This window comes from Amnibacterium sp. CER49, from assembly GCF_029846255.1.
Taxonomy (GTDB): domain Bacteria; phylum Actinomycetota; class Actinomycetes; order Actinomycetales; family Microbacteriaceae; genus Amnibacterium.
The window spans coordinates 1,231,234-1,342,291 of record NZ_JARVWQ010000001.1 but is presented as its reverse complement, the minus strand read 5'-3'; the positions used below and the strand labels follow the sequence as shown (position 1 = coordinate 1,342,291).

General features: G+C 73.5%; 117 protein-coding genes, 1 tRNA gene, 1 pseudogene and 1 riboswitch (2 of these 120 running past the window's edge). Of the genes and pseudogenes, 65 read left to right on the top strand and 54 right to left on the bottom strand.

The genetic code is table 11. The features are described 5' to 3' along the window. From zwf to nucS, 4 genes are all read right to left on the bottom strand, one after another. Positions 1-526, bottom strand: the 5' end (the start) of a protein-coding gene (gene zwf / locus QDR37_RS06515; RefSeq protein ID WP_279712804.1) for a glucose-6-phosphate dehydrogenase. It extends 947 nt beyond the left edge of the window; 526 of the gene's 1,473 nt are visible here — the first part of the coding sequence; the start codon lies at positions 524-526; its stop codon lies off the left edge, out of view. Positions 527-566: 40 nt separating this feature from the next. After that, on the bottom strand, positions 567-1,262 hold the full coding sequence (locus tag QDR37_RS06510) for an HAD hydrolase-like protein (protein ID WP_279712803.1): 696 nt from the start codon (positions 1,260-1,262) through the stop codon (positions 567-569). A 64-nt stretch (positions 1,263-1,326) separates the two neighbouring features. After that, entirely contained in the window at positions 1,327-1,905 is a 579-nt protein-coding gene (locus tag QDR37_RS06505; protein WP_279712802.1) for a GNAT family N-acetyltransferase, read from the bottom strand. A 137-nt stretch (positions 1,906-2,042) separates the two neighbouring features. Then, positions 2,043-2,738: an endonuclease NucS gene (nucS, locus tag QDR37_RS06500; protein ID WP_279712801.1), complete on the bottom strand. Its 696-nt coding sequence runs from the start codon at positions 2,736-2,738 to the stop codon at positions 2,043-2,045. Positions 2,739-2,880: 142 nt separating this feature from the next. Between nucS and QDR37_RS06495 the strand changes: the two genes are divergently transcribed. Together QDR37_RS06495 and QDR37_RS06490 are read left to right on the top strand one after the other, a co-directional pair. Then, a complete protein-coding gene (locus QDR37_RS06495; RefSeq protein WP_279713571.1) occupies positions 2,881-4,833 on the top strand; it encodes a M13-type metalloendopeptidase in 1,953 nt (650 codons plus the stop codon). Beyond that, positions 4,830-5,738 carry a class A beta-lactamase-related serine hydrolase gene (locus QDR37_RS06490; protein WP_279712800.1) on the top strand — a complete coding sequence of 303 codons (909 nt, stop codon included), beginning with the start codon at positions 4,830-4,832 and terminating at the stop codon, positions 5,736-5,738. Before QDR37_RS06495 ends, QDR37_RS06490 begins: the two co-directional genes overlap by 4 nt. A 9-nt stretch (positions 5,739-5,747) precedes the next feature. Here QDR37_RS06490 and QDR37_RS06485 read toward each other — a convergent pair whose 3' ends face one another. Next, positions 5,748-6,116, bottom strand: a complete 369-nt coding sequence (locus QDR37_RS06485; protein WP_279712799.1) for a VOC family protein — start codon at positions 6,114-6,116, stop codon at positions 5,748-5,750. A 79-nt stretch (positions 6,117-6,195) separates the two neighbouring features. Here QDR37_RS06485 and QDR37_RS06480 point away from each other — a divergent pair, with 79 nt between their 5' ends. The 3 genes from QDR37_RS06480 to QDR37_RS06470 are packed head-to-tail and all read left to right on the top strand — an operon-like array spanning position 6,196 to position 8,305. Further along, positions 6,196-6,840, top strand: coding sequence for a dihydrofolate reductase family protein (locus QDR37_RS06480; RefSeq protein ID WP_279712798.1), 645 nt, complete (start codon positions 6,196-6,198; stop codon positions 6,838-6,840). Further along, on the top strand, positions 6,837-7,403 hold the full coding sequence (locus QDR37_RS06475; RefSeq protein ID WP_279712797.1) for a GNAT family N-acetyltransferase: 567 nt from the start codon (positions 6,837-6,839) through the stop codon (positions 7,401-7,403). Before QDR37_RS06480 ends, QDR37_RS06475 begins: the two co-directional genes overlap by 4 nt. After that, a complete protein-coding gene (locus tag QDR37_RS06470) occupies positions 7,400-8,305 on the top strand; it encodes an aminoglycoside phosphotransferase family protein (protein WP_279712796.1) in 906 nt (301 codons plus the stop codon). The genes QDR37_RS06475 and QDR37_RS06470 overlap by 4 nt, the downstream gene beginning before the upstream one ends. Positions 8,306-8,385: 80 nt before the next feature. Here QDR37_RS06470 and QDR37_RS06465 read toward each other — a convergent pair whose 3' ends face one another. Next, entirely contained in the window at positions 8,386-9,675 is a 1,290-nt protein-coding gene (locus QDR37_RS06465) for a glutamyl-tRNA reductase (protein ID WP_279712795.1), read from the bottom strand. A gap of 88 nt (positions 9,676-9,763) precedes the next feature. Between QDR37_RS06465 and hemE the strand changes: the two genes are divergently transcribed. The 11 genes from hemE to QDR37_RS06410 all read left to right on the top strand — a co-directional run bounded on the left by hemE (position 9,764) and on the right by QDR37_RS06410 (position 19,415). After that, entirely contained in the window at positions 9,764-10,789 is a 1,026-nt protein-coding gene (gene hemE, locus QDR37_RS06460; RefSeq protein WP_279712794.1) for a uroporphyrinogen decarboxylase, read from the top strand. Beyond that, positions 10,768-12,135, top strand: a complete 1,368-nt coding sequence (locus tag QDR37_RS06455; protein WP_279712793.1) for an FAD-dependent oxidoreductase — start codon at positions 10,768-10,770, stop codon at positions 12,133-12,135. Before hemE ends, QDR37_RS06455 begins: the two co-directional genes overlap by 22 nt. Before the next feature lie 98 nt (positions 12,136-12,233). Continuing rightward, complete coding sequence (locus QDR37_RS06450; protein ID WP_279712792.1) at positions 12,234-12,503, top strand: hypothetical protein; 270 nt, start codon at positions 12,234-12,236, stop codon at positions 12,501-12,503. A gap of 7 nt (positions 12,504-12,510) precedes the next feature. Further along, positions 12,511-12,984: a phage holin family protein gene (locus QDR37_RS06445; protein ID WP_279712791.1), complete on the top strand. Its 474-nt coding sequence runs from the start codon at positions 12,511-12,513 to the stop codon at positions 12,982-12,984. Then, positions 12,974-13,249, top strand: a complete 276-nt coding sequence (locus QDR37_RS06440; RefSeq protein WP_279712789.1) for a DUF3618 domain-containing protein — start codon at positions 12,974-12,976, stop codon at positions 13,247-13,249. Before QDR37_RS06445 ends, QDR37_RS06440 begins: the two co-directional genes overlap by 11 nt. 210 nt (positions 13,250-13,459) lie before the next feature. Next, the gene (gene hemQ / locus QDR37_RS06435; protein WP_279712788.1) at positions 13,460-14,119 is read left to right on the top strand and encodes a hydrogen peroxide-dependent heme synthase; all 660 of its coding nucleotides are present in this window, start codon (positions 13,460-13,462) and stop codon (positions 14,117-14,119) included. A gap of 8 nt (positions 14,120-14,127) precedes the next feature. Then, complete coding sequence (locus QDR37_RS06430; protein ID WP_279713570.1) at positions 14,128-15,285, top strand: ferrochelatase; 1,158 nt, start codon at positions 14,128-14,130, stop codon at positions 15,283-15,285. Further along, positions 15,282-16,244, top strand: a complete 963-nt coding sequence (hemC, locus tag QDR37_RS06425; protein ID WP_279712786.1) for a hydroxymethylbilane synthase — start codon at positions 15,282-15,284, stop codon at positions 16,242-16,244. Before QDR37_RS06430 ends, hemC begins: the two co-directional genes overlap by 4 nt. After that, positions 16,241-17,110, top strand: coding sequence for a uroporphyrinogen-III synthase (locus QDR37_RS06420; RefSeq protein ID WP_279712784.1), 870 nt, complete (start codon positions 16,241-16,243; stop codon positions 17,108-17,110). The genes hemC and QDR37_RS06420 overlap by 4 nt, the downstream gene beginning before the upstream one ends. Then, complete coding sequence (gene hemB, locus QDR37_RS06415; RefSeq protein ID WP_279712783.1) at positions 17,107-18,093, top strand: porphobilinogen synthase; 987 nt, start codon at positions 17,107-17,109, stop codon at positions 18,091-18,093. The genes QDR37_RS06420 and hemB overlap by 4 nt, the downstream gene beginning before the upstream one ends. After that, positions 18,090-19,415: a glutamate-1-semialdehyde 2,1-aminomutase gene (locus QDR37_RS06410; RefSeq protein WP_279713569.1), complete on the top strand. Its 1,326-nt coding sequence runs from the start codon at positions 18,090-18,092 to the stop codon at positions 19,413-19,415. Before hemB ends, QDR37_RS06410 begins: the two co-directional genes overlap by 4 nt. 120 nt (positions 19,416-19,535) lie before the next feature. On the opposite strand, the gene QDR37_RS06405 is transcribed toward QDR37_RS06410, so the two are convergent. Then, positions 19,536-20,495: an acryloyl-CoA reductase gene (locus QDR37_RS06405; protein ID WP_279712782.1), complete on the bottom strand. Its 960-nt coding sequence runs from the start codon at positions 20,493-20,495 to the stop codon at positions 19,536-19,538. Then, positions 20,492-20,989 carry a pyridoxamine 5'-phosphate oxidase family protein gene (locus QDR37_RS06400; RefSeq protein ID WP_279712781.1) on the bottom strand — a complete coding sequence of 166 codons (498 nt, stop codon included), beginning with the start codon at positions 20,987-20,989 and terminating at the stop codon, positions 20,492-20,494. The genes QDR37_RS06405 and QDR37_RS06400 overlap by 4 nt, the downstream gene beginning before the upstream one ends. Before the next feature lie 84 nt (positions 20,990-21,073). Here QDR37_RS06400 and QDR37_RS06395 point away from each other — a divergent pair, with 84 nt between their 5' ends. Next, positions 21,074-21,835, top strand: a complete 762-nt coding sequence (locus QDR37_RS06395; protein ID WP_279712780.1) for a M15 family metallopeptidase — start codon at positions 21,074-21,076, stop codon at positions 21,833-21,835. A gap of 10 nt (positions 21,836-21,845) precedes the next feature. Here QDR37_RS06395 and QDR37_RS06390 read toward each other — a convergent pair whose 3' ends face one another. Next, a complete protein-coding gene (locus tag QDR37_RS06390; RefSeq protein ID WP_279712779.1) occupies positions 21,846-22,568 on the bottom strand; it encodes a glutamine amidotransferase in 723 nt (240 codons plus the stop codon). Continuing rightward, positions 22,565-23,842 carry a Mur ligase family protein gene (locus QDR37_RS06385; RefSeq protein WP_279712778.1) on the bottom strand — a complete coding sequence of 426 codons (1,278 nt, stop codon included), beginning with the start codon at positions 23,840-23,842 and terminating at the stop codon, positions 22,565-22,567. Before QDR37_RS06385 ends, QDR37_RS06390 begins: the two co-directional genes overlap by 4 nt. Before the next feature lie 138 nt (positions 23,843-23,980). Between QDR37_RS06385 and QDR37_RS06380 the strand changes: the two genes are divergently transcribed. Further along, the gene (locus tag QDR37_RS06380; protein WP_279712777.1) at positions 23,981-24,919 is read left to right on the top strand and encodes a DNA-3-methyladenine glycosylase 2 family protein; all 939 of its coding nucleotides are present in this window, start codon (positions 23,981-23,983) and stop codon (positions 24,917-24,919) included. Here the strand turns inward: QDR37_RS06380 and QDR37_RS06375 are convergent. From QDR37_RS06375 to QDR37_RS06345, 7 genes are all read right to left on the bottom strand, one after another. Further along, a complete protein-coding gene (locus QDR37_RS06375; protein ID WP_279712776.1) occupies positions 24,916-25,782 on the bottom strand; it encodes an SDR family NAD(P)-dependent oxidoreductase in 867 nt (288 codons plus the stop codon). The two genes, QDR37_RS06380 and QDR37_RS06375, sit on opposite strands and share 4 nt — an antisense overlap. Positions 25,783-25,841: 59 nt before the next feature. Beyond that, positions 25,842-26,543, bottom strand: a complete 702-nt coding sequence (locus QDR37_RS06370) for an HAD family phosphatase (protein ID WP_279712775.1) — start codon at positions 26,541-26,543, stop codon at positions 25,842-25,844. A 133-nt stretch (positions 26,544-26,676) separates the two neighbouring features. Then, on the bottom strand, positions 26,677-28,188 hold the full coding sequence (gene araA, locus QDR37_RS06365; RefSeq protein ID WP_279712774.1) for an L-arabinose isomerase: 1,512 nt from the start codon (positions 28,186-28,188) through the stop codon (positions 26,677-26,679). Next, entirely contained in the window at positions 28,188-28,916 is a 729-nt protein-coding gene (locus QDR37_RS06360) for an L-ribulose-5-phosphate 4-epimerase (protein ID WP_279712773.1), read from the bottom strand. Before QDR37_RS06360 ends, araA begins: the two co-directional genes overlap by 1 nt. Further along, positions 28,913-30,625 carry a ribulokinase gene (gene araB / locus QDR37_RS06355; RefSeq protein ID WP_279712772.1) on the bottom strand — a complete coding sequence of 571 codons (1,713 nt, stop codon included), beginning with the start codon at positions 30,623-30,625 and terminating at the stop codon, positions 28,913-28,915. Before araB ends, QDR37_RS06360 begins: the two co-directional genes overlap by 4 nt. A 32-nt stretch (positions 30,626-30,657) precedes the next feature. Then, entirely contained in the window at positions 30,658-31,668 is a 1,011-nt protein-coding gene (locus QDR37_RS06350) for a substrate-binding domain-containing protein (protein ID WP_279712771.1), read from the bottom strand. Positions 31,669-31,708: 40 nt separating this feature from the next. Beyond that, entirely contained in the window at positions 31,709-32,191 is a 483-nt protein-coding gene (locus QDR37_RS06345) for an Lrp/AsnC family transcriptional regulator (RefSeq protein WP_279712769.1), read from the bottom strand. A gap of 138 nt (positions 32,192-32,329) precedes the next feature. Between QDR37_RS06345 and ald the strand changes: the two genes are divergently transcribed. From ald to QDR37_RS06325, 4 genes are all read left to right on the top strand, one after another. Next, entirely contained in the window at positions 32,330-33,433 is a 1,104-nt protein-coding gene (gene ald, locus QDR37_RS06340) for an alanine dehydrogenase (RefSeq protein ID WP_279712767.1), read from the top strand. Positions 33,434-33,544: 111 nt separating this feature from the next. Then, positions 33,545-33,937 carry a VOC family protein gene (locus tag QDR37_RS06335; RefSeq protein ID WP_279712765.1) on the top strand — a complete coding sequence of 131 codons (393 nt, stop codon included), beginning with the start codon at positions 33,545-33,547 and terminating at the stop codon, positions 33,935-33,937. 6 nt (positions 33,938-33,943) lie between these two features. Further along, positions 33,944-34,900 carry an NAD(P)/FAD-dependent oxidoreductase gene (locus QDR37_RS06330; RefSeq protein WP_279712764.1) on the top strand — a complete coding sequence of 319 codons (957 nt, stop codon included), beginning with the start codon at positions 33,944-33,946 and terminating at the stop codon, positions 34,898-34,900. A 106-nt stretch (positions 34,901-35,006) separates the two neighbouring features. After that, the gene (locus QDR37_RS06325; RefSeq protein ID WP_279712763.1) at positions 35,007-35,192 is read left to right on the top strand and encodes a PspC domain-containing protein; all 186 of its coding nucleotides are present in this window, start codon (positions 35,007-35,009) and stop codon (positions 35,190-35,192) included. Positions 35,193-35,195: 3 nt separating this feature from the next. Here the strand turns inward: QDR37_RS06325 and QDR37_RS06320 are convergent, their stop codons facing one another. After that, complete coding sequence (locus tag QDR37_RS06320; RefSeq protein ID WP_279712762.1) at positions 35,196-35,870, bottom strand: trimeric intracellular cation channel family protein; 675 nt, start codon at positions 35,868-35,870, stop codon at positions 35,196-35,198. A 105-nt stretch (positions 35,871-35,975) separates the two neighbouring features. Here QDR37_RS06320 and QDR37_RS06315 point away from each other — a divergent pair, with 105 nt between their 5' ends. The 5 genes from QDR37_RS06315 to QDR37_RS06295 all read left to right on the top strand — a co-directional run bounded on the left by QDR37_RS06315 (position 35,976) and on the right by QDR37_RS06295 (position 39,822). Then, positions 35,976-36,833 (top strand): 3-hydroxyacyl-CoA dehydrogenase, encoded by an 858-nt coding sequence (locus QDR37_RS06315; RefSeq protein ID WP_279712761.1) that lies wholly within the window; start codon positions 35,976-35,978, stop codon positions 36,831-36,833. Positions 36,834-36,857: 24 nt separating this feature from the next. Next, positions 36,858-37,292, top strand: a complete 435-nt coding sequence (locus QDR37_RS06310; protein WP_279712760.1) for a hypothetical protein — start codon at positions 36,858-36,860, stop codon at positions 37,290-37,292. A 69-nt stretch (positions 37,293-37,361) separates the two neighbouring features. Further along, positions 37,362-38,051, top strand: coding sequence for a DUF1345 domain-containing protein (locus tag QDR37_RS06305; RefSeq protein ID WP_279712759.1), 690 nt, complete (start codon positions 37,362-37,364; stop codon positions 38,049-38,051). A gap of 82 nt (positions 38,052-38,133) precedes the next feature. After that, positions 38,134-38,322 carry a hypothetical protein gene (locus QDR37_RS06300; protein WP_279712758.1) on the top strand — a complete coding sequence of 63 codons (189 nt, stop codon included), beginning with the start codon at positions 38,134-38,136 and terminating at the stop codon, positions 38,320-38,322. Between the two features lie 102 nt (positions 38,323-38,424). Beyond that, positions 38,425-39,822, top strand: coding sequence for a protein kinase (locus QDR37_RS06295; RefSeq protein WP_279712757.1), 1,398 nt, complete (start codon positions 38,425-38,427; stop codon positions 39,820-39,822). A gap of 24 nt (positions 39,823-39,846) precedes the next feature. On the opposite strand, the gene lipA is transcribed toward QDR37_RS06295, so the two are convergent. Then, entirely contained in the window at positions 39,847-40,854 is a 1,008-nt protein-coding gene (gene lipA / locus QDR37_RS06290; RefSeq protein WP_279713568.1) for a lipoyl synthase, read from the bottom strand. Positions 40,855-40,886: 32 nt separating this feature from the next. Next, complete coding sequence (gene lipB, locus QDR37_RS06285; protein WP_279713567.1) at positions 40,887-41,531, bottom strand: lipoyl(octanoyl) transferase LipB; 645 nt, start codon at positions 41,529-41,531, stop codon at positions 40,887-40,889. Positions 41,532-41,688: 157 nt separating this feature from the next. Here lipB and QDR37_RS06280 point away from each other — a divergent pair, with 157 nt between their 5' ends. From QDR37_RS06280 to QDR37_RS06270, 3 genes are read left to right on the top strand one after another with little or no spacing between them, the layout of a single operon-like run. After that, positions 41,689-44,187 (top strand): nitrate reductase, encoded by a 2,499-nt coding sequence (locus QDR37_RS06280; RefSeq protein ID WP_279712756.1) that lies wholly within the window; start codon positions 41,689-41,691, stop codon positions 44,185-44,187. Further along, positions 44,187-44,642: a hypothetical protein gene (locus QDR37_RS06275; RefSeq protein WP_279712755.1), complete on the top strand. Its 456-nt coding sequence runs from the start codon at positions 44,187-44,189 to the stop codon at positions 44,640-44,642. Before QDR37_RS06280 ends, QDR37_RS06275 begins: the two co-directional genes overlap by 1 nt. Beyond that, positions 44,643-45,188: an HPP family protein gene (locus QDR37_RS06270; protein ID WP_279712754.1), complete on the top strand. Its 546-nt coding sequence runs from the start codon at positions 44,643-44,645 to the stop codon at positions 45,186-45,188. Here the strand turns inward: QDR37_RS06270 and QDR37_RS06265 are convergent, their stop codons facing one another. Continuing rightward, the gene (locus tag QDR37_RS06265; RefSeq protein ID WP_279712753.1) at positions 45,189-45,626 is read right to left on the bottom strand and encodes an Lrp/AsnC family transcriptional regulator; all 438 of its coding nucleotides are present in this window, start codon (positions 45,624-45,626) and stop codon (positions 45,189-45,191) included. 153 nt (positions 45,627-45,779) lie between these two features. On the opposite strand from QDR37_RS06265, the gene ddaH reads away from it, so the two are divergent. Both ddaH and rocD read left to right on the top strand, forming a co-directional pair. Then, entirely contained in the window at positions 45,780-46,637 is an 858-nt protein-coding gene (gene ddaH / locus QDR37_RS06260) for a dimethylargininase (RefSeq protein ID WP_279712752.1), read from the top strand. Then, positions 46,634-47,833: an ornithine--oxo-acid transaminase gene (rocD, locus tag QDR37_RS06255; RefSeq protein WP_279712751.1), complete on the top strand. Its 1,200-nt coding sequence runs from the start codon at positions 46,634-46,636 to the stop codon at positions 47,831-47,833. Before ddaH ends, rocD begins: the two co-directional genes overlap by 4 nt. Positions 47,834-47,926: 93 nt before the next feature. Here rocD and QDR37_RS06250 read toward each other — a convergent pair whose 3' ends face one another. Next, a complete protein-coding gene (locus QDR37_RS06250) occupies positions 47,927-48,532 on the bottom strand; it encodes a class I SAM-dependent methyltransferase (protein WP_279712750.1) in 606 nt (201 codons plus the stop codon). Between the two features lie 133 nt (positions 48,533-48,665). On the opposite strand from QDR37_RS06250, the gene QDR37_RS06245 reads away from it, so the two are divergent. After that, the gene (locus QDR37_RS06245; RefSeq protein ID WP_279713566.1) at positions 48,666-49,142 is read left to right on the top strand and encodes a GNAT family N-acetyltransferase; all 477 of its coding nucleotides are present in this window, start codon (positions 48,666-48,668) and stop codon (positions 49,140-49,142) included. On the opposite strand, the gene thrS is transcribed toward QDR37_RS06245, so the two are convergent. The 4 genes from thrS to QDR37_RS06225 form a co-directional block, all read right to left on the bottom strand. After that, positions 49,085-50,350: a threonine--tRNA ligase gene (thrS, locus tag QDR37_RS06240; protein ID WP_279712749.1), complete on the bottom strand. Its 1,266-nt coding sequence runs from the start codon at positions 50,348-50,350 to the stop codon at positions 49,085-49,087. The two genes, QDR37_RS06245 and thrS, sit on opposite strands and share 58 nt — an antisense overlap. 289 nt (positions 50,351-50,639) lie before the next feature. Next, on the bottom strand, positions 50,640-51,596 hold the full coding sequence (locus tag QDR37_RS06235) for a PrsW family glutamic-type intramembrane protease (RefSeq protein WP_279712748.1): 957 nt from the start codon (positions 51,594-51,596) through the stop codon (positions 50,640-50,642). Between the two features lie 96 nt (positions 51,597-51,692). Beyond that, entirely contained in the window at positions 51,693-52,787 is a 1,095-nt protein-coding gene (locus QDR37_RS06230) for a hypothetical protein (RefSeq protein WP_279712747.1), read from the bottom strand. Further along, complete coding sequence (locus QDR37_RS06225) at positions 52,784-53,980, bottom strand: ATP-binding protein (RefSeq protein WP_279712746.1); 1,197 nt, start codon at positions 53,978-53,980, stop codon at positions 52,784-52,786. Before QDR37_RS06225 ends, QDR37_RS06230 begins: the two co-directional genes overlap by 4 nt. A gap of 225 nt (positions 53,981-54,205) precedes the next feature. Here QDR37_RS06225 and QDR37_RS06220 point away from each other — a divergent pair, with 225 nt between their 5' ends. Further along, entirely contained in the window at positions 54,206-55,507 is a 1,302-nt protein-coding gene (locus QDR37_RS06220; RefSeq protein WP_279712745.1) for an ATPase, read from the top strand. Positions 55,508-55,526: 19 nt separating this feature from the next. Here the strand turns inward: QDR37_RS06220 and QDR37_RS06215 are convergent, their stop codons facing one another. After that, positions 55,527-56,798: an MFS transporter gene (locus QDR37_RS06215; protein WP_279712744.1), complete on the bottom strand. Its 1,272-nt coding sequence runs from the start codon at positions 56,796-56,798 to the stop codon at positions 55,527-55,529. Positions 56,799-56,862: 64 nt separating this feature from the next. Between QDR37_RS06215 and QDR37_RS06210 the strand changes: the two genes are divergently transcribed. From QDR37_RS06210 to QDR37_RS06200, 3 genes are all read left to right on the top strand, one after another. Continuing rightward, positions 56,863-57,714, top strand: a complete 852-nt coding sequence (locus tag QDR37_RS06210) for an alpha/beta fold hydrolase (protein WP_279712743.1) — start codon at positions 56,863-56,865, stop codon at positions 57,712-57,714. Positions 57,715-57,734: 20 nt separating this feature from the next. After that, positions 57,735-58,784, top strand: coding sequence for a biotin/lipoate A/B protein ligase family protein (locus QDR37_RS06205; RefSeq protein WP_279713565.1), 1,050 nt, complete (start codon positions 57,735-57,737; stop codon positions 58,782-58,784). Between the two features lie 117 nt (positions 58,785-58,901). Beyond that, entirely contained in the window at positions 58,902-59,210 is a 309-nt protein-coding gene (locus QDR37_RS06200; RefSeq protein ID WP_279712742.1) for a hypothetical protein, read from the top strand. A 48-nt stretch (positions 59,211-59,258) separates the two neighbouring features. Here the strand turns inward: QDR37_RS06200 and pgm are convergent, their stop codons facing one another. Beyond that, positions 59,259-60,878 carry a phosphoglucomutase (alpha-D-glucose-1,6-bisphosphate-dependent) gene (pgm, locus tag QDR37_RS06195; protein WP_279712740.1) on the bottom strand — a complete coding sequence of 540 codons (1,620 nt, stop codon included), beginning with the start codon at positions 60,876-60,878 and terminating at the stop codon, positions 59,259-59,261. A gap of 40 nt (positions 60,879-60,918) precedes the next feature. On the opposite strand from pgm, the gene pheA reads away from it, so the two are divergent. Then, on the top strand, positions 60,919-61,890 hold the full coding sequence (pheA, locus tag QDR37_RS06190) for a prephenate dehydratase (RefSeq protein WP_279712739.1): 972 nt from the start codon (positions 60,919-60,921) through the stop codon (positions 61,888-61,890). A gap of 130 nt (positions 61,891-62,020) precedes the next feature. Here the strand turns inward: pheA and QDR37_RS06185 are convergent, their stop codons facing one another. Next, entirely contained in the window at positions 62,021-63,061 is a 1,041-nt protein-coding gene (locus QDR37_RS06185) for a diacylglycerol kinase family protein (protein ID WP_279712738.1), read from the bottom strand. 89 nt (positions 63,062-63,150) lie between these two features. Between QDR37_RS06185 and serS the strand changes: the two genes are divergently transcribed. After that, on the top strand, positions 63,151-64,416 hold the full coding sequence (gene serS, locus QDR37_RS06180) for a serine--tRNA ligase (protein ID WP_279712737.1): 1,266 nt from the start codon (positions 63,151-63,153) through the stop codon (positions 64,414-64,416). Then, complete coding sequence (locus QDR37_RS06175) at positions 64,413-65,231, top strand: HAD family hydrolase (protein WP_279712736.1); 819 nt, start codon at positions 64,413-64,415, stop codon at positions 65,229-65,231. The genes serS and QDR37_RS06175 overlap by 4 nt, the downstream gene beginning before the upstream one ends. A 148-nt stretch (positions 65,232-65,379) precedes the next feature. Here the strand turns inward: QDR37_RS06175 and QDR37_RS06170 are convergent, their stop codons facing one another. Beyond that, complete coding sequence (locus tag QDR37_RS06170) at positions 65,380-66,564, bottom strand: S53 family peptidase (RefSeq protein ID WP_279712735.1); 1,185 nt, start codon at positions 66,562-66,564, stop codon at positions 65,380-65,382. A gap of 150 nt (positions 66,565-66,714) precedes the next feature. Here QDR37_RS06170 and QDR37_RS06165 point away from each other — a divergent pair. The 3 genes from QDR37_RS06165 (at position 66,715) to QDR37_RS06155 (ending at position 68,224) form a co-directional block, all read left to right on the top strand. Continuing rightward, a tRNA-Ser gene (locus QDR37_RS06165) sits at positions 66,715-66,799 on the top strand. A 343-nt stretch (positions 66,800-67,142) separates the two neighbouring features. Continuing rightward, positions 67,143-67,451 carry a helix-turn-helix transcriptional regulator gene (locus QDR37_RS06160; protein ID WP_279712734.1) on the top strand — a complete coding sequence of 103 codons (309 nt, stop codon included), beginning with the start codon at positions 67,143-67,145 and terminating at the stop codon, positions 67,449-67,451. After that, positions 67,448-68,224, top strand: a complete 777-nt coding sequence (locus QDR37_RS06155) for a hypothetical protein (RefSeq protein ID WP_279712732.1) — start codon at positions 67,448-67,450, stop codon at positions 68,222-68,224. Before QDR37_RS06160 ends, QDR37_RS06155 begins: the two co-directional genes overlap by 4 nt. A gap of 105 nt (positions 68,225-68,329) precedes the next feature. Here the strand turns inward: QDR37_RS06155 and QDR37_RS06150 are convergent, their stop codons facing one another. Both QDR37_RS06150 and QDR37_RS06145 read right to left on the bottom strand, forming a co-directional pair. Next, on the bottom strand, positions 68,330-70,153 hold the full coding sequence (locus QDR37_RS06150) for a bifunctional diguanylate cyclase/phosphodiesterase (protein ID WP_279712731.1): 1,824 nt from the start codon (positions 70,151-70,153) through the stop codon (positions 68,330-68,332). A 218-nt stretch (positions 70,154-70,371) separates the two neighbouring features. Continuing rightward, positions 70,372-70,446: riboswitch (cyclic di-GMP riboswitch) on the top strand. Between the two features lie 158 nt (positions 70,447-70,604). Then, entirely contained in the window at positions 70,605-71,081 is a 477-nt protein-coding gene (locus tag QDR37_RS06145) for a hypothetical protein (protein WP_279712730.1), read from the bottom strand. 60 nt (positions 71,082-71,141) lie between these two features. Between QDR37_RS06145 and QDR37_RS06140 the strand changes: the two genes are divergently transcribed. The 3 genes from QDR37_RS06140 (at position 71,142) to chrA (ending at position 74,712) form a co-directional block, all read left to right on the top strand. Further along, on the top strand, positions 71,142-71,768 hold the full coding sequence (locus tag QDR37_RS06140) for a GAF domain-containing protein (protein WP_279712729.1): 627 nt from the start codon (positions 71,142-71,144) through the stop codon (positions 71,766-71,768). A 399-nt stretch (positions 71,769-72,167) separates the two neighbouring features. Next, the gene (locus tag QDR37_RS06135) at positions 72,168-72,995 is read left to right on the top strand and encodes a Cof-type HAD-IIB family hydrolase (protein WP_279712727.1); all 828 of its coding nucleotides are present in this window, start codon (positions 72,168-72,170) and stop codon (positions 72,993-72,995) included. 331 nt (positions 72,996-73,326) lie between these two features. Next, a complete protein-coding gene (gene chrA / locus QDR37_RS06130) occupies positions 73,327-74,712 on the top strand; it encodes a chromate efflux transporter (RefSeq protein WP_279712726.1) in 1,386 nt (461 codons plus the stop codon). Between the two features lie 219 nt (positions 74,713-74,931). On the opposite strand, the gene QDR37_RS06125 is transcribed toward chrA, so the two are convergent. After that, positions 74,932-75,618: a phosphatase PAP2 family protein gene (locus QDR37_RS06125; RefSeq protein WP_279712725.1), complete on the bottom strand. Its 687-nt coding sequence runs from the start codon at positions 75,616-75,618 to the stop codon at positions 74,932-74,934. 422 nt (positions 75,619-76,040) lie between these two features. Here QDR37_RS06125 and QDR37_RS06120 point away from each other — a divergent pair, with 422 nt between their 5' ends. Together QDR37_RS06120 and QDR37_RS06115 are read left to right on the top strand one after the other, a co-directional pair. Beyond that, a complete protein-coding gene (locus tag QDR37_RS06120) occupies positions 76,041-76,613 on the top strand; it encodes a TetR/AcrR family transcriptional regulator (RefSeq protein ID WP_279712724.1) in 573 nt (190 codons plus the stop codon). A gap of 205 nt (positions 76,614-76,818) precedes the next feature. Continuing rightward, entirely contained in the window at positions 76,819-77,520 is a 702-nt protein-coding gene (locus QDR37_RS06115) for a hypothetical protein (RefSeq protein WP_279712722.1), read from the top strand. Here QDR37_RS06115 and QDR37_RS06110 read toward each other — a convergent pair. Beyond that, positions 77,432-78,382 (bottom strand): hypothetical protein, encoded by a 951-nt coding sequence (locus QDR37_RS06110; RefSeq protein ID WP_279712721.1) that lies wholly within the window; start codon positions 78,380-78,382, stop codon positions 77,432-77,434. The two genes, QDR37_RS06115 and QDR37_RS06110, sit on opposite strands and share 89 nt — an antisense overlap. Positions 78,383-78,603: 221 nt before the next feature. After that, on the bottom strand, positions 78,604-78,993 hold the full coding sequence (locus QDR37_RS06105; protein WP_279712720.1) for a cupin domain-containing protein: 390 nt from the start codon (positions 78,991-78,993) through the stop codon (positions 78,604-78,606). 44 nt (positions 78,994-79,037) lie between these two features. Between QDR37_RS06105 and QDR37_RS06100 the strand changes: the two genes are divergently transcribed. Continuing rightward, complete coding sequence (locus tag QDR37_RS06100) at positions 79,038-80,291, top strand: MFS transporter (RefSeq protein ID WP_279712719.1); 1,254 nt, start codon at positions 79,038-79,040, stop codon at positions 80,289-80,291. A 73-nt stretch (positions 80,292-80,364) separates the two neighbouring features. On the opposite strand, the gene QDR37_RS06095 is transcribed toward QDR37_RS06100, so the two are convergent. After that, the gene (locus tag QDR37_RS06095) at positions 80,365-81,516 is read right to left on the bottom strand and encodes a citrate/2-methylcitrate synthase (protein ID WP_279712718.1); all 1,152 of its coding nucleotides are present in this window, start codon (positions 81,514-81,516) and stop codon (positions 80,365-80,367) included. Positions 81,517-81,599: 83 nt separating this feature from the next. Here QDR37_RS06095 and QDR37_RS06090 point away from each other — a divergent pair, with 83 nt between their 5' ends. The 5 genes from QDR37_RS06090 to QDR37_RS06070 all read left to right on the top strand — a co-directional run bounded on the left by QDR37_RS06090 (position 81,600) and on the right by QDR37_RS06070 (position 85,772). Then, on the top strand, positions 81,600-82,835 hold the full coding sequence (locus QDR37_RS06090; RefSeq protein ID WP_279712717.1) for a citrate/2-methylcitrate synthase: 1,236 nt from the start codon (positions 81,600-81,602) through the stop codon (positions 82,833-82,835). A 23-nt stretch (positions 82,836-82,858) separates the two neighbouring features. Then, the gene (locus tag QDR37_RS06085; protein ID WP_279712716.1) at positions 82,859-84,178 is read left to right on the top strand and encodes an amino acid permease; all 1,320 of its coding nucleotides are present in this window, start codon (positions 82,859-82,861) and stop codon (positions 84,176-84,178) included. Next, complete coding sequence (locus tag QDR37_RS06080; protein WP_279712715.1) at positions 84,175-84,546, top strand: cupin domain-containing protein; 372 nt, start codon at positions 84,175-84,177, stop codon at positions 84,544-84,546. Before QDR37_RS06085 ends, QDR37_RS06080 begins: the two co-directional genes overlap by 4 nt. A 153-nt stretch (positions 84,547-84,699) precedes the next feature. Continuing rightward, the gene (locus QDR37_RS06075) at positions 84,700-85,134 is read left to right on the top strand and encodes an SRPBCC family protein (protein WP_279712714.1); all 435 of its coding nucleotides are present in this window, start codon (positions 84,700-84,702) and stop codon (positions 85,132-85,134) included. A gap of 185 nt (positions 85,135-85,319) precedes the next feature. Next, a complete protein-coding gene (locus QDR37_RS06070) occupies positions 85,320-85,772 on the top strand; it encodes a MarR family transcriptional regulator (RefSeq protein WP_279712713.1) in 453 nt (150 codons plus the stop codon). 382 nt (positions 85,773-86,154) lie between these two features. On the opposite strand, the gene QDR37_RS06065 is transcribed toward QDR37_RS06070, so the two are convergent. The 4 genes from QDR37_RS06065 to QDR37_RS06050 form a co-directional block, all read right to left on the bottom strand. Further along, a complete protein-coding gene (locus QDR37_RS06065; protein ID WP_279712712.1) occupies positions 86,155-86,595 on the bottom strand; it encodes a VOC family protein in 441 nt (146 codons plus the stop codon). A 113-nt stretch (positions 86,596-86,708) separates the two neighbouring features. After that, entirely contained in the window at positions 86,709-87,509 is an 801-nt protein-coding gene (locus QDR37_RS06060; protein ID WP_279712711.1) for an alpha/beta hydrolase, read from the bottom strand. Between the two features lie 164 nt (positions 87,510-87,673). Beyond that, on the bottom strand, positions 87,674-88,315 hold the full coding sequence (locus tag QDR37_RS06055) for a helix-turn-helix domain-containing protein (protein WP_279712709.1): 642 nt from the start codon (positions 88,313-88,315) through the stop codon (positions 87,674-87,676). Between the two features lie 6 nt (positions 88,316-88,321). Beyond that, positions 88,322-88,765: a VOC family protein gene (locus tag QDR37_RS06050; RefSeq protein ID WP_279712708.1), complete on the bottom strand. Its 444-nt coding sequence runs from the start codon at positions 88,763-88,765 to the stop codon at positions 88,322-88,324. A 208-nt stretch (positions 88,766-88,973) separates the two neighbouring features. On the opposite strand from QDR37_RS06050, the gene QDR37_RS06045 reads away from it, so the two are divergent. The 4 genes from QDR37_RS06045 (at position 88,974) to QDR37_RS06030 (ending at position 91,158) form a co-directional block, all read left to right on the top strand. Then, the gene (locus tag QDR37_RS06045; RefSeq protein WP_279712707.1) at positions 88,974-89,123 is read left to right on the top strand and encodes a hypothetical protein; all 150 of its coding nucleotides are present in this window, start codon (positions 88,974-88,976) and stop codon (positions 89,121-89,123) included. A 115-nt stretch (positions 89,124-89,238) separates the two neighbouring features. Further along, on the top strand, positions 89,239-89,685 hold the full coding sequence (locus QDR37_RS06040) for a hypothetical protein (RefSeq protein WP_279712706.1): 447 nt from the start codon (positions 89,239-89,241) through the stop codon (positions 89,683-89,685). 81 nt (positions 89,686-89,766) lie between these two features. Then, a complete protein-coding gene (locus QDR37_RS06035) occupies positions 89,767-90,528 on the top strand; it encodes a hypothetical protein (RefSeq protein ID WP_279712705.1) in 762 nt (253 codons plus the stop codon). A 15-nt stretch (positions 90,529-90,543) separates the two neighbouring features. Then, positions 90,544-91,158, top strand: a complete 615-nt coding sequence (locus QDR37_RS06030; RefSeq protein WP_279712704.1) for a tryptophan-rich sensory protein — start codon at positions 90,544-90,546, stop codon at positions 91,156-91,158. A 43-nt stretch (positions 91,159-91,201) separates the two neighbouring features. On the opposite strand, the pseudogene QDR37_RS06025 reads toward QDR37_RS06030, so the two are convergent. The 6 genes and pseudogenes from QDR37_RS06025 to QDR37_RS06000 form a co-directional block, all read right to left on the bottom strand. Then, positions 91,202-91,327 (bottom strand): annotated as a pseudogene (locus QDR37_RS06025) (SDR family oxidoreductase); the annotation flags it as partial. 95 nt (positions 91,328-91,422) lie between these two features. Beyond that, positions 91,423-93,393, bottom strand: a complete 1,971-nt coding sequence (locus QDR37_RS06020; protein WP_279712702.1) for an ABC transporter ATP-binding protein — start codon at positions 93,391-93,393, stop codon at positions 91,423-91,425. Continuing rightward, entirely contained in the window at positions 93,390-95,123 is a 1,734-nt protein-coding gene (locus tag QDR37_RS06015; RefSeq protein ID WP_279712701.1) for an ABC transporter ATP-binding protein, read from the bottom strand. Before QDR37_RS06015 ends, QDR37_RS06020 begins: the two co-directional genes overlap by 4 nt. A gap of 213 nt (positions 95,124-95,336) precedes the next feature. Next, the gene (locus QDR37_RS06010; protein ID WP_279712700.1) at positions 95,337-95,798 is read right to left on the bottom strand and encodes a low affinity iron permease family protein; all 462 of its coding nucleotides are present in this window, start codon (positions 95,796-95,798) and stop codon (positions 95,337-95,339) included. Between the two features lie 167 nt (positions 95,799-95,965). After that, positions 95,966-97,156 carry an MFS transporter gene (locus QDR37_RS06005; protein ID WP_279712699.1) on the bottom strand — a complete coding sequence of 397 codons (1,191 nt, stop codon included), beginning with the start codon at positions 97,154-97,156 and terminating at the stop codon, positions 95,966-95,968. Then, the gene (locus tag QDR37_RS06000) at positions 97,153-97,419 is read right to left on the bottom strand and encodes a hypothetical protein (protein ID WP_279712698.1); all 267 of its coding nucleotides are present in this window, start codon (positions 97,417-97,419) and stop codon (positions 97,153-97,155) included. Before QDR37_RS06000 ends, QDR37_RS06005 begins: the two co-directional genes overlap by 4 nt. Before the next feature lie 89 nt (positions 97,420-97,508). On the opposite strand from QDR37_RS06000, the gene QDR37_RS05995 reads away from it, so the two are divergent. The 4 genes from QDR37_RS05995 (at position 97,509) to QDR37_RS05980 (ending at position 100,820) form a co-directional block, all read left to right on the top strand. Further along, positions 97,509-98,078, top strand: a complete 570-nt coding sequence (locus QDR37_RS05995) for a Chromate resistance protein ChrB (protein WP_279712697.1) — start codon at positions 97,509-97,511, stop codon at positions 98,076-98,078. 101 nt (positions 98,079-98,179) lie between these two features. Continuing rightward, positions 98,180-98,848, top strand: a complete 669-nt coding sequence (locus tag QDR37_RS05990) for a phosphatase PAP2 family protein (RefSeq protein WP_279712696.1) — start codon at positions 98,180-98,182, stop codon at positions 98,846-98,848. A 76-nt stretch (positions 98,849-98,924) separates the two neighbouring features. Continuing rightward, positions 98,925-100,124, top strand: a complete 1,200-nt coding sequence (locus tag QDR37_RS05985) for an AI-2E family transporter (protein ID WP_279712695.1) — start codon at positions 98,925-98,927, stop codon at positions 100,122-100,124. Positions 100,125-100,433: 309 nt separating this feature from the next. Then, entirely contained in the window at positions 100,434-100,820 is a 387-nt protein-coding gene (locus QDR37_RS05980) for a hypothetical protein (RefSeq protein WP_279712694.1), read from the top strand. 3 nt (positions 100,821-100,823) lie between these two features. On the opposite strand, the gene QDR37_RS05975 is transcribed toward QDR37_RS05980, so the two are convergent. The 3 genes from QDR37_RS05975 to QDR37_RS05965 form a co-directional block, all read right to left on the bottom strand. Continuing rightward, on the bottom strand, positions 100,824-101,666 hold the full coding sequence (locus tag QDR37_RS05975; protein ID WP_279712693.1) for an EamA family transporter: 843 nt from the start codon (positions 101,664-101,666) through the stop codon (positions 100,824-100,826). A 43-nt stretch (positions 101,667-101,709) separates the two neighbouring features. Next, positions 101,710-102,192, bottom strand: a complete 483-nt coding sequence (locus tag QDR37_RS05970) for a MarR family transcriptional regulator (protein WP_279712692.1) — start codon at positions 102,190-102,192, stop codon at positions 101,710-101,712. 144 nt (positions 102,193-102,336) lie between these two features. Next, positions 102,337-103,305 carry an amidase domain-containing protein gene (locus tag QDR37_RS05965; RefSeq protein ID WP_279712691.1) on the bottom strand — a complete coding sequence of 323 codons (969 nt, stop codon included), beginning with the start codon at positions 103,303-103,305 and terminating at the stop codon, positions 102,337-102,339. A 212-nt stretch (positions 103,306-103,517) separates the two neighbouring features. Between QDR37_RS05965 and QDR37_RS05960 the strand changes: the two genes are divergently transcribed. Next, positions 103,518-104,792: an LCP family protein gene (locus QDR37_RS05960; RefSeq protein WP_279712690.1), complete on the top strand. Its 1,275-nt coding sequence runs from the start codon at positions 103,518-103,520 to the stop codon at positions 104,790-104,792. A 216-nt stretch (positions 104,793-105,008) separates the two neighbouring features. Next, positions 105,009-105,524: a hypothetical protein gene (locus QDR37_RS05955; protein WP_279712689.1), complete on the top strand. Its 516-nt coding sequence runs from the start codon at positions 105,009-105,011 to the stop codon at positions 105,522-105,524. Between the two features lie 3 nt (positions 105,525-105,527). On the opposite strand, the gene QDR37_RS05950 is transcribed toward QDR37_RS05955, so the two are convergent. Genes QDR37_RS05950 through QDR37_RS05940 form a run of 3 tightly spaced genes read right to left on the bottom strand, consistent with a single transcriptional unit; the run spans position 105,528 to position 108,077 of the window. Further along, positions 105,528-106,406 carry a metal-dependent hydrolase gene (locus QDR37_RS05950; RefSeq protein ID WP_279712688.1) on the bottom strand — a complete coding sequence of 293 codons (879 nt, stop codon included), beginning with the start codon at positions 106,404-106,406 and terminating at the stop codon, positions 105,528-105,530. 28 nt (positions 106,407-106,434) lie between these two features. Then, on the bottom strand, positions 106,435-107,292 hold the full coding sequence (locus tag QDR37_RS05945; RefSeq protein ID WP_279712687.1) for a phosphogluconate dehydrogenase C-terminal domain-containing protein: 858 nt from the start codon (positions 107,290-107,292) through the stop codon (positions 106,435-106,437). After that, positions 107,289-108,077 carry a TIM barrel protein gene (locus QDR37_RS05940; protein ID WP_279712686.1) on the bottom strand — a complete coding sequence of 263 codons (789 nt, stop codon included), beginning with the start codon at positions 108,075-108,077 and terminating at the stop codon, positions 107,289-107,291. Before QDR37_RS05940 ends, QDR37_RS05945 begins: the two co-directional genes overlap by 4 nt. A gap of 88 nt (positions 108,078-108,165) precedes the next feature. On the opposite strand from QDR37_RS05940, the gene QDR37_RS05935 reads away from it, so the two are divergent. Next, complete coding sequence (locus QDR37_RS05935; RefSeq protein WP_279712685.1) at positions 108,166-108,903, top strand: FCD domain-containing protein; 738 nt, start codon at positions 108,166-108,168, stop codon at positions 108,901-108,903. 45 nt (positions 108,904-108,948) lie between these two features. On the opposite strand, the gene QDR37_RS05930 is transcribed toward QDR37_RS05935, so the two are convergent. Together QDR37_RS05930 and QDR37_RS05925 are read right to left on the bottom strand one after the other, a co-directional pair. Continuing rightward, complete coding sequence (locus tag QDR37_RS05930; RefSeq protein ID WP_279712684.1) at positions 108,949-110,742, bottom strand: hypothetical protein; 1,794 nt, start codon at positions 110,740-110,742, stop codon at positions 108,949-108,951. A 1-nt stretch (position 110,743) separates the two neighbouring features. Continuing rightward, positions 110,744-111,058: the 3' portion of an SDR family NAD(P)-dependent oxidoreductase gene (locus tag QDR37_RS05925; protein WP_279712683.1), read on the bottom strand. 447 nt of this gene lie beyond the right edge of the window; 315 of the gene's 762 nt are visible here — the last part of the coding sequence; its start codon lies off the right edge, out of view — the gene reads right to left on this strand; the stop codon is at positions 110,744-110,746.

The window sequence follows — 111,058 nt, the reverse complement described above, 5'->3', positions numbered from 1 at the left end:
TCTTGTGCAGGCGGCGGTTCAGCTCGACGGCCGAGGCCAGGTCGGTGCCGAACGGCTTCTCCATGATGATCCGGGAGTCGTCGACGAGCCCGGCGGAGGCGATGGTGTCGACGGCGGCGAGCGCGGCCTTCGGCGGCACGCTCAGGTAGTGGATGAGGCGCGCGTTGGGCCCGAGGCGCTCCCGGGCGGCGCGCACGGCCTTGGCGAGGGCCTGCGGGCCCGCCGAGGTCGGCACGTAGGAGAGCTTCGAGGAGAAGCTGTCCCACTCGGAGTCGGTGAGCCGGCGCCGGTCGAACTCGTCGAGCGCGGCCTTCGCCGCCTCCTTGTAGGAGTCGTCGTTCAGGTCCTCGAGCGAGGTGCCGACGATCTCGATGTCGGGCGCGAGCGACGAGAGCACGAGGTTCGCCATGCCCGGCAGCAGCTTGCGCTTGGCGAGGTCGCCCGCGGCACCGAAGAGCACCACGACGTGCGGGGCCGTGGCCTGCGCCGCCCGCTGGTACTGCCGCTCCACCTGCGTCAGAGTCATGGAACCAGTGTGCCCCGGTCGGATGTGCGCTGGGGGAGGTCTAGACCCCGCCTGCAGGGGACATGGAGCGGTTGCGGAGCACGAGGCGCGGCAGATCGGCGGGCGTCGCGGCGCTGGCCGCCGCCCGAGTGGCCTCGTCGGGGCTGCCGTAGCCCCACTCCGCGAAGACGGTCGGGATGCCGTGCGCGGCCGCGCCCTCGACGTCGTGGATGCGGTCGCCGATCATCACGGGCCGGCACACGTCGACGCCGCGCGCCTCGAGCTGCTCGAGCGCCCAGGTGATCACCGCGGCCTTCTCGCTGCGCACCTCGTCCTCGGAGGCGCCCGCGACCACGGTGAACAGGTCGTCGAGCCCGAAGTGCTGCAGGATCCGCGCGGCCTGCATCTCGGGCTTCGAGGTGGCGAGCGCGAGCGGCAGGCCGCCGTCGCGGAGCGCCGTGAGCGCCTCGCGGACGCCCGGGTACACGGTCGCGTCGTAGGCGCCGGTCTCGCGGTAGATGCCCCGGTAGATCGTGAGGGCCTCGCGGGACTGCTCCGGGTCGAGCCCTGCGAGGTCGCGGAGGCCGTCGAGGATCGGTGGTCCGACGAACGCGACGAGCTTCGCGGGCGGCGGCACGGGCAGGCCCATCCGCGTGAGCGTGGTCGCGAGGGTGCCCGTGATGCCCGGCGCGGAGTCGACGAGCGTGCCGTCGAGGTCGACGAGGGCGACCGTGTAGGACTCGGGGGACGGGGACACCCGCCCGAGCCTAAGCACCGCGACACGCCGGAGCGCCCCCCAGTGCTCGGGACAGCGGCCCCGCTCAGCCGCGCTGCGCGGCGTCCTGCTGCTCGGCCCACTCGCGCGCGAGCAGGCCGTACCCGTAGCTGTCCCGCCAGCCGAGCTCGGCGTGCCACGAGTCCTCCACGCAGTGCTGCTCGCGCCGCATGCCCACCTTCTCGAGCACGCGCACCGACGCGATGTTGTCCGCGTAGCAGTAGGCCGTGATCCGGCGCAGCCCGAGCGGCCCGAAGGCGGCGGCGAGCAGGCCGCGCGTCAGGTGCGTGGCGACGCCGCGGCCCGCGAAGCCCGGGTGGACGACGTAGCCGAGCACGCCGTCGGTGCGGGCGGGCCTGCCGGGCTGCCCGGAGCCGTCCTTCACGTCGAGGAAGCCGATGGCGACGACCTCGCCGTCCAGCTCCGCCACGCACCCGAAGTCGGTGTCGCTGCCGGGCACCGCGACGAGCTCGGTCAGGAACACCTGCGGCTCGACGTGCGTGCGGAGCGTCCACCGGTTCACCTCCGCGTCGTTGCGGAAGGACAGCAGGCGTTCGGCGTCGTCGAGGGTCGCGTAGCGCAGCAGCAGGGGACCGGCGGGGAGCGGCCAGGGATCCGTGATCACCGCGCCAGCCTCGCACCCGCGCTTCCACGATCGCGGATCCGGTATTCCTCGGCGACACGCCGCCGCCGGACGCCCAGGAGCGGCGTGTCGGCGAGTTCTTCCGGAACCGCGCGAGAAATCCGGATCCGCGAAGGGTGTCAGAACAGCCTGGCGGGGCCGCCCTCGACGCCGCGCATGGCGTCGTAGTCGAGGGTGACGCAGCGGATGCCGCGGTCCTCGGCGAGCGTGCGGGCCTGCGGCTTGATCTCCTGCGCCGCGAAGACGCCCTGCACGGGCGCCAGGTGCGGGTCGCGGTTCATCAGCTCGAGGTAGCGGGTGAGCTGCTCGACGCCGTCGATCTCGCCGCGGCGCTTGATCTCGACCGCGACGGCGGTGCCGGCCGCGTCGCGGGCGAGGATGTCGACCGGGCCGATCGCGGTCATGTGCTCGCGGCGGACGAGCGTGTGCCCGGGCCCGAGCAGGTCGATCTGCTCGGCGAGCAGCCGTTGCAGGTCGGACTCGACCCCGTCCTTCGTGAGGCCGGGATCCTGCCCGAGCTCGACCGTCTCGTCGATCACGAGGTCGTGGATGCGGATCACGAGCACGTCACCGCTCTTCGCGGCCCGGACCTTCCAGATCGCTGTGACGCCGGTCCCGGCGAGGTCGTCGCCCGGCTGCTCCTCCTCGAGGGAGCACGGCGGGCTCATCCAGTTCAGGGGCTTGTACGAGCCGCCGTCGGCGTGCACGAGCACGCTGCCGTCCGCCTTCAGCATGATCACCCGCCGGGCGAGCGGCAGATGCGCCGACAGCCGCCCCGCGTAATCGACCGAACACTCCGCCACCACGAGCCGCACGGCGGAGAACTGTACGGCTCCCGGCGGGCGTCCGCCGGGAACGGGCGCGTCACCCGGACGGGGGACGGGCTCGCCTCCTACACTCCGACTCGTGTCCGCGTCCGAGGTGCCCGTCCCGCTCGACCCGACCACCTCCGCATCCCTGCCGGCCGGCATCGACACCGCCACGTTCGACCCGCGGGTCCGCGTCCAGGACGACCTGTTCCGGCACGTGAACGGCCAGTGGCTGCGGAACGCCGAGATCCCCGCCGACCGGGCCCGCTCCGGCGCCTTCCTCGACCTCGTCGACGGCGCGGAGGCGGCCGTGCGCACGCTGATCGAGGAGGCGCAGGGCGCCGAGCCCGGCACGGAGGCGCGGAAGATCGGCGACCTCTACACGTCGTTCATGGCCGAGGACGCGGTCGAGGCGGCCGGAGCGGCGCCGCTCGCCGAGCCGCTCGGTCTCGTCGCGGCGGCCGACTCCGTCGCGGCCGTGCTCGCGACCCTCGGGGCGCTCGAGCGCACCGGCGCGGGCAGCCTGTTCCAGCTCTTCGTCGACAACGACCCCGGTGACCCGTCGCGCTACCTCGTCTTCGTCGAGCAGGGCGGCCTCGGCCTGCCCGACGAGCGGTACTACCGCGAGGACGGCTTCGGGCCGCAGCGCGACGCGTACCGCACCTTCCTCGCCGCGATCTACGGGCTCGCCGGGCTCGCCGAGCCCGAGCAGCGCGCCGAGCGGGTGCTCGCCCTCGAGACCGAGATCGCCGCGCAGCACTGGGACGCGGTGCGCACCCGCGACGTGCAGGCCACCTACAACCCGACCTCGTGGGCCGAGCTCGTCGCGCAGGCGGGGGAGCACGGCGCGCTGCTCGAGTCGTGGGCCGCAGGGCTCGCGGCGCCCGCGGGCGCGCTCGACACGCTCGTCATCCGCGAGCCGAGCTTCCTCTCCGGGGTGCTCGGCCTGCTCACCGCCGACCGGCTCGACGCCTGGCGCGACTGGCTGGCCGCCCGGGTGATCCGCCCCCTGTCGCCGTACCTGTCGACGGCGTTCGTCGACGCGCACTTCGCCTTCACCGGCGGGGCCCTCACCGGGGCGCAGGAGGTCAAGGCCCGCTGGAAGCGCGGTGTCGCCGTCACCGAGGGCGCTCTCGGGGAGGCGGTCGGTCGCCTCTACGTCGAGCGGCACTTCCCGCCGGTGGCGAAGCTGCGCATGGACGTCCTCGTCGCGAACCTCGTCGCGGCCTACCGCTCGTCGATCTCGTCGCTCGACTGGCTCGGCGAGGAGACCCGTGCGAAGGCCCTGACGAAGCTCGCGAGGTTCACGCCGAAGATCGGCTACCCCGTCACGTGGCGCGACTACACGACGCTCGAGATCCGCCCGGACGACCTCGTCGGCAACGTGCGGCGCGCCGCCGCCTTCGAGTTCGACCGCGAGCTCGGCAAGATCGGCCGGCCCGTCGACCGCGACGAGTGGTTCATGACGCCGCAGACCGTGAACGCGTACTACAACCCGGGGATGAACGAGATCGTCTTCCCCGCGGCGATCCTGCAGCCGCCGTTCTTCGACCCCGATCGCGACGAGGCGGCGAACTACGGCGGCATCGGCGCCGTGATCGGGCACGAGATCGGTCACGGCTTCGACGACCAGGGGTCGCAGTTCGACGGCGACGGGCGCCTCGACAACTGGTGGACCGAGCAGGACCGCACCGCGTTCGAGGAGCGCACGAAGGCCCTCATCGCGCAGTACGACGAGCTCGTGCCCGAGGGGCTCACCGACCACGTGAACGGCGCGCTGACGATCGGCGAGAACATCGGCGACCTCGGCGGCCTCACGATCGCGTGGAAGGCCTACGTGCTCTCGCTCGAGGGCCGCGAGCCGCCCGTGATCGACGGGCTGACGGCCGCGCAGCGCTTCTTCTTCTCCTGGGCGAGCGTCTGGCGCGAGAAGCGCCGGCAGGCCGAGTCCATCCGCCTCCTCACGATCGACCCGCACTCGCCGCCGGAGTTCCGGTGCAACCAGATCGTGCGCAACCTCGACCAGTTCGTGACCGCCTTCGACCTCACCGAGACGGACGCCCTGTGGCTGCCCCCGGCGAAACGGGTCACCATCTGGTGACCGCCGCGCAGACGGAGTCCGGACGACGGGCCCGCCTGCGCGGCGACGGCAGTGCCCGGCACCGGGGCGACCAGGTGCGCAGCGACTTCTCGGCGGGGTTCACCGCGCTCGCGCACCTCGCGCTCACGGGCGCGCAGGTGTCCGCGCGCGTCATCGACCTGAAGTCGGGCCGGGCGCTCTTCTCCGTCGACGACCACGTCGTGCTGCCGACGGCGCACGTCGGCAAGGTGCTGCTGCTCGTCGAGGTGGCGGCCCGTCTCGACGCCGCCGTGCAGTCGAAGTTCGACCTGCTCGACCGCACGCCCGACGACCTCGTCGGCGACTCCGGGGTCTGGCAGTACCTGCACGCGCCGAGCCTGCCGCTCACCGATCTCGCCGCCCTCGTCGCGGCGACGAGCGACAACCTCGCGACGAACGTGCTGCTGCGCTCCGTCGGCCTCGACGCGGTCCGCGCCCGTGCCGAGGAGCTCGGGCTGAAGCGCACCGCGCTGCTCGACAAGGTGCGCGACCGGCGCGGCCCGGACGACGCCCCGCAGCTCTCCGTCGGCTCCGCCGCCGAGCTCACCACCCTGTTCGCGCGCATCGCGCGGGGCGAGGCCGTGAACCGCGCCGTCTCGTCGCGGGTCTCCGACTGGCTCGCGCTGAACGCCGACCTCTCGATGGTCGCGAGCGCGTTCGCGCTCGACCCGCTCGCGCACGTCCGCAGCGACCACGGCCTCAGCCTGCTGAACAAGACCGGGGCCGACCGCGGGATCCGCAGCGAGGCCGGCGTGCTCCGGGGACCGCGGGCCTCGGTCGCCTACACCGTGACGATCACGTTCGAGGACGACCGGCACACCGCCCGCCTCGGGGTGCTGAACGCGATGCGCACGATCGGGCTCGACATCCTCGAGTACGTGCACTGACCTCGGGGCTCACCCCCTCCGGTGCTCGACGAGCCCCACGAGGTTCCCCTCGCTGTCGCGCACGAAGGCCTGCAGCTCGTCCGTGCCGGCCGGGCCGAGACGGTCGTCCTCGTGCCGGAAGATCGGATTCGGGTCCGACTCGACCGCGACCCCCGCGGCACGGAGACGCGCGAGCTCCGCGTCGACGTCGGGGACGGCGAGGTAGAGCACGGCGGGCGGCGCGCCGCGCTCGAGCAGCAGCCGTGTCCCGCCGAGGTCGAAGAACACGAGGCCGGGCGGCTCGAACCGCGCCGCGGGCGGCGCCTGCAGCAGCAGCGTGTAGAACGCGGTCGCGCGGTCGAGGTCGTCCGCGTGCTGCGCGACCTGCACGAGTGGCATCGGCTCCTCCTTCCCGCCCATCCTGCGTGATCGCCGGGGTGTCGCCACAGGGTCCTATGGTGACGCGACAGGAGGTGCCATGTCCCGGGTACGCGTGCACAACTTCGGCGTCTCGCTCGACGGCTTCGGCACGGGCGAGGGGCAGTCGCTCGAGGCCCCGTTCGGCCACGCCGGCGGCCGCATCATGAGCTGGTTCTTCCCGACCGCGACGTTCCAGGCGATGCAGGGGCAGCCGTCGGGGTCGCGCGGTCTCGACGACCGCCTCGCCTCGGCCTGGGGCCCCGGCATCGGTGCCGAGATCATGGGCCGCAACAAGTTCGGCCCGCAGCGCGGTCCGTGGCCCGACGACGGCTGGATCGGCTGGTGGGGCGACGAGCCCCCGTTCCACACCCCCGTGGTCGTGCTGACGCACCACCCGCGGCCGCCGCTCGTCGTCGGGGAGACCACGTTCACGTTCGTCGACGCGTCGCCCGAGCAGGCGCTCGCGGTGGCCCGCGAGCAGGCGGGCGGCCTCGACGTGCGCATCGGCGGCGGTGTGCAGACGGTCCGTCAGTTCCTCGCCGCCGACCTGATCGACTCGCTCCACGTCGTCGTGACGCCGATCGTGCTCGGCCGCGGCGAGCGGCTCTGGGACGGGCTCGAGGGTCTCGAGGAGCGGTTCGAGATCGAGTCGGTGGCCTCGCCCAGCGGGGTGGTGCACCTGCTGATGGAGCGCCGCCGGTGAGCTGGACGGTCCGGTCCCTCGAGCCCGCCACCTGGCCGCTGTTCGCCGAGCTCGTCGAGCGCAACAACGGGGTGTACGGCGGCTGCTGGTGCATCGGCTGGCATCTCGAGCGCGCGAAGCAGGGGGGTGACTACCGCGCGATGAAGGAGGAGGGGGTGCGCACGGGCCGCGCGCACGCCGCACTCGTGCTCGATCCCGCCGGGGTCGCCCAGGGCTGGTGCCAGTACGGGCCCCCGGACGAGCTGCCCGGCATCAAGTTCCGGCGGGAGTACCTGAACGACGCGCCGCCCGTGCCCGACTGGCGCATCGCCTGCGTCTTCGTCGACCGGCGGTCGAGGGGACGCGGTGTCGCCCGCGCCGGGGTCGAGGGGGCGCTCGAGCGCATCGCGCAGGCGGGCGGGGGCCTCGTCGAGGTGATCTCCGAGACCACCGCCGACCGCGAGGCGCAGGGGCGGTTCCTCTTCAGCGGTACCGCGGAGCTGTTCGAGGACCTCGGCTTCACCCGCGTGCGGCAGGTCGGCAAGCACGCCTGGATCCTCGGCCGCACCGTCGAACCCGCGTGAGCCCGCGCGCCGTGCCCGTGCCGGCCGTCGTGCGGCGGCGGGCGGAGGCGCTCGGCGAGACCGGGGAGCACTGGCTCGCGGCGCTCGACGGGCTCGTCCACGACATCGCGACGCGGTGGTCGCTCGAGGTCGGCGAGCCGATCCCCGGGGCGGGCGCCTCGGTCGTGCTCCGTGTGCGGGCGGGGGATCGCGACGCGGTGCTGAAGCTCGAGGTGCCCGAGGGCGGCACGGCCGGGCAGGGTGCGCTGCTCGAGCGGGCCGCCGGCCACGGGTACGCGCTGCTGCTCGCGCGTGATCCGGTGCGCCGCGTGCTGCTGCTCGAACGCCTCGGGGCGCCGCTCGGCCGGCACGGGCTCCCGGCCGAGCGCGAGCTGACGGTGCTGGCCGACCTCTGCCGCGCCGCGTGGCTCCCGCCCCGCGGCGAGCCCGGCTCGTCCGCGGCGAAGGCCGCCGAGCTCGGCGCCTTCGTGGAGGAGGCCGGCAGCGCGGCCGACCGCCGCGTGGTCGACGCGGCGCTCCGGTGCGCCGGCCGGCGTGCCGGGTTCCGCGGGGAGGAGGTCGTCGTGCACGGCGACCCGCACCCCGGCAACCCCCTCGAGGCCGCCCGCGCGGGGGCGGTGTCCGGGTACCTGCTCATCGACCCCGACGGCTTCGTCGCCGATCCGGCGTACGACCTCGGGGTCGTGCTGCGCGAGCGGGGCGCGGACGCCGAGCTGCCCGTCGCGACGCTGCAGGGGTGGTGCCGCCTGCTCGCGGAGCGGTCCGGGCTCGACGCCCAGGCGATCTGGGAGTGGGCCTTCGTCGAACGGGTCTCGACGGGTCTGCTGCTGCTCCGCCTCGGCGACGACCGCGGCGCGGCCTGGCTGCGCTCCGCGGCGCACCTGCTCGACACCCTGTCCTGACGGAACGGGGGATCCGTGCACGAGTCCGCGTGCTGCGGGAGGGATCTCGGCCGGTCGAGCGCAGGATCTCCGTCGTCCGGTCAGCCGGCGAGCTCGTCCGAGGCGGGCCGGAGGTCGTCGCGCGGCTGCGCGAGCGGTGCCGGCTCGACGCCGAACACGACCGACAGCGCATCGGTGAAGCGCTGCGCCTCGCCCTGCGCCGCGAACGTGCGGGCCCGGGTCGAGGGACCGTGCACGAGCACGCTGGCGAGGTGGCGCATCGCGCGCTCGGTCGACTCGTCGAGCGGGCCGCGACGCCGCAGGCGCTCGAGCTCCGCCTCGACGAGCTCGAAGACGTGCCCGCGGAAGGCGACGACGGCCGGCGTGACCGCGGCGGCCTGCTGGTCGGCGCGGAACTCCTCGACCGCCTGATCGATGAGGGCCTGCGCGTCGGCGGAGGCCTGCAGCTCGGGCAGCGGCGCGTGCAGGCTGATCGTCTCGAGGTCGAGCAGCTCGACGCCCGGCACGTCGACCACGTCGGGGTCGATGTTGCGCGGCAGGCCGAGATCGACGACGAGCTGGCGACCGGCGACCTGCTCCCGCTCGCGCGCCCGGCCGAGCTTCGCGGCGTCGAGGATCGGCTCGGTCGCGATGCTGCAGGCGATGACGACGTGGGCGCGGGCGAGCCGGGCGGGCAGGTCGTCGCGGGGCACGGCGACCACGCCCTCGCGGCGGGCGAAGCGCTCGGCGCGACCGCTCGGCGAGTACACGGCCACCTCGCGCACGCCGCGGTCGCGGAGGGCGGCGAGGGTGGCCCCCGCGTAGGTGCCGGTGCCGATCAGCAGCACGCGCACCGCGGACCAGTCGGGCAGCCGTCCCTCGACGAGGTCGAGCGCGAGGCGCACGATGCTGCGGCCTGCGAAGCCGAGGCGCGTGCGGTTCTGCACGGAGCTCGACGTGCGGGACGCGCGCTGGAAGAGCCGCTCGAGGGCGGTCGTCGTGCTGCCGGCGGTGCGGGCCGACTCGAGCGCGCGTGAGACCTGGCCGGCGATCTCGGCCTCGCCGACGACGAGCGACTCGAGGCCGCTCGACACCGCGAAGAGGTGCGCGGGGATGTCCTCGCCGTCCCGCTCGACGAGCGCCTCGCGGATGCGCTCCGCGGGCACGTCCGCCTCGGCGGCGGCCCGCTCGACGAGCGCGTCGAGCGCCGCGGCGTCGTCCTCGATGTCGAGGTAGGCCTCGAAGCGGTTGCAGGTGGCGAGCAGGACGGCACCTGCCACGCCGTCGCGCTCGGCGGCGAACCGGGCGACGGCCTCGGGCGTCACCACCGCGAGCCGCTCGAGCAGCTCGAAGCCCGCGGTGCGGTAGTCCGCGGTGAGGGCCTTGAGCACGAGGATCGAGTGTAAACGCCCCCTGGGGGCGCCCTCTGCCCGTCCGCCGAGGGCGAGCACCGCGCGCGCGGTGGGAGGATCCCTGACCGTGCCTGCTCCCTCCGCCCCGCTGCTCGACGCCTACAGGGGCACCCGCCCCGCGCGCCTGCCCGTCTGGTTCATGCGGCAGGCGGGACGCTCCCTCCCGGAGTACCGCGCGAGCCGGGCCGGCACCGCGATGCTCGACGCCTGCCTCACCCCGGAGCTCGCCGCGGAGATCACGGTGCAGCCCGTGCGCCGGCACGGCGTCGACGCGGCGATCTTCTTCAGCGACATCGTCGTGCCGCTCAAGCTCGCGGGCGTCGACGTCGAGATCGTGCCGGGACGCGGCCCGGTCTTCGCGCGGCCGGTCCGCGACGCCGCGGACCTCGACGCCCTCACCGCGCACGAGCTCGCCCCGGAGGCGCTCGAGGTCATCGAGGACGCGGTGCGCCGCACGGTCGCGCAGCTCGGCGACGTGCCGCTCATCGGCTTCGCCGGCGCGCCCTTCACGCTCGCGAGCTACGTCGTCGAGGGCGGCCCGTCGAAGGACCAGCTGCGCGCCCGGACCCTGATGCACGCCGACCCCCGCTCCTGGCAGCGCCTCACCGAGTGGCTCGCGGACGTCTCGGGCGCGTTCCTCGCCGCCCAGGTCCGCGCCGGCGCGCAGGCCGTGCAGCTGTTCGACTCGTGGGCGGGCGCGCTGTCGGAGCGGGACTACCGCGTCGCGGTGCTGCCCGCATCGGCCCGCGCCCTCGCCGGGGTGGAGGGGGTGCCGACGGTGCACTTCGGCACCGGTACGGCGCACCTGCTGCCCGCGATGCGCGACGCGGGCGCCGACGTTCTCGGGGTGGACCACCGCATCCCCCTCGACGCGGCCTCGGCGCTGCTCGGCGGCGACGTGCCCGTTCAGGGGAACATCGATCCGGCGCTGCTCGAGGCGCCCTGGCCGGTGCTCGAGGCGCACCTCGCCGACGTCGTCGCCGCCGGCCGGGCCGCGCCGGCGCACGTGCTGAACCTCGGTCACGGGGTGCCCCCCACGACGGATCCGGGCGTGCTCACCCGCATCGTCGAGTGGGCGCACGAGCTGCCGTGATGCGGGTGGTCGTCGTCGGGGGCGGGGTCGCGGGCCTCGTCGCCGCTCGCCGGCTCGCGCTCCGCGGCGCCGCGGTGACGCTGCTCGAGCGCCGGGAGCGGCCCGGTGGTCGCGTGGCGCGGGGCCAGGTCGCGGGCACGGTCGTCGACACCGGTGCCGAGAGCTTCGCGGTCCGGGGCGGCACCGTGCGCGGCCTGCTCACCGACCTGGGGCTCGAGGCGGACCTCGTCGATCCCGCCGGCAGCGCCTGGGTCGCGCTCGGGAACCGGACCGTGCCGCTGCCCGCCGGCGGCGTGCTCGGGATCCCCGCCTCGCCGCTCGCGGACGACGTCCGGCGGGTGGTCGACTGGCCGGGCGCCCTGCGGGCCTACGCCGATCGGCTGGTCCCGGTGCTGCGCGTTGGCCGGTACGACCGTCTCGGGCCGCTCGTGCGGGGGCGGATGGGGCAGCGCGTGCTCGAGCGGCTCGTCGCGCCCGTCGTCGAGAGCGTGTACGGCGTCGACCCGGACGAGGTCGAGGTCGACGCGATCGCCCCGCAGCTGAACGCCGCGATCACGGCGACGGGCAGCCTGTCGGCCGCGGTGCTGCGGCTGCGCTCCGCAGCACCCGCCGGCAGCGCCGTGCAGGGCGTGCGCGGCGGCGTCGCGCGGCTCGTCGACGCGCTGCTCGACGACCTCGAGCGCTTCGGCGTCGCCGTGCGGACGGGGCAGGAGGTGCTCGGCGTGCACCCCGAGCCGCACGGACCCGGCTTCACGGTCGTCACGCCGGGGGAGGACCTGGAGACGGATGCGGTCGTGGTCGCGGCCGACGGCGCCGCCGCCTTCGACCTGCTCCGCGACGCCGCCCCGACGGTCGCCGAGCTGCCCCGGCCGCGGCCGGCGGTGAGCCGTTCGGTGGTGCTCGCCGTCGACGACGCGCGCCTCGACGCCGCGCCGCGCGGCAGCGGCGTCCTCCGCGCCCCGTCCTTCACCGGGGTCCGGGCGACCGCGCTGACGCACGTCACCGCGAAGTGGGCCTGGGTGGGCGCGGAGCTGCCGGCAGGGCGCCACCTGCTGCGCCTCGCCTACCGCGGGCCCGACGAGGTCGATCCGGCCGCCGTGCGCGCCGACGCGTCGGCGCTCACCGGTCTCGACCTGCCGGAGCCGACCGACCGGCTCGACACGGTGTGGGTCGACTCCGCGCCGCCGCTCGCGCCCGAGACGCGCGCGATCCGGGCCGCGCTCGACGCCGCCGCGCTGCCTCCGCGCCTCGCGGTGACGGGGTCGTGGCGCACCGGAACCGGGCTCGCGTCGGTGGTGGCGGGCGCCGAAGCGGCGGCCCTCGCGCTCGAGCCGGACCTTCCCTGATGATGCGAAGGGAACTCCCTGATCGAACGGTTCACGGTCGATACAGTGGGGCGACGAGTCGGACCCAGGACTCGACGAAGAACGTGAGGAGGACTCGGATGTCGGGCAGGCTGATGTTCATTGCCGGAGCCGCTGTGGGGTACGTCCTCGGCGCGCGTGCCGGTCGCCGGCGCTACGAGCAGATCAAGGCGGCGAGCGACCGTCTCTGGAACGACCGGAACGTGCAGAAGACCGTCGACCAGGTGATCGACACGGTGCAGGGCTTCGTGAAGGAGCGCGCCCCCGAGGTGCAGGGCGCCGTCGTCGACCAGGCCAAGAAGGTCGTGTCGCAGGTCACCAAGCGCAAGAGCGACCAGACCGCGGCGTGAGGCGTCGATGACCACCACCGCACGCGCCACCGGGACCCCGCGCGCCTCCCGGGAGGAGCCGAACCGGCACAGCCCGTCGCCCGACGACCCGTCGCGCAAGTCGGTCTTCAAGCTGATCGGCGAGCTGCCGGGGCTCGTCTCGGCGCTCATCCGCGACGAGATCGAGCAGATCAAGCGCGAGGCGGTCAGCCGCCTCAAGGTCGCGGGTATCGGCATCGGGCTCTTCGTCGGCGCCGCGGTGTTCGGCTACTTCGCCCTCTGGGTGCTCATCGCGACGGCGATCCTCGGCATCGCCACCGCGCTGCCGCCCTGGCTCTCCGCGCTCATCGTCGGCGTGGTCCTGCTGCTCATCGCCGCCGTGCTCGGCCTGCTCGGCCTCTCGCGCGTGAAGCGGGGGGTGCCGCCGGTACCGAAGGAGGCGGTCGACTCCGTGAAGGACGACGTCAAGGCATTCAAGGGGGTTGGTTCCTATGACCGGTGACGGCAGCGACAAGGACCGGCAGCTGTCCGAGATCCGATCCGACATCGAGCAGACGAGGCAGCGGCTCGCCGCGACCCTCGACGCGATCGAGGACCGGCTCGACGTCCCGAAGCAGGCGCGGCGGCTGATCGCCGACGGCCGCGCGACGTTCGACGAGCTGCGCCGCGACAACCCCGCGCTCGTCTACGGCGTGCTCGGCGGCACCGCCGCTGTGGTGGCGGGCCTCGGCGCCCTGATCATCCGCGGCGCCACCCGCCGGGGCTGACGGCCCCGGGCAGGCTTCGAAAGCACTGGGAGGGGGCGCCCCCGTGAGGGGGCGCCCCTTCTGCGCGTCCGGGTTCCTCCGCGGGTGTAGCAGACTGGAGGGACGCCCGCAGCGCCGCGACCGGCGGACGGGCCACCCTTCTGCGCGACCCGGCTGCGACCTCATTCACGCGGCCCTCTCGGGCCGCCCGCATCGCATCGAGGAACCACCATGACCGAAGCGGGGTACACCCTCTGGGCAGTCCTGCGCCGTGATCCGGCGCGACCGTCCTCGGGGACCGACACCGCGGGGCTCGCCGCCCTGCTCGGCACGCTCGCCGAGGAGGGCGTCACGACGCGCGGCGTCTACGACGTCTCGGGTCTCCGCGCCGACGCCGACCTGATGTTCTGGCTGCACGGGGACGACCCCGCTGCGCTGCAGGCCGCGCACCGCCGCATCCGCCGCACCGAGCCGATCGCCGGGATGCTCCCGGTCTGGAACGCGATGGCCGTGCACCGCGACGCCGAGTTCAGCCGCACCCACGTGCCCGGCTTCCTCCGGGGCGAGCGGCCCCGCGACTGGCTCTCGGTCTACCCGTTCGTGCGCTCGTACGACTGGTACGTGCTGCCCGACGAGGACCGCGCGCGCATGCTCGCCGACCACGGCCGCCGGGGCGCTGCGTACAAGTCCGTGATCGCGAACACGGTCGCCGCGTTCGCGCTCGGCGACTACGAGTGGATCCTGCCGATGGAGTCCGACTCGCTCACCGACCTCGTCGACATGATGCGCGACCTGCGCGCCACCGAGGCCCGCCTGCACGTGCGCGAGGAGGTGCCCTTCTTCACGGGGCGGCGCATCGACGTCGCCGAGATCGCGGAGGTGCTGTCGTGACCGACACCCTGCCGGTGCGCAACGCGACAGCGCCCGCCCGCACGGGTCCGGAGCACGTCGAGGAGCCGGTCGCGTACGACGCCGTCGTGCTCGCGAGCTTCGGCGGCCCCGAGGGCCAGGAGGACGTGATCCCGTTCCTGCGCAACGTCACGCGCGGCCGCGGCATCCCCGACGAGCGGCTCGAGGAGGTCGCGCACCACTACCGCGCCTTCGGTGGCGTGAGCCCCATCAACGGGCAGAACCGCGCCCTCAAGGCGGCGCTCGAGGCCGAGCTCGCCGCGCGCGGCATCGACCTCCCCGTGTACTGGGGCAACCGCAACTGGGGCCCGCTGCTGACCGATGCGCTTCAGGAGGCCGCCGACGCCGGACACCGGCGGCTGCTCGCCATCGCGACGAGCGCCTACAGCTCGTACTCGTCGTGCCGGCAGTACCGCGAGGACTTCGCGCGGGTGCTCGACGAGACGGGCCTCGCCGACCGGCTCGAGGTCGACAAGGTGCGCCAGTACTTCGACCACCCCGGCTTCGTGCAGCCGTTCGTCGACGGCGTCGAGCGCGGCCTCCGCGAGCTCGAGGAGCGCCTGCCCGGTGTCGACCTCGTCGCCGAGACGCGGGTGCTCTTCTCGACCCACTCGATCCCGACCGCGGACGCGGAGCGCAGCGGCCCCCACGACCGCGACTTCGGGCCGGGCGGCGCCTACGCCGCGCAGCACCGCGCCGTCGCCGAGGTCGTCATGCGGCGCGTCGGGCGCGGGGTGGAGTGGGAGCTCGTCTTCCAGTCCCGCTCCGGGCCGCCCACGCAGCCGTGGCTCGAGCCCGACGTCAACGACGCCCTGAAGCGCGTCGCCGGCGAGGGCGTGCGTGGCGTGCTCATCGTGCCGCTCGGCTTCGTGTCGGACCACATGGAGGTCAAGTGGGACCTCGACACCGAGGCCCAGGAGACCGCCGCGGAGCTCGGGCTCGTCGCCGTCCGCACGCCCACCCCCGGCGTCGACCCCGCCTACGTGTCCGGGCTCGTCGACCTCGTGCTCGAGCGCCGCGACGGGGTACCGACGGCGCAGCGTCCCGCCGAGACGGCGCTCGGCCCCTGGTACGACGTGTGCCGCCCGGGCTGCTGCGAGAACGCGAGGCTCGGCTTCCGACCGGCGATCTCCGGCCTGCAGCCGTGACCCTGCTGCTCGGCACCCGCGGCAGCGCCCTCGCCGTCGCCCAGGCGAGCACGGTCCGCGACGCGATCGTCTCGGGCGGCACGGCCTGCGAGCTGACGGTCGTGCGCACGGAGGGCGACGTCTCCGGCGCCTCCCTCGCCACCATCGGCGGCACCGGCGTGTTCGCGGGGGCCCTCCGCACGAGCCTCCGCGAGGGCGGGTGCGACCTCGTCGTCCACTCGCTGAAGGACCTGCCGGTCGAGCCCGCCGCGGGCCTCGTGGTCGCTGCGGTGCCGGCGCGTGGGGACGCCCGTGACGCGCTCTGCGCCCGGGACGGCCTCACGCTCGAGACGTTGCCCGCCGGCGCCCGTGTCGGCACCGGCTCGCCCCGACGCCGCGCGCAGCTGAAGGACCGCCGGCCCGACCTCGAGGTCGTCGACCTCCGCGGCAACGTCGACACCCGCCTGCGCCGCGTGCGCGACGGCGTGCTCGACGCGGTCGTGCTCTCCGCCGCGGGTCTCGCCCGCCTCGGCCGGCTCGACGCCGTCACCGAGCTGCTGCCGCTCGAGTCGTGGCCCACCGCCGCGGGGCAGGGCGCGCTCGCCGTTGAGGTGCGCGAGGAGGACGCCCGTCCGCTCACCGACCCCGCCGTACCCGCCACCGGCGTGTCCGCGGCCATCGCCTCGTTGACCGATCCCCTCTCCCAGGACGCGTCGGCAGCCGAGCGGCTCGTGCTGCGGCGGCTCGAGGCCGGCTGCATCGCGCCGATCGGCGTCTCGAGCCGCGTCGGCGCCGCGGGCGCGGAGCTGTGGGCGAGCGTCCACCGTCCCGGCGGCGGCGCCCGGCTCGACCGCCGGCGCGCCGTGTCCTACGACGACGGTACCCGCGCAGCCGTCCTGCGCGCCGCGGCGGAAGGCCTCGCGGCCGACCTCCTCGCCGCAGGCGCAGCCGACCTCGCCCCGATCGGAGTGTCCGCATGAGCCCCCTCGATCCCGAAGGCCGCGCGCTCGAGGAGGAGCCCGGCGCCCCGGGAGGCGCCGGTCCCCGGCTCGCGACGCCCCGCAGCACGAAGCCGCTGAAGGGCTGGCGGGTGCTCGTGCCACGCGGCGGACCGTGGGGCGACAGCGTCGCCGCCGCGCTCCGGTCGCGCGGCGCCGTGCCGGTGGTCGCGCCGTCCATCAACTTCGCGAACACCGACGACGCCTCGGCGCTCCAGGCCGCGCTCGAGCGGCTGCAGGAGGGCGAGTTCGACTGGATGTCCGTCACGAGCGCGACGACGGTCGACGTGCTCTCCGCGCACGGCGTGCGGCTGCCGGCCCGAACGAAGGTGGCCGCGGTCGGCGAGACCACCGCTGCCGCGCTCGTCGCCGCGGGTTACCGCGTCGACTTCACCCCTCGTCGCGACAACTCGGCCGCGGGCCTGCTCGCCGAGTGGGCGGACGCCACCGAGGGCGCTCCGAACCTCAGGATCCTCGCCCTGCGAAGCGACATCGCGAAGCCCGTGCTCACCGACGGCCTCCGCGCCGCGGGGCACGACGTCTCCGCGGTCGTGGCGTACCGCACGGTCGGCGTGCCGATCTCGCCCGAGATCGTCTCCGACGTCGCCGCGGGCCGCTTCGACGCGATCCTCGTCACCTCGGGCAGCGTCGCCAACCAGATCTCGGTGCAGATCGGGCTCGTGCCGTCGCGCACCGTGCTCGCGTGCATCGGTCCCCGCACCGCCGCCGACGCGGAGGCGGCCGGGCTCCGCGTCGACCTCGTCGCACGCGAGCGGACGATCGGGTCGCTGATCGCGACCCTCGAGGAGCTCGCCGAGCACCGGCGGATGCAGGAGTGGACCCGATGACCGCGCAGTTCCCCGCCGTCCGCCCGCGCCGCCTGCGCCGGTCCGAGCCCGTGCGGCGCCTGATGGCGGAGACGCGCCTCGATCCGGCCCAGCTGGTCCTGCCGCTGTTCGTGCGCGAGGGCTTCGCCGAGCCGCGGCCGATCGTCTCGATGCCGGGGGTGCTGCACCACACCCTCGACAGCCTCCGCGGCGCCGTCACCGAGGCGGCCTCGGCCGGCCTCGGCGGCGTCATGCTGTTCGGCATCCCCGAGCAGCGCGACGCCCTCGGTTCGGGCGCCACCGACCCCGATGGCATCCTGAACCGCGCCACCCGGGTCGCGGCGGAGGAGGTCGGCGGCGACCTCGTCGTGCAGACCGACCTCTGCCTGGACGAGTTCACCGACCACGGCCACTGCGGTGTGCTCGCCCCCGACGGGTCCGTCGACAACGACGCGACGCTCGAGCGGTACCGCGACATGGCGCTCGCACAGGCCGAGGCGGGCTCGCAGCTGCTCGGGCTCTCCGGGATGATGGACGGCCAGGTCGCGGCCGTCCGCGAGGCGCTCGACGGCGCCGGCCGCTCCGATGTGCTGCTGCTCGGCTACGCCGCGAAGTACGCCTCCGCCTTCTTTGGCCCCTTCCGCGACGCGGTCGAGTCGGCGCTGCAGGGCGACCGCCGCACCTACCAGCTCGACCCCGCGAACCGTCGCGAGGGCCGCCGCGAGGCCGTGCTCGACATCGAGGAGGGCGCCGACGTCGTCATGGTGAAGCCGGCGATGAGCTACCTCGACGTGCTCGCCGACGTCGCCGCGACGAGCCCGGTGCCCGTGTGGGCGTACCAGGTGTCGGGCGAGTACGCGATGGTCGAGGCGGCCGCCGCGAACGGCTGGATCGAGCGGGAGCGCACGATACTCGAGACGCTCACCGGCATCCGCCGTGCCGGCGCCGACGCGGTGCTCACCTACTGGGCGACGGAGGTGGCCGGATGGCTGCGGGGACGATGACGGGCAACGCGGCGCTCTTCGACCGGGCGCTCGGGGCGATCCCGGGCGGCGTGAACTCCCCGGTCCGGGCCTACCGCTCGGTCGGCGGGGTGCCGCGCTTCCTCCGCACGGCGCGCGGCCCGTTCGTGATCGACGCCGAGGGCCGCGAGTACGTCGACCTCGTCGCGAGCTGGGGTCCCGCGATCCTCGGGCACGCGGACAGCCGCGTGATCCGCGCGGTGCAGGACGCCGCCGCGGAAGGGCTCTCCTTCGGGGCGCCGACCGAGGGCGAGATCGAGCTCGCCGAGCTGGTCGAGGCACGCATCGAGCGCGGCGGCCGCCACCCCGTCGAGCGGCTCCGGCTCGTCTCGACGGGCACCGAGGCGACGATGACCGCGGTCCGGCTCGCCCGCGGCGCGACCGGGCGCGACCTCGTCGTGAAGTTCGCCGGGCACTACCACGGGCACTCCGACGGGCTGCTCGCCGAGGCGGGCTCGGGCGTCGCGACGCTCGCGCTGCCCGCCTCCGCGGGCGTGCCCGCCGCCATCGCCGCGCAGACGCTCGTGCTGCCCTACAACGACGAGGCCGCCCTCCGGCTCGCCTTCGAGACGCACCCGGGCCGCATCGCCGCCGTCATCACCGAGGCCGCCGCCGCGAACATGGGCGTCATCGCGCCCGTGCCGGGCTTCAACCAGGCGGTCGTCGAGATCGCGCACGCCGACGGCGCGCTCGTGATCTCCGACGAGGTGCTGACCGGCTTCCGCGTCTCGCCCGGCGGCTGGTGGGCGATCGAGCCCGGCGGCCCGATCGACGTCGACCTCATCACCTTCGGCAAGGTCATCGGCGGCGGCATGCCGCTCGCCGCGCTCGGCGGCCGCGCCGACGTGATGGCGCTGCTCGCTCCCGAAGGCCCCGTCTACCAGGCGGGCACGCTCTCGGGGAACCCGGTCGCGGTCGCGGCGGGCCTCGCGACGCTCCGCGCCGCGGACGCCGACGTCTACTCGCGCCTCGACGAGGCGTCAGCACGGGTCCAGCGCGCCCTCGCGGCCGCGCTCACCGAGGCGGGGGTCCCGCACGCGATCTCGACGGCGGGCAACCTGTTCAGCGTCGCCTTCGGCATCGACCGCGCGCCGCGGGACTACGACGAGGTGCGCGCGCAGGAGGCGTGGCGCTACCCGCCGTTCTTCCACGCCATGCTCGACAACGGCGTCAGCCTGCCGCCGTCGGTGTTCGAGGCCTGGTTCCTCACCGCTGCGCACGACGACGCGGCCCTCGAGCGCGTCGAGGCGGCCCTGCCGGTCGCGGCCCGCGCCGCTGCCGCAGCGACCCCGCCGGCCCCCTGACCCCCGCGAACACCGCGTGTAGGTACTTCGTCCTTCCGTAGGTCCGACACGCGGTGTTCCTACCTACACCAGCGCGAAGTACCTACTCGCGGTAGTCGGACCCCGGCATCGGAGCGCCGGTCAGCGGCGGACGTCCACGACGACGCGGCCGCGGATCCGCCCCGCGAGCACCTCGTCGGCCGCGGCGGCCACCTCGCCGAGACCGATCTCGCGCTCGGTGAGCCGGTCGACGACGTCGCCGGGCACGTGCGCGACGAGCAGGGCCCAGGCCTCGCGACGGGCGTCCTGGCCGATCGCGACCGAATCGACCCCGGCGAGCACGACGCCGCGCAGGATGAACGGCAGCACGGTGCCGGGAAGGTCCGGGCTCGCCGCGAGGCCGCACGCGGCGACCACCCCACCGGGCACGGTCTGCGCGATCGCGTTGACGAGGGGTCCGCCCCCCACGGCGTCGACGACGGCCGCCCAGCGCTGCTGCTGCAGCGGACGTCCGGGTGCCGGATCGAGCCGGTCGACGACCTCGGCGGCCCCGAGTCCGGTCAGATGCTCCTCGAGGGCCTCGCGCCGGCCGGTCGACGCGACGACCCGGTGCCCGAGCGCCGAGAGCAGCGCGACCGCGTACCCGCCGACCCCGCCGCCCGCGCCGGTGACGAGCACCGGCCCGTCAGGCGCACCGTGGCGACGCAGCGCGAGCGCCGCGAGGGCCGCGGTGACGCCGGCCGTGCCGATCGCCGCCGCCTGGCGCGGCGTGTAGGCCTCGGGCACCGGCACCGCGGTGGCGTGCTCGATCACGACCTGCTCGGCGAGGCCGCCGTGCCGCCGCTCGCCGAGTCCGGCCCCCGTGACGACGAGCGAGCGTCCGTCCGGGGTGCGTCCCACCGCGTCGATGCCCGGCACCATCGGCAGCCCGCGCAGGATGCCCGGGCGTCCGGCGACGGCCATCGCGTCCTTGTAGTTGAGCGACGAGTGCGTCACCGCCAGCAGCGTCTCGCCCTTGCCGGGGCCGGCGAGCTCGACCTGCTGGACCCCGGCCCGCACCTCGCCGCCGTCGTCGCGGACGACGATCGCGCGCGTGCTCAACTCGGCAGCTCGACCGTGCGCGAGGTGCCGACGTGCGGCCGGCCGCCCGTCACGGCCGCCTTGGCGTACTTCAGCAGGACGACCGGGGTCGGCTGGTCCGTGGCCCAGTACTCCGCGGTGTGCGCCTCGACCCGCAGGAGCGCGACCTTCGGGTCGTCGCGCCCGTGCTCGAACCACGCCTGCGCGCCCGTGTCCCACAGCTCGTCGATCTTGGCCGAGTCCTTCACGACGTGCGCCTCGCCGGCGATCGACACCCAGCCCTTGCCGGAGTCGAGCGCGACGTTCACCTGCGGGTTCGCCCGCACCTCGTTCGTCTTGTGCGACGGGTCCTCGGTGAAGAACCACAGGTCGCCGTCGAAGTCGCGCTCCTTCACGGCCATGGGCCGGCTCACGAGCTGCCCATCGGCGCTCACCGTCGTGATGATCGCGAACCGCGCCTTCCCGATCAGGGTGCCGAGCCGCGCGAGCTCGTCCGTCGTCGCCTGCGTCGCCATGGCGGCAGGCTAGCCAGGACCCGTGTCGAGTCGCCTGAGGATGTCGTCCCGGGCGTCATAGGCGCGACCCGTAGCGTGGCGGGCATGAGGCGGATCGCGGCGGGGATGGTGCTCGGGCTCTTGGGCGTCGGTGCGCTCGCCGGCTGCACCGCGCCCGGCGCGTCGACGTCCTCGACGCCGGTCGCGACGCGCTCCACGAGCGGCGCCGGCACCTCGGCCTCGCCGTCAGCGACGCCGAGCGCCGCACCCTCGCTGTCGCTCACCGACCCGACGAGCCTCTGGGTGGTCGTGAACAAGACCCACCCGCTGAACCCGAAGGACTACGTGCCGCCGGACCTCGTCGACGTGCCCGTGCCGCACACGAACGCCCCGCAGCTGCGCAAGGAGGCCTCCGACGCCGTCGTGACGATGTTCGACGCGGCGAAGCGGGACGGCCTCGACCTCGCGTCGAACAGCGCCTACCGGGCGTACACGTACCAGGTGAGCATCTACGACACCGACGTGAACGACATGGGCAAGGCGGCCGCCGACAAGCTCACCGCGCGCCCCGGTTACAGCGAGCACCAGACCGGCCTCGCCATCGACATCGGGGCGGCATCCGGGAACTGCTCGCTCGCGGCGTGCTTCGAGACCACGCCTGAGGGGCGGTGGCTCGCCGCGCACGCGTGGCAGTACGGCTTCCTGCTGCGCTACCCGAAGGGCCTCACGTCGATCACCGGATACGACTTCGAGCCCTGGCACTACCGCTACATCGGCACGGACCTCGCGAAGCGCATGCACGACTCCGGCGTGAAGACCCTCGAGCAGGAGTTCGGGCTCGGTCCGGCCCCCGACTACCCGAACTAGCCGGGTCGGGTCAGCGGGGCCGCGACGCGGCGACGCGCCGAGCGGCGTCCGCACGAGCGTCGTCGGGGGTGCCGCGGTGGAACGAGCCGTGCCGCCGCACCGCCGCGGTCTCGAGCAGGAAGTCGGCCACCCGCGGGTTCTTCGGCAGCACCGAGCCGTGCAGGTAGGTGCCGATGACGTTCCGGTAGCGCACGCCCTCGGTGCCGTCCGTGCCGTTGTTGCCGCGGCCCTTCGCGACGTGCCCGAGCGGACGCCCGCCGCTGCCGAGCACGGTGCGGCCGCTGTGGTTCTCGAAGCCGATCACGGTGCCGAACTCGTCGCTCTCGACGGCGACGTTGCCGATGATCCGCTTCGACGAGCCCGTCGTCTCGAGGTCGAGCACGCCGATGCCGGGCAGCCGCTCGCCCTCGCTCGTCACGAACGCGCGGCCGAAGAGCTGGTACATCCCGCAGACGAGCAGCACCGGGGTGCCGTCCTCGACCGCATCGCGGTACTCGTCCGCGTGGCGGCCGAGGTCGCCGGTCACCTTGGACTGGCCGCTGTCCTGGCCGCCGCCACCCACGATCACGTCGGCGCGCGCCGGGAACGGGTCGCCGGGGTGCACCTCGAGGACCTCCGGCTCGTAGCCGTGCCACTGCGCCCGCCGCTGCAGGGCGAGCACGTTGCCGTGGTCGCCGTAGATGTTCATCTGGTGCGGGTAGAGGTGGGCGATGGTGAGGGGTTCGCCGGTCATGCGAGCACTCCGAAGGACGAGCCGTGCAGGATGCGTCGCAGCACGAGCATGGCGGTGTACGTGGCGTAGATGCGTTTCGGGCCCGGGTTCTCGGCGGTGAAGCGCCGGAGCGCCGCCTCGAGGTCGTCCTCGACGCCGCCGACCGGCACGAGGTCGTACTGCAGCCGCAGCGCCATGTCGGCGGCGCGGACGCCCGAGGTGAGGGCGACGCCCGTGGCGCGGAGCTCGTCGAAGTCGACGTCCCAGAGCCACGACACGTCGCGGCCGTCGGCGTCGGCGTCGTTGATGACGATCATCGTCGCGACGCCCGCGTGCGGGTAGGCGGCGAGGGCCATGCGGAACCCGGCGGGGTTCTTCACGAGCACGAGCTCGAGCGGGGTGCCGCCGACGGAGAAGGACTCGCCGCGGCCGAAGGCCGGCTCGATGCCGGCGAGGCCGTCGCGGACGCGGTCGATGTCGAGCCGTTCGCCGAGCACCGCGCGGGTGAGGGCGATCGCGCCGGCGGCGTTGAACGCGTTGTAGACGGGGCCGAGACGCAGCGGGGCGACGAGCTCCTGCCCGCCGACCCGGAAGCGCGCCGTGTCGCCGTCGTACTCGAGCAGCTCGACATCGGCCTCGTGCGCGGGCCCGGGGCCCTCGGCGCCGCCGTGCAGCTCGTCGTCGCTCCGGAACGCGGCGCGGGTCGCGGGGCCGAGCCCGATCCAGCGCACGTCGACCCCCTCGAGCGACTCGCCGATGCGGACGAGCCGCGAGTCCTCGCGGTTCGCGATCACCGTCGTGGTCGTCGCCCGGGCGATGCGCTCGAGCAGCCGCGCCGTGGTGTCGATCTCGCCGAAGCGGTCGAGCTGGTCGCGCAGCACGTTGAGCAGCATCGTGTGCGTGGGCCGCACGGCGCGTGCGAAGTGCACCCCGTGGGCCTCGTCGAGCTCGAGGACCGCGACGTCGGCGGGCAGGCGGCCCGTGAGCGAGACGTCCGCGAGCATCGCCGAGACGACGCCGCGGGTGAAGTTGCTGCCGGTGCGGTTCGTGAACACGCGGAGGCCCTGGCTCGTCAGCAGGTCGGCCGTCACCTTCGTGGTGGTCGTCTTGCCGTTCGTGCCCGAGACGACGATCACGCCGTGCGGCAGCCGGCCGAGCACGGTCGGCAGGAACCACGGGGCGAGCCGCTCGACGACGAGGCCGGGGATCGCGGTGCCGCCGCCGAGGCGGCGCGCGAGCGCGCGGACGGTACGGCCGACGAGGACGACGAGCGGCAGCAGCAGGGAGGTCTTCACGACAGGCGCCTTCCGCGGTCGGTGCATCGGGGTCGGCACGACCGGCCCCTCGACGCTACGGCAGCCGATCCGGACGGTCCCCGGCGTGTCCGGCGTGTCCCCCGAACGGGTGTCATCGATCCTTCCTACCCTGGTGCGGTGACCGCCGTGGCCCTCGTCGAGTCCGACGCCACGACCGTCTACGCGCCCGCGGTCCCGGTCGACCTGTTCGCCACCGTCGCGCCGCTGCGGCGCGGCGGGTACGACCCGACGTTCCGCGCCGAGGGCGTCGCCGTCTGGCGCACCGTCCGCACGCCGTGCGGCGCCGCCACCCTGCGGCTGTCGCAGCGCACCGACGGCGCGATCCGCGCGCACGCCTGGGGCGAGGGCGCCGAGTGGGCGATCACGGGCGTGCCCGAGCTGCTCGGCGAGGGCGACGACTGGAGCGGCCTCGACGTCACCGGCAACGCGATGCTGGCCGAGACGCTGCGCCGCAACCCCGGCCTGCGGCTCACCCGCTGCCGGCAGGTGTTCGAGATGCTGCTCGCCGCGATCCTCGAGCAGAAGATCACGACGCTCGAGGCGCACCGCTCGTGGGCGTGGCTGGTGCGCCGCTACGGCGAGCCCGCGCCCGGCCCCGCGCCCGAGGGCATGCGGGTCGCGCCGGCCGCCGAGGTCTGGAAGCGGGTGCCGTCGTGGGACTGGCACCGTGCGGGCGTCGACCCGAAGCGCTCGCGGGCCGTCATGGAGGCCACCCGGGTGGCCTCGGGGCTCGAGCGCACCCTCGAGCTCGGCCGCGGCGGCAGCGCGGTCGCCCAGCGGCTGCGCACCGTGCCCGGCGTCGGCATCTGGACCGCCGCCGAGACCACGCAGCGCGCGCACGGCGACGCCGACGCCCCGAGCGTCGGCGACCTGCACCTGTCGAAGCTCGTCGGGTACGCGCTCATCGGGAAGCCGGTCGACGACGACGGGATGCTCGAGCTGCTCGAGCCGTGGCGCGGCCACCGGCAGCGCATCGTCCGGCTCATCTACCGCTCCGGCGCCCGCAAGCCGCGGTTCGCGCCGAGGCTGACGATCCAGGACCACCGGCACCACTAGGCGCGTGAGCGCGGGCCCGCACCTCCGGGCAGCGGCGCGATGCTGGAATGGCCGCGCACCGCCTCCTCCATCTCCGCGAGCCGCGGCGCGAGGGCGGCGTCCACGGCGAGCGGGTCGTCGCGGTGCAGCTCCTGCATCCGCCGCCTCGTCGGCAGCGAGGTGTTGATCTCGTGCTCGCCGCGCTCGAGCGCCGCGAGGAGGTCGTCGACCACGTCGTCGACCGGCCGGCGCCCGAAGCCGAGCGACTCGCCCGCCCGCGAGCTCGTCATCATGTCCGTGTCGGTCGCGCCCGGATAGGCGGTCGCGACGTGCACGCGTGTGCCCGCGAGCTCGCGGCGCAGCGCATGGCCGAAGCCCGCGAGGCCCGTCTTCGTGGCGGCGTACACGCTGTAGAAGGGCAGCGGCACGAGCCCGATGCCGCTCGAGATCGACAGCACGACCCCGCCGCGGTCGGCCGCGCGGAGCGCGGGCAGCGCCGCCTGAGTGGTGAGGATCGCGGCGGTGAGGTTGAGGTCGACCATCGCGCGCACGTCGTCGGCACCGATCGCGTCCAGCCGCCCGGCCCGCACGTTGCCCGCGTTGTTCACGAGCAGGTCGAGCCCGCCGCCTTCGAGCGCCGCCTCGACCACGCGGACGGGCGCGGCCGGATCCGTGAGATCCACGCTGAGCGCACGCGCCGTGCCACCAGCGGCCCGCAGGTCCTCCGCGGTGGCCTCGAGCGTGCCGCGGTCGCGCCCGACGAGCAGCAGGTCGCCGCCCCGCTCGGCGAGGCGCAGGGCGATCGCGCGGCCGATGCCCCGGCCGCCACCGGTGATCACACCGCGCCTGCCCGCCAGATCGAGGCCGCCCGTGTCGCCGCTCATCGCGCTCCCTCCGCCGCTCCCATCCTCGGCCGGGCGTCGCGACGCCCGCTGGGAACCGGTCAGGCGGTCGCCGGGACGAGCAGCGCCGGGCGCCGCTCGCGGATCGCCCGCACCCGCTCCGACCAGCGCGCGAGGCCCTGGTCCTCGAGCGAGGCGAGCGTCAGGTGGCCCTGCGGCTCGGCTGCACCGCCCGCAGGCACGGTGACGACGGTCGCACCCGCCCGTCGCCCCGCGGCCGCGCCGGGAGCCGAGTCCTCGAACACCACGCCGCGGCGCGGGTCGGCGTCGAGCGCCGCGAACGCGGCGAGGTAGGGCTCCGGGGCGGGCTTCGGACGCTCGACGTCGTCGGCCGTCACCGTCACCGGGAAGCAGCGGCGCAGCCCGGTCGCGCCCAGGGCGGCCTCGAGGGCGTCGCGGCCGCTGTTCGTCGCGATCGCGAGCGGCACGCGACCCGCGAGCCGCCGCACGAGGGCACCGGCCCCCGGCATCAGGCGCGGCTCGCCCTGGAACCGGGTCACCCGCCGCTCGAGCTCGTCGCGGAGCGCGTCCGTCTGCTCGGCGTCGACATCGAGCGCGACGCGCAGCCGGGCGAGCAGGTCGGGCAGCGCGAGGCCGACGAGCTCGGCCTGCTGCAGCGGACCGAAGGGCACGCCATGCTTCGCGAACAGCTCGGCCTCGGCGCGCAGCCACGCGGACTCCGTGTCGACGAGGAGACCGTCGAGGTCGAAGACGACCGCGCTCACCTGCAGGGGGAGATGCACGTCGGCCACGCTCCCCGGCCGCGGCGAACGACCGGGGACCTGCGGGCGTCGCGTCGATGACGTCCACGAGGCGGGCGCGCGACCCGGCAGGACCGGGCGTCGGCGACCGTCCGTGCTCCTGCGGAGAGCGCGGTCAGATGCCGCGCGCGAGGCGGTAGTAGGCGCTGTTCCAGCGCACCTGGTCCTGGAACGCGCGCAGCGTCGTCGACTCGTCGATCACGAGCAGCTCGGTCTCGGTCATCGTCGCGAAGTCCTCCCAGACCTCGACGCCGACCGCGGTCGTCATCACCGTGTGGTGCGCGGCGCCCGCGGTGAGCCACGCGGTGGCCGAGGTGCGGAAGTCGGGCCGCGGCTTCCACACCGCGCGGCCGACCGGCAGCTTCGGCAGCGGCGCCGAGGGAGCGACCACGTCGACGACGTTCGCGGTGAGCCGGAACCGGTCGCGCATGTCCGAGAGAGCGACGACCACGGCGGGCCCGGGGTCGGTGTCGAAGACGAGCCGCACCGGGTCCTCGCGGCCGCCGATGCCGAGCGGGTGGATCTCGAGGCTCGGCCGCGACGTCGTGAGCGACGGGCTGACCTCGAGCATGTGGGCGCCGAGGATCAGCTCCGACCCCGGGGTGAGGTCGTAGGTGTAGTCCTCCATCAGGCTCGCGCCGCCGGGCAGGCCCGCACCCATGACGTTCGCGACGCGGACGAGCGCGGCGGTCTTCCAGTCGCCCTCGGCGCCGAAGCCGTAGCCCTCGGCCATGAGTCGCTGCACCGCGAGCCCCGGCAGCTGCGTGAGGGCGCCGAGGTCCTCGAAGTTCGTGGTGAAGGCGCCGAAGCCGCCCTCCTCGAGGAAGGACCTGAGGGCGAGCTCGATGGCGGCGCCGTCGCGGAGCGACTGCCGGCGCTCGCCGTCCGCCCGCAGCGCGGGCACGACGTCGTAGCGCTCGTCGTACTCGGCGACCAGGGCGTCGACATCGGCGTCGGACGCCTGCGCCACCCGCTCGGCGAGGTCGTTCACGCCCCAGGTGTTCACCTGCATGCCGAAGCGGATCTCGGCCTCGGTCTTGTCGCCCTCGGTGACCGCGACGAAGCGCATGTTGTCGCCGAAGCGGGCGAGCTTCAGCGTGCGCGCGGCCGCGCGGCCGGCGGCGGCCCGCTGCCACACCTCGACGCGAGCGGTCACCGCCGGGTCGCTCACGTGGCCGACGACCGTGGTGCGCGGCACCTGCAGGCGCGTCTCGATGTAGCCGAACTCGCGGTCGCCGTGCGCGGCCTGGTTCAGGTTCATGAAGTCGAAGTCGATGTCGCCCCAGGGCAGCTCGACGTTCGCCTGCGTGTGCAGGTGCAGCAGCGGCTTCTGCAGCGCGGTGAGGCCGCCGATCCACATCTTCGCGGGGCTGAAGGTGTGCATCCAGGCGATCAGGCCGATCACCCGGTCGTCGGCGTTCGCCTCGAGCGCGGTGCGGCGGATCGCGTCGGCGTCGGTGAGCACCGGCTTCCAGACGACGCGGACGGGCACCTGGCCGCCGAGCGTGTCGGCGATCGTGCGCGACTGCTGCGCGACCTGCTCGAGGGTCTCCGGGCCGTAGAGGTGCTGGCTGCCGGTGAGGAACCAGACCTCGTAGCCGTCGAGTGTGGTGGGAAGCGCGGGCATCAGGACTCCTCGTCGGACGTGGCGAAGCGGGCGTCGGAGGACTGCCCGTAGACGTTCTGGTAGCGGTCGAAGAGGCGGTCGATCGCCTCCGGGGGGATCGGCAGCGGGTCGCCGAGCTGCCGGGCGATGTGCACCGTGCGGGCGACGTCCTCGACCATGACGGCGGCCTTCACCGCGTCGCGGGCGTCGGAGCCGATCGTGAACGGGCCGTGGTTCTGCATGAGCACCGCGCGGCTGCGGTGCCCGGTGAGGGTCTCGACGACGCCCCGGCCGATCGAGTCGTCGCCGATGATCGCGAACGGGCCGATCGGGATCTCGCCCCCGAACTCGTCCGCCATCGCCGTGATCACGCACGGGATCGGCTCGCCGCGCGCGGCCCAGGCGACCGCGTAGGTCGAGTGCGTGTGCACGACGCCGCCGACGTGCGCCATATGCCGGTACACGTACGCGTGCGCGGCGGTGTCGCTCGACGGACTGCGGTGCGCGCCCGCGGTCTCGGCGATCACCTCCCCGTCGAGGTCGCAGAGGATCATGTCGTCGGCGGTGAGCGCGTCGTACGGCACCCCGCTGGGCTTGATGACGAACAGGTCGGCGCCCGGGACGCGGCCTGAGACGTTGCCGCCGGTCCAGACCACGAGCCCGTAGCGGACGAGCTCGCCGTGCAGCGCGGCGACCTCCTCGCGGACCCGGGCGATCGACTCCTCGACCTCGTCGCTGAAGGTGGTCATGCGGGCAGCTCCGTCCTGGGCTCGGTGGTCTTCTCGGCGCGCGACGCCCACGCCTCGCGTCGGAGGGCGGCGAGGCGGTGCATCACGTCGTTGCCGCCTCGGCCGAAGTAGTCGTGCAGCGTGCTGTACTCCGCGTAGAGACGGTCGTAGGCGTCGGCGCGCTGCTCGTCGGGGGTGAAGCCGCCCTCGCTGCGCCCGCCCATCGCATCCGCGGCCGCCCGCACATCCGCGTAGGCGCCGGCGGCGACCGCGGCGTGGATCGCCGAGCCGAGGGCCGGGCCCTGATCGCTCGCGATCACCGAGATGGGCATGCGGAGCACGTCGGCGTAGATCTGCATGAGGAAGGCGTTCTTCTTGAGGCCGCCGGCGACCACGAGCTCCTCGACGGGCACCCCCGAGGCGTGGAAGGTCTCGACGATCTTCCGGGTGCCGAAGGCCGTCGACTCGACGAGGGCCCGGTACACCTCCTCGGGCCGGGTGGTGAGGGTGAGCCCGAGGACCACACCGGTGAGCTCGTGGTCGACGAGCACGCTGCGGTTGCCGCTCTCCCAGTCGAGCGCGAGCAGGCCGGACGCGCCCACGGGCTCGGACGCGGCGAGGTCCGAGAGGTGCTGGTGCACGCTCCTGCCCTCGCGGGCCGCGGCCTCGTGCACCGCCTGCGGCACCTGGTTCTCGACGTACCAGGCGAAGATGTCGCCCACGCCGGACTGCCCGGCCTCGTAGCCCCAGGCGCCCTCGGTGATGCCGCCGTCGACGGCGCCGCACATGCCGGGCACCTCGGCGAGGCGGTCGCCGTTCATGACGTGGCAGGTCGAGGTGCCCATCACCGCCACCATCCGCCCCGGCTCGACGGCCTGCGCGGCAGGGATCGTGACGTGCGCGTCGACGTTGCCCGCCGCGACCGCGATGCCCTCGCGCAGACCCGTCCAGGCGGCGGCCTCGGCGGAGAGCCGGCCGGCGGCGGCGCCGAGGGCGACGACGTCGCCCGCCAGCCTCGTGTCCGCGAAGTCGGCGAAGTCGGGGTTCAGCGCCGCCGCGAAGTCGCGGGCCGGGTAGCCGCCGTCCTGCCGGAGGCCCTTGTAGCCCGCGGTGCAGGCGTTCCGGGCGAGGGTGCCGGTGAGGCGCCAGACGATCCAGTCGGCGGCCTCGACCCACAGGTCCATGCGGTCGTAGAGCTCGCGGTCCTCCTCGAGCAGCTGCAGCGCCTTCGCCCACTGCCACTCGGAGGAGATGAGGCCGCCGTAGCGCGGCAGCCACGCCTCGCCGCGCTCGGCGGCGAGGTGCGTGATGCGGTCGGCCTGGCCCTGCGCCGCGTGGTGCTTCCAGAGCTTCACGTAGGCGTGCGGCCGGTCCGCGTACTCCGGCAGGTCCGACAGCGGGGTGCCGTCCGAGAGCACCGGCACCATCGTGCAGGCGGTGAAGTCGGTGCCGAGGCCGATCACGTGGGCGGGGTCGATGCCGGCGGCGCGCACGGCCCCGGGCACGGCCTTCTGCAGCACCTCGAGGTAGTCGCCCGGCGCCTGCAGCGCCCAGTCCGGGGGCAGCCGCGTGCCGGAGGGCAGCCGCCGGTCCATCACCGCGTGCGGGTACTCGTGCACGGCGCTACCGAGCTCGCGTCCGTCGGACACGCGCACCACGACCGCTCGCCCGGAGAGCGTGCCGTAGTCGATGCCGATCACGAAGCGGTCGGCGCTGTCGCCGTCGGTCATTGAGGACTCCGTCGTTCCCGAAGAGTGAGCGCTCACATGATGGCAGATCGTGGCCGTGCGGGCGACGGGCCCGTCGAGCGCCGCACGACGAGCTCGGGCGCCTGGGCCGGCGGGTCGCCGCCCTCCTCACCGGCGAGGAGGGCGTCGAGCAGCGCGGTGAGCCGCTCGCCGAGGCCGGTGAAGTCCTGCCGCACGGTGGTCAGTGGCGGCGCGAAGAAGTGCGCCTCGGGCTGGTCGTCGAAGCCGACCACGCTCACGTCCTCCGGCACCCGGACGCCCGCCTCGCGGAACGCCGCGAGCAGGCCGAGCGCGGTCTGGTCGTTGGCGCTGAAGACCGCGGTGGCGGTGCCCTCCGCGGCGAGGCGCTGCCCGATCGCGTACCCCGTCTCGGCGGTCCAGTCGCCGCGGAGCGGCACGGGCGCCTCGAGTCCGAGACGGGCGCACTCCGCGCGCCAGCCGGACTCGCGGTCCTGCGCCTCCGACCAGTCCTCCGGGCCCGCGACGTGCACGATCGACCGGTGCCCGAGCTCGGCGAGATGCCGCACGGCCATGCGGGCGCCCGCCTCGGAGTCGATGCCCACCCAGTGCGCCCCCGGGAGGTCGGTGCGGACCGACGTGAGCAGGGGCACGCGCAGCCCGAGGTCGCGCAGGCCGGCCGTCACCGACGGGGTGGGGCCGACCACGACGAGCGCCTGCACGTCCTGCCCGAGCAGCGCGTCGGCGGCGTGCCGCACCTCCGAGGCCGAGCGCTCGAGGGCGGCGATCGAGACGTCCCAGCCCGAGCGGTGGGCGGCGGTGTTGAAGCCGTGGGTCGTGCTCGAGGGGCCGTAGAGCGGCAGGCCGACGGCGATGAGCCCGATCGTGCGGGTGCGGCGGCTGGCGAGCGCGCGAGCGGCGGCGTTCGGCCGGTAGCCGAGGTGCTCGACCGCGGCCTCGACGCGTTCGCGGATGGCGGGCCGGACCGTGGGGTCGCCCTTCAGCGTCCGGGAGACGGTCTGGTGCGAGACCCCCGCGGCGGCGGCCACGTCGAAGATGGTCGCCACGCTCGGAGCGTAGCGCCGCGGGAGCGGGCCGGAGCCGGGCCTAGGACAGCCCGAGCACGTTCACGTCGTGCTCGAAGATCAGGCTCGTGTTGGTCGAGGCGACGATCGGGTTCGTGGAGAGCTTCTCGGTGACGAAGTCCTTGAGGTCCTGCGTCGTGCGGGCCTGGAAGTGCACGATGAAGTCGGCCGAGCCCGCGAGGTAGAAGAACTGCGACACCTCGGGCAGCGACCGCAGCTGCTCGGCGAACGCGGCGAGCTGGTCGCGCGCCCCGGGCGTGATCCGGATCGAGACGAGGGCCTGCAGGCCGTAGCCGAGGGCGGTCGGGTCGAGGTCGACGGTGAACCGGCGGATCACGCCGGCGTCCTGCAGGGCCCGCACCCGCTGGAGGCACGTGGAGGGCGCGACCCCCGCGAGCTCGGCGAGCCGGTTGTTCGGAAGGCGGGCGTTCACGCGCAGCGCGTCGAGGATGCGGCGGTCGACCTCGTCGAGGCGCGGGACGGCGACATTCGGCGCGAGGCTCACGCCGGGCACGCTAGTCGAACGTATGAGAGTCGCGGGAGCGTTCTCCGCGCAGAAGTTCGCCGGGTCTGGCGCTGCCCCGAATCCTGCTGCTGAATGGAGCGACGCGGCCGATGGTGGCCGGCGGAAGCGAGGTGCAGCGTGCTGATCGGCGTCCCCATCGAGGTGAAGAGCAACGAGTCGCGGGTCGCGGCCACGCCGTCGGGCGTGCACGAGCTCGTCGGCCACGGGCACCGCGTGCTCGTGCAGCGGGGCGCGGGCGAGGGCTCGGGCTTCGCCGACGACGAGTACGAGACCGCCGGCGCGACCCTCGCCGACGACGCCGACGCCGTGTGGGGCGAGGCCGAGCTCGTGCTCAAGGTGAAGGAGCCGGTCGAGAGCGAGTACAGCCGCATCCGCGACGGGCAGGTGCTCTTCACCTACCTCCACCTCGCCGCCGACCGCCCGCTCACCGAGGCGCTGCTCGCGTCCGGCGCGACCGCGATCGCCTACGAGACCGTGCAGCTGCCGGACCGCTCGCTGCCGCTGCTGTCACCCATGAGCGAGATCGCGGGCCGGCTCTCGGTGCAGGCCGGGGCCGACCAGCTCATGCGGCACCACGGCGGACCCGGTGTGCTGCTCGGCGGCGTCACGGGCACCCCGCGCTCGAAGGTCGTGGTGATCGGCGGCGGCGTCGCGGGCGAGAACGCGGCGACGATCGCGGTCGGCATGCAGGCGTCGGTCACGGTCTTCGACATCTCGCTGCCGCGCCTGCGCGCGCTCGACGCCCGCTTCGACGGGCGCGTGCAGACGCTCCGGTCGAGCGCGTACGAGATCGCGGCGCAGCTGCGCGACGCCGACCTCGTCATCGGCAGCGTGCTCATCCCCGGCGCCGCGGCCCCGAAGCTCGTCACCGACGCGATGGTCGCCGACATGAGGCCCGGCACCGTGCTCGTCGACATCGCGATCGACCAGGGCGGGTGCTTCGAGGGCTCGCACCCGACGACCTACGACGACCCCACCTTCCCGGTGCACGGCAGCCGCTACTACTGCGTCGCGAACATGCCGGGCGCGGTGCCGGCGACCTCGACGGTCGCGCTCACGAACGCGACCCTGCCCTACGCGCTCGCGCTCGCCGACGGGGGGTGGGAGACCGCTGTGCAGCGCGACCCGGCGCTGCGCGCGGGCGTGAACGTGTCGGCGGGCCGGCTCACCAACGCCGCCGTCGCGTCGGCGCACGGTCTGGAGCACACGCCGCTCACCTGACCCGCTCCGCAGGATGAGGCGCCCGCACAGCGCGCATGCCCGTTCCCCGCAGGTGCGGTCGGGTTGTCTTGACCCCGGGGCGTCGGCCGCGGCGCCGGAGGGAGCACGGTCATGGCGCAGCCGGTCGTCCACTTCGAGATCACGGGCAGGGATCCGGAGCGGCTCCAGCAGTACTTCGGCGAGCTGTTCGGCTGGGAGTACGACACGAGCAACCCCGTGTCCGACTCCGTCTCCGACCACGGCCGCTACGGCTTCGTTCCGCGCTACACGGCCGAGGACGGCACCGGCATCCCGGGCGGCGTCGGCGGGGGTCCGGCGTATCCGGGCCACGTGATCTTCTACGTGGCCGTGCCCGACGTCGAGCAGGCGCTCGCGAAGGCGGAGGAGCTCGGCGGCACGCGCGTGCTCGGGCCGGTGCGCGAGCCCCGCACGAACCTCGTGATCGGCCACTTCCACGACCCCGAGGGGCACCTCGTCGGCGTCGCGAGCGTGCTGGAGGGCTAGGCGCTCGTGCAGGATCGCGGAAGGGGAGCCGAGTGGGACGCGCTCGTGCTCGGCGGCGGCGGGGCCGGCCTCGGTGCGGCGCTCACCCTCGCGCGGGCGCGGCGGCGCGTGCTCGTCGTCGACGGCGGGGAGCCGCGCAACGCGTCCGCCGCCCACTCGCACGGCGTGCTCGGCTTCGACGGCTCGCCGCCGTCGGTGCTGCTCGAGCGTGGGCGCGCCGAGGTGGCCCGCTACGACGGCGTGCTCCGCCGCGGCGAGGCGAGGGCGGTCGAGCGCATGGACGACGGCTTCCTCGTGGCCTTCGCGGACGGCGGCACCACCTCGGCCCGTCAGCTGCTCGTCGCCACCGGCGTCCGCGACGAGCTGCCCGACGTCCCGGGCCTCGCCGAGCAGTGGGGCCGCGGCGCCGTCGTCTGCCCGTACTGCGACGGCTGGGAGTCGCGCGACGCGCGCATCGCGCTGCTCGCCACGGACGAGGGAGGCGTCTCGCGCGCGCTGCTGCTGCGGCAGTGGTCGACGCGGGTGGTGCTGCTCACGCACGACGCCTTCGAGCCGAGCAGGGCGCACCGCCGCGCCCTCGAGGCGCGGGGCGTCGAGGTGCTGCCGGGACGCGTCGAGCAGGTGCTCTCGCTGGGGGACCGGCTCACGGGCGTCCGGGTCGCAGGCGAGCGCCGCACGGTCGACCGGGTCTTCGTGACCCCACGGGCCGTGCCGAACGACGCCCTGCTGCGCATGCTCGGCGCCGCGACGACCGAGCGGGGAGCCGGCGTCTTCGTCGAGGTGAGCCGCGCGGGCGCGACGAGCGTCCCGGGGCTCTGGGCCGCCGGCAACGTGGTCGACCCGTCGCTCAAGGTCGCGACGGCGGTCGGCGACGGCACCGAGGCAGGAGCGGCGATGAACGAGGCGCTCGTCGCCCTCGACACCGAGGCGGCGCTCGCCGACGCGCTCGCACGCACCGGCTGACCCGTCGTCCCGGGATGCAGGGGATCCGCCGCGGTGCAGGTGAGCAGGCGTGCTGCGGCCCTGCAGGACGGTGGATCCCCTGCACTCGGCCGGTCATACTGCCGCGATGAGCGCCCTCGTCCGTCCCCGCCGCGGCCGCGTGATCGCCGGTGTCTGCGCGGGCCTCGCCCGCCGCTTCGACCTGCCGGCGTGGTTCGTGCGGCTCGTCTTCGTGCTGTCGGTGTTCCTGCCCGGCCCGCAGGTGATCATCTACGTGCTCCTGTGGATCGTCATGCCCGCCGAGCGCGCCTGACCCCTACCGCCTCGGCCGCCGCCCGCGCCGCAGGTTCCGCCAGACCGGGCGCGGGCCCGAGGGCGCGGCCGGCAGCTGCCACCCCCGCCACCGCGCGAGCAGCGTGAGGCCCGCCCCGGTGACCGTCGAGACGACGAGGCCCGCCGTCGGTGCCCCGAGCACCGAGCACGCCACCATCACGCCGCTCGCGACGAGCGCCGAGGTGGCGTAGAGGGTGTTGCCCCCGAAGATGCCGGGCACGCGCCGCATCACCACGTCGCGGACGAGCCCCCCGCCGACCGCGGTGATCGTGCCGAGCAGGATCGCGGGCAGCCAGCCGAGCCCGTCGGCGAGGGTGCGCTGCGCACCGGTGGCCGCCCAGCAGCCGAGCGACACGGCGTCGACGAAGGGGAAGACGCGGTCCCAGAACCCGCCCTGCACCTCGAGGAGGAACGCGATCACCGCCCCGGCGATCGCGGTGAGCACGTACGCGTAGTCCCGCAGCGCGATCGGCGGTCCGTGCTGCAGCAGGGTGTCCCGGATCAGGCCGCCGCCGAGGCCCGACAGCGTCGCGAGCGCCGCGAACCCGATGGGATCGAGCCGCTCCTGACGCGCGAGCACGCCGCCGAGCACCGCGTTCGCGAGCACGCCGGTGAGGTCGATGCCGCGGAACAGCGCGTCGACCGGCACATCGGTCATCCGGCCTCACCTCCCCCTGATCCCTACCACGAGGGGCCAGCGCGGCGACCTGTCGGGAACGACCGGCGATGCTGGGCGCCACCGCCCATCGGAAGCAGGAGCACCATGTCGTCGTCGTTCGAGCGGGTCACGGTGCTCGGCGCCGGCGTCCTCGGGATGCAGATCGCCTTCCAGACCGCCGTGCACGGCTTCGCCGTCACCTCGTACGACGTGAGCGACGAGGCCGTGGCGCAGGCCCGGGGCCGGCTCGACGCGATCGTCGGGCAGTACCTCGGTGAGGTGCGCGACGCGGATCCCGACGCGGTGCGCGCCGCCGCGGCGGGCATCCGCTTCGAGACGGACCTCGCCGCCGCGGTCGCCGACGCCGACCTCGTGATCGAGGCGGTCCCCGAGTCGCTCGAGCTGAAGCGCGGGGTGTATCGCGCCCTCGCGCAGGTGGCGCCGGAGCGGACGGTGCTCGCGACGAACTCGTCGACGCTGCTGCCGAGCGATCTCGTGGAGTCGACCGGCCGCCCCGAGCGGTTCCTCGCGCTGCACTTCGCGAATCACATCTGGGCGCAGAACACGGCCGAGATCATGGGCACGTCCCGCACCGACCCGGCTGTCGCCGACCGGGTCGCCGCCTTCGCCGAGGAGATCGGCATGGTGCCCATCCGGCTGCGCAAGGAGCAGCCGGGCTACGTGCTCAACTCGCTGCTCGTGCCGTTCCTCGATGCGGCCGCCGGGCTCTTCATGAAGGACGTGGCCGACCCGGCGACCATCGACGCGACCTGGCGCATCGCCACGGGTGCCCCGCTCGGGCCGTTCCAGATCTTCGACGTGGTCGGCCTCCGCACGGCCTACGCCGTGTCGATCGCGGGGAACGCGGAGTCGCGGGCGTTCGCGGCGCGGCTGCAGCGCGACTACCTCGACCGGGGGCTGCTCGGAGTCGAGTCGGGCGAGGGGTTCTACACGTACCGCTGAGGCCCGTCGGGCACCATGGACCCGATGGGGACCACGGACGACTGGCGGCGGCTCTGCGCGCTGCTCGACGACGACGAGCTGCTCCCGCCCGCGGTGGAGGCCGCCCTCGGCGAGCCGGACGGCGACGCCTGGGAGACGCTGCTCGACGGGCTCGACGACGCGGGCGCGCTCGCCTACCTCGACGCCGAGGACACCGGCATGGAGCTCTCGGACGCGCTCGTGCAGCTGCCGCGGGTGTTCCGCCTGCAGCCCGACCTCGACGAGGTGACCGACACCGACGACCTCGCGGAGGCGATCGCCGCCGCGGACCGGGTGCTCGCCGAGCACGGCCACCGGCTCCTCCGCCTGGAGGAGCCGGGCACCGACGCGCACGCGCTCGTGGTGGTGCCGTCCGACGCGGTCCCGGAGGTGCTCGTGCTCGCCCGTTCCCTCGAGGTCCCGGTCACGACCGCGCTCTGAGGCGGCGCGCCGTCGAGGAGCTGTGGAGAATCAGTCCGCCCTCAGCGTGCTCACTGGCACCATTCGCGCATGAGCACCTCGGAGAAGCAGGGCCATCGTTCGGAGGCCCCTGCCCGGGACGAGTCCGCGACCCGACGGCGCACCGTCCTGCGGCTCACCGTCACCGTCATCGCCGGGCTGCTGGCGGGCGGCATCACGGCCCTGCTCGGCGGATGGCGCATCGCCCTCGACGTGGGCTGGGTTGCCGCCGCCGGCGTCTACCTGCTCTGGACCTGGATCGTCATCGGCAACAAGGACGCCGACGAGACCGCCCGCGCAGCGACCCGGCAGAACCCCCACCGGAGCACCGCCGACTTCATCCTGCTGATCGCCAGCGTGGCGAGCCTCGTCGCGGTCGTCGGCGTGCTCGCCGGGGCGAAGAGCACCGCGCCCGGCATCAAGGACCTGCTCGCGCTGCTCGCCCTCGTCAGCGTCGCGCTCTCGTGGCTCGTCGTCCACACGCTCTTCACGTTGCGCTACGCCGAGCTCTACTACTCGGGGCCCGACGGCGGGGTCAGCTTCAACCAGGACGAGCCGCCGCGCTACGTCGAGTTCGCCTACCTCGCGTTCACGGTCGGCATGACGTTCCAGGTGTCGGACACCGACATCCAGACGGGCGTCATGCGTGCGACGATCCTGCGGCACGCCTTGCTCTCCTACGTCTTCGGTGCGGTCGTGCTCGCCTCAACGGTCAACCTGCTCGCCGGCCTCGCCGGCTGAGTCCCGCGCGTCCGGAGCGGATGCACGGCGGTCGCTCGACCGCCGTGCAGCCGGTTCCCACCGCGGAGTCAAGACTGGAGCCATGGCGACTGCCGGGGCCCTGCTCGTACCGAACCCGCACGCCCGGCTCGACGTCGCCATCCCGCTCACGATCGAGCTCGGCGGCGACGCACAGCCACCCGCCGAGCTCGGCTACGACGGCAACCACTACGTGCTGAGCGAGGGCCGGGGACCGTCCGGTGAATGGGTCTACCAGCTTCTGGAGGAGTGACCGCGCCCTGGTTCCCGGGGTCACTCGCCGTCCCGTCCGCATCGCGTCCTGCCGCAGCCGTCCCGCGCCGGTGCGGCGCGGCGAGCCGATCGGTGGGCCGGGGTGAGCGCGCAGGAGCCCGCGGGCCGTCAGGTGCCCGCCCGCCTCGCGAACCGCTACGCCGTCGGTCGCGTGCTCGGTCGCGGCGGCATGGCGACCGTCTACCTCGCCCGCGACACGCTGCTGAACCGCGACGTCGCCATCAAGGTCTTCCGGGCGACGGCCGAGACCCCGGACGACCTGCAGGTGCAGGAGGCCGAGGCGAAGCTCATCGCCTCGCTGAACCACCACGCGCTGACGACGCTCTTCGACGCGGGGGTCGACGCCAGCGATCCGGCGCACCCGCGGATCTATCTCGTCATGGAGTACATCCCCGGCCAGGACCTCCGGGAGCACCTGCGGCGCAACGGCCCGCTCGAGCCCGGACAGGTCTGCTACCTCGGTTTCGACCTCTCGGACGGGCTGCAGGCCGTGCACGAGGCGGGCTTCCTGCATCGTGACATCAAGCCGGCGAACGTCCTGCTCGCGACCCGGGGGGCCGCGCGGCGGCTCCGCGGCAAGCTCGCCGACTTCGGCATCGCCTCGCTCATCGGCACGCACGCGGACGGGGAGACCACCACCGGCACGGCCGCCTACCTGAGCCCGGAGCAGGTCGAGGGCCTCGACATGACCGCGGCCTCCGACGTCTACTCGCTCGGCCTCGTGCTGCTCGAGGCGGCCACGGCGCGGGTCGCGTTCCCGGGCTCGGTCGTCGAGTCGACGCTCGCTCGGCTCGACGCCGATCCCGAGGTCCCGGACGACGTGCCGCCCGGCATCGCGGCGATCATCCGTGCGATGACCGCTCGCGACCCCGACGACAGGATCCCGGCCGACGAGGCGTCGGACGCCTTCCAGACGGTGATCGTCGACGACCTCGTCGCGCACCGCCGCGTCGCACCGCACCTGCTCGCGCGCGACGAGCCCGAGCGCCTCGCCGCGGTGCGGCGGGCCGACGTGCTCGGGACCGAGCCCGACGAGGTGTTCGACCGGGCGACCCGCCTCGCCGCCGCGCTGCTGCGGGTGCCGGTCGCGCTCGTCGCGATCATCGCCGCCGACCGCATCTGGTTCGCCTCGAGCACCGGCTGGGACGAGCGGTACGTCGACCGCAACCTCGTCATCCGGTCGGCCGCCGATCCGGGCGACGCCCCGTGGGCCATCCCGGACGCGCTCCTCGACGCGCGCACCCGCGACAACCCGATGGTGACGGGCGGCGAGCGCTTCCGCTCGATGGCCGCGGCACCCCTCATCACCACCGACGGGCACTACCTCGGCGCGCTCACCGTCTTCGACCGCGTGCCCCGCGCCTACAGCCGTGACGAGCTCGAGACGCTCCGCGACCTCGCCTCGATGGTGCTGCGACGCATCGAGTCGCGCTCCGAGACGTCCGAGCGCACCGACGGCCGCCGCGACCGCGGGTCCTGACGGGCCCGTTGCGGGCGGAGGCCCTCAGACCGCCTGCGCGAAGCCGAGGGCCGGGTCGGCGAGGTGCTGCAGCCCCTCGGGGATCTCACGGCCCTTCGCGAGCATCGACTGCGCCCACAGCCGTCCGGCGCGGTAGGAGGAGCGCACGAGCGGGCCGGCGAGGACGCCGAGGAACCCGATCTCCTCGGCGGCGGTCTTGAAGTCCGCGAACTCGTCCGGCTTGACCCACCGCGCCACCGGCAGGTGGCGGGGGGTGGGCCGCAGGTACTGCGTCAGGGTGATGATGTCGCAGCCGGCGGTATGGAGGTCCTCGAGGGCCTGGAGCACCTCGTTCGGCTCCTCGCCCATGCCGAGGATCAGGTTCGACTTCGTCACGAGGCCGGCGTCGCGGGCCATCGTGATCACGCCGAGGGAGCGCTCGTACCGGAAGGCGGGCCGGATGCGCTTGAAGATCCGCGGCACGGTCTCGACGTTGTGCGCGAACACCTCCGGGCGGGACGAGAACACCTCGCCCAGCAGGTCGGGGTTGCCGGAGAAGTCGGTGGCGAGGATCTCCACGCCGGTGGCCGGGTTCGCGGCATGGATCGCGCGGACGGTCTCGGCGTGCAGCCATGCGCCCTCGTCGGGGAGGTCGTCGCGGGCGACGCCCGTGACGGTGGCGTACTTCAGCCGCATCGCGCTCACGGACTCCGCGACCCGGCGGGGCTCGTCGGTGTCGTAGTCGGCGGGCTTGCCCGTGTCGATCTGGCAGAAGTCGCAGCGCCTCGTGCACTGGGCGCCGCCGATGAGGAAGGTGGCCTCCCGGTCCTCCCAGCACTCGTAGATGTTCGGGCAGCCCGCCTCCTGGCAGACGGTGTGCAGCCCCTCGCTCTTCACGAGCTGGTGCAGCTCCCGGTACTCCGGGCCGAGGTTCGCGCGGGTCTTGATCCACTCGGGCTTGCGCTCGATGGGCACGGCGGCGTTGCGCGCCTCGAGCCGGAGCAGCTTGCGGGCGCCCGACTCGCGGGCCGGGTCGAGCCCGGTCGAGGGCAGCGCGACCGCGCCGCGCCCCGGCGTCCCCGCGGTCACGCGGCGACCTCGGCCGCTGCGCGGAAGCGCACGAGCCGCCCGAACGCGTCGACGACGTCGTCGATCACGTCGGCGGGCTCGATGCGCCGGCCGGTCAGCTGCGACAGCGTCGCGACCCCCGCGTCGCTGATGCCGCACGGCACGATCGCCTCGTACGGGGTGAGGCTGTTGCTGCAGTTGAGGGCGAAGCCGTGCATGGTCACCCCGTCCTGCACGCGCAGGCCGATCGCGCCGATCTTGTCGTAGCCGTGCGCCGTGCGCACCCACACGCCCGAGCGGCCCTCGACCCGCTCGCCCTCGACGCCGTGGCGGGCGGCGACGTCGATCATCATCGCCTCCAGATCGCGCACGAAGGCGACCACGTCCACGGGCTCCACGAGCCGGACGATCGGGTACCCGGTCAGCTGCCCGGGGCCGTGCCAGGTGATCCGGCCGCCCCGGTCGATGTCGACGACCGGCGTCCCGTCGACGGGCCGGTCCTCGGGCTGCGTGCGCTTGCCGGCGGTGTAGACGGCTTCGTGCTCGCAGAGGATCAGGGTCGGCGGCCGCATTCCCGACACGACGTCGGCGTGGACGCGGCGCTGCAGCGCCCAGCCCTCGTGGTAGTCGAGGTAGGCGGGCGCGAGCCGGTCGCGCAGCAGATCGAACACGGATCCCTCCGATCGCGAGCGGACACCCCCGGTCGCCCCGACGAGCGTAGTTGCCCACCCGAGCGCTCCTGTCCAGCCCCTTCCGAACTCAGGGGCCTCGAGGTGTGCGGGGGCTACGGTCCGGATCAGGACGGGACGAGGGGGTCGCATGGTCGATCGGATCGCGGACATCTGGGGCACGCGGACGCCCTTCGATCGCGGGGAGCGCTGGCCCGTCCGGGTGGACCTCAAGCTCGCGGACGGCCTGGGGGAGGGCGACGTCGACCGGTGGGTGCAGTCCGCGTGCCTGCTCTGCAGCAACGGCTGCGCCTGCGACATCGCCGTGAAGGACGGGCGGATGGTCGGCGTGCGCGGCCGCGCGGTCGACTCGGTGAACCACGGCCGCCTCGGTCCGAAGGGACTCTTCGGCAGCTGGCAGGGCATGGCCGGCGCTGACCGGCTCACCACCCCCCTCATCCGGCGGAACGGTGAGCTCGTCCCCACCGACTGGGACACCGCGATGGGCGCGATCGTCGAGCGCAGCAGGGCGCTGCTCGCCGACAAGGGCCCGCTCAGCCACGGCTTCTACTCGACCGGGCAGCTGTTCCTCGAGGAGTACTACGCGCTCGGGATCGTGGGCAAGGCGGGCCTCGGCACCCCGCACATGGACGGCAACACGCGTTTGTGCACCGCGACGGCCGCCGCGTCGATGAAGGAGAGCTTCGGCTCCGACGGGCAGCCGGGCAGCTACGACGACATCGACGAGTGCGACGCGATCTTCCTCTACGGCCACAACATGGCCGAGACCCAGACGGTGCTCTGGATGCGCGTGCTCGACCGGCTCGCCGGCCCCAACCCGCCGGTCGTCGTCTGCGTCGACCCCCGCGACACCGAGGTGGCCCGGCATGCGACCGTGCACCTCGCCGTGCACCCGGGCACGAACCTCGCGCTCATGAACGGCCTGATGCACGAGGTGATCGCGAACGGTTGGATCGACGAGGACTACATCGCGCAGCACGTGATCGGCTTCGACGAGCTGCGCGAGACGGTGGAGCCCTGGACGCCCGAGGCGGTGGCGGAGGAGTGCGGCGTCGACGCGGAGGACGTCCGGCACGCGGCCCGCATCTTCGGCACCTCGCCCCGGGTGCTCTCGACCGTGCTGCAGGGCTTCTACCAGTCGGCGCAGGCGACGGCGTCGGCCTGCGCGGTGAACAACCTGCACCTCGTCTCCGGCCGGATCGGGGTGCCGGGCAACGGGATCCTGCAGATGAACGGGCAGCCGACGGCGCAGAACAACCGCGAAGCGGGTGCCGACGGCGATCTGCCCGGCTTCCGCAACTGGGAGAACCCGAAGCACGTGGAGGAGCTCGCCGAGCTCTGGGACGTCGACGTCGACCAGATCCCGCACTGGGCGCCCCCGACGCATGTGATGCAGATCTTCCGCTACGTCGAGCAGGGCTCGATCGACCTGCTCTGGGTCATCGCGACGAACCCGGTGGTCTCGATGCCGCAGGCGGAGCGCGTCCGCCGCATCCTCGACCGCGAGGGGCTGTTCCTCGTCGTGCAGGACCTCTACCTCACCGAGACCGCGAAGTACGCCGACGTCGTGCTGCCCGCGGCCGGCTGGGGCGAGAAGCAGGGCGCCTTCACGAACGTGAACCGCACCGTGCACCTCTCCGACAAGGCGGTGGAGCCACCGGGGGAGGCGAGGAGCGACCTCGACATCTTCCTCGACTACTCGAGGCGGATGGACTTCCGCACGAGGTCGGGGCGCCCGCTGCTCGAGTGGACTTGCCCGGAGGACGGCTTCACCGCGTGGAAGGAGTGCACGCGCGGCCGGCTCGTCGACTACACGGGCCTCAGCTACGAGAAGCTCCGCGGCGGCAGCGGCATCTGCTGGCCGTGCAACGACGAGCACCCCGAAGGCACCGCGCGGCTCTACGGCGACGGGGTCTTCCCGACGGAGTTCGACCGCTGCGAGACGTTCGGCCACGACCTGCTCACGGGTGCGACGGTCGGACCGCTCAAGTACCGGGCGCTGCAGGCGAACGGGCGCGCGATCCTCAAGCCCGCCGCCTACATGCCGTCGCACGAGCCGCCGGACGACGAGTACCCCTTCCATTACACGACGGGCCGCACGGTCTACCACTTCCACACCCGGACGAAGACGGGCCGCACCCCGCAGCTGAACAAGGCGGCGCCCGCGGCCTGGGCGGAGATCTCGAGCGAGGACGCGGAGCGGCTCGGCATCCGCGAGGGCGACCTCATCCGGGTGGCGTCCCGACGAGGCGAGATCGTCGTGCCGGCCCGCGTCGGCGGGGTGCGGCCGGGGACGGTGTTCGCGCCCTTCCACTACGGCTACTGGGAGCGCGACCGCACGGGCCCGAACCCGGGGGAGGGCGGACCCGACGCCGACAGGCCGACCGAGGCGAACGAGCTGACGATGAGCGAGTGGGATCCCGTCTCGAAGCAGCCGATCCTGAAGAACGCGGCGGTGCGCGTCGAGAAGGTCGCGGACGGCGTGGGACCGGCGCCGGCGCCGACCACCACGGCGTCGCGGCCGGCCGACCCGTCGAAGGTGCCCGCGACCGTCGGCGGACCCGCTGCGGAGGCGTCCGAGGACATCCGGCCGGCCGAGGAGTCGGCCCCCGCGGACCGGCGGTTCTGATGCTGCTGCCGGTCTACCTCGGGATGCTGCGCGAGGGCGAGCGCGTGCTCGGCGACGCGTTCCGCGCGGTGTCGACGGGCCACGTCGACGAGCCGGACGTGTACCAGACGTGCATGGCGCTCGCGAAGCAGTGCGATGCGCACCTCGAGAGCCTCGACCCGATCATCCACCGCTACGGGGAGCAGAAGGACGACGAGCCCGACCGGTTGCACGCCGCGGAGCTGTCGGAGACGCGGAGCGGGCCTCTGGGGCTGCTGCGGGACCTGCAGGACCTGTCGCTGCTCGCCTCGTTCGTCGACACGACCTACACCCTCGTCCGGCAGGCCGCGTCGGCCCTTCGCGACGAGGACCTGCTCGACCACATCGACCGCTGCCACGGGCAGACCGAGACGCAGATCGCCTGGATCGGCACTCGCATGAAGCAGGCGGCGCCGCAGGCGCTCGTGGTGGCGTAGATGAGCGACACGCTCGAGGGCGGGCCACTCGCGCAGGCGGTGCAGCGGCGGCCCGTCGGGGCCGCCTACGCCGCGCTGCTCAGCCTCGTCGTGCTCGCGATCTCGGGGTCGGTCGGGCTCGCGCTGAAGCAGCCATGGCTGTTCCCGAGCCTCGGCCCGACCGTGATGCTGTTCTTCCAGTCGCCTCGGAACGCCGCCGCCCGGCCGCTCAACACGCTCGTCGGTCACGGCGTGGGCCTCATCGCCGGGATCCTGTGCCTGCTGGTGGTCGGGCAGTGGGGCAAGCCCTCCGCCGCGACCGCGGGGCTGAACCCGCAGTACCTCCTCGGGGGCGTGCTGTCGGTGGCGATCACGACGGCGGTGCTCGTGCTGCTGAACCTGCCGCATCCGCCGGCGGGCGCGACGACCCTCATCGTGAGCCTCGGCATCCTGCAGGGCGCACCCGCGCTGCTGTCGATGGCGGGTGCCATCGTGCTCATCACGGTCCTCGGCTGGGCGGCGGACCGGCTGCTGCTCGGGCGGACGCCGAAGGAACCGAACGGGTGATCAGCTCGTCGTGCGGTTGACGAGCCGTGAGAGCACGATCGCGCTGCGGGTGTGGTCGACGTTCGGTGCGACCCGGACGCGCTCGAGCGCGATCTCGAGGCTCGGGATGTCCCGGCTGCGCATCTGCACGACCGCGTCCGCGTCGCCGGTGACCGTGCCCGCGTACACGACCTCGGGCACCGCGGACAGGATCCGCTTCAGCTCGGTCGGCGAGACGGTGCCGCGGCAGAACAGCTCGACCCACGCCTCGGTGCTCATGCCCTCGAGCGCCGGATCGACCTGGATGGTGAAGGAGCGGATGACGCCCTCGGCGAGCAGCCGGTCGACCCGCCGCTTCACCGCGCTCGCGGACAGGCCGACGACGGCGCCGATGTCGCCGTAGGCCGATCGCGCGTTGCGCCGCAGCAGGTCGAGGATGCGCGCGTCGATGTTGTCCATGACGGAACGGTAGCGATCCTTGCGTCCAGGAGCCAGGGGGCGCAGCGCTGCTGCGTGGCGGAACGGTTTCGCGCGTGCTCGCGCTGGCAGACTGGCCGGGCCGTCGACCGGAGGTCGACCTACCCCGTCCGTGCCGTCGATGAAGAGGTGCGCATGTCGCAAGCCGCTCCTGCGCCGTCGTCCGTCCGCGAGCGCGAGGCCCTCTCGCGCCACTACCTGATGTGCCGTCCCGAGCACTACACGGTCGCGTACCGGATCAACCCCTGGATGCACCCGCAGGTGCCGACCGACACCGCGCTCGCTCTCGAGCAGTGGCAGTCGCTGCACGACACGTACCTGCGGCTCGGGCACACGATCGAGCTGATCGAGCCCATCGCGGGCCTCCCCGACATGGTGTACGCCGCGAACGGCGGCTTCACGCTCGACGGCATCGCGTACACGGCGCGGTTCACCTACCCGGAGCGCCAGCCCGAGGGACCGGCCTACGGGGAGTGGTTCGAGCGTCGCGGCTTCGCGGTGCACGAGGCGCGCGAGGTGAACGAGGGCGAGGGCGACTTCCTGCTCGTCGGCGACGTGATCCTCGCGGGCACGGGCTTCCGCACCGACCCGGCGAGCCACGCCGAGCTCTCCCGCGTGGTCGGCCGCGAGGTCGTCACGCTGCGGCTCGTCGACCCGCGGTTCTACCACCTCGACACCGCGATCGCCGTGCTCGACCCCACGGGCGACGACGCCAACATCGCCTACCTGCCCGGCGCCTTCGACGACGCGAGCCGCCAGGAGCTGCAGCGGCGCTACCCCGACGCCATCGAGGTCGGCGAGGACGACGCCCAGTGGCTCGGCCTCAACTCGATCTCCGACGGCCGGAACGTCGTCATCGCCGAGAAGGCGAAGGGCTTCGAGGCCGCGCTCGTGGAGCGCGGCTACACCCCGGTCGGGCTCGACCTCTCCGAGCTCCTCCGCGGCGGCGGCGGCGTGAAGTGCTGCACCCTCGAGCTCCGGATCGCGCGATGAGCGGCGCGCGGAGCGCGCTCGCGCACAACTACCACCCCCTCCCGGTCGAGATCGCGAGCGGGGAGGGCGCGTGGGTGACCGACACGAGCGGCAGGCGCTACCTCGATCTGCTCGCCGCCTACTCGGCGGTGAACTTCGGGCACCGCAACGCCGAGCTCGTCGCCGCCGCGAAGGCGCAGCTCGACCGCGTCACCCTGGTCTCACGCGCGTTCGAGAACGACCAGCTCGAGCCGTTCGCCGCGGAGCTCGTCGCGCTCTGCGGCAAGGAGATGGTGCTCCCCATGAACACGGGCGCCGAGGCGGTCGAGTCGGGCATCAAGGTCGCCCGCGCCTGGGGCTACCGGGTCAAGGGAGTCCCGCACGACCAGGCGACGATCCTCGTCGCGAGCGGCAACTTCCACGGCCGCACCACGACCATCGTCTCGTTCAGCGACGACCCGTCGGCTCGCGACGACTTCGGGCCCTACACGCCCGGCTTCCGCATGGTGCCGTACGGCAGCGCGGAGGCGATCGCGGAGGCCATCGACGACACGATCGTCGCGGTGCTGCTCGAGCCCGTCCAGGGCGAGGCCGGCATCATCGTGCCGCCGGACGACTACCTGCCCACGGTGCGGCGGCTCTGCGACGAGCACCGCGTGCTGCTCATCGCGGACGAGATCCAGTCCGGCCTCGGCCGGGTCGGCGCCACCTTCGCCTGCGACCTCGTGGGCGTCGTGCCGGACCTCTACCTGCTCGGCAAGGCGCTCGGCGGCGGCATCGTGCCCGTGTCGGCGGTCGTCGGGGACCGCGACGTGCTCGGTGTGCTGCGCCCCGGCGAGCACGGCTCGACCTTCGGCGGCAACCCGCTCGCCGCCGCGGTCGGCCGAGCGGTCGTGCGGATGCTCGCCACGGGCGAGCCGCAGCGGCGCGCCCGCGAGCTCGGCGCGGTGCTCGAGCGGCGGCTCACCGCGCTGGTCGGGCACGGCGTCACCGCCGTCCGCGTCCGCGGCCTCTGGGCGGGCGTCGACGTCGACCCCGCCGTGGGCACCGCACGCCAGGTCTGCGAGCGGATGATGGCTGGCGGCGTGCTCGCGAAGGACACGCACGGTCAGACCGTGCGTCTCGCCCCGCCGATCGTCATCTCGGAGGCCGACCTCGAGCACGCGGTCGATGTGCTCGAGCACGCCCTCGTGCCGGCGGCGGTCCCCACGACCTGACCCCGGGCCCCTCCCCGGAAACCGGGCGGGTCCCGACATCCCGGGCGTCGTTTCGCGCCCGCTTCGTCGGAACCCGCCCGGAATGCTGAGGGGTCAGGCGACGCGACGGGCCAGCAGCGTGAGCCAGCGCTCGTCGGCGCCGGGCTCGGTCGTCTCGCGCACCTCGACCGCCGTCCATCCCGCCGCTTCGACGAGCCGGCGGAGCGGCTCCGGCTCCCAGTAGGTGAAGTGCCGCGGGGCGTCGAGCTTGCGCGTCGACCACTCCTCGCCGCTGCCCCCCTTCAGCGTCGCGGCGAGGACGCCGCCCGGTCGGACCGCGGCGAGCGCGTGCTCGAGCACGCGCCGCAGCTGCGGAGGTGGGAAGTGCAGCAGCACCGCGTTCGCGAAGACCGCGTCGACGGGACCGCCCCACTCCGGGTCGAGCGCGTTCAGCTCGCGGACATCGTGGCCCTGCTCCCGCAGCCGCTCGACGAACGCTCGTGTGGCGTCGGTGCGGTGGACGGCGAAGCCCGCGGCCTCGAGGGCGAGCGCGTCGACGCCCGGCCCGCTGCCCAGCTCGAGCACCGTCGCGCCGCGCGGCACGAGTGCGACGAGCTCCTCGACGAGCGCGGTGCGGTCGCGCAGCGTGCGCTCGATGTACCGGTCCGCGTGCCGCTCGTAGGTGCGCAGCGTCGCCGCGTTCGGGTCCTCGTCGGGCACCACCGCATTCTGCAGGGCGTGCTCGGCCGGAACGGGCGACCCTTCCGGCCCGTCGTGGCCGCGTCCGCCCGTCTCCGCATCGCGGACGCGTCGCGCGGACGGCTGGCAGGCTTCCGGCGTGACCCTCCCCGCGATGCTGCCCCTCGGCGACACGGTGGTCGCCCTGCGCGCCGCGACCGCGGAGGACCTGCCTGCGCTCGTCGAGCTGCTCGCCGCCGACCAGCTGGGGCAGCTCCGGGACGGCGTCCGGGACGAGCACGACCTCGCGGCCTACCGCCGCGCCTTCGACGCGATCGCCGCGGATCCGGCCCACCTGCTGCTCGTCGCCGACGACGGCGACCCGGTCGGCACGCTGCAGCTCTCGGTGCTGCCCGGCCTCGCCCGCCGCGGTGCGCTTCGGGCGCAGCTCGAGGCGGTGCGCGTGCACGAGCGGTACCGCGGGCGAGGGCTCGGCTCGAGCATGATCCGGTGGGCCGTCGACGAGGCCCGGCGCCGCGGCTGCGTGCTCGTGCAGCTCACGAGCGACAAGGCACGCAGCGATGCCCACCGCTTCTACGAGCGCCTCGGCTTCACCGCCTCCCACGAGGGCTTCAAGCTGCGGCTCGACTGACCCGAGGGCGGCACCGGGCGGGCGGCGATGCGCAGCACCTCCGCCAGCGCCGCCGCTTCCGGCAGCCCGTCCGCGCGCTTCCCGGAGCGCAGGCGCAGCGACATGCTCCCCTCCATCGCCTCGCGGGCCCCCACCACGGCGACCACCGGGACGGCGGCGGCGGCACGGATGCGGGCAGCGAGGGTGCCGCGGTCGGCGGCGACGGACTCCGCGCGGAGGCCCGCCTCGATCGCCCGGTCCGCGATCGCCCGGGCGGGCGCGTCCTGCTCGTCGCCGACCGGCAGCACGACGAGCTGCACGGGCGCGAGCCAGGCGGGCAGCGCCGGCCCGTGGACCTCGAGCAGCTGCGCGACCATCCGCTCGAGGCTGCCGAGGAGGCTGCGGTGCACCATGACGGGGCGATGCGCGGCCCCGTCGGTGCCGACGTACTCGAGGTCGAACCGAGCCGGCATGTGCAGGTCGACCTGCACGGTGGAGAGGGTGGACTCGCGGCCCGCCGAGTCGCGCACCTGCACATCGATCTTCGGCCCGTAGAACGCTGCCTCGTCTCGCGCGGCCTCGAACGGACGGCCGCGCTCCTCGAGCACGGCGAGGAGCGCCGCCTCGCTCCGCCGCCAGAGCTCGGGGTCGGCGACGTACTTGGCGCCGTCGCCGGCGAGGGAGAGCCGGAACCGTGACGCCACGATCCCGAGGTCGGCGTGGACGTGGTCGATGAGGTCGAGCACCGCGTGCACCTCGGCGCCCACCTGGTCGGGACGGCAGAACAGGTGCGCGTCGTTCAGCTGGATCGCGCGCACCCGGTCGAGGCCGCCGAGCACGCCCGACGCCTCCTCGCGGAACATGCCGCCGAGCTCGGCGATCCGCACCGGCAGCTCGCGGTGGCTGTGCTGCTGCGAGCGGTAGATGAGGACGTGGTGCGGGCAGAGGCTCGGCCGCAGCACCACCTCCTCGGCGCCGAGCCGCATCGGCGGGAACATGTCGTCGCGGTAGTGGGCCCAGTGGCCGGACCGCTCGTACAGCTCGCGCTTGCCGAGCACGGGTGAGTGCACGTGGCGGTAGCCGGCGCGGCGCTCGATCTCGTGCACGTACTCCTCGAGCTCGTGGCGGACCACGGCGCCGGCGGGCAGCCAGTACGGCAGGCCGGCGCCGATCATGGGGTCGGTGCCGAACAGGCCGAGGGACCGGCCGAGGGAACGGGAATCGGGCATCGGTTGCTTCCTTCTGGTGTGAGAAGGGGAGCGCCGACACGAGAAAGCCCCGGGGGTGCTCCCCGGGGCTGATGTTCGTTTCGCGCGAGCGGTCAGGACGCCGGGAGGTGCTCCGGCGTCGTCGTGCTCTGGCTGCGCATGGCGGGAAGCATAGGCGAGTCGGTCCGCCATGGCCCTTCGCGGATCCGGAAGAATCCGGCGACACGCCGGGGCGCGGGCCGTTCATGCGGCGTGTCGCCCGAGAAATCCGCATCCGCGCGAGAAATCCGGATCCGCGACGCTGCACGGGTCAGACGCCGAGTGGGGTCCTGTGGTGCTGCTCGAGCACCGACACGTCGCGACGCCGGTGGTGCCGCACGAGGGCGGTCAGCACGACCAGGCCGATCAGCGAGATGACGGCGAGACCCACGACGTAGAACGCGGTCGAGAGGGATGACACCTCGGCCGCGGTGCCGGGACGCACGAAGCCGTAGACGAGCGCCGGAACGATCCGGTTGCCCGTGACGAGCACGGCGACGACCGCCCCGATGGCGCCCATCGAGTCCCACAGACCGTGCAGCACGGACACGACGACGTATGCGACGACCACGCCGATCGTGAAGCGGTAGCGGCGCCCGTCGCGGGACGCGGCGAAGATCGCGGCACCGAGCACGGCGGTCCAGAGCACGTGCCCGAGCGGCGTGAGCACGGCGCGGATCACCTCGGTCTGCAGCAGCGACTGCAGGTCGATGCCCTGCCCGGTGAGCGCCGCGCTGAACGCGTACCCGGCCGACTCGAACGCCGCGAAGCCCGCGCCGACGACGGCGCCGAGCAGCGCGCCCTGCCGCGCCGTCTTCGGCACGAGCGAGCGTCCGACCAGGAACAGCAGCACGCCTTTCACGAACTCCTCGATGAAGCCCACCGCGAGGAACGTGAAGAGGTTCTGGCTGAGATGCACCTCGAGCAGCGACGCCCCGAGCACCCCGAGCACGCCGCTCACGAAGAACGCGACCATGAGGTGGGAACCGGTGAAGCTGCCGTTCACGCGCTCGGCGGCGAAGAGCACGACGCTGAACGGCACGACGAAGCTGCCGAGCAGGATCAGCGTCGGGATGAGGTTCACGTTCAGCGTCGACGCGGTGACGATCGTCGAGGCGATCCAGAGCGCGATCCCGGCGAGCAGCGCCTTCCACCACCAGCCGTGGCGGCGGGTGCGCTCCGGCCCGTCGCGGAGCAGGATCGACGCGGATTCCTCCGATGCCGTCATGCGACCATGGTCCGCCCGCCGCCCCCGGTCGGAAGTGGGTTGACAACGCGCTCCCGGCGGTCTCCGGCGCGATCCGATCGCGCTCGGAGCGGACGCTCAGTGGGGGATCGGGAACTCGAGCAGCAGCACCACCGCGTGCTCGTCGGCCCGGACCTCGGCCCGCGTGAACACCGTCCTCAGCATCGGCATCATCGGTGCCAGGTCGCCCCGTGAGGGGCGGCGCTGCACGGGGACGGCCACCTCGGCCAGCGCGCTCCGCTCCCGGGCGCTGAGCCGCGCGGTGCCGGGATGCTCGGGGTCGAGCAGGGGCAGCGCAGCGAGCGTGCTGCGGAGGGCGGCGCGCTGCTCGGCGGTCATCCGTTCGGCCGACCCCTGCGGGTCGGTCACCGCGAACCCGGCCTCGCGCATCCAGTCGCGCTGCAGCTCGGCGACGAGGGCGGAGCGCAGGCCGGTCGCGAGCGCGCGGGCGCGCTGCCCCTGCGCGGTCGTGAGCGCCCCCTCGGCCACGATCTCCCGGAGCAGCGGCACGACGTCGGCCTCGAGCCGCGCGATCGTCTCCTGCTGCACCGACAGGCGCACCTCGTCCGGCAGTCCGGCCGGGGCCTCGGGAACGGGGACCGCGCGGCGCCGTCGGAGCACGACGGCCGCGAAGACGGCGGCCGCGCAGCCCGGGGCGAGCACGGATGTCATCGCCACGATCGCCCGGGCGACGGGTGACATGGGCACCGCCACGAACGGGGAGATCGACGCGGCCACCCAGCCGACGGCGAGGGTTGCGGCGACGCCACCGACGAGCAGCTCCCGCGGCGGTCGCAGGGGGGCGAGCACGAGCAGGAGCACCGGGAGGGCGGTGAGGCCCCAGTCGTCGTGCACGAGCGCGTTCGTGCCGAGCTGCGCCATCTCGTCGAGCGTGAACGCGCTCACGCCGAGCACGAGCACGAGCACGTGCGGGACGCGGCCGAAGGGGGCGCGGAACGGGCTCGCGGCCAGGATCACGACGACGCCGGCGAGCACGAGCGCGACGAACGCGGCCGCCTCGAGCCCCCAGTCGGTGATCTCGTCGGGGCGTGCGAGCGTCGTCACCGCAGCGACGAGCAGCGCGAGCACCGTGCCGCCGACGGCGAAGAGTCGCGCCCAGCCGCCGACCTCGAGCGGGTCCTGCTGCTGCAGGCTCGCCTCGCGCGCGATCACGCTCCGGATCCGATCAGCGAGTCGGCCGAGCGCGGCACGGTGAGCAGCACGGTCGTGCCGAAGCCGGGCTTCGCGAAGATCCGCACCGTGCCGCCGAGGTCCTCGATCCGCGCTCGCACGGAGGCGCTGAGTCCCAGGCGGTCGGGACCGACGGCGTCGGCGTCGAAGCCGCTGCCCGCGTCGGAGACCATGACCGAGACCCCCTCGGTCTCGGCGAGCACCGTGACCTCGGCCGCGTCCGTGCCCGCGTGGCGGAGGGTGTTCGTGAGGCACTGCTCCACCGCGGCGCCGAGGGCGGCGGCGACGCAGGGCTCGAGCTCGCGCAGGGGACCGAGGTCGCCGGCCAGCCGCACGTGCAGCCCGGCGGCGGTGGCGTGCGCCACGGCCTCGTCGAGCGGCGACGACCCCTCGCCGGCGACGGCTGCCGGGCGCAGCCAGTCGGGCGACGCGAGCAGATCGAGCGTGCCGGCGAGCCGCTGAGCGACGCCGGAGGCGAGCGGGCCCGCGCCGCTCGTCGCGAGCACCGCGAGGTCGTTCAGCACCGTGTCGTGCACGACCGCCGCGGCTCGGGAGCGCGCGATCGCCCGGGTGCGGGTCAGGGCGTCCTCGTCCTCGGCGGCGGCGAGACGACGGCCCGCGCGGACGGCGCGGGCCCGCCCCACCGCGAAGCCGACGCTCGCGAGCAGCACGATCGCGAGCGCGCCGAGCTCGGCGAGGTCCGGCTCCCACGGGAGGCCGCGCGCGCCGCCGACCGTGAGGCAGAGCAGCTCGGAGACCGCGACCGCGGCGACCGCGCTCACGGCCGGTCCGTAGCGGCGGCCCGCGTTCACGCACGAGGCGACGAGGGCGGTCTTGAAGACGGAGAGGCCGAACACCGCCGTGGAGTGCGGCATCGACGACGGCGTGGGCAGCGTGAGCAGCACGACGAGCAGGCCGCCCTCCAGGGCGAGGAACCCCGCGGCCGCTGCGAGCCGCCAGTGCCGTCGGCGGCGGTTCGTCGCCTGCAGCAGCACGCCCACCGCCGCGAGCAGCGTGCCGAGCACCGGCGGCAGCACCTCCGAACCGAGCTGCGGCAGCAGGGCGGCCGCCGTGCCGAGACAGGCCATGCCGAGCGAGACCAGGGCGTAGCAGACGGCTCCGGCGCCGAGCCCGGCGGAGAGCGCCTGGGCGTAGCGGGTGGGAGCGGGCGGCATGCGCGGGATCGTACGGGTCGGTCCACCCTCGGACGAGGGGCACCGGCCAGGCCACCGCGAGTCGGTCCCGAACCGTTACCGAGCACCGGCCCTCCTCGTTCCCGACTCCCGCCGGTCGCCAGGGCCACGTATGCCAGTCGGGCCATACAGGCGCCGAGCAGAGGACGAGGGCGGATTCGCTAGGTTGGACAGGACGCTGGACACCCGACCCGGGGGAGGACAGGGATGACGGATCCGGACACCGGCACCGCCGCGGCTCCTCCGACGGAGCACGACCGCGCGGTCCTCGGCGACGACGCCGCGCCCGCTGGTTCGATCGGGCTGCCCGCGCGCGGGCCGGCGCTGCCGCCCGTGAAACACAAGCGGCTGCCCGACGAGCTCCCCCCGGGTCCGGCGGCGCAGAGCGCCGGGCAGGGGACCCGGCCCGAGCCGTACGAGACGCAGCCCGCCGCAGCGGTGCACGACCTGCGTCCGGCGACCCGTCCGGCCGCGGCCGATGCGGTGCCCGCCGTCCAGCGCGCTCCCCAGACGCCCGAGGCGCAGACGGCCGTCGCCTCGCAGCAGGCCGCACCCCGGCCCGAGCCCGCGGCGCCGCTCAGGACGCGGCGCGGCGACCGCAAGTCGTTCCTCGACCGCGGCCCCGACGTCGCACCGCCCACCCGAGGCTGGCGCGCCGCCGCGAACCGCCTCGGCTTCTCGGTGGGGCCCTCCGCGGACGAGGTCGCCGAGCGCGAGGACATCCGGGTGGTGAGCCGCTCCTGGGACGGCCCCCGCACGATCGCGGTCGTGAACGGCAAGGGCGGGGCGAACAAGACGCCCACCACCGCCATGCTCGCGGCGGTCTTCGCCCGCTACGGCAGCGCCGGCGTGCTCGCCTGGGACAACAACGAGACCCGCGGCACCCTCGGCTGGCGCACCGAGCAGGGGCTGCACGACGCGACGGTGCACGACCTGCTGCCGCGCGCGGCCGAGCTGATGATGCCGGCGGCCGAGGTGTCCGACCTCGCGCGCTACGTGCACCACCAGCCGCTCGACCGGTACGACGTGCTGCGCTCGAACCCGCGCGTGCTCGCGAACCAGCAGCACCTCACGCGGGGCGACTTCGACACGTTGCACAAGGTGATGCGCAAGTACTACCGCCTGCTCATCCTCGACTCGGGCAACGACGAGTCGGCCGATCGCTGGCAGCAGATGATCCAGCGCGCCGATGCGATCGTCATCGCCACCACGGCCCTCGGCGAGCACGCCGAGGCGGGGGCGCTGCTGCTCGAGCAGCTCGCCGAGCGCGACGCCCGCACGGCCGCGCTGGCCGCGGGAGCGACCGTGATCGTGTCGCAGTCCGACCCGAACCTCGCGCACGGCGACGCCCGCGCGATCGCGGCCCAGTTCCGGTCGATCGCCCGCGCGGCGGTGACGGTCCCGTTCGACGACGCCATGCACAGCGGCCGGCTCCGGTACGACGAGCTCGCACGGCCGACGCAGCGGGCGTGGCTCGCCGCGGCGGCCGCGGTGGCCGAGGGGCTCTGACCGGCTCGATCCGGCTCGCTCAGTCGCGGACGGCGTGCGGCGCGAGCACCGACGGGTCCTCGGCGGGCTTGGCTGAGCGGGCCCTGCTCAGCCACACCGCACCGACGATCGCGGCGAGGAGGCCGGCGGAGCCGCCGGCCACCAGGCCGTATCGGGGCCCGAACGCGTTCGCGATCCACCCGATGACCGGCGCGCCGATCACGGTGCCGCCCATGAAGATCGCCATGTAGATCGCCATGACGCGTCCGCGCACCCAGCGCTCGACGCTCAGCTGGACGGCGCCGTTCGCGGTCGTCATGAAGGTCTGCGCGGCGAGGCCGACGAGCGGCAGCACGAACGCGAGCACGAGGTAGTTCGGGGCGAGGGCGCCGAGCACGAGGCCGACGCCGAACAGCAGGCCGGCGACGATGAGCAGCCCGAACCTCGGCTCGGCGCGCCGGGCGGCGAGCAGCGCTCCGGCGACCGCGCCGATCGCGAGCGCGGTGGAGAGCAGCCCGTACCCGCTCGCGCCCTGGTGGAGCAGCACCGCCATCGTCGAGGCGTAGATGGGGAAGTTCATGCCGAAGGTGCCCATCAGGAAGATCATCGTGAACACGACCATCAGGTCGCGGCGGAAGCGCACGTAGCGGAAGCCGGCGACGAAGTCGCCCATCGACCGACCGCCTCCGCCCGCAGCCGGCTCGAGCGCCGCGGGGTGGATCGCGCGGAGCGAGACGATCACGGCCGCGAAGCTGGCCGCGTTGAGGAGGAACACCCACCCCGGTCCGACCGCCTCGGTGAGGAGGCCGGCGACCGCGGGGCCGAGCAGCCGCGCCGCGTTGAACGACGCCGAGTTCAGCGCCACCGCGTTCGTCACGTCGTCGGGGCCGACGAGCTCCGAGACGAAGCTCTGCCGTGCCGGGGCGTCGAACGCGGCGGCGCAGCCGAGCAGGAACGCGAAGCCGAACACCTCCGGCAGGGTCACCACGCCCGCGATGCTGAGCAGACCGAGCCCGAGGGCGAGCAGTCCCATGACCGCCTGCGTGAGCATGAGCAGCGTCCGCTTCGGGATGCGGTCGGCGGCGAGGCCGGTGATCGGCAGGAGCAGCAGCTGCGGGCCGAACTGCAGCGCCATCGTGACGCCGACGGCGAAGGCGTCGCCATGGGTCAGCTGGGTGAGGACGATCCAGTCCTGCGCGGTGCGCTGCATCCACGTGCCGACGTTCGAGACGATCGCCCCGGCGGACCAGACGCGGTAGTCGTGGATGCGCAACGACCGGAACATGCCTCCGGTCCGCACCGCATCCGTCATGAGCCCTCCAACTGCATAAGCAGGATATGCATTCCTGGCTGGGGAACCGGACGACAATGCGGAGGTGCCCTCCTTCGTCGACCCGTACGGCGTCACGATCCACACCTACGAGTGGACCGTGCCCCAGCCCCGCGCGATCGTGCAGGTCTCGCACGGCATCGGTGAGCACGCCGGTCGGTACGCGGCCCTCGCCGCCGATCTGAACGCCGCGGGCTTCACCGTGGTCGCCGACGACCACCGCGGTCACGGTGCGACGGGACGGGGGCAGTGGCCGGACGCCACGTCGATGGGCCGGCTCGGTCCCGGGGGCCTCCGCGCGACGATCGAGGCGATCCACGCGTTCTCCGTCGCGACCCGTTCCGCGAACCCGGGGGTGCCGCTCGTGCTGCTCGGGCACAGCTGGGGCTCGCTCATGGCGCAGATCTCCGTCAACCGGCACGCCGCCGACTACGACGGTCTCGTCCTGTCCGGCACCGCCTACCGGCTGCCGGGGTACATGGACGCGGGCGACCTGAACCGCCGTCACCGCTCCCTGGGCACGACCGGCGCGGAGTGGCTGAGCCGCGATCCGGCCGTCGCCGAGGCCTGGGTCGCCGACCCGCTGACGTTCCCCGCGCAGACCGCGAAGCTGCTCGGCGTCCGCGACGGCCTGCGGTTGTTCGGCCGTCCCGCGCGCAACCTGCCGCCGCGCCTGCCGCTGCTGCTGCAGGTGGGCAGCGACGACACCCTCGGCGGCGCGCGCAGCGCCCACCGCCTCGCCCGCGCCTACCGCGACCGGGCGGGCCTCGACGACGTCACCGTGCGCGTCTACGACGGTGCGCGGCACGAGGTCTACAACGAGACGAACCGCGACGAGGTCGTGCGCGATCTCGTCACCTGGATGGAGCAGCACGTGCTCGGAGGGCGGACGGCATGACCGACGAGGGGCAGCAGGCGCTGCACGGGGAATACAAGGTCCCGGGCGGCAAGCTCGTCGTCGTCGACCTCGCGATCGAGGACGGGCGCATCGTCCGGTTCCGGCTCGCCGGCGACTTCTTCCTCGAGCCCGACGACGCGCTCGAGGCGATCGACGGCGCGGTCACCGGGTTGCCGGCCGAGACGTCGTCCGCCGAGCTCGCGGCCGCGATCCGGGCGGCGCTCCCGCCGGGTGCCGTGCTGCTCGGGTTCACGCCCGAGTCCGTCGCGACCGCGATCCGCCGCGCAATCGGCCGGGCGGCCGACTGGCGGGACTACGACTGGGAGCTGCTGCACCCGCCCGCCGTGCGGCCCGCCGTCCACCTCGCCCTCGACCAGGTGCTCACCGAGGAGGTCGGCGCGGGACGACGGAAGCCGACGCTGCGCATCTGGGAGTGGGACGAACCCGCGGTCGTCATCGGCAGCTTCCAGAGCCTCAAGAACGAGGTCGACCTCGAGAACGCGAAGCGCTTCGGCGTCGACGTCGTGCGGCGCATCTCCGGCGGGGGCGCGATGTTCATGGAGGCGGGCAGCGTCGTCACGTACTCGCTCTACGCGCCCGGCGACCTCGTGCGCGGCATGACCTTCGCCGAGTCGTACGCCTACCTCGACGACTGGGTGCTGCAGGCCCTGCGCTCGCTCGGCATCGACGCCACCTACCAGCCGCTCAACGACATCGCGTCGCCGCAGGGCAAGATCGGCGGCGCCGCGCAGAAGCGCCTGGGCGACGGTGCGGTGCTCCATCACGTCACCATGAGCTACGACATGGACGGCGAGAAGATGGTGCAGGTGCTCCGCATCGGCCGCGAGAAGATGAGCGACAAGGGCACCGTGAGCGCCGCGAAGCGCGTCGATCCGCTCCGCAAGCAGTCGGGATTGCCGCGTGCCGCGATCATCGACCGGATGAAGGAGACCTTCGTCCGCCTCACCGGCGCGACGCCGGGCGAGCTGCGGCCCGAGGAGCTCGAGGCCGCGGAGCGACTCGTCGAGACGAAGTTCAGCACCCGGGAGTGGTTGGAGCGCGTGCCCTGACGGGTCGGGGGACCGAAGGCCCCGGCCCTTCCGCCCCGTCCTGCTCCACCCCGGTTCCTACGCTCGGCGCGGGAGCGGCGCCCGGACGGGGGCCGCCACGCCGGCGAAGGAGCAGTCATGAGCGTCATCGCGATGATCAAGTTCGACGCACCCGCGAAAGCCGTCGAGGAGATGGCCGGCCGGGACACCGACCACATGCTCGAACGGCTGGCCGAGATCGGCCGGTCGAAGGGGGCGATCCACCACCAGTTCCTCGAGGCCGAGGACGGCAGCGTGCTGGCCATCGACGAGTGGGAGAGCGAGCAGGCCTTCCACGACTTCTTCGACCACCAGGCCGACATCGGCCGGCTGATGGCGGAGGCCGGGGTGACGAGGCCGCCCGAGGCGCACTTCTACCGCATCCTGCCGGTGAACGACCGGTTCTAGCGCCGCCGCGTCCCGGCCGGCCATCGATGCGGCCGGCCGGGCATGCCGCTATCCGAGCGCCGCGTCGACGATGCGGCGGGCCTCCTCCTGCACCGCCTTCAGGTGCTCGGGGCCCTTGAAGCTCTCGGCGTAGATCTTGTAGACGTCCTCCGTGCCGGAGGGGCGGGCCGCGAACCAGGCGGCCTCGCTCGCCACCTTCACCCCGCCGATCGCAGCGTCGTTGCCGGGCGCCTTCGACAGCTTCGCGACGATCGGGTCGCCCGCGAGCTCGGTCGCGCCGATGGCGTCGCCGTCGAGCTTGCCGAGCGCCGCCTTCTGCGCCTTGCTCGCGGCGGCGTCGACCCGCTCGTACGCGGGGTCGCCGAACCGCTCGGTGAGCTCGCGGTAGAGCTCGCTCGGCGACCTCCCGGTCACGGCCCGGATCTCGCTCGCGAGCAGGCAGAGCAGGATCCCGTCCTTATCGGTCGTCCACGCCGAGCCGTCCTTGCGGAGGAAGCTCGCGCCCGCGCTCTCCTCGCCGCCGAACGCGACGGAGCCGTCGAGCAGGCCCGGCACGAACCACTTGAAGCCGACGGGCACCTCGACGAGCCGGCGGCCGAGCGACTCGGCCACCCGGTCGATCATCGAGCTCGACACGAGCGTCTTGCCGATGCCCGCGTCGGGCGACCACTGCGGCCGGTGCTCGTAGAGGTACTGGATCGCCACCGCGAGGTAGTGGTTCGGGTTCATGAGCCCGCCGTCGGGCGTGACGATCCCGTGCCGGTCCGCGTCCGCGTCGTTGCCGGTGAGGATGTCGTAGTCGCCCGCGCGGGCCACGACGCTCGCCATCGCCGACGGCGACGACGGGTCCATGCGGATCTTCTCGTCCCAGTCGAGCGTCATGAACGACCAGGCCGGGTCGACCTCGGGGTTCACCACGGTGAGGTCGAGGCCGTAGGTGTCGGCGATCGCCTGCCAGTAGCTCACCGAGGCGCCGCCGAGGGGGTCGGCACCGATGCGGATCCCGGACTCCCGGATCGCGTCGATGTCGATGATCGAGGCGAGGTCGTCGACGTACCGCGTGCGGAAGTCGTACGTCTCGACCGCGGAGGGCTCGGCGCGCTCCACACCGTCGAGGCCGTTCTCGATGAGCTCGTTCGCGCGGTTCGCGATCCAGCTCGTCGCGTCGGTGTCGGCGGGGCCGCCGGTCGGGGGGTTGTACTTGAAGCCGCCGTCGGCCGGCGGGTTGTGGCTCGGGGTGACGACGATGCCGTCGGCCTGGTCGTCGGGGGCCGCCGTGCGGTTGTAGGCGAGGATCGCGTGGCTTACGGCGGGCGTGGGCGTGAAGCCGTCGTGCTCGTCGACGAGCACCCGCACGCCGTTCGCGACGAGCACCTCGAGCGCCGTGGTCTGCGCCGGCGCGCTGAGGGCGTGGGTGTCGCGGCCGATGAAGAGCGGGCCGGTGGTGCCCTGGCTCGCGCGGTACTCGACGATCGCCTGCGTGATCGCGGCGATGTGGTCCTCGTTGAACGCCGACTTCAGCGAGCTGCCGCGGTGCCCGGAGGTGCCGAACACCACCCGCTGCTCCGGGTCGCTCACGTCCGGGTGGCGGTGCCAGTAGGCGTGGAGCAGCTCCTCCACGTCGATGAGGTCCGATGCGGTCGCCGGCGTCCCTGCCCGTGAGGTCATGTCCTCATCCTGGCGCGGCCGCCTCGATAGTCTCTAGACCATGCCGCAGCCCGTGCCCCCTGCGGACGCAGCCGGCGCCCAGGCCGCCTACAGCTATCTCGGCCCCGCCGGCACCTTCACCGAGGCGGCCCTCGCCCAGGTCCAGGCGGCCCGCGGTGCCGAGTGGCGCCCCGTGAACAACATCGGTGAGGCCCTCGACGACGTCGTCTCCGGACGCTCGGTCGCGGCCATGCTCGCGATCGAGAACACGGTCGAGGGCGGGGTCGCCGCTGTGCTCGACGCGCTCGCCACGATCCACGACCTCCGCATCGTCGGCGAGTACCTCGTGCCCGTGCGCTTCGCGCTCGTGGCGCGGCTCGGCGTCAGGCTCGCCGACGTGCACGTGGTGGCCGCGCACCCGGTCGCCTACGCCCAGTGCCGTCGGTGGCTGTCGGCGCACCTGCCGGCGCACACGCACCTGCCCGCGTCGTCGAACGTGCAGGCGGCCCAGTTCCTCGCCGAGCACGAGGGCGATCTCGCTCAGGCGGCGGTCGCGACGCCGACGGCGGGGGAGCGGTTCGGCCTCGAGACCCTCGCCGGTGACGTCGGAGACAACCCGAACGCCGTCACGCGGTTCGTGCTCGTCGCCCGTGCCGCGTCCGTCCCGCTGCCGGCCGCGACCGGTGCGGACAAGACGAGCATCGTCGCCGACCTGCCGTCCGACCGGCCGGGTGCGCTGCTCGAGCTGCTGGAGCAGTTCGCGGCGCGCGGCGTGAACCTCTCGCTGCTGCATTCGCGCCCGATCGGCGACGAGCTCGGTCGCTACCGGTTCGTCATCGACCTCGACGGCCACCTCGACGACGAGCGCATCGCCGAGGCGCTGCTCGGCGTGAAGCGCTACAGCCCCCGCGTGCTGTTCCTCGGGTCGTACCCGCGCGCGGACCGACGACCGGTCGGCGCCGCGGAGGCGCATCACGACGACGCGGTCTACGCCGAGGCGCGGTCCTGGCTCGCGAGCCTGCGCAGCCCCTGACGCGGCGATCCTCACCCGCCGAATACCGCGTGTAGGTACTTCGCCCTCGTGTAGGTGCGACACACGGCATCGGTACCTACGGCCGGCCGGATCACCTACACGCGGTCGTCGTCCAGGCCCTGACGCGCCGTCAGGCAGGCACGTCCTGCTTCTCCTGCGCCTCCTGCGACGCAGGGAGGCGCCCGGACTCGTCGCGCGGGATGCGGACGCTGAGCGCGAGCTCGTCGACGCGGGCGCGCACCGCCACGACCTCGCCCATCGTGTCGCCGTCGAGCTGGAAGTGCTGGGGCGAGTCCGGACGCACGACGATCTGCTTGCCCCGGAGGTAGCGGAGGGTCCGCACCTCCTTCGTGTTCTGCAGGATCTTGCGGCCCAGCCTGCTGCGGCGCATGACGCCATTCTCCCAGATCACCTTCCAGATGATCTGCAGCCAGCCGAAGAACCCCTCGGGCCGCAGCGCGACGATGTCGAACTGGCCGTCGTCGACCACGGCGTCGGGGAGCAGCAGGATGTTGCCGGTCAGCAGGCCGCAGTTGCCGATGAGGATGGTGTTCACCCGCAGGTTGCGGGCGCTCTCCTCGTCGAGCCGGAAGCGGATGCGGATGTAGTTGGAGCGGCCGAGGCTGCGGGCGATGCCGCCGACGTAGGCGAGCCAGCCGACCTTCTTCTTCAGCTTCGTGTCGGTGTTCGCGATCATCGCGGCGTCGAGGCCGAGGCCCGCCATGACGAGGAAGGCGTGGGTGTCGCGCTGCCCGTCGGGGCGCTCCATGTCGACGACCCCGAGGTCGATCTTGCGGTTCACACCGGTGAACGCGGTCTCGACCGACTCCTCGAGCCGGTCGATCGTGAGCTTCAGGTTGCGGGCGAGCAGGTTGCCGGTGCCGGACGGCAGCAGCGCGACCGGGACGTCGGAGCCGCGCAAGCCCTCGGCGACCGCTCGGATCGTGCCGTCACCGCCGGCCGCGAGCACGACGGTGGCGCCGTCCTCGAGCGCCTGCTTCGCCTGGCCGGTGCCCGGGTCCTCCTCGCTGGTCTCGTACCAGCGCGTCTCGCTCCAGCCGTGGCGTTCGGCGCTCGCGCCGACCACCTTCCGCAGCTGGTCGAGATCGACCTTGATGGGGTTGAAGACGACCGCGGCGTGCGATCCGGTCGCGGCGCTTCCCTCAGACATGCGGGAACCCTATCGGCGCGCCTCCGCAGGGTCCCGGCCCTGTTCAGGGGTTGTGGGGCGACCTCGTGCACGCCGCTTAGGCTTGGGCCGTGATCGACGTGCAGCTGATCCGCGCCGCACCCGAGGTCGTCGAGCGGTCGCAGCGCCTGCGCGGGGAGCGCGTCGAGGCCGTCGCCGAGGCCGCCGCCGCGGATGCCGAGCGCCGCGAGGCCATCGCCGAGTTCGAGCGCCTCCGGGCCGAGCAGAACGCGTTCGGCAAGCGGGTCGCCGCTGCCGACAAGGCAGAGAAGCCCGCGCTGCTCGCCGAGGTGAAGCAGCTCTCCGAGCGGGTGAAGGCCGCGTCCGAGCGCTCGTCCGCGGCCGAGGCGCAGGCGGAGGCGGCGCTCGCCGCGATCCCGAACGTGGTGCTCGACGACGTGCCGCCCGGCGGCGAGGACGACTACGTCGTGCTCCGCGAGGTCGGCAGGCGCCCCGCGTTCGACTTCGAGCCGCGGGACCACCTCGCCCTCGGCGAGCTGCTCGGCGCGATCGACATGGCGCGCGGCGCGAAGGTGTCGGGCGCCCGCTTCTACTACCTGCGCGGCATCGGCGCGCGGCTCGAGCTCGGCCTCATGCAGCTCGGCCTGAACCGCGCTCTCGAGGCCGGGTTCACGCCGCTCATCACCCCGACGCTCGTGAAGCCCGAGATCATGCAGGGCACCGGCTTCCTCGGTGCGCACGCCGACGAGGTGTACCGGCTCGAGGCCGACGACCTCTACCTCACGGGCACGAGCGAGGTGGCGCTCGCCGGCTACCACGCCGACGAGATCCTCGACGTCTCGACCGGGCCGCTCCGCTACGCGGGCTGGTCGACCTGCTACCGCCGCGAGGCGGGCAGCCACGGCAAGGACACCCGCGGCATCATCCGCGTGCACCAGTTCGACAAGCTCGAGATGTTCTCGTACATCGACCCGGCCGACGCCGAGGCGGAGCACGCTCGGCTCCTCGCGCTGCAGGAGGCGATGCTCACGGATCTCGGGCTCGCCTACCGCGTCATCGACACCGCCGCGGGCGATCTCGGCACGTCGGCCGCGCGCAAGTACGACGTCGAGGCCTGGGTGCCGACGCAGGGCGCCTACCGCGAGCTCACCTCGACCTCGAACTGCACCACGTTCCAGGCTCGACGGCTGAACATCCGCTACCGCGCCGAGAGCGGCCGCACCGCGCCCGTCGCCACGCTGAACGGCACGCTCGCCACGACCCGGTGGATCGTGGCGCTGCTCGAGACGCACCAGCGGGCGGACGGCTCGGTGGCCGTGCCCGAGGTGCTGCGGCCCTACCTCGGCGGCCTCGAGGTGCTCGAGCCCGCCTCGTGAGCGAGCTGAACGGCGGACCCTGGCTCGTCGCGCTCGACATCGACGGCACGGTGCTCCACGAGGACGGCATCGTCTCCGACCGCGTGCGCGACGCGGTCCGCACCACGGTCGAGGCGGGCAACGAGGTGATGCTCGCGACCGGGCGCTCGGTCGCCGGAGCGCTGCCCGTGCTCGACCTGCTCGGCATCGCGCCCGAGTACGTCGTCTGCTCGAACGGGGCGATCACGCTCCGCCGGGATCAGGACGACCCGACCGGTTACCGGCGGGAGTTCGTCGAGACCTTCGACCCGAGCGAGGTGCTCATCACCGTTCGCGACGCCCTGCGCGAGGCGCGCTACGCGGTCGAGGACGAGGCCGGGCACTTCCGCTACACCGAGGACTTCCCGCAGGGCGGGATGGGCGAGTCGAGCGAGCAGGTGCCGTTCGAGCAGCTGCTCGGCGTCCGGGCCACCCGCGTCGTCGTCATCTCGCCGACGCACGGCATGGAGGAGTTCCTCGAGCTCGTCGAGCGGATGGGCCTGCACCGCGTCAGCTACGCGGTCGGCTGGACCGCCTGGCTCGACATCGCCCCGGACGGCGTGAACAAGGCCACGGCCCTCGAGCGGGTCCGCGAGCGGCTCGATGTGCCGGCGGATCACGTCGTCGCGGTCGGCGACGGCCGCAACGACATCGAGATGCTCGAGTGGGCGAGCCGCGAGGGCCGGGGCGTCGCGATGGGCCAGGCGCCCGGCGAGGTGCGGGCGGTCGCGACGCAGGTCGCGGGGCCGGTGGCGCTCGACGGTCTTGCGGAGCTGCTGGAGCGCCTCTTCGGCTGACCCGCGTGGCTCCTGCACCCGGCGGCTGCTCCCTCCTGCGGTTCGGAAAGCCCGAATCACGCGAGAAGCGGCACATCCCCTCGAGCAGCTGCCCGGAGACGCGAAGCGGGGCGGTCGCTGCCGACCGCCCCGCTCCTGTTCTCGCGTTCTAGAACGCGCCGATCCCGTTCGGCGTGCCGAGGCCGGTCGGGCCGTCCCAGCCGGCGGTGCCGGTGCAGAGGGCGCTGCCGCCGCAGGAGCCGTTCGAGCCGCTCGTCACGTCGTAGAGGCTGCTCGTGTGGCTGTACGGGTTCGAGCCGTAGGTGACGGAGGCCGCATTACCGGCGAGCGCGTAGACCGAAGCGATGACGGGCGCAGCGACCGAGGTGCCCCCGAAGACCAGCCAGCCGGAGACGCCCTGGTAGACGTAGCTGTCATAGACCGCGACGCCGGTGTTCGGATCAGCGACCGCCGAGACGTCGGCGACTCCCCGCTTGCCGCACGTGGCGGGAACGGTTGTCTGCCAGGAGGGCTGCGCGTCATAAGCGGAGCAGCCGGAACCGGCACCGCTCCACGCGGTCTCCGTCCAGCCTCGCGCGTTGGAGGCCCGGTTCAGGCTCGTGCCGCCGACCGCCGTCACGTACTTCGACGCCGCCGGGTACTGCACGCCATATCCGCTGTCGCCGGAGCTCACCGTGATGGCGACGCCAGGGTGATTGAAGTAGCTCTCGTCGTAGGTCGTGTCACTCGAGGATTCGGACCCGCCGTAGCTGTTGGAGACGACCGTGGCGCCGAGCCGCACCGCTGTGTTGACCGCAGTGCCGAGGTTCGTCAGGGAGGCGGTGCTCGCCTCGACCAGCAGGATGTGGCAGCCCGGGCAGATCGCGCTGGCCATGTCCAGGTCGAGCGAGATCTCCTGCGCCCAGCCGCCGTTGGCGCGCGGCGCCTTCGTCCCGCCGCTCTGGTTGACCTTCCTGAAGCAGCCGTTGCCCGTGGTGCAGGCCGGCAGACCATAGGTCGACCGATAGACGGCGAGGTCCTGCTCGGCGCTCGGGTCGTCGTACGCGTCGACGATGGCGATGGTCTGCGTGCTCGAGCCGGTGCTCGTGAGGTTGTAGGCGGAGCGGAGGTCGCTCGGCCCGTACCCGCTCGGCGCCGCGGTGGCGTTGGGCTTCGCGTCGTTACGGATCGCGTTGCACGCTGCGTCACCGTGCTTCGGTGCCGCGCAGACGTGGACGTGCGACCCCGATGACCCGCCGGGTGCTGCCTGCGCGGCGAGCGGACCGGCGGTGACGAGCATCGCCAGGGCGGTCACCCCCAGCGCCAGCGATCGACCGAACCGGTACCTGCTCATCCGGACCTCCCCGTCGACAAATGGGTGCCCTGATCGAGCCCCGGCCCTCACCGTAAGCGACACCTATGACTTCGGCCAGCGGTGCGTACAACGGCTTGGCATCGCAGGGGAACCGCTTCGAGGAGCGCCGCTCGGTACCATCGCTCCCCTGGAGGGCTGTCCGAGCGGCCGATGGACCCGGTCTTGAAAACCGGTGGGCGGAAACGTCCCGTGGGTTCGAATCCCACGCCCTCCGCCGTGACCTGACGAGCGATTCCTCTGACCAGGGTGACATCTGGCTGCTGTCGGCGGCTGCTCAGCATCCGCGTTTGCCCACATCGTGCCCACACGGGTGCCCGCGAGGTCCTCGTCGGGCCGCTCGCGGCAGAACGCCGTGCAAGTCGGTGACCCGATCGACGTCGGCACGCCGAGATCGCACAAGCAGCGCTCCGTCCCGTCCCCTGGACCATTGGCCCCGGCCACCACCGGGGCATGCGCCGGCGTCAGCGCCCGGGCCCCGTGCATCAGCATCCGAAGTGGCGCGACGTGCTTGATGTGAAGGCTTGACGCTGGAGCGCACATACCTAGACCATCTAGGTATGGATCTTCGAGGCCATCTGGAGCTCCTCGTCCTGGCCGCCCTCGCGAGGACGGGAAGCGCGCACGGCTACGCGCTGATCGGCGCGATGCGCGACGGGTCGGACGGACGGTTCGACCTGCCCGAGGGCACCGTGTACCCGGCCCTGCACCGACTCGAGCGGCTCGGCCTGGTGTCGAGCGGCTGGGACGAGTCGCAGGCGCGCCGACGCCGCGTGTACGTCCTCACTGACGCCGGGCACACGGCCCTCTCCGCGCAGCGAGCGGAGTGGCGCACCTTTGCGGCCGCAGTCGAGCGGTTCGCACTATGAGCATCGACGAGTTCCTCGACGTCGCGTTCGCGCACCTGGCCGGCACGGGCGCGGTCGGGCGTCGTGCGCTCCTGGAAGCGGAGGACCACCTCCGTCAGGCGACCGCGGCTGCCACCGAGCGGGGCGCGACGCGTGAGCAGGCCGAAGCCGACGCGGTCGCGAAGTTCGGCGATCCGGTCGTATTCGCTCGGCGGATCGGTCGCGCACACGGGACGGGTTGGGCGCCGCTGGTGACGGGCGCTTGGGCACTCGGCGCCATCATGGCGGTCGCAGTCGGCCTCGCCGGTGCAGTGGCTGAGATCCTCGGCGACACCCTCGGCCCCGTGTTCGTCGCCGGCGACCGCTACGGCGTGACCTACCGAGCCTGGCGTTGCGCCGAGTACCTGCGCTACGCCCCGCGCGGGTCCAGCTGCAGCGCCGCGGCCGCCCTCCACCACTGGGGCGAGATCGTCGAAGGTCGCGTCGCCGTGGGGGTGCTCGGTCTCCTCGCCGCGCTCCTGCTCGCCGTCGCGCGACGCACGACCCTCAAAGGACCCACCTGGCACGTTCCATGGCCGCTGGTTGCCACCACAGGAGCGATCGCCTTCGGTGTCGCTGCGGTGGTTCGAGGTCTGCCCGATGGTGCGACTGCGTTGCTCTCCACCACCACGGGAACGGGAGCCGGCATCGCCGACGGCGCCATCGCAGCAGTCTTCGCGATCGGTCTGCTGGCCGTAGCGGCTGCTCGCCGGAACAGCCTCCTGGCCGCGCTCAGCACGAGCGCGGCGAGCTGAAGCGAGGGGATGCAGCCCCTGATGCGACGCTCGGTCCCGCGGCGACCGTGACCCTGACTCGGTTCGTGTGACGCGAGCGCAGTTGTCGTTCCGGCGCTGAGAGAGTCAGAGTCCGAGCCGTGACAGGGTCTGCGTTGCGGGCATCGGGGCGCCGAACAGATAGCCCTGGAGCCGGTCGCATCCGGCGCCCTCGAGCATCGCCGCCTGCTCCACGGTCTGCACACCCTCGGCCACGACCTGAAGCCCGAGGTTGCGGGCCAGGTCGACGATGACGCGGATCAGGCTCCGGCCGACCTCGCCGCCGTGGTGGACGAACGTGCGGTCGATCTTCAACTGCGACACCGGGAGGTCCTGCAGCTGCGAGAGCGACGAGTACCCCGTGCCGAAGTCGTCGATGGCCACCCCGATCCCTGCTGCGCGGATCAGGTCGAGTTCCCGCCGAAGCAGCGGGAGATCGGTGACGAGGTGCGACTCGGTCACCTCGACGGTGAGGTGACCGGCGGCAACGGCCTGCCGCTGCACGGCGTCGATGAGGTGGCGAGTGAAGTCGTCGCGCATGAGGTGGCGCCGTGAGACGTTGATCGAGATTCCGGGGGCGAGCGTGTGGGCTCGCGCGCAGAAGGCGCAGGCGTCGGCGATCACGGCGCGCTCGATGGCGTCGATGGTGCCGTTCTCCTCCGCGAGCGGCAGGAACTGGTCCGGCCGAAGGAGTCCGTAGCGCGGGTGCGCCCAGCGCACGAGCGCCTCGTGAGCGACCACCCGGCGCGTGCCCGCCTCCACGATGGGCTGGAAGTAGGTCTCGATCTCCCCGCGCTGCACAGCACCATGCAGCTCGGTGTCGAGCCGGAGCAGATCGATGCCGCGTCCCGGCACCGGCAGGGGGCCGCGGTGACGCTTGATCTCGTACATCGCCGTATCCGCTCGTCGGAGCAGCTCGATCGCCACCGCGGACGGATCCCTCGTCATGTCGACGTTCGCCGACGACGCCATTCCGATGGAGAGGCGCACGAAAACCGGCTGCTCGGCGACGACCAGGGGTGCGTTGAGAAGTTCGTGGATGCGGTCTCGCACCTGCTCCGCCTGGCCGAGATCGCTCAGGTGCGGCAGGAGGACGACGAGCTCGTCGCCGCCCACCCGCGCCACCAGGTCCCGAGGACGTACCGCGGAACGGAGGACCGTGGCGACCGCTCGCAGCACCTCGTCCCCGGCGACGTGACCCAGGGCGTCGTTGATGCGCTTGAAGCGGTCGACGTCGGCGAACAGGACAGCGACGTCTTCGCCGGGACCACGCTCGACGAGGGCGGTCGCGAGCGCCCGCTCGAGTGCCGCCCGGGACAGCAGCCCGGTGAGGCCGTCGACCTCGGCGCTGCGTCGCGCACGCTCCAGCAGCCGGACCGCTTCCAGCGCCACGGTCATGAGTCCCGCGAGCCCGGCCAGTTGCTGCTCGAGCTCGGGTGTGACCGCCTCCGGGGCGGGCGACTCGGACCAGTAGGCCAGCAGTACGCCCCGCACCGCGCCGGCGATGAGCACCGGCATCGACACGAACGCCTTGTTCTCGAAGGCGGCGAGGGCGCCGGCAGCCCATTCGGAGGACTCCGGCGTCGTGAGACGCACACGGGGTTTTCGGAGCTGCTCCGTGAGCTCCGCTGAGTCGGCAGGAGCGAGTTCGTAGTTCAGGGCGGCCTCGATCAGGTGCTCCGGCATGCCGCTGACCGCGGCGATCCGAAGCCGGTCGGCCTCCTCGTCCCAGATCGCGACAGCGGCTCGATCGGAACCGACCATGTCCTGGATGGCGCGAGCCATGGTGGTCGCGAGGTCGGGGCCGTCCGTTGCCCGCCCGAGACGTTCGGCGACGGCGAGCAGCGACGTGGTGGCATCCCGCTGCGCCTCGACCTCACGAAGAGCTGCCTGCGCTTCCCCCTGGGCCATCATCGTGCTGGCGTGTCCGTGATCAGCGAGGCGGCGGGCACGGCGATCGCCTGCGCGAGAAGATCGGCCGAGGGCTCCATCTGCGCAACGACCTCCTGCGATCCACAGGCGCCCGGAGTGGCGGCATGCCGGCTAGGAGAGCCAGCATTAGCGTTCCGCCCGATTCGCCGCAACTCCACGGGCAACTCGCTCGCTGGTCTTGAGCGCATCGTCAGCCTCACCCGAAACGGCAAACCCGGTGCGAGCCGGGGACGCAAAGCCACGGGACCCACGCGGTCAGCCGGGTTACCGAACGAGAAAGCTTCCAATGCCGCTCCCGCGCGATCACGCGCGCGCTCCTGCGCGCGCAGCCGACCTCCTGCGCTCCGGCCCGGTGCCCGCCGAAGCGGGGTTCCGCAGCGCCCGGACCGCTCTCCGCGGTCTGCTCCGTCCGCTCGCCTGGACCTGGGTCTCACGGGTGCAGGGAGAGCTCGACTCGCTTCCGCATCCGGTCGACGAGCCGCGCCAACGGGCTGTCGGCCCGAACGCCGATCACGTGCTGATCGTGGGGAACGGCGCGGCGATCGGGTTCGGCGTGACGTCGTTCCGACTGGCGCTGCCGGGCCAGCTCGCTCGCTCCCTCGCCGTTCGGACGGGTCGAGGGGCAGTGGTGGATGTCGCGGGGCGCCGGGGCATCACGGCCGAGCGAGCCCGAGGCTGGGTCGGCGACCTCGGGCTGCACCGCTACGACGGGATCGTGCTCACCGTCGGTGCCACCGACGCGCTCCGGCTGCTTCCTGCGCGGCACTGGCGGTTCGGACTCGAGGCGCTGCTCGACGAGGTCGACCGCACCCGTGACCGCGCGTCCGTCCTCGTCGTGCTCGGTATTCCACCCGTGCAGCGCTCGCTGCACTCGTCCGGCTTCCTCGGCGATCTCATCGACCGGCATGCCCTCCAGCTGAACGAGATCACGGCAGAGGTCTGCGCGTCTCGAGGACTGCCCTACGTCATGCCGGACATGGGGTACCGCGCGGAGGCGATGTCGCGGGGAGCAGCGCAACGGATCCAGGGGCTCGCAGGCGACCTTGCGGCTGTGATGACCCCGGCGCTCAACGGGGTGTCCGCACGCGGACTGGCCACCTCGCCTCGATCGGCACGAGGGATCATCGAGGCGGGGCAGGACCGGCAGGCGGCGTTGGATGAACTCGCGCTGCGACGCGAGCGGAACCCTCGCATCGATCAGCTGACCCGAATGGCGAAGCTCGCCTTCGGCACGCGCTACGCGGCGGTCACATTGATCGACGGCGAGAGCCAGTGGTACAAGTCCGCGATCAACCTGCCCGACCGCGTGATCCCTCGCTCCCTCGCCCTCTGCGCGCGGACCGTGCAACAGGACGATGCGCTCGTGATCGAGGACCTCACCACGGATCCGCGCAGCCCCGCTCCGATGCTCGAGTACGGGGTGCGCTTCTACGCAGGCGTTCCCATCGAGTCGAGAGACGGGTATCGCGTCGGCGCGCTCTGCGTTCTCGACGACCAGCCGCACGCAGCCCAGGACTTCGATCTCCGCCTTCTGCAGCACTTCGCGATCGAGATCCAGCGCGAGCTGTGGCAGGAGGCTGCGGCGGTCGAGTGAGGCAAGGTTCTTCGTCGAACCGCCGGGGCACGCGCGCGACCAGGCCTCGTCGCTGCCGGGGGAGTGCAGCGTGCCGACGTGACGCTCTCCACCGCCCCAGCCGGGGTGCGACCGGCGGGTCTTCGCCTGCACACGCTTCGCCGTACCGGCGTCGTCACCCGCAGCACCGCACGACGTGATCTCGGGGCCGCGCCGCCTGAACGGATTCCTCGAACAGCCACGGACGTGCAGATGCGTGCGCTCGATCCGAAGCCCCTGTCGCCCCGATCAGGCCGGCCGTGACAGCCATCGATCCTGTCGGCCGGCCGACCCGGACGTCTGCGGCAGCCGACTGGACTCCCGGTCGAGACGCGCCACTGCGAGCAGGTGTGCTCGGCTGTCCTGACAGGATGGGCGGCCGTGCCGATCGCCGACCTCCCGACCGCCCCCGATCTTCGACTGGTCGTCGCCGATATGGACGGGACCCTGCTCGATGGCGAGGGCCGCATTCCGGACGACTTCTGGTCGCTCATCCACGCGATGCGGTCCGTGGGGGTCGTGTTCTCGCCCGCGAGCGGCCGCCAGTACGCGACGCTGCACCGGCTCTTCGCCCCGGTGGCCGAGGGGATGCCGTTCATCGCCGAGAACGGCACCTTCGTGGTGCAGGACGGCCGGGAGCTGAGCAGCAGCCCCTTGGACAGCACGACCGTCGCCGTGGTCGTGAACCGGATGCGCGCGTATGCGCACGCCGGCCGTGACATGGGCACGGTCGTCTGCGGGAAGCGGGCTGCCTACACGGAGCGGTCCGACGCCCGGTTCCTCGCTGAAGCGAAGCGCTACTACGCCAACCTGCAGATCGTCGAGGACGTGCTCGCCACCGGGGACGATGTCATCAAACTCGCGATGCTCGACTTCGAGGGCTCGGAGCACGGCGCCGCCGTCCAACTGGCCGACCTCCGCACCACGCACCAGGTGGTGGTCTCCAACGCGCTATGGGTGGACGTGATGGCGCGCGACGTCGACAAGGGGGCGGCTGTCCGCGCTCTGCAGGCGACGCTCCGCATCGGCTCGGCGCAGACCGCGGCGTTCGGGGACTACCTGAACGACCTGGAGATGCTCGACGCGGCGGACTACTCGTTCGCGATGGCGAACGCACACCCCGACGTGCTGCGCCGGGCGCGCTATGTCGCGCCGGCGAACACCGAGCACGGCGTCGTGACCACGCTGCGGCGGCTGCTCGGGGTATGACCCCGCGCTCCCCCCCCGGTCCGTCAGGCCGGAACCATCAGGGACGATCGACCAGAGGCGGGAGGCGCGGCTCCGCGGCCCTCGACGAGGTGAGCGGACACGGTTCGCCGCGAGGTGAGAGCCGTCCGGTCGGCCGGCATCCGCCCCGCGCCCTTCACCAGGTCCATCTCGCCTCCGACTGGGGAAGGCTGCGGGCTCCGTCCACTTCTACAGTGACGAGGGTGCGGGCCAGACCTTCGAGACGGCGCTTCGCCCGATCTGCCTCGGCTCCGCTGCCCGACGTCACGGTCGGCTCCGCCCGCGGGCGTCCGCTTCTCGGCAGGGAGCCGGTGTGACCGGGGGAGCCTTCGGCGACGCGGTCCGGAAGGACCCACCGGAGAGCGCGGACGTCGTCCCGCTACGGGAGGCGACCGCGGCCTGGTTCCGGATCTCGCTGCAGACCTTCGGCGGTCCGGCCGGGCAGATCGCGGTGATGCAGCGCGCTCTGGTCGATGAGCGGCGCTGGATCGGGCAGCGGCGATTCCTGCACGCGCTGAACTACTGCATGCTGCTGCCGGGACCGGAGGCGCAGCAGCTGGCGGTCTACACCGGATGGCTGCTGAACGGCACGCGCGGCGGTCTGATCGCGGGGGTCCTGTTCGTGCTGCCGGGCCTGGTGGCTCTTCTGGCGCTCACCGTGCTCACGCTCGCCGCGGGCGACACCGCGGTGGTCGTGGGCCTGTTCGCCGGGTTGGCACCGGCCGTCATCGCGATCGTGCTGCAAGCGGTGCACCGAGTGGGCCGGCGAGCGCTGACCCGTCCGGCGCTGGTCGTGGTGGCGGTCCTGTCCTTCCTCGCCCTCACGGTGTTCCGCGTGCCGTTCCCTCTCGTCGTCGCCGCTGCGGGAGCCACCGGGTGGGTGCTCGCGCGGTACATCCCGGCACTCGCCGACGTCGAGGGGCGCAGCGTGGAAGCCGGTGCCGCGCCGTTGATCAGCGACGACGCCCTCCATCAGGCCCGCCCGTCGCTCGTGCGGACCCTCCGCGTCCTCGGGGTCGGAGTGGGGGCGTGGTTCGCTCCGGTGCTGCTCGCAGCGGTCCTCCTCGGCCCGGGCAGCGTGTACGTCGACGAGGGGCTCTTCTTCGCCGGCGCCGCGGTGGTGACCTTCGGGGGCGCGTACGCGGTGCTCGCGTTCGTGGCCCAGCAGGCGGTGCAGGTCCACGGCTGGCTGACCTCGAGCGAGATGGTGCACGGGCTCGCGCTGGCGGAGACGACACCGGGCCCGCTGATCATGGTCACGCAGTGGGTCGGCGGGCTCGGCGCGTTCCGGTCGCCGGCCCCATTGGACCCGTGGGTCGGCATGATCGTCGGTTCCCTGCTCACCACCTGGGTGACGTTCGTGCCGTCGTTCCTGTTCATCCTCCTTGGTGCGCCCTACGTCGAGCGGTTGCGCCACAACCGCCATCTCACCGCCGTGCTCAACGGCATCACGGCCGCGGTGGTCGGCGTGATCGCGAACCTCGCTCTGTACTTCGCCCTGCACACCCTGTTCGCGGACGTCCGCCCGGTCAGCGCGGGCCCCGTCCTGATCGAGGTGCCCGACATCGCCTCGTGGGACCCCTTGGCGTTCGGCATCGCCGCGCTTGCACTGCTCCTGCTCTTCTGGCGGCGCTGGTCGACGCTCCGGGTCCTCGGCGCCTGTGCCGCCGCCGGGCTGGTCGCGACGTTGCTGCGGTGACGGGCCGCCCCGGGAGCCGCATGCTCGCACCGCCGCCGTCGCTCAGCGCCGGAGCGTCGGCGGCAGCCGTGACCCTGGCGGGGCGCAGGCGTCACCTGCTCGCGCTGAATGGCGCCATCGCCACCGGCCCCGGCTGAGCTGCTGGTCACGGACTCGGCTCTCGCCGCCCTCGATCGCACCGACCGGGGACCGTGAGGCGCCCCATCAGGGGCCGGAGCCTCATCGTGCCCCGTGGGGCTCCGGAACCGTGAGGTCTCCCTCGTGCCAGTCGGGCCGTCGTCGCTCGCCGTGGTGCACCGTCGCCCGCAGCGGACCTCGGCGCGGGTGGATCAGCACCGGTTCGACGCAGTACTTGGCGAAGATCGCCGCCGCCGATCCCACGATCGCTCCGGCGAGGGTGTCGGTCAGCCAGTGGGCCTCGAGGTAGGTGCGATCGAGCGCCATGAGGACGACGGATGCGAACCCGGCGGCCCAGATCAGCGGCTCGCCCCACAGCAGGCCGATGGAGACGGCGAGGACCGCCGTGTTGGCCGTATGGCCGGAGGGGAAGGAGCCGAGGAAGCCGAGGTAGAGCGCGCCGCTCGGCGACGGGCGGAGGGAGAGGCACTTCAGCAGGAGCACGTTGCCCTCGCTGAAGGCGCAGGCCACGACGACGGTCGCTCCCGCCGGCACGCCGCGGAGCAGCGCGACGACCGCGGCGAGGCCCAGGTCGAGGAGGGCCCCGATGGGGAATCCGCCGAGGATCGCGAGCGTCTGAGCGAGCACGTCGCGAGGAGCCGTGTGCTGCGCGGCGATCCGGCGCGCCCAGACGGTGTCCATCCGGGTGCCGGGAAGCGACGACGTCAGGCCGAGGTGCACCGCAGCCAGCCAGCACGATGCGAGCGCGAAGGCCGCCAACACGATCATGAGGGCGTGAGGGTGGAGCCGGGGCGGACGGCTCCGGAGCAGAGCCGGCACGCCCGAAGGGTATGGACTCGGCACTGATCCTGCACTGCGATCACCGTCGACACGCGCCGTGCCTGGTCGCAGCACCGCCTCCCGGCGTCACTCGGACCGTGCCCGCACGGGAGCTCGGTCCCGCGTCTGGTCGTGGAGAGCCCGGGATTCGAACCCGGCAGGGCCGCCCGACAGCGACGCTCCCCGGCACGACGCTACCGCGCCGCGGTTCGGATCAGGTTCGCGGAGAAGCGGAGATCGGATCGTTCGCCCGCCCTCGGTCGTCCGCCGCCGCCGCCCGATCCCGCCGTCGGACCCGGACGGGGCACGACGTGCTGAGACTCACCGTCCCGCGCTGCCCGAGTGTAACGACTGTTATGTATGCTGGAGGGGTGGACACACGAGAGCGCCTTGTCGAGAGCACCCGCGAGCTGCTGTGGGAGCGCGGGTACGTGGGCACCAGCCCGGCGGCGATCCTCGAGCGCGCCCAGGTGGGGCAGGGCAGCATGTACCACTTCTTCCGCGGCAAGAGCGACCTCGCCCAAGCGGCGATGGAGCGCACCGCCGAGGTCATGAAGCAGCAGATCGCCGCCGACCTGCTGGGGCCCGGCTCGGCGTACGAGCGCATCAGCGGCTACCTCCGCCGGGATCGCGACGTGCTGAAGGGCTGTCCGGTCGGCCGCATGACCCTCGATCCCGAGATCTTCGCCAGCGAGCCGGCCTCCGAGCCCCTCGAGGAGATGTTCAGCTGGCTCGCCAGCGCGATGCGTGACGTCCTCGAGGAGGGCCGGCGCGCTGGTGAGTTCAGCCCCGAGCTGCCCGCGCAGCAGGTCGCGACCGCGCTGGTCGCCGTGGTGCAGGGTGGCTACGTGCTCGCCCGAGCGGCCCACGAGCCGGCACGGTTCGACGAGGCCGTCGACGGCGCACTCGCTCTGCTGGCGGCGTACCGCAGACCGCAGCGCTGAGACGCGGCGATGCTCGCGACCCAGTGCTCCAGCTCGCTGCCGGCCTGCTGCGACCTGCCCGTGCTCAGGCGACCCGTTCCGCAGCGAGGCCACCTGCTCGTGGCATCGCCGGGGATCGGGCCGGTTCCGACGCCGGTCCTCACCGACGCGGACTCTCGGCGTCCCGCGTTCCTGCGTGCTCGTGCCTGAGTACGCAGGAGATCCGATGGCGCACGGGCTGCCGGAGCGCCATCCGAGCGCCCGGGGTCTCCGTCGGGTCGTGCTGCCGGTCCCGCGCGGTGACCGCCCGCGCCGATTCGGCCAGCTGCTCGTCGGTCTCGCGCTGTACGGGTTCTCGATGGGGCTCATGATCCGCGCCCAGCTCGGCGTCGACCCGTGGGACGTCTTCCACCTCGGCCTGAACCACCTGCTCCACATCGACCTCGGCCTGCTGATCATCGCCGTCTCGGTCGTCGTCCTGCTGGCCTGGATCCCGATGCGGCAGCGTCCCGGCATCGGAACCCTCGCCAACGTGCTCCTCATCGGGCTCGCGACGTCGGCGACCCTGGCGTGGATCCCGGCGCCGGCGCCCATGCTGGTGCGCGTCTCGTTCCTCGTCGCGGGCGTCCTGCTGAACGGGCTCGCGGGCGCGCTCTACATCGGGGCCGGCCTCGGGCCCGGGGCTCGCGACGGTCTGATGACCGGACTCGTCGCCCGGGGAGTCGGCAGCGTGCGGACGGTCAGGACCTGCATCGAGGTGACGGTCCTGCTCGTCGGGTGGATCCTCTCCGGCACGCTGTGGGGCGGTCCGGTGGGGCCGGGCACGCTCCTCTACGCCCTCACGATCGGCCCGATCGTGCACTGGACTCTGCCGCGCCTGACGGTGCGCGCCTCGAGCCGGCCCGCGCCGGGGAGTCCTCGCGGCTGACGAGGGCCCTGCGGGACTGGCCCGTCTCACGCCGCGGAGCCCGGGGGACCTTGTCGGCACCGTGTTCCCGCCACGCGGCGAGCTGCTGCAGGATGCCCTGCTCCTGCTCGAGGGTCAGGGCTGGACCGGGTGCGGCGGGCTGGTGCGCGCCGGCCCGGACCAGCGCGTCGGTGAGCATCTGGACGCGCGGCCGGTGTCGAAGCCCCTGTCGCTCCGCGGCGGATCCGTCCCGCAGGAAGAAGCATCGAAGGCTCGGTTCCGCGATCCAGAGAGGCAGCGACCGGTCGCCCGCGAACTGCTCGACGCCGGAAGCGAGCAGGAGCTCCGGGTCGGCCCACTCGATCCATGACCGGTGCCGTCCGACGAGCCGGGAGAGCGCGATCCAATCCGCGAGCGCCATCGTCGGCCCGACGGCGTTGAACGCCCCGGTGAGACCGTCGGCACCCGCGGCGAGCAGCCAGGCAGCCAGGTCACGTACGTCGATGATCTGGGTCGGTGCCCCCGCCGGCTTCGGTGCGAGCATCGGTCGCGTCGGTGCGAGCGCGGCTCGCGTCACCCAGTACGTGGAGCGACCGGTGGGGTCGCCCGGACCACCGATGAGCCCGGGGCGCACACGGAGCAGTCGGCCGGCCAGGGCGGCGACGGACAGCGCCTCGCAAGCCGCTTTGGCGGGACCGTACTCGAGCGCATCCGCTTCGTCCGCGTCCAGAGGGGCGTGCGGTTCGGCGGCCTCGGACGCGAGAGGGAGGTCCTGGCGCGCGTAGACGCTGCGCGACGAGATGTAGGTCCAGTGGCGCGCGGAGCCCGCCAGCACCGCCACGGCCTCGCGCACGAAGCGGGGCTGCCAGGAGAGCTCGATCACCTCGTCCCACTCCTGCCCGGCAACGGCCTCGTAGGCGTCCGGTCGCCCCCGGTCCGAGGGGACGAAGGTCGCCTAGGCGGGTGGAGCGCCCGTGACGCCCCGGGCGAGGCAGGTGACCCGAGCGCCGCGTGAGCACGCCTGGCGGGCGATCTCACCGCCCACCCATCCCGTGCCCCCGAGCACGAGCACGTTCCGCTGCTCGTTCACCCGCGCCACTTCCCTCAGGAGCTCGGAGCGGCGACCGCGCGGCGATCGCCGGAGGAGGAGGGAGCGCTGATCACGAGGAACGTGGCACCGGCGCTCGCCGTGACAGCGGCCTGGTGCGGCTGCCCCGGACGCACGACGAGGCCTTCGCCGGGGCCGAGCGACCGGACGCCGTCAGCCGTGCGCACATCCAGCTCGCCGGCGAGCACGTGGAAGTACTGGGTGGTGCGGTCATGGACATGCCACGCCTCCTGCGTCCCCGGAGCCATCGCCTCCTCCGCGACGGCGAGCGCGTCTTCGGTGACGAGGCGCCAGGCGAGGCACCCGGCGGCCCACTGCTCCGCCTTCGCGGTGGTGCGGCTCACGACGAGGGGTGAGCCCGCCCTCTGTTCCTTCGACTCCTTCATGCGACTACTGTACATACCAGTAGTTACAGCCGGCCGAAGGGGACATGGTGAGCGACGAGGCGGCGGTGGCCCGGGGAGTGCGCGACGAGCGCTCAGGCGGAAGGCCGTCGGCGACACGGGACATCGGGCTCGTCCTCGCCTCCGCGACGGTGGACTCGTTCGGGAGCGGGTTGTGGCTCGCCGGAGGCGCGCTCTTCTTCCATCGGGCCGTCGGACTGCCGCTCCCGCTCATCGGCCTGGGCCTGGCGTTCGCGGGTCTCGTCGCCCTTCCGGCCGGGGTGCGGCTCGCTCGCCTCGCGGATCGGCACGGGGCCCGGGGCTTCTACCTGGCGCTGACGATGACGCAGGCCGCGTGCTACGTCGTGTTCGTCTTCGTGCACTCGTTCCTGCTGTTCGTCCTGCTGGCGACGATCGCCGCGTCAGCGGACAGCGCGGCGCAGGCGATCCGCAGCGCGCTCGTCCGCGCGATCGGCGGTGCGACGGCCGTGCGCTTCCGTGCACGGCTGCACGCCCTGATGAACGTGGCGATCGCGCTCGGGGCGGCCCTCGCGGCGGTGCTCATCGGTATCGGCTCGCTCGGTGCGTACGACGTCCTGATCGTGCTCGACGCGGTGACGTTCGCTCTCGCCGGCGTCCTGGTGGCTCGGACCACGCTGCAGCGCGTGGCGGTGGCGCCCGCGGGTCGTCGGTGGGTCGCGATCCGCGACCGCGCCTACGTGGCCGCCGCGACCCTGGACGGCGTGCTGGATCTCGAGTTCGGGGTGTCGGGCTTCGTGCTGCCGCTGTGGGTCGTGACGCGGACGAGTGCCCCGCACTGGCTGGCGGCGCTCCTCCTGCTGCTCAACACGGTGCTGGTCGCCACGCTTCAGGTCCGCTTCTCGAGAGGTTCCGACACCGTCCGCGGCGCTGCCCGCTCGTTCCGCCGTGCAGCGCTCACGCTTGCCGCTGCCGCGATCGTCTTCTCGTCGACCGGAGGCGTGCCGCCCGCGGGTGCCGTGCTGATGCTCGTGCTCGCGATGACCGTCCTGTCGTTCGGAGAGCTCCAGCACGCCCCGGGTCAGTTCGGTCTCGCGTACGGCATGGCACCCGAGCACGCCGCCGCCGAGTACCAGGCGGTCTTCTCGCTCGGCATGGGCCTCAGCCGCGCCTTCGCCCCGGCGATCCTCACCTTCCTCTGCGTCACGCTCGGGGCGCCCGGGTGGTGGCTGCTCGCGCTGCTCTTCCTCGCCGCTGGGCTCCTCATGCCCCTCGTCGCTCAGCGATCCGCGGCCGGTGCGGGGGTCGGCGGAGCGCAGTAGCGACGCGTCGAGAGACGGCCGTCGCTGCTCGGACGGATGCGCGGATGCCGGCGGGCGGGCGCGTGGATGCTGCTCAGTCGTCGCTGACGGGCGGCCCGATGTAGCGCGCAGCCGGCCTGAAGATCTTCGAGTCGGCCGCCTGCTCGAGGATGTGCGCGCTCCAACCTATGGCGCGAGCCAGTGCGAACGTCGGGGTGAACAGCTCACGTGCGATCCCGACCCGCTCCATGACGATGGAGGCGTAGAACTCCACGTTCGCGTGCAGGCCGCGTCCCGGCTTGGCGGCTTCGAGCAGGCGCTCGGCCGTGGCCTCGAACCGGAGGGCGAGGTCCACCCGCGGTCCGCCGAGGGCTTGCGCCTCCGCTCGCAGCAGCTGCGAACGTGGATCCGCGGTGCGGTACACCGCGTGGCCGAAACCCATCAGGCGGCGCCCGGCTGCCAGTTCCGCGCTGATCCAGGGCTCGATCGCCTCCGGCGACGGGATCTGGTCGAGGGAGTCCAGCACGCGGGAGGGTGCGCCTCCGTGCAGCGGGCCGGACAGCGACCCGAGCGCGCCCGTCAGGGCGGATGCCACGTCGGCCCCGGTCGAGGTGATGACCCGGGCGGTGAACGTCGAGGCGTTCAGGCCGTGATCCATCACCGCGATCAGATAGGCGGTCAATGCGTGCTCGGCCTCGGGGGTCGGCTCGGCTCCGGTCACCTGCGTGAGGTAGCCGGCCACGGTGCCGTGGTCCTTCGGTGACGCGAGCGGAGGGAGTCGTCGCTGCCGCCGCGAGAGCGTCGCGAGGAACCCGGGAACCATCGCGGTGAGCAGGAGCGCGTCGCGGCGCCGTTCCTGCTCGTCGAGGTCGTAGACCGGGCGCATGCCGCGACCGGACGCGACCAGCGGCCACGCCGCCTTCAGCGCATGGACCGCATCGAGCCGTGCGCTCCCACCGGCGAGCTGCTCGACCAGCGCTTCGACGTCGACCTCGGCTCGCAGGGCTGCCAGCTCCGCGACGAACGCTGCTTCCTCATCGGCGGTCGGTAGCCGCCCGTGGAGGAAGAGGAACCAGACCTGCTCGAGGGTGGCCCCGCGAGCGAGCGCGGTCGCCGAGTGCTCCCGGTACTGGTAGTAGCCCTCACGGCCGTGCACGTCGCTGATGGCCGTGTCGACCACGGCCACGTTGGTGAGTCCGCGCGGAACCTCGATCAACGCGTCGTCCATCCGACTGATCTGCACCATTCCGCCTCCGTTCCTTGTGCCCGCGGCCCGGTGCCGTCAGTCTCAGGAGCAGCGCTGTTGATGTCAACGTTGATCGGATCAAGATGCTCGACCCCCTTCCCGAGCTCTCCGCCGCACAGGCGGCGGCGCGCCTCGGCATCAAGCAGGAGACCCTCTACGCCTACGTCTCACGCGGTCTCCTGCGGCGAACCCGCACCAGCACCGGATCCCGATTCGACGCGATGGAGGTCGAGCGGTTCGCCGAGCGCCGTGCCCGGCGTCCCCCGAGCGCTCCGACCTCGCCGGCGGCGTCGCCCGGGACGCCGCTCATGGTCGTGGACACCGATGTCGCGCTCATCGACAGCGGCGAACTGTTCTACCGTGGCCGCCGCGCTGCGGAGCTCGCCACCACCTGCTCCTACGACGCCGTCGCGGCCTGGATCTGGGGCGAAGCGATGGAACCGGGCCGCACGCTGCGCTGCTCCGACTCGTTCGTCGCCCCGGCGCGGCGCCTGGTGCAGGCGTTGCCGCCCACGGCGACGCTGCTCGATCGAGTCGCCGTCGCTGTGCACGGCCTCGCGTGTGCCGACCCGCTGCGCGACGACATCTCGCCCGGGCGCCTCGCGGAGATCGGCGAGATCCTCACGGCGGGCATCCCCCGTGCCCTCGCGTCGGCTCCGATCGACGGGACGAGCATCGCCGGGCTCCTCTGGGGTGCGCTCGCGCCCGGTCCCCCGCGGGACGGCCACCTCGCGGCCCTGAACGCGGCACTGGTGCTGTCGATCGATCACGATCTGGCGATCTCGACGTTCGCCGCGCGGGTCGCCGCATCGGCTCGGGCGCCCGGCTACGCGGTGATCAGCGCTGCCCTCGGGGCGTTCGACTCGCCCTTGCACGGCAACGCGAGCCGTGAGTCGGCCGAGCTGCTTCGCGCCGTCCTTCGTGGCGTCTCTCCCGACCGCGCGATCCGGGACCAGCTGCGGCGCCGGGGGAGGGGCGTCCCCGGATTCGGGCACCCGCTGTACCCCGACGGCGATCCCAGGGCACGCGCCCTGCAGGCTCTGGTCGCGGATCTGCCGGATGTCCAGCCCGTGCTCGGGGTCAGCCGTGCGGTGGAGGCCGTGATGGCGGACCTCGGTCTGCTGCCGAACATCGACTTCGCGTTGGCGACCCTCGTCGTCGCCTCGGGACTGCCGAGCGATGCCGGGGCCGTCGTCTTCGCACTCGGTCGGATCGCCGGGTGGATGGCCAACGCGATGGCCGAGTACGAGGCACCGCCGCTGCGGCTCCGTCCTCGCGGGCGGTACACGGGCCCCGACCCGTCGGAGCCTACTCTGTAACGACTAGTATGTATGCTGAGGAGATGGATGCGGCGGACGCCACGACTCCACCACGGGGTGGCGTCGGCGTGGTCCGCGCCAGCGCGCTCTACGTCGCCTCGGTGTTCGGCTCGGGGGTCCTCGTGCTGCCGTCGCTCACCGTCCGAGCGGCGGGGCCCGCAGCGATCCTGTCCGTCACAGCGATGCTCGCGCTGTCGATCCCCCTGGCGGCGACCTTCGCAGCGCTCGCTGCCCGCTACCCGGACGCAGGGGGCGTCGCGTCCTTCCTCCGTCGAGCCTTCGGCTCCCTTCCGGCGCGCGCAGCGGGGTACCTGTTCTTCTTCGGCGTCGGCCTCGGACCGATGCTCGTCGGGTGGTTCGGAGCGGGCTACCTCTGCGCCCTCCTCCCCGGGTTGCAGCCGCTCCGTCCGCTCGTCGCGGTCGTCCTGCTCGTCGCGCCGCTCGTGCTCAACTGGTTTGGCGTGCGGGTGAGCTCGGCGGCGCAGCTCGTGCTGACGGCGGCGCTCCTGGCGATCGTGGCCTGGGTCGTCATCGCCGCGCTCCCGCAGATGCGGCCCGCTCGATGGACGCCGTTCCTGCCGCACTCGTGGAGCGGCGTCGCGATCGGTATCAGCCTCAACGTGTGGGCGTTCGCGGGATGGGAGGCCGTGACGCACCTGGCGGGCGAGTTCCGGCGACCGCGGACCACGGTGCCGGCAGCGACGGCGATCGCACTCCTCGTGACGGGCGGGGCATACCTCGCGCTGCAAGCAGTCACCATCGGCGTGCTCGGATCGAGCGCCGGACGATCCGACATCGCGCTGCTGGAGATCGTCAGCGGAGCATGGGGACGGCTGGCCGGTCCGCTCACATCCGCGGTCGCGGTGCTCGTCGTGGTGGGCGTGCTGAGCACCTACCTGGCGGCGTTCGCCAATCTGGGCGCGGCCCTGGCCCTGGAGGGGGACCTGCCGCGGTGGCTCGCGGTGCGATCGACCAGGAACGCGATTCCGCGCCGCAGCCTCGCCGCGGTCGGCGTGCTGTCGTGCGCCTACTTCCTCGTGCTCGCCGGAGCCGACTTCGACGTCCAGCCCTTCGTGCTGGGGCAGACGGCCTCGAACGTCCTCGTCTACGGGGGTGGGATGGCCGCCGCCGTACGACTGCTGCCTCGACGAAGCCCGGCCTGGTGGACGGCGGTCCTGGCGAGCATCCTCGTCGCGGCGCTCGTGCTGATCGCCGGTGCCGCCCTCGCGGTTCCGGTGATCCTCTGCGCGCTCGCAGGACTGGTTCAGCTCGGCAGACGGCGGCGCCGCGATCGACGGGTGCGGGCCGTTCCGGGCGCCACCACGGAAGGGACACCGAGATGAACGCCCGAGAGCACCCCGTGGATCTCCGCGCCGTCGCCGGCGCGCTGGAGGAGTACTGGTCGCAGGAGGTCGTCGGCGAGGCGAACGGGAGCCTCTTCAAGGTCGCGAAGGGTGCCGGATCCACCCGATGGCACGCCCACGAGGATCAGGACGAGGTGTTCGTGCTGCTCGAGGGCGCGCTCACCGTTCAGCTGCGGGATCGGGACGTCGTGCTGACGCCGGGCGGCCTCTTCGTCGTGCCGCGGGGTGTCGAGCACTGCCCCACGAGCGCCCACGAGGCGCGATTCCTCATCGTCGGCACCTCGATCACCTCCAACGCGGCAGGCGGAAAGCCCGCCTGGAGCTACGGCGGCGGCCATCCTCGGTGACGACCGAGGCCGAGCGGCACCGCGGCAGCGGCTCGGATGAGGCGTGTGGCTTCTCCATCACCTCGTGCCGGGTCGCGCGCGGGAGCCCGCGAGCGACTCGCGACCGGCCGACCCCGGTCGGGCAATACGGTGGTGCGGACCAGGGAGATCGCAATGGCGCACGCGCAGCAGACGGTGACCGTCGAGAGGCCGATCGAGGACGTGTTCGCGTTCCTCGCGGACGGCATGAACGAGCCGAGGTGGCGCCCCGACGTGCGAGACGTCCGCCTCGCCGCGGGCGACGGCGCGTCCGTCGGTTCGGTCTGGGCCCAGACGATGAGCGGGCCCGGTGGCCGGCCGATCCAGGGCGACTACCGCATCACGCGTTCCGAGCGCCCGGGCCGCCTCGACTTCGAGGTCGTCGCGGGGCCCGCGCGGCCGACCGGTTCGTTCACGCTCACCGCCACGAGCCCGTCGACGACGCAGGTGACCTTCACGCTCGACCTCGTCCCCACGGGCCTGATGCGACTCCTGTCCGGGATGATCGCCAAGCAGGTGACCAAGGAGGCGGACGCGATCCGCAACCTCCCTGGGGCCATGGCAGGTTGACCTCCGGTCCCGCGTGGCCGGATCCGAGGATGGGGGCGCCGAGGGGCTGATCGGCCGCGTCGGTCGTCGTTCAGGGGCTCGGCCCGCATCCCGGCAATCTGCAGTGAGAGCGGACGCGAGGTCTCGAGCAGAACTCCTGATCAGAATAGTTTCGAGCGATCGGGCACACCGAGAGCGAACAGACCATGACGACTGATGAGCAGCTGCAGGCGGCTCGGCGGCTCGGCGACGCGCTCCGCGCCGTCGTCGTCGAGAGCCGGCATGTGCGGGACGACTACGCGCGCGAGGCCGACCTCTCGCCGACGGAGCTGAGCGCCCTCGTCATGATCGGCCGCGCCGGCCGCATCACACCCAAGCCCATCGGGCAGGAGCTCTCGCTCACCTCGGGGTCGGTCACCGCGATGATCGACCGCTTCGTGCAGGCCGGCCTCGTGCGCCGGGAGCTCAACCCCGACGACCGCCGGAGCGTCCTCATCGGCCTGACCGACGCCGGCGAGGCCGTCCGCCGCTCGGTCATCGAGCAGTACCACGCCTTCATGCTCAGGCTGATCGAGGCGGCCCCGGATCTCGCCGACCGGGGGTTCACCGACCGTCTGCTGCGCACCGCCGAGGTCGCTCGTCGCCTGCGGGGCCGCTGAGCGCAACGGCTCGGCTCAGCCGCGGCAGGAGGGGCACGAACCGAGGTGCACCGACCGTGCGCACGAGGAAGTACGACACCCGCGTGCCGCGGTCACCCCTCGCGAGGGAGATCAGGCCGACCTCGAGTCGCAGTCGTTCAGCGGTGCTGACGAGAGGGAGAGGCGCCGCCGGCGAGTGGGGGGATCTCGCCGGGCGGCGCCGTCGAAGACCTAGCGGGTAGGTGTTCGGGCTGCGGTCTGTCGGGGGCCGGACCGGTCGTGCGGCGAAGTGGGGGCTTCGCGGGCGGTGGGTGACCGCCTGCATCAAGCGTAGGCGCACGGGGACAGAACGACCAGTCTGTCCTCATCCCCAGTTCGGGTGCACCGGCGCCTCGAGGGGCGGTCAGCCGATCCGTTCGGCGAGGTTGACGAGGATCCCCTCGGGACCTCGTACGGAGGCCATGCGCCACACGCCCGCCCACTCGCCGATGCCGCCGAGCAGGCTGAAACCGTTCGCGGTCAGCCGGTCGACCAGCGTGTCGAGTCCCTCCACCTCGAACGAGACGTTCCGGATGCCCTGCAGGTCGTGCCCGGCCGGCGGCGGGGCGGGTGTCGGGCCCGGTTCGAGGAACCTCGTCAGCTCGAGGGCCGTGCCGCCGCCCGGGAGTCGCAGCACGGCGAGCTCGGTGCGGGCGCCGGGGATGCCGACGACGGTGTCGAGGAACTCGCCCTCGAGCGGCATCCGACCGTCGACCTCGAAACCGAGATCGACGAAGAACGCGGTCACCGCGTCGAGGTCGCCGACGGTGATGCCGACGTGGTCGAACCGCTGGATCCCCGCCATGCCGCCCCTCCTGCGCCTGTTCCCCTCGTCCTATCGTCCCGCGCGGCGGGCGCGCGCATCGCGCCCGTTCCGCCCCTCCTCGCGCGGTACCCCGAGACGGCCGAGCGGAGGCGTCACCGGAGGTGCGCGCGGATCGCCCGGCGCACATCGGCGTCGACCATCGCGCTGAGGTGCCCCTTGCCGGGCAGCTCGAGGTGCTCCGCTTCGGGGATGCGGGCGGCCGTCCGAGCGAGCAGCGCGGGGGAGTAGTAGCCGTCCTCCGCGCCGCCGATCAGCAGGGTCGGCGCGACGACCCGGCCGAGGTCCTCCTCCACGTCGAACCCGTCCTCCGCGTCGATGAGGCGGGCGAGCTCGCGATCGTCGCGCCCGATGACGAGCCGCCCGAGCGCGTAGCCGGCGACCCGGAGGAGCGCCCGCAGAGCCGGGCGCCGCGTGGTCGTCTCCAGGATCGTCGCGGCGGCCCGCCGTCGGCGCCCGGCCCGCACCTCCGCAGCGGCCTCCTCCTGCGCGCGCTCGCCCTGCCGCGCGAGGTGCGCGGCCGCGGACACGAGCACCAGGCGGCGCACGACGTCCGGGTGGTCGATCGCGAGCCGGAGCGCGATGCTGCCGCCCGTCGACTCCCCGACGACGTCGACGGGCTGCGCGAACCGGGAGCGGATCGCTCGGGCGTGCTCGTCCGCGAGGTCGGCGATGGTCGTGCCCCCGGGGACGAACCCGCGGCGGGCGACGAGCCACACGTCGAACGTCGTCGACAGGCCGAGGACCTCGATCCGCTGGAGCAGCCGCTGACCGGCGGTCCGTCCCGTCGAGTGCGGCCCGAGGCCCGGCAGGTGGACGAGGGAGGGCCGCGGGTGACGGTGCGGGAGCGAGGCGCGCCAGAGGCGGACCCCTCCGGTGCCGCGGGCATCCGGCACGAGCCCCTCCTTCCGCCGAGGGCAGCAGGATCCCAGGTGTCTCCTGGGCGCCCCCGCCGTCTTCGGCGCCGCTGGGCGCGCTCGGCACCGTGCTGATGGCCGGATCCGTCGTGCCGTTGCTCCACGCCGCGCTGGTCGGACGTCGCCGGCGGTCGGGAGGGGGCTCAGGCGGCGAGGTGGAACGTGCTCGCGAACCGCCCGAGCAGCTCGGACGGCCCTCGCAGCACCTGGACCAGGCCGGTCGTGATGGCCCGCTCCGGCGGGACCTCGCCCGACAGCAGCAGCCGGATACCGGGTCCCGTCGCGAAGGCGAGGTCGGCCTGCCCCTCGCCCCGCTGCACGGCGAGGACGTCGCCGGTCACGCGGATGAGCAGGTCGGCCGCCCCGAGCCGTGCCGCGTAGGCGGTCGCGGGCAGCGCCGCCGCGACCGCCGGCCGGAACGCGCTGCGCAGGGCGATCGTGAGCGCGTCCGGGGTGAGGACCTGCTCCTCCCGCGGCTCGCCGAGTGCGCGGAACCCCCAGGCGCCGAGCGCGAGCACGATCGGCTCGAGGCCGCGACCGTACGGAGTGAGCTCGTAGACCGGGATCCGCGAATGCGGCGCCCGACGGAGCACCCCGGCGGCCTGCAGCTCCTTCAGCCGTGCCGCCAGCACGTTGCTGGGGATGCGGGGGAGGCCCGCGGCGAGCTCGCCGTAGCGCCGCGGTCCGACGATCAGGTCTCGCACGATCAGCAGCGCCCAGCGCTCGCCGACGAGCTCGAGCGCGCGGCTGACGCCGTCGTACTGGCCGTAATCGCGGGCGGCCACCCGTGCTCAGGCCTGCTGCTGCTGCTGCTGCATGAACGCCTCGGGGCCCTGCTCGGCCGCGATCGGGTCCATCCAGCCGAAGTCGATCACGTTGCCGTCCGGATCGGCGAGACCGCGCTGGTACATGAAGCCGTAGTCCGAGGCCGGTCCCGGCTCCGAGCCGCCCGCGGCCACGCCGGCGGCGACGCGGGCGTCGACCTCCTCACGGCTGCCGACGAAGATCGCCGTGCCCGCGGTGGGGTTCTTCGCGGGGTCGCCGATCGGCAGCTCGGTCATCGACTGGAAGAACTCCCGGGTCAGGATCATGAAGTAGCTGTGGTCCTTCTCGACCACGATGCAGGCGGCGTTGTGGTCGGTGAACGCCGGGTTGATCGAGAACCCGATGGCCTCGTAGAACGCCTTCGCGCGCTCCAGGTCGGTCACCGGCAGGTTGATGAACATCGTGGTCACGGGGCGCTCCTCGCGTCGACTTGATCGGGACGTGCCCACACTTGCAAAAAACAAGTAGCGCGTCAAGGGTCCGTCGGGCGATCCCGGCCGGCCGGAGACCCGGGCGGTGGCAGAATCCTCGTAGCGGCCGTTCTCGCAGCCCCTGCTCCCCGTGTTCGCCCCCAGGCGCCCGGAGCACCGCCCCATGGCCGGCGGCGAGGAGCGACCCGTGTCGTCCGACGAGTTCGTGCTGCTGCCCTGTCCGCACTGCGGCGGCCGGGAGCGGATCGACATCGCGACGAACCGCACCGGAGCGCCGGGGCGATGGTCCGGCCGCTGCCTCGGCTGCGGTCAGCGGTGGACGTTCGACGACGACTGATGGCGCGGTGGGCGCGGCGCTCGCCGCGCGACGGGCCTCCGGACGCGCGACTCCGGCGCGGAACCGAGCAGGATCGGAGAAGCGCCGCGCCAGGCCCCCTCCTACGCTCGCCCGCATGACGACCACACAGCAGACCGAGGACGACGGCTTCAGTGCCGAGGAGCGCGCCGCGATCAAGGACCGGGCGGCGGAGCTGAAGTCGCCCGCTCGCCGTGGCAAGGCGAGCCGGGAGGACGGGGAGCGCGAGGTGCGCACGCGGATCGACGCCCTGACGGGGTCCGACCGGGCTTCGGCCGAGGCGTTCCACGCCCTCGTCGCCGAGACCGCGCCGGAGCTCGTGCCGCAGACGTACTACGGCTTCCCCGCCTACGCGAAGGACGGCAAGGTGCTGTTCTGGCTGAAGCCGGCCGCGAAGTTCCGCACCCGCTACGCGCAGGTCGAGTTCAGCGACAAGGCCGCGCTCGACGACGGCGCCTTCTGGGCCACGTCGTTCGCCCTGCCGGACTGGACGCCGGAGGCCGAGGAGCGCCTGCGCGAGCTCGTCCGGCGCGCCGCTCGCTAGCCGCCGCCCGTAGCAGCTCCGCGCCCCTGGACGTGGGAGGCGCGCCGGGATAGCGTCCAGACGACGACGAGCGGGGAGCGCATGCGGACGAAGCGCGGCACGACCGGGGGATCCCGGCCCCGCGTCGTGCGCGCCGTCACGGTCGCCGCCGCGCTCGTCGCCCTGCAGGTGGCCGTGGCGACACCCGCGCACGCCGACACGACGAAGCCCCGAGGTCACACGGCGCACGCGATCGCGGGGTATGCGGGCGACCAGCTCGCGAACGCGGAAGCGATCGTCGGCGCGGCCACCGCTCTGCACCTCGGTCGCGACGCGGCCGTGCTCGGCGTGGCCGCCGCGATGGGGGAGTCCGGCCTGCGGAACCTGCCCTACGGGGACGGCGCGATCAACCCCGACGGCACGATCGCCGACTCGATCGGCCTGTTCCAGCAGCAGCACTGGTGGGGCAGCCGGACGAACCGGATGACGCCGTCGCTCGCCGCGACCGCGTTCTTCACGCATCTGCGGCAGGTGCGCGACTGGCGCGCGATGACGCCGACCGCGGCCATCCACGCCGTGCAGGGCAACCGCGACCCGCACTTCTACACCCCCTTCTACCTGCCGGCTCTGCTCGTGGTCGACGGGCTCGCGCTGCACCCCGTGAAGCCCGCCACGTCGGCGAAGCCCGCGTCGGGGAAGGCGGTCGTGGTCCCCGTCGTCGACCTCGCCGACGCTCCGGGCGGGAAGGCGGACCCCGCGGGCGCCGCCGGGTGGACGCCGGTCGACGTCTCCGGTGACATCAGCAGCGGCTTCCTCGACGGCCTCACCGCCGCGGGCGGCACGCTGCCCTCCTCGGGGCGCTGATCACCCCGAGGGGGGATGACGGACGTGTCGCCGACCGCCACCATGGTCGCGATGGGAGTCGAACCGGAGGCCGGCCTGTCGGGTGCCGGTGACTCGTACGTCCTGGCCGACGCCGCACCGCACGCGCCGTACCGACCGAGCGGTGCCGTGCTGCTGCGCTTCCTCGCCGCGGCGGCGCTGCTGTCGCTGCTCGGCGCGGCCACCACGACCCCGTTGATCAGCGAGTGGTTCACCTCCGGCCCGCGGATGGCCGCCGAGCCCCGGGTGTGGGTGTTCCTCGTCGTGTGGACCGCGGTCTACTTCGCCGACGCGATCGCCGGCTGGTTGATCTGGCGGGCCGGCTTCACCCGTCAGGTGCGGGCCGCCCTTCGCCTCCACCTCACGCAGCTCGTCCTGCAGGCGGTGTGGCTGATCGCCTTCGCCCTGCAGGCGCCGGTGCGCGGCGCGCTGCTCGGGGTGGTGTTCGGGATCCTCCTCGTGCTCGACATCGCCACGCTGGCGGCCGCCGTGTCGGCCTGGCGCGCGAGCCGGTGGGCGACCGTGATCCTCGGGGGCGTGCTCGTCTGGCTGCTCTACGGCACGGTGCTCTCCTTCGGCGATACCGTGCTGCGCTCCCTGTCCGCCGGCTGAGGTCTCGGAGGCCGGAGCCGGAGCGCAGCCGACGTGCGCGTGCTCAGAGCGAGGCGGTCAGCCCGCCGTCGACGTAGACGGTGTGGCCGTGCACGAAGCTCGCGGCGTCCGAGGCGAGGAAGACGCAGGCGCCGACGAGCTCCTCGGCCTCGCCCCGGCGTCCGGCCGGGCGACGCCCGTGGCGAGCGCGAGGTCGATGCCCTGCGACGAACCGGTGACGAGGGCGGTGCGGCCGGCGAGGTCGAAGAGGGTCGACCCAACGCGCTACTCGCTCATCCCGGCGAACTGCGCCTCGACCAGCCGCGCGTACGCGCCGCCCCGCGCGACGAGCTCGTCGTGCGTGCCCTGCTCGACGATCGCGCCCGACTCCATCACGAGGATGAGGTCGGCGTCGCGGATCGTCGACAGCCGGTGCGCGATGACGAAGCTGGTGCGGTCGCGCCGCAGCATCGCCATCGCTCGCTGGACGAGCAGCTCGGTGCGGGTGTCGACCGAGCTCGTCGCCTCGTCGAGGATCAGCACGTTCGGCCGGGCGAGGAAGGCGCGGGCGATCGTGATGAGCTGCTTCTCGCCGGCCGAGACGTTGCCGCCCTCGTCGTCGAGCAGGGTGTCGTAGCCGTCGGGCAGGGCGTGCACGAAGCGGTCGACGTAGGCCGCCCGCGCCGCGGAGACGATCTCCTCCTCGGTCGCGTCCGGCCGGCCGTACGCGATGTTCTCGCGGATCGTGCCGGCGAACAGCCACGTGTCCTGCAGCACCATGCCCATCCGCGAGCGCAGGCCGGCGCGCGTCATCCGCACGATGTCCTCGCCGTCGAGCGTGATCCGGCCGCCGTCGAGCTCGTAGAACCGCTCGAGCAGGTTCACGAGGGTCGTCTTGCCGGCGCCCGTCGGCCCGACGATCGCGACCGTCGACCCCGGCTCCGCGGTGAGGGAGAGGTCGCGGATCAGGGGCTTCTCCGGGTCGTAGGAGAACGCGACGTGCTGGAGGGCGAGCCGGCCCGCTGTCTCCTGCGGCATCGCCGCGTCCTCCGGATCCGGGCTCTGCTCCTCCGCGTCGAGCAGATCGAAGACGCGCTCCGCGCTCGCGACCCCCGACTGCAGCAGGTTGGCCATCGAGCCGAGCTGGCTGAGCGGCTGGGTGTACTGCCGCGAGTACTGGATGAAGGCCTGCACGTCGCCCAGGGCGAGCGAGCCGTTCGCGACCATCAGCCCGCCGGCGACCGCGATGGCCACGTAGACGAGGTTCCCGATGAACATCGTCGCGGGCATGATCAGGCCCGAGACGAACTGGGCGCCGAAGCTCGCCGTGAACAGCGCCTCGTTCTCCGTGCGGAAGCGCGCCTCGACCTCGCGGTGGCGGCCGAACACCTTGACGAGCGCGTGCCCGGTGTAGCCCTCCTCGATCTGCGCGTTCAGCGCCCCGGTGTGCGCCCACTGCGCGACGAAGAGGGGCTGCGAGCGCTTCGCGATCCGCGTCGTCACGACGATGGTGAGCGGGACCGTGACGAGGGCGATCAGCGCGAGCAGGGGCGAGATGATCACCATCATCACGATCACGCCGAGCACGGTGAGCACCGAGTTCACGGCCTGCGAGAGGGTCTGCTGCAGGCTCTGGCTGATGTTGTCGATGTCGTTCGTGACCCGGGAGAGCAGCTCGCCGCGGGGCATGCGGTCGAAGTAGGTGAGCGGCAGGCGGTGGATCTTCGCCTCGACGTCCTCCCGCAGCCGGTACACCGTGCGCTGCGTGACCGCGTTCAGCACGAAGCCCTGCAGGTACGAGAGCACCGACGAGGCGACGTAGAGCGCGAGCACCAGCAGCAGCAGCGCGCCGAGGGCGCCGAAGTCGATGCCCTGCCCCGGGACGAGGGGGAGCGGTCGCAGCAGGTCGGCGAAGCTGTGCCGACCGGTCGCGTCGAGCTGCTGGATCACCTGCGCTTTCGTCGGGCCGGGGGGCAGCCGCTTGCCGAGGATGCCGGCGAAGATCAGGTTCGTCGCCTGCCCGAGGAGCTTCGGCCCGATCACGGCGAGCACCACGCTCGAGACGCCGAGCAGCAGCACGAGCGCGACGGAGGAGCGCTCCGGACGGAGCCGGCCGAGGAGGCGCTTCGCCGAGGGCCCGAACCGCATCGCCTTCTCGACGGGCATGCCCATGCCCCCGAAGGGACCGCCGCCCCCGCCGGGGCCCGGTCGGCGGGCGGGGGGACCCGCGGGGCGGGCCGGCGCCGACGCGCTCATCGGGCCTCCTCCATCGAGAGCTGGCTCGAGACGATCTCGGCGTACTCGGGCGACGACTCGAGCAGCTCGGCGTGCGTGCCCGAGGCGACGACGACCCCGTGCTCGAGCACGAGGATCCGGTCCGCCTCGACGATCGTGGAGACGCGCTGCGCGACCACGATCACGGTGGCGCCGGCGACGTCCCGCCCGAGCGCGGCGCGCAGCCGCGCGTCGGTCGCGGTGTCGAGCGCCGAGAACGAGTCGTCGAAGACGTAGATCTCGGGGCGCTTCACGAGCGCGCGGGCGATCGCGAGCCGCTGCCGCTGCCCGCCGGAGACGTTGGTGCCGCCCTGCGCGATCTCGGACTCGAGTCCGGCGGGCATCGCGCTCACGAAGTCCGCGGCCTGCGCGGTCGTGAGCGCTGCCCAGAGCTGCTCGTCGGTCGCGTCCGGGTCGCCGTAGCGGAGGTTCGAGGCGATCGTGCCGGTGAAGAGGTACGCCCGCTGCGGCACGAGGCCGATGCGCGACCAGAGGTCGTCGGGGTCGAGGTCGCGCACGTCCACGCCGTCGATCAGCACGGCGCCGTCCGTCACGTCGAAGAGGCGGGGCAGCAGGTTCACGAGGGTCGTCTTGCCGGCGCCGGTGCTGCCGATGATCGCCGTCGTGCGACCCGGCTCCGCGGTGAAGGAGAGGTCCGTGAGCACCGGGGACTCGGCGCCGGGGTAGGCGAAGGTGGCGTGCCGCAGCTCGACGACGCCGCGCCGCGCCGCCGCGGCGACCGGGCGCAGCGGCGGGGCGACGCTCGACTCGGCCTCCAGCACCTCGCCGATGCGGTCGGCGGACACGGACGCGCGGGGGAGGATCGCGGCGAGGAACGTCGCCATCATCACCGCCATCAGGATCTGCACGAGGTAGGTGAGGAAGGCGGTGAGCGCGCCGACCTTGAGCGACCCGTCGTCGATGCGGAACGCGCCGAACCAGAGCACCGCGACGCTCGACACGTTGAGGATCAGGAGCACGATCGGGAACATCGCGGCGAACCAGCGCCCCGCGCGCACCGCCGTGTCGGTGAGGGCGAGGTTCGCCTCGGCGAACCGCTCCGTCTCGTGCCGCTCCCGCACGAACGCGCGCACCACGCGGATGCCGGTGAGCTGCTCCCGCAGCACGCGGTTCACGGCGTCGATGCGCACCTGCATGAGCCGGAACTGCGGCACCATCCGCGACACGATGAGGAAGACGGAGACGAGCAGCGCGGGGACCGCCACGACGAGGATCCACGACAGCTGCACGTCCTGCTGCAGCGCGAAGATCACGCCGCCGATGCTCATGATCGGGGTCGCGATGAGCATCGTGCAGGTCATCAGCACGAGCATCTGCACCTGCTGCACGTCGTTCGTCGTGCGGGTGATGAGCGACGGCGCGCCGAACCGCGACAGCTCGCGCTCGGAGAACGCGCCGACGCGGGTGAACACGGCGAGCCGCACGTCGCGGCCGAAGGCCATCGCGGTCCTCGCGCCGAAGTAGACGGCGACGATCGAGCAGGCGATCTGCACCACCGTGATGACGAGCATGACCGCGCCGAGACGCAGGATCGTGCCGGTGTCGCCCTTCGCGACGCCGTCGTCGATGATCTGCGCGTTGAGGCTCGGCAGGATCAGCGAGGCGATCGTCTGCGCGGCCTGGAACAGGATCACCCCGAGCAGCAGCAGGCGGTAGGGGGCGAGGAAACGCCTGAGGATGCGGCCGAGCACGCGCTCTCCTTCCGGCGCCCGCGAGCCGTGCCGGACGCCCCGCTCACGGTAGGGAGGCGCATCGCAGCGGGCAAGAGCGGCGACGGCCACCCGGCCGCGATCCCCATCGTGTTCGCGCTCCGCAGAACGCGCGCCACCCGGACACGGGCTCCGTACCAGCGCCGGCCGGGGGGCGCAGGAAGCGGAACCTGCGCGCGGCCGGCGTCGCAGCCCCTACCCGCGGCGCTCCGGGTCCTGGGGGCTGTCCGTGACGAGCGCGTCGGTGCGCTCGTCACGGCTGCGCTCCGTGAGCCCCTGCAGCTCCTGGTCGGGCGCCTCCTCGACCGCGATGAGCCGGCCCTGGGCCTCGGGCAGCGAGCGGAGCACCTCGTCGAGCTTCAGCTGCAGCGCCGACTGCTGCCGGGACTGCGTGTGCTGGATCGCGAAGAGCATCACGAGCGTCACCGTCGAGCTGGCCACGTACAGCACGTTCTCCCACCAGGCGGAGAAGCCCACCGCGAGACCCACGAGGATCCACACGAGCACCACGGCCGTCACGACGATGCCGCTCGTCGCGTGTGCGCTCGCCGCGCCGAGCCGGTGCAGCACGAGGCTCGATCGCGACCGCGCCGGCGGCCGGCGCTCGCGGAACAGCCCACGGCGCCAGCGCGGGGTGTCGTCGTCCGGCTCGTCCACGGGCGAGAGCGTACGGCGGGCGGTGCCGCAACGACCGAGCGCCCCCGCCTCGAGAGGCGGAGGCGCTCGACGATGTTCGACCGGCCCGGCGACCGCCTCTCGGCGAACGGCCGCTCGAAGCGGCGAGATATGAGGCCCGGGGGTTCGAACCGGACCGGTCGGAGGGATCAAGCCGCGGGCGGCTCCGTGTATTCCCCGGCGCGTGCTGGCAGCCCGACGAGGCCCGCCACGGCGAGCAGCAGTGCGAGCGCGCCGAGGCCGACGGGCACGCCGAGCGGCGCGGCGAGCAGCCCCACGAGCGTCGGGGCTCCCGCGTCGCCGAGCTCGCGCCCGATCTCCGCGTCGCCCATCGTGCTGCCGAGCCGCTCCGCGGGGGTCGCCGCGGCGAGCGCCGCGAAGCCGAGCGGCGTGAGCAGGCCGACGCCGGCGCCGATCGCGAGCGCGGCGACGAGCACGGTGAGGACGGACGGCAGCAGCGCGACCGAGGCGAAGCCCGCGGCGGCGAGCAGCGCCCCTCCCGTGGCACCGGCGCGGTACGGCAGCCGCCCCGCGTCGGCGGCGCGGCCGGCGATCGGCTGCATCACGGCGGAGGCGATCGCGAGCACGGTGACGGCCGCGGTCGCCGCCGGCAGCGGCAGGCCGAGTCCCCTCGCGACCGCGGGCAGGAACCCCGCCGCCGTCGCGGTCGAGCCGGCGCCCGCCGCGAGCAGGGCCACCGGCCGGACGAAGGAGGGGGAGGTGCGCCGGCGCAGCAGATCGGCGACCGTGGAGCGCCGGCCGCGGGGGAGCGGCGGCAGCGCGGGGAGCGCGAGGGCCACCCAGGCGGCGGCGACCGCGGCCACCAGCGCGAGCGCACCGAGCAGCAGCGGTGACCCGCCGAGCGACGCGAGCACGCCGCCGAGCAGCGGGCCGAGCGCGTATCCGAGGCTCTTCCAGGAGCCGTAGCGCCCGAAGGCACCGCCGAGCCGCTTCCCGCCGCTCAGCCGGGCGACCGCCGCGGACGACGCGGGGGAGAAGGCCGACGCCGCGGCCCCCTGGCCGAAGCGCACGGCGACCACCGTGGCGGGAACCGCGAGCACCGCCCCGAGCAGCGACACCGCAGCGAAGGCGAGCAGGCCCCCGACGATCACCGGCTTCGGGCCGACGCGGTCCGTCAGCCGTCCGAAGACCGGCTTCAGCAGCACCTCGGCGAGGTCGTACACGGCGAGGGCGACGCCGAGCCCCAGCAGCGCCGCGCCGAGATCCTCGTGCACGGCCCCGCCGAGCACCGCGGCGACGCCGTTCGCGCCGAACGCCGTCGTGAAGCCGGCGAGGAGGAGGGGCGCGGTCCGGGCCCTGGAGCCCGCCGCCGTCGTCACGCGCGCCGGGCGGTGGTCTCGCGCATGTGCTGCACGAACCGCTGTCCGCGGGCGCGGTTGGCGGGGGTGTCGAGCAGCGGCCACACGCGGGCGGCGACCTGCTCCGCGGCGTCGCGCACCTCGGTCGCGGTGCGCCGGCCGCCGAAGACGAAGGGATCGCCGAACGGACGGGCCGCGGGGCGGTCGGCCGGGCGAGTGCCGCGCCGGCGGAGCACGCGCGCGGCGAGGCCGCTCAGCACCCAGACGAGGATCCGTCGCTTCATGATCGTGGTTTCCTTCCGAACGGATGGGGTTGTAGCAGCGATTACATCACGGATTGCAGCGCGACTGTGTCGAAGTAGTGTTCGCTCTCGTGAAGGACTCGGAGATCCGCTGGGTGCTCGCCCTGGTGCAGATGCCCGGCGCCGCCGCCCGGCACCGCGTGGCCGTCTGGCGCGAGCTGCGCAAGATCGGCGCCGTGCCCGTCGTCGCGGGCGCCTGGGTGCTGCCCGACAGCCCCGCGTTCCGCGGTGGCCTCGCCCGAGCGGAGGAGCTGTGCCGCCGCGGCGACGGCACCTTCGCCGTGCTCGACGTCGCACCCCGAGGCGAGTCGGCGGAGGCGGCGCTCCGCAGCGCCTTCGTCGCCGCGCGCGTCGACGAGTGGACGGAGTTCGAGCGCGACGGCGTGAAGTTCGAGCAGGAGATCGCGAAGGAGACCGGCAGGGCCAAGTTCACCTTCGGCGAGCTCGAGGAGGAGGAGCAGAGCCTCGACCGGCTCCGCCGCTGGTACCGCGACCTGAAGCGGCGCGACGTGCTCGAGCTGCCGGAGGCGGCGCGGGCGGAGCAGCGTCTCAAGGCGTGCGAGGAGGTGCTGGAGCAGTACGCCGAGCAGGTGTACGCGGCGATGCGCGGCGGGGCGTCGCTCGGCGACGAGCCCGACTGATGCCGGGCGTGACACGCCCCGAGTGGGCACGTCTTCGCGACTCCTCAGCGCGCCGCGGCGAGCATCCGTCCCCGACCCTCCCCTCCCGACCGGAAGGCCGCATGACGCTCCTCGCCACCCGGGTCAAGGCCCTCACCGGCCTGATCCTGCTGCTCGCCCTGCTCGCGCTCGGCATCCTCGCCCGCACGACCCGGGTCACGAGCTACGACCTGCACCTCGATCTCGCGGTGCGCGCGCACCGGTTCGGCCTCGCCAGCGGGCTCTTCGAGGCGCTCACGGCCGCGGCGAGCGAGGTCGTGGGGCTCGGGCTGCTCGGCGCGGCCGCCCTGCTGCTGCTCGTGCGCCGCCGGCGCTTCGACGCGGTGCGCCTCGTGCTCATGGCCGGAGCGGCATGGACGCTCGCCCTCGTCGTGAAGCACGTCGTCGCCCGGCCGCGGCCCCCGGCCTTCCTCGCCCTCGTGCGCCCCGACCCGTCGGGCAGCTTCCCGAGCGGCCACGACACCACCGCGTGCCTCGTCGTGGTGATCGCCCTGTTCGCCACCGTCGGGCTCGGCCTGCGGCTCCGCGCCGCGGTCGTCGGGCTCGCCGTGCTGTTCGCGGTCGGCGTCGGTGCCAGCCGCGTCTACCTCGGCGACCACTACCCGACCGACGTCCTCGGCAGCTGGCTCGTCGTCGCCGCCGCCGCGCTGCTCGTCTGGGCCGCCACCGATCTGCGTCCCGTGCGGCGGATCCCCCTGCTCCGGGCGCCCGAGCCGCTGCCCGCGTACTGAGCCGCTCCGGGCGTCGCTCGAGCAACGCCCAGCAGACGGCCAGACAGGGCGACGGGGCGCGGGAGAGGGTGTCCGCATGACGCTCGAGCGCGAGAAGCCGATCGCCCCGCCCCGAGGGGAGCGGCGCGACGTGGGCGAGGCCGTTCCATTCGGGATCCGCCTCGCGGGCGCCTGGTCGTGGCGGGTGATCGCCACCGCGGTCGTCGGCGCCGGCATCCTCTACCTCTTCGGGCGACTCGCCGAGGTGGTCATCCCGGTCGCGGTCGCCGTGCTGCTCTCCGGCCTGCTCACCCCCGTGAAGACGTTCCTCCTCCGGCGGCACGTGCCCAGGTGGGTCGCGGTGCTCGTCGCGTTCCTCGGGCTGCTGATCGCCATCGCGGCGCTCATCACGCTCGTCGTGCTCACGGTGCAGAGCGGTGTCGGGAACTTCCAGGGCAGGCTGCTGCAGCAGTACCGCACCTTCCTCACGTTCCTCGCGAACAGCCCGCTGCACATCTCGCAGTCCGCCGTCGACAACGCCATCGCCTCGGCGCAGACCACGCTGAAGGCGAACTCGGGGAAGATCGCCGCGACGGCGCTCACGGGCGCCGACTTCGTGCTCCATTTCCTCATCGGCCTGCTGCTCACCCTCTTCATCACGCTCTTCTTCCTCATCGACGGCGCCGGCATCTGGCGCTGGTGCGTCCGGCTCGCACCGCGCCGCGCGCGCCCCGCGATCGACGGCGCGGGCCGAGCCGCCTGGATCTCGATCGGGCGCGACGTGCAGGTGCAGGTGGTCGTCGCGGTGATCGACGCGGTCCTCATCGGCGTCGTCGCGGCGCTGCTCCACGTGCCCTTCGCGGTGCCGCTCGCCGTGCTCGTGTTCCTCGGCGCGTTCATCCCGATCGTCGGCGCCGTCACGACCGGCGCGCTCGCGGTGGTGGTCGCGCTCGTCTACAACGATCCGATCAACGCGCTGCTCATGCTCATCGGCGTCATCGCCGTGAACCAGCTCGAGAGCCACGTGCTGCACCCGATCCTGCTCGGCGGCGCCGTGCGGCTGCACCCCGTCGCCGTCGTGATCGCGGTCGCGCTCGGCTCGCTGCTCGCCGGCATCATCGGCGCGGTGTTCGCCGTGCCGATCGCGGCGGCGGGCAACTCGGCGATCCGCTACATCGCTGGCGGCCAGTGGAAGGAGCGGCCGCAGCCCCCGACCGAACCGGCCGAGACGCAGGGCGACCCGTCACCGCGCCGCGACGACGACCCGCGCCCGGGCGACGTCACCACCACGGCCTGACCGAGCCCGCCCCCCGGACTGGGGCGGTGCGGATGTGCGGACAGACAGGTCGTTCTGTCCGCACCGGCGCTAGTCTGATGGCACGCGGTACCCGACCGCGGAACCGGGACCATCCGCCCGGAGCAGGCTCGACGATCCTTCGTGCGTTGCGACCTCCCGACGCACGGGCACGGCTCACCCTCCGTGCGCGATCCGCCGGGCGGTCGACCTCCCCGCAACCGACCGCCCGGCCCCCCGGCCGCTCTCCTGCTCGGCGTGGCGGGTCTCCGCCTCCGCCGGTCCACGCCGGTGCGGTGGCATGCTGCGCGCGTGAGAGATGGACTGTTCAGCCGCGAGCCCCGCGCCTGGGCGGCGACCCGTGCCCGCGGCGTCGTCCTCGTCGGCGCCGTGGCAGCGGTGACCGGGGCACTCGCTCCGCAGCACGCCGGGCAGGGGTGGCGGTCGGCCGTGCTCGCGACGCTCGGGGTGGCGGTCGTGCTGTTCGGCGCCGGCTGGCTCGTGGCGCTGCGCCGCTCGACGCGCACGCTGCTCGCCGGGCGGGTGCTGCTCGGTCTCGCCGCCGCCGCCGCGGCGGCCGCCGGCGTGACGGAGACCGCCCTCGGCAGCCTTCCGTTCGGCGTCGGTCTCGTCGCCGTCGCGATCGCCGTCGCGGTCTTCGCGGCGCTGCTGCCCAGGTTCCTCGCGCAGGTCGACTGAGACTCAGCCCACTGCGATGCAGGTGACGGCCGCCGCGGCGACGGCGAGGCCGCCCGCCTTCAGGCGACCGAGCCGTTCGTGCAGCACGAGCTGCGCGAGCAGCACCGTGCTCGCCGGATAGAGCGCGGTGAGCACGCTCGTCACGACGAGCAGGCCCTGACGTGTCGCGACGAGGAAGAGCACGTTCGCGGTCATGTCGGCGACGCCGGACGCGAGGATGATCGGGAGCCCCGGCCGGGACGGCCGGAGCGAGCGCCGCAGCAGCAGCGCCAGCCCCACGACGAGCGAGATGGACGTGACGCGGGCCGCCGCGACCGGCACGATGCCGCTTCCGGCCGCGGAGCGCGACAGCAGCACGAAGAAGAGCCCGAACGCGGCGCCGGAGAGCAGCGCCCCGATCACGCCGCGGTCGTGCCGCAGGGTCGACCAGCGAGGGAGCCGTCCGCCCTCGGCACTCACGAGCACGACGGCGATCACCGCGAGCAGCACGCCGACGACGGTGACGCCCGACGGGCGCTCGCCGAGCGCGAGGCCGGCGAGCACGGGCACGGCGGCCGCCGTGACGGCGGTGACGGGGGCGACGACGCTCATCGTGCCGGTCGCGAGGCACCGGTAGAAGGCGAGCAGACCGACGCCGCCCGCGATGCCCGCCGCGGCGCCCCAGAGCGCCGAGCCCCAGTCGAACCGGGTCAGCACGAGCAGCGCGGCGGGGGCGAGCACGAGCAGGCCGGCGAGCTGCCCGAGCACGATCACCGCGTGCAGGGGCGACCGCTTCGTCGCGAAGCCGCCGAGGAAGTCGGCGACGCCGAACACCACCGCACCGACGAGGGAGAGGAGGACCGCCACGGGGAACGATCGAATCAGGTCCGACCGACCTCGGTCGCCGAGGTCAGGCGCCGATGCGGAGCAGGTCGAGCATCGCGGGCTCGCCGGCCGCCTCGGCGAAGACCTCGAACGCGTCGGCCACCTCGCGCCGGCGCGACTCGGGGATGCGGTCGAGGATCGCCGCGATCTCACGCCGGCGGCCCGTGGTCACCTCGTCGACGAGTCGCTCGGCCTTCTCGGTGGCGCTCACGACGACCTCGCGGCGGCTCTCCGGGCTCGGCGTCCGTGACACCCAGCCGAGGTGCTCGAGCCGGGCGACGGTGCGGCTGAAGGTCGAGGGGTTGCTCTCGAGCATGGCGGCGAGCGCCCCGAAGCCCTGCGGCCCCGTGCCGATGAGCAGCACCAGCACGCGGAACTGCGCGAGCGTCACCTGCTCGAGTGCGGGTGCGAGCGTGCGGCCGATGAGGGCGAGCATCGCGCGCGAGGCGAACAGCACGGCGTCGGTCTCGGCGAGCGGCCCCTCGGTGTTGAACGTCGCCACCGTCACGGCGTCCTCCGGCTCCTGATCGCGCGCGCCTCCGGCAGGATCGGAGCCGACGGCGGATGCCGTTGCGCGCTCGCAACAGATGCCAGGGTACAACGGCGCCCTTGGACCGGCGACTGGTCCTCGGGTGGGCGAGAGCCGCTCAGGCTACTTCTGCAGGTGCCAGAGCTCCACCTTCATGTGCGGGTAGAGGTGCTGCAGCAGCCAGCCGACGCTGCCGCCGTAGCGCTGGTTGTTCGTGTGCGCCACGTACTGGATGTCGGTCGAGCCGTCGGGCAGCGTCACGATCTTCGACACCACCGCGGTGTGCCCCCAGGTGTGGCCCTTCTTCGTGGTGTCCCAGTCGAACAGGATCACGTCGCCGACGCTCGCCCCGCCGCGCTGCCACCAGTACAGGTGCCGCGCGAGGTCCGGGCGGGAGCCGAGCCATCCCCGAAGGGCGACCGTGTTGACCCAGCTCGCGCTCGCGATGGGCGTGCCGGCCTTCGTGCTGCCGCTGTTCCACCAGGCGGGCGACGGCGTCCAGCCGCGTGCGAGCAGCGTCTGGCTCGCGAAGTTCGCGCAGTCGTTATCGACGTAATAGCCGAATCGGGGGCTCGCGAAGAGGTTCCAGTGCGCGAACGCGTACTGCATCTGCTTGTCGAGCCCGTCGACCACCTTGTAGGTGTAGGTGATCGTCGTCGGAACGGTGGTCCCGTCGTCCGACAGCAGCGATATCGGCAGCACGGCGCCCTGGTATTCGGGGGCGGTGCTCATCGTGAAGGTCGCCGTCGTGTCGCTCGTCACCACGAGGTCCGGAGCGGCGACGCCGTCCACGAGCACGGCGGCGAGGTCCGAGAACCCGGAGCCCGAGATCGTCAGGGTGCGGGAGCCGGCGCTGTGGCCGCCGTAGTGGCTGAGCGCCGTGGCGGAGGGCTCGGGGACCGGTGCCGGCGTGGGCGGAGCGGTCGGGGTGCCGGTCGGGGTCGGGGCCGGCGTCGGCGGAGCGGTCGGGCTGCCGGTCGGCGTCGGCAGGGGCCCGGGTGCGGGCGTGTCGGCCGCGGCGGGCGCGGCGAGGCCGAGGACGAGCAGCGCGGCGGTCGCCGCGGTCGGGACGAGGAGTTTCAGCTGCGGCACGGTACGTCGATCTGTGAGATGGCATGAAGTACGGGGTTCCGCAGTGCGTATCGGCACCGGGATCGGCGCGCACGCCGATAGAATCCCGGAACCGGGCCTTCCCCCTATTCGATTCTGCAGGGGGATTCCGAATTCGACGTCCCCCCTTTCGTGTCACGGAATTCGGATTCGGGATCGGAAGAGGGTCATTCGAGCGCCGAACAGAGGCAGGCATGGCGGGACCGCAGCGATTCCGCCCCCTCGCGCGCCACGGCCGACTGCCGACGCCCGGCCTCGCGTCGTTCGTGCTGAAGGCGCTCGGGCTCGCCCTCGCGGTGCTGCTCGTCTCGGGCGTGAGCATCGCGGCCGTCGCCTACGGCCGGGTCGCCGCCCAGATCGATGCGAACAAGGTCGATCTCGGCGGCAGCGGCGCCGTGCCGAGCATCGGTGCGCACTCGGGCACCGTGAACCTGCTGCTCGTCGGCAGCGACAGCCGCAACGGCCAGAAGGGGCATTACGGCGAGAACCCGGGCAGCACCCTCAACGACGTGAACATCCTGCTGCACATCAGCCAGGACCACACGAAGGCCGAGGCCATCAGCTTCCCGCGCGACCTCTACGTCGACGTGCCCGCCTGCCGCGACCCGTCGAACGGTCGCCTCCTGCCGCCCGAGACCTCCGTGAAGATCAACACGACGCTCGAGTACGGCGGCGTCGGCTGCACCCGCGACACCATCCAGAGGCTCACCGGCATGCAGATCCCCTACGTGGGGCTCATCAGCTTCGACGGCGTCGTCGAGATGTCGAACGCGGTCGGCGGTGTGCCGGTGTGCGTGGCGAGCCCGATCAACGACGACTACACCGACCTGCACCTGACGAAGGGCGTGCACGTGCTGCAGGGCACGACCGCGCTCAAGTTCCTCCGCACCCGGCACGGCGTGGGCGACGGCAGCGACGTCACCCGCATCAGCTCGCAGCAGGTGTTCCTCTCCGCGCTCGTGCGCAAGATGAAGAGCACGTCGACCCTCACCGATGTGACCAAGCTGTACGGGCTCGCCACTGCGGCGGCCGACAGCATGACGCTGTCGACGACCCTCGCGAACGTCGACACGATGGTCTCGATCGCCGAGGCGCTCGCGCCGATCTCGCTGTCGAAGTTCGTGCTCGTGCAGTACCCGACGAAGCTGACGCTCGACGGCAGCGGCCTCGAGCCGAACACGGAGCCCGACAAGGTCCTCATCGACGCCGTGAAGGGCGACAAGACCCTCCGCCTCGCGGCGAAGCAGAAGGGCGCGACCGAGGGCAGCGGCTCCGTCGTGCAGGGGCAGATGCCGAGCACGGGCTCGCCCTCGCCGAGCCCGTCGGCAAGCGCCTCCTCGAGCCCGTCGCCGTCGCCGTCGTCCTCGCCGTCGTCCTCGGGCGACGGAGTGGACCTGCCCGACACCGTCACCGGCCAGACCGCCGGCGAGCAGACGTGCTCGGTGGGCAACGACCTCGGTCGGCGGTGACCGCGGAGCGCCCCCGATCCGGGCGGCCGTGCGGCGTGGCGATCGCACCGCGGCCGGGCGGGTAGCCGGCGTAGGGGCCCTCGGGCCGGCGGGCGCCCCAGCCCCGGAGGCGGACCGGTGAACGGCCGCACGGGCGCCGCTGCGCGTGCAGGATCGTTGCGTTCGTGCAGGTCCGTGCGGTAACAACGAGCGACCCTGCGAGCCCGAGGAGGCGCCATGCCGGTGGTCCACGGCGTCCGATGGGCGCTCGCCGAGCGTCCCGACGGTCACTCCTGGGAGGTCGTCGGCGACGGCGGGGTGGGCGCGGAGCGCGTCTACGGCGTCATCACGCTGCGTCAGGACGGCTACTCGGTGCAGGACGAGGCCGCTCGCATCTACGGGCCGTTCCCGACCCTCGACGAGGCCGCCTACCCGCTCGCCGTGCGCGAGTCGGGACGCGACCCGGGCGGACTGCTGCTCGGCGAGCCGCGGCCTGCGCCAGTCGTGCCGCCGCCCGTGCCGGGCGGCTCGGCGGTCGAGCAGCCCGCCGGGACGCCCGCCCTGCCCGCGCCGCCGGTGTCCGGCTCCGCCGGCGTGGTCGCCCGCCTCCGCGGTCGGCGCTGGTCGCCGCCGCCCGCGAACCTCGTCGTCTGGACCGTCGTCGGGCTGGTGCTCGTGCTCGCGCCCCGGATGGCTGCCGCTCGCCGTCGCCGGGCGTCGCTCGTCGAGCGCGTGGCGCGGAAGGTGCGCTGAGCGTCAGGCGTCGCGCAGGCGCGCGGTCGTCGTCATCGTGAGCGTCGTCGCGCCCGGCACGACCGCGGTCTCGAGCCGCACGGTCACGGCCTCGAGCTCGCCGAGCGAGGCGAGGTGGGTGCCGCCGCACGCGAGGCGCGCGGTGCCCTCGGGAAGGTCGCAGACCCACTCGCGGAGATCGCCGAGGCCGTCCGCGGTCCGCTCGATGCGCACCCCCGCTCCCGTGCCGAGCCACGCCGCGAGCAGGGCGTCGGCAGCGGCCGCGATCGTGTCGGTGTCGCCGAGTGCGGCGGGGTCGAAGCCCCTGCGGCGCAGCGACTTGCCGACCCGGTAGGCGTCCTCGGCGCCGCCCGGCAGGATCGTCGACCGCTCGATCGCGAGTCGGTCGAAGGCGGGGGCGCCGAGCGGATCGGCGTCGACCGGCTTCGTCCACGACTCCGCGAGCGCGGCGTCGAGGGCGAGCGAGGCGAGGTGGCACGCCGTGTGCCCGGCGGAGAGCGACCGTCGGAGCCGCTCGTCGACCTGCACGCGCACCGCGTCCCCCTCGGCGAGCGGCGCGTCGCCGGCGAGGAGGTGCACGACGACGAAGGCCCAGCCCTCGGTGCCGCGGCGCACGGGCACGTCCTCGCCGACGTAGAGCGCGGTGCCGTCGGTCGCCCCCACGACGGCGTCATCGAGGGGCGCGGCCGTGCCGTTCGCGGTGACCGTGGCGCGGTCGGCTCCCTGGTCCGGCCAGCCCGGGTCGACGGGGTGGACGGGCGTGCGGTCGAGCAGCACCGCCAGCCGGCCGTCGCTGCGAGGCTCGGTGTGCAGCACGACGGCGTCGGCGCTCGTCGTGCCGTCGGGGAACAGGACGACCGTGTCGGCCGGGGGCAGGGTCACCGCAGCACGCTAGCCGGGCCCCGCCCGGTCACCGCTCGATGCGCTCGAGGCGCAGCATCGCCGCCAGGTTCCTGTCGAGCTCGTCGTCCTGGAAGACCTTCTTCCAGTCGTCGCGCACGATGCTGCGGCGGCCGTACTCCATGGCGATGAGGCACGCGTCGCTGAAGGGGTTGTCGCCGCGGAGGCCGTTCGCGAGCGCGACCTGCGTGTGGCCGTAGAGGATCGAGCGGGCGGCCGCCTCGGGCACGCCCATCGTGTGCACGGCCTCGTGCAGCGCGTCGTTCAGCAGGGCGCCGATCATGCACGCGATCGTCTCCACGAGCGTCGGCTCGAGCTGCGCGAGCTGCTTGACCGTGACCCAGTGCACGTCGATGACGGGGGCGTAGATCGCGCGGACCGTCGCCTCGACGATCGCCTTCTTCGCAGGGTCGTCGGACTCGATCGCGGCGATCGCGTCCTGCGGGGCGGCGATGCCGCCGAAGGTGTCGGCCCACTGCTCCTTCGTGGTGCGCTCGAGGAAGATCGACGGGTGGCAGGGGTGCGCCACGGCCTGCACGACGTCATCACGGGTCGTGAGCAGGCCCGCGTACGCGGCCGCGGGGTCGAGCGTGAGCACGATCGAGCCCGACTTCATCCGCGGCACGAGGTCGGCCGTGACGGGACCGAGCGCGAGGTCCGGGACGGCGAGCACCACGATGTCGGCCTCGGCGACCGCCTCGGGGCTGTCGGTGAGCTGGCGGCCGGCGTCGCGGACGCGCTCCTGCCCGGCAGGCGAGTTCTCGCTGTAGAGGACGGTGTGGGATGTCCTCGCGAGGTTGTCGGAGACGCGCATGCCCATCTTGCCGCCGGCTCCGATGACGGCGACGGTGATGCTCTCGGTGCTCACGGGGTGCTCCTCAGGTGCTCGAGGGCGACACGGGTCCATTCGGCCTCGGTCGCGGTGGTGGTGGCTGGGTCGCCCTGCCAGGGCAGCCAGTGCTCGACGATCTCGTTGATGCCGCGCTCGGCCGGACGCACGACCGCGCGGAGGGCGGCGTAGTCGTGCAGCCCCGTGCCGAGCGCAGCGCCGGAGTAGACGAAGCCGACCCAGCCGGGCTGCCGGGCGAAGGCGAAGTCCTTCACGTGCACGCTGCGGGTGACGGCCGCGCACCGCTCGATCACGTCCTGCGGGTGCTCGAGCCGGGCGACGGTGTTCGCCGGGTCGAGGCAGATGCCCAGCGCGGAGGAGCCGATCGCCTCGACCAGCCCGACGAGGTCTGCGGTGGCGACCTGCTCGTAGGTCTCGAGCACGAGCGCGACGCCCGCGGCCTCGTAGTCGGGGAGCGCGGCGCGGAGCAGCAGCCCGGCCTCGGGCACCGACGGCGGAGCCCCGGTGATCATCGTGCGGACCAGGCGGGCGTCGAAGAGGTCGGCGAGCCGGAGGAAGCGGGCGAGGTGCTCGGGCGCCACGCCCCTCGTGCCGAGCTCGATCGCGACCTCGAGGTCACGGGCGGCTGCGGCCGCGTCGCGCAGCTCGCGCTCGGTCATCGCCTCGAGCGGCGCCCAGTCGCAGATCTGGAACAGCCGGGCGCCGAGGTCGCGGGTCTCGGTGAGCACATCGACCAGCCCCATCGGCGCGGGCACGCGGTCGGACTGGCGCCAGAAGAAGGCGTAGCTGCCGAGCCCGATCACGCCTCCCAGTATGCGCAGCGGGCCCGGAAGCGTCAAACCGGTTGACCGGTGTTCGGTGCCTCGCCACCGTCCTGAGTAGCATCGAGGCGTGCCCGCGTACCGCGACGATCGCTCCGCGGAGATCGCCGCGTCGCTCGACGCGCTGCCGGCGGGCTCGGCGGTCACGGTCGTCGCCACGCGCCTGCTCGACCTGTTCACGAGCGGCCGCATCACCCCTGGTACGCGCCTGCCGCCGGAGCGGCAGCTGGCCGCGACGCTCGAGGTGGGACGCTCGGCGGTGCGCGAGGCGCTCGCCGCGCTCGAGATCCTCGGCGTGGTCGACGTGCGCCCCGGTTCGGGCACCTACCTGCGGGGCAGCGCGAGCGAGCTGCTGCCGCAGACGCTCCGCTGGGGCCTGCTGCTCGGCGAGCGGAGCACCGCCGACCTGCTCGAGCTGCGCAGCGGGCTCGAGATCTTCGTCGCCCGGCTGGCCGCGGAGCGCCTCGACGAGCGCCAGCTCGCGAGCCTCGGCCGCCACGTCGAGCGGATGCGCGACGCCGCCGGCGACCTGAATGCGTTCGTGAAAGCCGACCTCGCGTTCCATCACGAGCTCGCCGACGACGTCGGCAACGCGCTGCTGCTCGACCTGCTGCAGGTGGTGCGGTCGCTGCTGCGGGTGTGGGCGGACCGCGCCGTGCAGGACGCGGCTGAGGTCGTCGCAGCCATCGAGGAGCACGCCGCGGTGCATCGTGCGCTCGTCGCCCGCGATCCCGATGCCGCGGCGGCCGCGATGGCCGCGCACATGGCGACGGCCTCGGCGCGCCTCGCGGCAGCCGCCGCGTCCTGACCCGCGACCTGCGAGGGATTCCCGGATGCGGGGACGCGTCCGGTCTCATCCCGCCGCTCGGCGGCCCCCCGGCATGCCGCGCGGACGCGTCAGACGCACCCAGGCGAAGGGGGCGAGGACGACGTCCTGGGCGGTGGCGTCCGGCCACTCGAGCGGCAGCCGTTGCTCGCGCGGCGCGAGGTTCGCGACGAGCGCCGTCCAGCGGTCGCCGTCCAGCGCTCCGAGGGCCCAGAGGTCGTCGCGGCCCGGGTCGTCGTCCTCGAGCATCGGCCGGTCCGAGATCGCCGCGAGGGCCTCGACGGCCTCGAGCACCGGCAGCGGCTCGCCCGCGGCGGTGACGACGCCCCGCGGCCCCCACCACTCGAACCAGGTGAGCGATGCGACGCCCTGCACGGCGCACGCGGCGGCGCTCGCGACGGTCCAGGCGGCGAGTGCCGCGGACGCCTGGCGCGGGTCGGTGGCGTCCTCGAGCTCGGCGCCGTAGCCATCGGAGAGCTCCGCGGCGCGGGGCCGGGCCGCCGCGGACGTCGCCACGGCGTTGAACCGTGGCCGGAGCGTGATCGGGCCGACGTGCACCGGCCGCTCGCCCGCGATCGCCACCGCGTCGAGGGCGACGCGGCGTTGCATCGCGAGCGACTCGACGAGCTGGCTGCGCTCGCGCGCGTGCATCTGGGGCGTGACGCTGCAGGTGACCGCGGCCAGCTCCTGCGGGAGGCGCTCGTGCGTGCGGTTCAGCTCCGCGAAGTGCGACCGCGCGCCGCCGACGGCCGGTACTCCGCGGGACCCGAGCGCGGCGCGCAACGCCTCGAGCAACGGGGCCTCCGTGACGTGCGTCGAGGCGTCGAAGACCCCGAGGCGCGCGAGGTCGACCCGGGCGAGGGCGGCGACGGCCGGCGCGACGTCCGTCGGTCCGCGCGCCACGAGCCGCACGTCGAGCGGCAGCCCCCGCGCCTCGACGAGAGCGCGACGCAGCGCCGCCCGCCACGACGCGGTGGTGAGGTCGAGCTCGACGAGCAGCGCATCCGCGGGAGGCCGGCCGAGCAGCGGCGCGGGATCCGGCGCGGTCGAGGCGCCGAGGCCGACCTGCGGCACGGGGCGTCCGGCGTCGCGGAGCCGGATGCGCTCCCGTCGCACCGCGGCCGCGGCCCCCTTCGCTGGGCGCCAGGTGAGGGTCAGCGCCTGCTCCACGCGGGCGCCCCGCGGCAGCAGCGCGGGGAACGGCAGGTCGAGCGGCGTGCTGTAGGTCTTGAAGGAGGCGTCGGTCCAGTTGCGCTGGTCCTCCATCTCGAACACGTCGCCCTCGACCGCGAGGCCACCGCGGCCCGCGTGGTCGTCCCACTCCAGGGCCGCGATGCGGCGCGCGGGCTGGTGCGGCGCGATCCGCTCCGGGAAGCGCGTCGCGGTGCGGCTGCCGTCGGGCGCGACGACGGTCAGGTTCCGTCCTGCGACCTCCGGGGGATGGAGGACGACGAGCCCGACGCGGTTGCGCAGGAAGTCGGTGCGGGAGACCGCCGTGAACGCGATCCGCAGCGCGTCGCCACGGGTCTCGACGACGAGGCGGCCGTCGAGGTCGGCGCCGAGTCCCGCCATCCGCAGCTCGAGCGCGAGCGACGTGTCCCCGACCTCGGTGCCGAGCACGGCGACCGGCACGGTGCCCCAGTCGCGGTCGCGCGCCACGGCCCGGACCGCGCGGAGCACGCGGTGCTCGCCGAAGCGGAGGTCGGCGAGCTCGTCGCCGCGCAGCTCGAGCGACCACGGGCCCGAGCGCCAGGCGTCGGGCACGGGCTCCGAGGTGCCCCACGCCGCCTCGGCTGCGGCGTGCTCCTGCTCGCGCGTCATGTCAGATCGTCGTCATGCCGCCGTCGACCGCGAACAGCGCCCCGGTCGCGAACGCGCCGTCGTCGCTCGCGAGGAACACCATCGCGCCCTCGACGTCCTCCGGCCGTCCCGCGCGGCCGAGCGGGATGCGGCCGATGATCGCGGCGCGCGACCCGGGGTCGTCGGTGATGGCCGTGACGAGACCCGTCTCGGTATAGGCGGGAACGACGGTGTTGACGCGGATGCCGTTGCGGGCATACGCGGCCGCGACCGTGCGGGCGAGGCCGTGGATGCCCGCCTTCGAGGCGCTGTAGGCCGTGAAGTCGGCCCCTTCGCC

Bases quoted from the DNA above. Each gene is read 5' to 3' on its own strand.
- hemQ (WP_279712788.1), top strand. From the start codon at position 13,460: ATGACCGAAGCGGGGTACACCCTCTGGGCAGTCCTGCGCCGTGATCCG.
- QDR37_RS06485 (WP_279712799.1), bottom strand. From the start codon at position 6,116: ATGCCACTCGTGCAGGTCGCGCAGCACGCGGACGACCTCGACCGCGCG.
- rocD (WP_279712751.1), top strand. From the start codon at position 46,634: ATGAGCGGCGCGCGGAGCGCGCTCGCGCACAACTACCACCCCCTCCCG.
- QDR37_RS06410 (WP_279713569.1), top strand. From the start codon at position 18,090: ATGACGGGCAACGCGGCGCTCTTCGACCGGGCGCTCGGGGCGATCCCG.
- QDR37_RS06305 (WP_279712759.1), top strand. From the start codon at position 37,362: ATGAGCACCTCGGAGAAGCAGGGCCATCGTTCGGAGGCCCCTGCCCGG.
- QDR37_RS06115 (WP_279712722.1), top strand. From the start codon at position 76,819: ATGGCGCACGGGCTGCCGGAGCGCCATCCGAGCGCCCGGGGTCTCCGT.
- QDR37_RS06140 (WP_279712729.1), top strand. From the start codon at position 71,142: ATGCCGGACATGGGGTACCGCGCGGAGGCGATGTCGCGGGGAGCAGCG.
- QDR37_RS06325 (WP_279712763.1), top strand. From the start codon at position 35,007: ATGAGCGCCCTCGTCCGTCCCCGCCGCGGCCGCGTGATCGCCGGTGTC.
- QDR37_RS06270 (WP_279712754.1), top strand. From the start codon at position 44,643: ATGAGCGACACGCTCGAGGGCGGGCCACTCGCGCAGGCGGTGCAGCGG.
- QDR37_RS06445 (WP_279712791.1), top strand. From the start codon at position 12,511: ATGACCACCACCGCACGCGCCACCGGGACCCCGCGCGCCTCCCGGGAG.
- QDR37_RS06315 (WP_279712761.1), top strand. From the start codon at position 35,976: ATGTCGTCGTCGTTCGAGCGGGTCACGGTGCTCGGCGCCGGCGTCCTC.
- QDR37_RS06000 (WP_279712698.1), bottom strand. From the start codon at position 97,419: ATGAAGCGACGGATCCTCGTCTGGGTGCTGAGCGGCCTCGCCGCGCGC.
- QDR37_RS06070 (WP_279712713.1), top strand. From the start codon at position 85,320: ATGACGACTGATGAGCAGCTGCAGGCGGCTCGGCGGCTCGGCGACGCG.
- QDR37_RS06145 (WP_279712730.1), bottom strand. From the start codon at position 71,081: ATGCCGGTCGATGAGATCGCCGAGGAAGCCGGACGAGTGCAGCGAGCG.
- QDR37_RS06480 (WP_279712798.1), top strand. From the start codon at position 6,196: ATGTCCCGGGTACGCGTGCACAACTTCGGCGTCTCGCTCGACGGCTTC.
- QDR37_RS06155 (WP_279712732.1), top strand. From the start codon at position 67,448: ATGAGCATCGACGAGTTCCTCGACGTCGCGTTCGCGCACCTGGCCGGC.
- QDR37_RS05985 (WP_279712695.1), top strand. From the start codon at position 98,925: ATGACGCTCGAGCGCGAGAAGCCGATCGCCCCGCCCCGAGGGGAGCGG.
- QDR37_RS06105 (WP_279712720.1), bottom strand. From the start codon at position 78,993: ATGAAGGAGTCGAAGGAACAGAGGGCGGGCTCACCCCTCGTCGTGAGC.
- QDR37_RS06335 (WP_279712765.1), top strand. From the start codon at position 33,545: ATGGCGCAGCCGGTCGTCCACTTCGAGATCACGGGCAGGGATCCGGAG.
- QDR37_RS06220 (WP_279712745.1), top strand. From the start codon at position 54,206: ATGACGGATCCGGACACCGGCACCGCCGCGGCTCCTCCGACGGAGCAC.
- araA (WP_279712774.1), bottom strand. From the start codon at position 28,188: ATGCCCGCGCTTCCCACCACACTCGACGGCTACGAGGTCTGGTTCCTC.
- QDR37_RS06150 (WP_279712731.1), bottom strand. From the start codon at position 70,153: ATGGCCCAGGGGGAAGCGCAGGCAGCTCTTCGTGAGGTCGAGGCGCAG.
- QDR37_RS06390 (WP_279712779.1), bottom strand. From the start codon at position 22,568: ATGACCGGCGAACCCCTCACCATCGCCCACCTCTACCCGCACCAGATG.
- QDR37_RS06075 (WP_279712714.1), top strand. From the start codon at position 84,700: ATGGCGCACGCGCAGCAGACGGTGACCGTCGAGAGGCCGATCGAGGAC.
- QDR37_RS06185 (WP_279712738.1), bottom strand. From the start codon at position 63,061: ATGTCTGAGGGAAGCGCCGCGACCGGATCGCACGCCGCGGTCGTCTTC.
- QDR37_RS06085 (WP_279712716.1), top strand. From the start codon at position 82,859: ATGGATGCGGCGGACGCCACGACTCCACCACGGGGTGGCGTCGGCGTG.
- QDR37_RS06235 (WP_279712748.1), bottom strand. From the start codon at position 51,596: ATGACGGCATCGGAGGAATCCGCGTCGATCCTGCTCCGCGACGGGCCG.
- QDR37_RS06040 (WP_279712706.1), top strand. From the start codon at position 89,239: ATGACGACCACACAGCAGACCGAGGACGACGGCTTCAGTGCCGAGGAG.
- QDR37_RS06215 (WP_279712744.1), bottom strand. From the start codon at position 56,798: ATGACGGATGCGGTGCGGACCGGAGGCATGTTCCGGTCGTTGCGCATC.
- QDR37_RS06300 (WP_279712758.1), top strand. From the start codon at position 38,134: ATGGCGACTGCCGGGGCCCTGCTCGTACCGAACCCGCACGCCCGGCTC.
- QDR37_RS06310 (WP_279712760.1), top strand. From the start codon at position 36,858: ATGGGGACCACGGACGACTGGCGGCGGCTCTGCGCGCTGCTCGACGAC.
- QDR37_RS06170 (WP_279712735.1), bottom strand. From the start codon at position 66,564: ATGAGCAGGTACCGGTTCGGTCGATCGCTGGCGCTGGGGGTGACCGCC.
- QDR37_RS06265 (WP_279712753.1), bottom strand. From the start codon at position 45,626: ATGGACAACATCGACGCGCGCATCCTCGACCTGCTGCGGCGCAACGCG.
- QDR37_RS06375 (WP_279712776.1), bottom strand. From the start codon at position 25,782: ATGAGCGGCGACACGGGCGGCCTCGATCTGGCGGGCAGGCGCGGTGTG.
- pheA (WP_279712739.1), top strand. From the start codon at position 60,919: ATGCCGCAGCCCGTGCCCCCTGCGGACGCAGCCGGCGCCCAGGCCGCC.
- QDR37_RS05930 (WP_279712684.1), bottom strand. From the start codon at position 110,742: ATGACGCGCGAGCAGGAGCACGCCGCAGCCGAGGCGGCGTGGGGCACC.
- QDR37_RS06395 (WP_279712780.1), top strand. From the start codon at position 21,074: ATGAGGCGGATCGCGGCGGGGATGGTGCTCGGGCTCTTGGGCGTCGGT.
- QDR37_RS06080 (WP_279712715.1), top strand. From the start codon at position 84,175: ATGAACGCCCGAGAGCACCCCGTGGATCTCCGCGCCGTCGCCGGCGCG.
- thrS (WP_279712749.1), bottom strand. From the start codon at position 50,350: ATGCCCGATTCCCGTTCCCTCGGCCGGTCCCTCGGCCTGTTCGGCACC.
- QDR37_RS06245 (WP_279713566.1), top strand. From the start codon at position 48,666: ATGCTGCCCCTCGGCGACACGGTGGTCGCCCTGCGCGCCGCGACCGCG.
- QDR37_RS06095 (WP_279712718.1), bottom strand. From the start codon at position 81,516: ATGGTGCAGATCAGTCGGATGGACGACGCGTTGATCGAGGTTCCGCGC.
- QDR37_RS06320 (WP_279712762.1), bottom strand. From the start codon at position 35,870: ATGACCGATGTGCCGGTCGACGCGCTGTTCCGCGGCATCGACCTCACC.
- QDR37_RS06225 (WP_279712746.1), bottom strand. From the start codon at position 53,980: ATGCCGCCCGCTCCCACCCGCTACGCCCAGGCGCTCTCCGCCGGGCTC.
- QDR37_RS06160 (WP_279712734.1), top strand. From the start codon at position 67,143: ATGGATCTTCGAGGCCATCTGGAGCTCCTCGTCCTGGCCGCCCTCGCG.
- QDR37_RS06275 (WP_279712755.1), top strand. From the start codon at position 44,187: ATGCTGCTGCCGGTCTACCTCGGGATGCTGCGCGAGGGCGAGCGCGTG.
- QDR37_RS06090 (WP_279712717.1), top strand. From the start codon at position 81,600: ATGCTCGACCCCCTTCCCGAGCTCTCCGCCGCACAGGCGGCGGCGCGC.
- QDR37_RS06030 (WP_279712704.1), top strand. From the start codon at position 90,544: ATGACGGACGTGTCGCCGACCGCCACCATGGTCGCGATGGGAGTCGAA.
- QDR37_RS06280 (WP_279712756.1), top strand. From the start codon at position 41,689: ATGGTCGATCGGATCGCGGACATCTGGGGCACGCGGACGCCCTTCGAT.
- QDR37_RS06035 (WP_279712705.1), top strand. From the start codon at position 89,767: ATGCGGACGAAGCGCGGCACGACCGGGGGATCCCGGCCCCGCGTCGTG.
- pgm (WP_279712740.1), bottom strand. From the start codon at position 60,878: ATGACCTCACGGGCAGGGACGCCGGCGACCGCATCGGACCTCATCGAC.
- QDR37_RS06440 (WP_279712789.1), top strand. From the start codon at position 12,974: ATGACCGGTGACGGCAGCGACAAGGACCGGCAGCTGTCCGAGATCCGA.
- QDR37_RS05955 (WP_279712689.1), top strand. From the start codon at position 105,009: ATGCCGGTGGTCCACGGCGTCCGATGGGCGCTCGCCGAGCGTCCCGAC.
- QDR37_RS06100 (WP_279712719.1), top strand. From the start codon at position 79,038: ATGGTGAGCGACGAGGCGGCGGTGGCCCGGGGAGTGCGCGACGAGCGC.
- araB (WP_279712772.1), bottom strand. From the start codon at position 30,625: ATGACCGACGGCGACAGCGCCGACCGCTTCGTGATCGGCATCGACTAC.
- QDR37_RS06125 (WP_279712725.1), bottom strand. From the start codon at position 75,618: ATGATCGTGTTGGCGGCCTTCGCGCTCGCATCGTGCTGGCTGGCTGCG.
- ddaH (WP_279712752.1), top strand. From the start codon at position 45,780: ATGTCGCAAGCCGCTCCTGCGCCGTCGTCCGTCCGCGAGCGCGAGGCC.
- QDR37_RS06420 (WP_279712784.1), top strand. From the start codon at position 16,241: ATGAGCCCCCTCGATCCCGAAGGCCGCGCGCTCGAGGAGGAGCCCGGC.
- QDR37_RS05960 (WP_279712690.1), top strand. From the start codon at position 103,518: ATGGCGGGACCGCAGCGATTCCGCCCCCTCGCGCGCCACGGCCGACTG.
- QDR37_RS06020 (WP_279712702.1), bottom strand. From the start codon at position 93,393: ATGAGCGCGTCGGCGCCGGCCCGCCCCGCGGGTCCCCCCGCCCGCCGA.
- QDR37_RS06450 (WP_279712792.1), top strand. From the start codon at position 12,234: ATGTCGGGCAGGCTGATGTTCATTGCCGGAGCCGCTGTGGGGTACGTC.
- QDR37_RS06065 (WP_279712712.1), bottom strand. From the start codon at position 86,595: ATGGCGGGGATCCAGCGGTTCGACCACGTCGGCATCACCGTCGGCGAC.
- QDR37_RS06200 (WP_279712742.1), top strand. From the start codon at position 58,902: ATGAGCGTCATCGCGATGATCAAGTTCGACGCACCCGCGAAAGCCGTC.
- QDR37_RS06400 (WP_279712781.1), bottom strand. From the start codon at position 20,989: ATGGCGACGCAGGCGACGACGGACGAGCTCGCGCGGCTCGGCACCCTG.
- QDR37_RS05990 (WP_279712696.1), top strand. From the start codon at position 98,180: ATGACGCTCCTCGCCACCCGGGTCAAGGCCCTCACCGGCCTGATCCTG.
- hemB (WP_279712783.1), top strand. From the start codon at position 17,107: ATGACCGCGCAGTTCCCCGCCGTCCGCCCGCGCCGCCTGCGCCGGTCC.
- QDR37_RS06360 (WP_279712773.1), bottom strand. From the start codon at position 28,916: ATGACCACCTTCAGCGACGAGGTCGAGGAGTCGATCGCCCGGGTCCGC.